Source organism: Streptomyces liliiviolaceus, assembly GCF_018070025.1.
In the GTDB taxonomy this organism is placed as follows: domain Bacteria; phylum Actinomycetota; class Actinomycetes; order Streptomycetales; family Streptomycetaceae; genus Streptomyces; species Streptomyces liliiviolaceus.
On the sequence record NZ_JAGPYQ010000001.1, the window covers coordinates 1085681 to 1199485 of the forward strand.

Consider the following 113805-nt stretch of genomic DNA (forward strand, 5'->3'; position numbering starts at 1 on the left):
GGCTACGCGGTCGGCGATGACGAAGAGGCCGCCCAGGACGATGGTCACGATCAGAAGTATTCGCAGTGCTCGCATGGTCTCCGTGTTCCCCCACCTCGGCGGTCTTCTGTGCGCGAGGGTAACCCCGTGGGGTGGCTTGCGGCCCGGGGACCGGTCTGTTGTCGATCACCTGTGACAGGGGGTGGGCGTGACCAGGGGTTTTTCGCCCCCGCCGCCCCTACCCGTTCCCGTCCACGCATGGGGCTGCGCCCCTCGCCCCCGTATCGCGCTTCGCGCTCGTCCTCAAACGCCGGACAGGCTGAAGATTCGCGGACGGTCCGCGGATCTTTCAGCCCCTCCGGCGTTTGAGGAGCGGGCGTTCGGGGGCTGGCCCCCGAGTCAGTGACGGGACGGGTAGGGGCGGCGGGGGCGAGGAAAAAAGGTCAGATCAAGGCCCGGCCCAGCAGATACACCGCCGGGGCCGCCGCGGCGAGCGGTAGGGCCACGCCTGCCGTGAAGTGCACGAACCTCGACGGATAGTCGTAGCTGGCGACCCGGTGCCCGACCAGCGCGCACACACCCGCCCCGGCCCCGAGCAACGCCCCACCCGCCCCCAGATCCGTCAGCCCGCCCAGGGCGATCCCCGCCCCGGCCGCCGCGAGCAACGCCACCACCACCGACGCCGCCGTCGGCAACGGCAGCGCCCGCGCCAGCACCGCCGCCGCGACCGCCACCCCGCCCACGACCACCGCGTCCGGCTCCGCACCCAGATACCCCGTGGCGATGATCGCCAGTGCCGCCGAGACGACCGTGGCCATCAGGCCGAGCATCCGCTCGTCGGCTCCGGCGTGGCTGCGCAGCTGGAGGACCAGGGTCAGCAGGACCCAGACGCCGAGCGTGCCGAGGATCGCGGCGGGCGCGTTCGAGCGCCCGGCCACGAGCAGGGCCGCGTCAGCGGCGAGCGCACCCGCGAAGGCGAGCGCGATGCCCTGCCGCGCGGGCCACATCCCGTTGAGGCGGAACCAGCCCGCCGCGGTCACCGCCTGGAGGATCACCAGCGGTACGACCAGCGCGTACTGGCCGACCGCCGCCGCGCCGGCGAGCAGCAGTCCGAGGACGGCCGTCAGCACGGCCGGCTGGCCGCCGGGCTCGATGATCGGCGAACGTCCCTCGGCGCGGGCGCGCTGGGCGTCGGTGATCCGGGCATTGCCGGTGACGGTCGCCGGACCGTAGCCGGTCCCGCCGTCGGCGGGCGCGGGCGCGGGCGTGGGCACCGGGTTCCCGCCGACCGGAGCCTGCTGACTCGGCATGGGCTGCCCGACAACCCCGTACTGGGCGCCGTTCTGAGCCCCGTACGGCTGCTGCTGCGCCCCGTACGACGCCTCCGCCGGACCCTGCTGGGGCAGATACGCCGTGTCCGCGGCCGGAGCGGCCGGAGCGGCGGGCGCGGCCGGCCTGAGCGGCGGCTGGACCTGGGTCTCCCAGGTCTGGCCCTCCCACTGCTGGGTGTACTGCTGCTGCACGGCGGCCTCGTCGTACTGCTGCTGACCGGGCCACCCTGCCTGCGGCGGCTGCTGGGCCTGATGCGCCTGCTGTTGGTACGGGTCGTATCCCTCATAAGGAACCTGACCCTGGTACGGGCCCTCGTAAGGCCCTTCGTACGGCTGATCGCTCATCGTCCCGTCACCCTCCTGCGAACGGCGGGAGCACCTCGACCGTGCCGCCCTCGGCCAGCCGTACCGTCTCATGTCCGCGGGTACCCACGGGATCGCCGTCGATGAGGAACGAGCATCGCAGCAGGACGCGGGCGAGTTCGCCGGAGTGTCGCTCGCGTGCCGCGTCCAGCGCCTGCGCGAGGGTCTCCGCCTCGTACGGCTCCTCGGCGACTCCTGCCGCGGCCTTGGCGGCGGCCCAGTAACGCACTGTGCCCTGTGCCATCTGGTTCCTCGATCTTCGGTCAGCGGTGAAAGAAAACGGGTGACGGACCCCGTCAGGCTAGCCCGCGTGCGCGGCGGCCCATTCCCCGATACGGGACAGGAGTTCGTCGTCCGCCGCGTTCTCGGCGTGGCCCATGCCCGGCTCCAGCCACAGGTCCGCGTGGTCGCCGGAGGCGGCGGCCAGCATCCGCGGATGGTCCAGGGGGAAGTAGCCGTCCCGGTCGCCGTGGACGATCAGGAGAGGGGTGGGGGCGATGAGAGGGACCGATTCCACCGGGGAGGACGGGACGGGGTCCCATTCGCGGTGATGGATGCGGGTTCGCAGGCCGTAGCGGCCGACCGCGCGGCCCGTCGGCCGCGTTACCAGCCAGTGCAGGCGCCGCATAGGGGCCGTACCCCGGTAGTACCAACGGGCGGGTGCGCTGACCGAAACCACCGCGTCCGAATGCGCTCCCGTGCGCCCCTCGTGCTCCTGATCGCTCTTCGGGTGCAGAGCCGCGTGCCGGAGCACCACCGAGCCGCCCATGGAGAAGCCGACGGTGACCACCCGGGTGTGACCGAGTTCTCTCGCCCACTCCACCGCCGCCGCCAGATCGAGCACCTCGCGGTCGCCGACCGTGGAACGTCCGCCGGAGGCGCCGTGTCCGCGAAAAGAGAAGGTGACGACGGCCGCGTACCGCGCGAGGGCCGTCGCCGCCCGCCGGACGTGCGGACGGTCAAGATCGCCCGTGAATCCGTGCGCCACCACGATGACCAGGGCTGTTCCGGGCCCGGACACGTCGGATCCGGCAGTTGCGCCAGATGTGCCGGACGTGTCCGATGTGTTCCTCGCGGGCTCGTAAGCGGCGTCGATCGTCACCCCGTCGGCGGTGCGCAGAAACTTTCTCAGCGCCCCTCGCGGAGATCCTTCCGAAGCACTTTCCGTACATCCACCCGCCGTCTCAGGTTCTGGACGAATGAAAGATCGCGTCACATGACCTGCCGGACCTTGGCTCATGTGGGCTATTCTCCTTGGCAGAGGACTCGGGCAGAGAAGCCCCCGGGTCCTTTTGCGCTTTCTGGAGCGTTGTATACGAACGCTGTATACGACGTTGAGCAGTGCCGAAAACGTCCTCGCAGGGACCGAGGAGGAACCAGACGTTATGGGCGAGCGAACCGTGCGTGACCGTAGGACGACCCAGGCAGGTGGGGTGCGATGAGTTCTCTGCTGCTCCTCACCAATGCCCTTCAGCCGTCGACGGAGGTGCTTCCCGCCCTCGGCCTCCTGCTGCACAACGTGCGCGTGGCCCCGGCGGAGGGGCCCGCACTCGTCGACACCCCAGGTGCCGACGTCATTCTCATCGACGGGCGCCGTGACCTCCCGCAGGTCCGCAGCCTCTGTCAGCTGCTGCGGTCCACCGGGCCCGGCTGTCCACTCGTCCTCGTCGTGACGGAGGGCGGCCTCGCGGCCGTCACCGCCGACTGGGGCATCGACGACGTGCTGCTCGACACCGCCGGTCCGGCGGAGGTCGAGGCGCGGCTGCGGCTGGCCATGGGCCGCCAGCAGATCGTCAACGACGACTCCCCCATGGAGATCCGCAACGGCGACCTCTCCGTGGACGAGGCCACCTACAGCGCCAAGCTCAAGGGCCGGGTCCTCGACCTGACCTTCAAGGAGTTCGAGCTCCTCAAGTACCTCGCCCAGCACCCGGGCCGCGTCTTCACCCGCGCCCAGCTGCTGCAGGAGGTCTGGGGCTACGACTACTTCGGCGGTACGCGGACGGTCGACGTGCACGTACGGCGGCTGCGCGCGAAGCTCGGCCCCGAGCACGAGTCGCTGATCGGTACCGTCCGGAACGTCGGTTATCGATTCGTTACTCCGGAGAAGGTGGACCGGGCCGCGGACGAGGCGAAGGCCAAGGCCGCACAGCCAAAGCCGGAGGATGCGGACGAGACGGCGCACCTCGACGCGGCCGGTGCCGCGAAGGCCCCGGCGCAGGCCCCCGCGAAGGCGCAGGAAGAAGCCGTACGACCTGCCCAGCGGTAGGTCCATCCGCGTAGACTCCGCGCGTGGCCAAGGTGACTCGGGATGACGTGGCGCGACTGGCGGGTACCTCCACCGCCGTCGTCAGCTATGTCATCAACAACGGACCCCGGCCGGTTGCCCCGGCCACGCGCGAGCGTGTACTCGCCGCGATCAAGGAGCTGGGGTACCGGCCGGACCGGGTCGCCCAGGCCATGGCGTCGCGGCGCACGGATCTCATAGGCCTGATCGTGCCGGACGCGCGCCAGCCCTTCTTCGGGGAGATGGCGCATGCGGTCGAACAGGCCGCGTCCGAGCGCGGGAAAATGGTGCTCGTCGGCAACTCCGACTACGTCGGCGAGCGCGAGGTCCACTATCTGCGGGCCTTTCTCGGTATGCGGGTCTCGGGGCTCATCCTCGTCAGCCACGCGCTGAACGATCTGGCCGCCGCCGAGATCGAGGCGTGGGATGCCCGGGTGGTGCTGCTGCACGAGCGGCCCGAGGCCATCGACGACGTCGCGGTCGTCACGGACGACGTGGGTGGCGCGCATCTGGCCACGCAGCACCTCCTTGAGCACGGGTACGCGTATGTGGCCTGTCTCGGCGGTGTCGCGGAGACCCCCACCGTCGGTGACCCGGTCTCCGACCACGTCGAGGGGTGGCGGCGGGCGATGCACGAGGCGGGGCGCTCGACCGAGGGTCGCCTCTTCGAGGCGCTCTACAACCGGTACGACGCGTATCAGGTGGGGCTGCGGCTGCTGGCCGGGCCCGATCGGCCGCCGGCGATCTTCTGCTCCACGGACGACCAGGCGATCGGGGTGCTACGGGCGGCTCGTGAGCTGCGGATCGATGTGCCGGGGGAGTTGGCCGTCGCGGGGTTCGACGACATCAAGGAAGCGGCGTTGACCGATCCGCCGCTGACCACTATCGCGAGTGATCGGTCCGCGATGGCTCGGGCGGCCGTTGATCTTGTGCTCGATGACGGGCTTCGGGTTGCCGGGGCTCGGCGGGAGCGGTTGAAGTTGTTCCCGTCCTCGTTGGTCGTGCGGCGCAGCTGTGGGTGTTAGCTCCGCCGGGTGGGTCGTTTTCGGCTGCGGGTGCGTCGTGGCTGGTCGCGCAGTTCCCCGCGCCCCTGAAGGCAAAAGCAGGGCGCCGGTCCTTACCCGAGTAGCAAGAACCGGCGCCTGCTCTCCTTGCTCTAGAACAGCAAGTTGTACTGGTTGAAGCCTGTGCCCAGGCTGGTGCGGGCTGCGAAGAGGTCCGTGGTCGCCTTGTTCGTGCCCTTGTAGAGCCAGAGCTTGCCCGCCGAGTCACGCGTGATGACGTCCGCGATGCCGTCGCCGCTCACGTCGCCGCTGGAGACGTACGACGTGAAGTTCCAGCCGGTACGGGCCTTGATGCGGGCCGCCCAGGGGGTCTTCTCCTTGCCCGTGCCGCGGTAGAGCCACAGCGTGCCGTCCGTGGAGCGGACGAGCAGGTCGGGCTTGCCGTCGCCGGAGAGGTCGCCGTGGCCGAGGACCTTGACGTTCTTCCAGGCGCCGCTGACGACCTTGACCTTGCCGTAGAACTGGCCGTTGCCGCGCCCCGGGTAGAGGTAGACCGAGCCGTCGGCGTCCACCGCGACCAGGTCCGGGCGGGCGTCGCCCGTCATGTCGCCGGGGATCGCGTACGACTTGTAGCCGCCCCACACCGAGCTGATCTGCATCCAGGCCCAGTCACCGACGGAGTGGTCCATGTAGCTGCGGTACAGCTTGCCGTCGGTCTTGTCGCGGATGATCAGGTCCTGGTAGTAGTCCCGGTCCAGGTCGGCCTGCAGGGCCCAGGTGGCGCTCTGCCAGCCGTTGCCCTGGTAGGCGCGCTGCGCGAGCGCGCTGCCCGTGCTGTTCTGCTGGAAGAGACCGCCGGAGGGCGTGCGCGCGAGCAGGTCGGCGCGGCCGTCGTACGACAGGTCCGCGTCGTCGATGCGCGGCTGGGCCGCCCAGATGTACGAGCTGACCTTGGTGAAGACCGGGTAGGCACCCTTGGCGGTGCAGCCCGCGACGCCCCAGGAAACGATGCCGGCGATCTTGCCGCCGACGACCAGCGGGCCGCCGGAGTCACCGTTGCAGGGGCTGTTCGTGCCCTCGTCGGCGCCGCTCGCGGGGGTGCCCGCGCAGGCCATCGAGCCGGCGATGAAGTAGTCCCCGTCGAGGACGGACGCCATCGCGCTCTTGCAGGTCGCGTCGGCGACGAGCGGCAGGTTCGCCTTCTTCAGCTTCGTCGAGAGAGTGGCGTCGTCGGCGCCGGAGGTCAGGCCCCAGCCGTAGACGGTGCCGGTGGTGCCGCTCTTGTAGAGCGCGCTGTCGTCGGACGCGGCCAGCCGCAGGGTCGGCCGGTCGAGCAGCGGGGTGTCCAGGGTGAGGACCGCGATGTCGTTCTGGGTGGTGTCGGCGTTGTAGCGGGGGTGCGTCCACTGGCGGAGCACGCCCGTGGCGGTGCCGTTCGTGTAGTCGTCGAGGTCGGTCGTGCCGGCCAGGACCGCGCCGTTGCCGACCCAGTCCAGGCCCGCGACGCAGTGGGCCGCGGTGAGTACCTTGTTCGGGGCGACGAGGGTGCCGCCGCAGAAGTAGCCGTCGCCGGTGACCGGGTCGTAGTAGCCGAGCTGGACCATCCACGGGGCACTGGCGATGGTGGTCTCGCCGCCGCCGATGATGAACGGGGACTTCGCGGGCGAGGCGTCGTCCGGCGTCTCGCCGGTCGCCTTCGCGGCGTCGACGATCCGGTCGCGCAGTTCCTTCGTGGAGGCGGCCGGCTTCGCGGGCCGCGCCAGGCTCGTGTCGGGCAGTTGCCCGGTGGGGCCGTCCGCCGCGGTGGCCGGCTGGGCCGCGAGGACGCCGGCGCAACCCAGCGCCAGCGCGAGGGCGGCCGCGGGGAACACCGCGGCCCGGCGTTTCCAACGGCTGCGCAGAGCAGGTATCACTCAGGGCTCCTGAGGTGGTGAGGTGTGGTCGCCCACGACGGTGATGTGTCGTGAACCCACCAAGCCTGCGCCCCGCAAACCTCCCTGCACACGTACTTCACAGCAGGCCGACAAGTGTTCGTCCGCCGCTTCCGCCACATCACTGTGCGGCAACCCGCCGTTTCCCCGCCAGCACTGGGCTCCGGCGCCTTTATATCGGGCATACGAGGTTCTGTCGGGCTTCTCAGGGAGCACTCAGGGAGCTCTCATGGTCGGGCGACAGAGTCATACCCATGACCGAGAGCTTCCGCCGCAGCGGCGAGTACCCCCAGGGCGACCAGCAGCAGTCCGCGTACTCAGGACAGCCGTACGAGCAGTCGCACGAGCAGCCGTACGCCTCCTCCCCCTCCTCCTCACACCCCGCCTCCTCCCCCGTGAACCCGGAGTGGCCGCCCCCGCCGGCGTACCAGCCGGCCGCGGCCGTGGCCGGAGGCACAGCCGGAGCCGGAGGCGCGCAGGGCGACGCGCCCACCGCGCTCCTCACAGAGCCGGTGTCCGCCGCGCCCGCCGCGCCCCGCAAGCGCGCCAAGGGCCCGCTGGCCCTGCTCGCCGCCGTGGCGATAGCCGCCGCGGCCGTGGGCGGCGGTACCGCGTACGCCTTCCAGGAGCTGACCGGCAACGACACCGCGGCCGGCAGCGCGAGCAGCACCAGCGTCGTGGCCACCAGCAAGAAGGGCACGGTCGCCGGGGTCGCCGAGGCGGTCAGCCCGAGCATCGTCGAGATCAGCGCGACCTCGAACGCGGGCTCGTCCACCGGTTCCGGTGTGGTCATCACGACCGGCGGCGAGATCATCACCAACAACCACGTGATCTCCGGCGCCTCCCAGATCAAGGTGCAGCTGAGCAACGGCAAGTCGTACACCGCGAGCGTCGTCGGCACCGACAGCAAGAAGGACCTCGCGCTGATCAAGCTGGAGGACGCCCCCTCGGGTCTCACCCCCGCGACGCTCGGCGACTCCGACGCCGTCAAGGTCGGTGACGAGGTCGTGGCGATCGGCTCCCCCGAGGGCCTGACCGGCACCGTCACCAGCGGCATCGTCTCCGCGCTCGACCGGGACGTCACCGTCTCCACGGACGAGAGCCAGGGCCAGCAGCAGCAACAGCAGGGCGGCGGCAGCGGTGGCAGCGGTCAGTGGCCGTTCGAGTTCGGCGGCCAGGAGTTCAACGGCGACACCGGCTCGTCCACGACGACGTACAAGGCGCTGCAGACCGACGCGTCCCTCAACCCGGGCAACTCCGGCGGCGCGCTGATCGACATGAACGGCAACATCATCGGCATCAACTCCGCGATGTACTCGGCCGCCACGGACTCCTCGTCCTCGTCGAGCGCCGGCAGCGTGGGCCTCGGCTTCGCCATCCCCGTCAACACCGTCAAGGCCGACCTGGCCTCGCTGCGGTCCGGCGGCTCCGACAGCTGAGCCGCACCCGGGCCACCGGCCCCGGCCCCGGCCGATCCAGGGGCGCGGGGAACCGCGCGACCAGCCACTTCGGCGCCGCACACGACCGCGCACCACTCCGACCGACCCGCCCCAGACCCCGGAGGTCGTCATGCAGAGCAAGCAGGCCAAGCAGATCAGCCACATCGGGCAGATCAAGACCGTGCCCCACACCCTCACCGGGGGCGACCCGTCCGGACTCGCCCTGGCCCTCGCGGTGGCCCACGAACTGCACGCGCCGGCGCCCCGCGCACCCGAGATGGCCACCGCGCGGGCCCCGCGCACCGCCGCCCGCCGCAGCGGGGCCGCGGCCCGCACCCGCCGTACCGTACGAGGCTGACCGGCCCCCGGCGGCTCTACGAGAACAGCCCGGAAACGTGCGAGGCTGAAAGCGCCCCGCCCACGTCCCCACCGCACCCGAGGAACTGACCGCGATGAGCCCCGCCGAAGGCGACCGTGAACCCCAGCGCATCCTGATCGTCGACGACGAGCCGGCCGTGCGCGAAGCACTCCAGCGCAGTCTCGCCTTCGAGGGGTACGACACGGAGGTGGCCGTCGACGGCGCGGACGCGCTGGAGAAGTCCATCGCGTACCAGCCCGATCTGGTCGTCCTCGACATCCAGATGCCGCGCATGGACGGGCTGACCGCCGCCCGCCGGATGCGCGGCGCGGGCACGACGACGCCGATCCTCATGCTCACGGCCCGCGACACGGTCGGCGACCGGGTCACCGGCCTCGACGCGGGCGCCGACGACTACCTGGTGAAGCCGTTCGAACTGGACGAGCTGTTCGCACGGGTACGGGCGCTGCTGCGGCGCAGTTCGTACGCGGCGGCCGCGGTCGGCGCCCCGGCGGACGACGCGCTCACCTTCGGCGACCTGCGCATGGACCTCGCGACCCGTGAGGTCACGCGGGCCGGGCGGCCCGTCGAGCTGACGCGCACGGAGTTCACGCTGCTGGAGATGTTCCTGGCCCATCCGCGCCAGGTCCTCACGCGGGAGCAGATCCTGAAGGCGGTCTGGGGCTTCGACTTCGAGCCGTCGTCCAACTCCCTGGACGTGTACGTGATGTACCTGCGCCGCAAGACGGAGGCGGGCGGCGAGCCGCGGCTCGTGCACACGGTGCGGGGTGTGGGGTACGTCCTGCGGTCGGGCGGGGCGGAGTGAACAGGCTCGTACGCCGGTTCACCTCGCTGCCGATCCGGGCCCGGCTGTCCCTCCTGGTGGCGGCGGCGGTGGCGTTCGCGGTGGCGGCGGTATCGGTGACCTGCTGGTTCATCGTGCAGGGGAAGCTGTACGACCAGGTCGACGACGACCTGAAGGCGGCTGCCACACCGCAGCCGAACTCACAGGTCGAGGCCGCCCTGGAGAACTGCGCCCAGACACCGCTGCCGAAGAACGACGACTTCGGCGCCCGGGACGTCTACTACCTGCAACTGATCAAGGCGGACGGAACGCCCTGTGTCTCGGCGAACTCCGAGGGCACGGTCAAGGTCACCGGCGACGACACCGAGGTGATCGAGAACGCGGACAGCGAGGACGGGATCTTCCGCAACGGAACCGACACCGACGGGAACGCCGTACGCATCCTGACGGTCCCGCTGACCGTCACCCAGGGCCCGAGCCGACCGCAGCTCTACCCCGACACCGCCCTCCTCATCGCCGTGCCCCTCAAGAGCACCCAGGGCACCCTGAACGACCTGGCCCTCATCCTGCTCCTGGTCTCCGGGATCGGCGTGCTCGGCGCCGGCGCCGCGGGACTCGCGGTCGCCCGTGCCGGTCTGCGGCCCGTCGACAAGCTCACCGAGGCCGTCGAGCACGTGGCCCGCACCGAGGACCTCTCCGTGCGCATCCCCGTCGAGGACGACAGCGAGGACGAGATCGCCCGGCTGTCGCGGTCCTTCAACTCGATGACCGCCTCGCTCGCCAACTCCCGTGAGCTGCAGCAGCAGCTCATCGCCGACGCCGGTCACGAACTGCGCACCCCCCTCACCTCCCTGCGGACGAACATCGAGCTGCTCACCCGCAGCGAGGAGACGGGCCGGCCCATCCCCCCGGCGGACCGCAAGGCGCTGCTCGCCTCGGTGAAGGCGCAGATGACCGAACTGGCCGCGCTCATCGGCGACCTGCAGACGCTGTCCCGGTCGGACGCGGGCACACCGGCCGACCGGGTGCAGGTGGTCGCGCTGCAGGACACCGTGGAGTCGGCCCTGCGCAGGGCCAGGCTGCGCGGTCCGGAGCTGACGATCACGGCGGACGTGCACCCGTGGTTCGTCCGGGCGGAGCCCACCGCGCTGGAGCGGGCCATCGTCAACATCCTCGACAACGCGGTGAAGTTCAGCCCCGAGGGCGGCACGATCGACGTCACGCTCAGGGGCGGCGAACTGACCGTACGGGACCACGGTCCGGGTGTGCCCGCCGATGAACTCCCGCACGTCTTCGACCGCTTCTGGCGTTCCCCGAGCGCCCGCGCGCTCCCCGGCTCGGGCCTCGGCCTGTCCATCGTGGCGCGTACGGTCCAGCAGGCGGGCGGGGACGTGGCGTTGAGCCCGGCCCCGGGCGGCGGCACGGTCGCCGCGATCCGCCTGCCCGGCGCCCCGACCCCGCCGCCCGCGCTGGACGGGGACTGACCGGGTCCGTCCCGGCCGGGGACCGGCCGGGCCTCAGCCCGCCTGGGCCGGGGCCGAAGGGGTCTGCTTCATACCGTCGACGACGGCGCGGTTCTTGATGGCCATGGTGAAGTTCACCGTGCCGGGCTTGATCAGGATGCCCTCTTCCTTGACCGGCTTCACCTGGACATTGCGCGCGCCGAGGTAGACATGGCTCTTCTTGTCGAAGATCCATTCCTCGCGCTGGCCGCTGGTCTCGTCCAGCCGGGCCACCGCCACGCCGTGCCGGCCGGCCGCGTCCACCGCGTCGTCGACGACGACCACGCCCGGGATCTTCGCGGCGGTCTCGAACAGCGCCGCGTAGAGCTCCGGCGGCGGGTAGCTCTCGGAGAGCAGGTCACCGATGGTGGAGAAGGCCTGCTGGTCGGGGGTGTTCCCCTGCCCCTCGGTCTCCTTGTAGATCTTGGCCAGCAGTGCGTCGGGGTCGGTGGTCAGCCTGGCCAGGTAGTCGTACGACGGGCTGCCCATGTGCGCCTTGGGGGTGTTGCCCTGCTCGTCGGGCAGGGTCAGGGTCTCGCCCTCGGAGCTGTCGTTGACGGCGGGGTCGATCAGCCAGCCCTCGACGCCGTCCGCGGACTCCCACATCTGCCGCTTGTGCAGTTCGTCGCTGACCAGGCTGCTCTTGTCGTCGACGGTCTTCACATGGGTGTCGGCCAGCACGGACTCGATGTAGATGTACTGGCCGGCCTTCACGGTCGGGTGGTCGCTCTCGGCCGCCGCCAGGGAGATCTGGTCCAGCAGCTGGGGCACGCCCTTCGTGGTCGCGGTACCGAGGTCGGTGGTCAGGGCGGGGCCGGTGGCGACTCCCGCGTCCTCGATGCCCTCACCGCCGCCGGACACCACCACACCGCCGATGACGACGGCGGACAGGGCGGCGGCCATCGCGGGCAGCGTGATCGCGGGCCGCGGCAGCCGGAACCGCCGCGTCCGGCCGGGGGTCTCTTCCTTCTGTGCCTGCTGCTGGACCTGCTCGTGGATCTGGGCCATCAGACGCTCCTTGTGGAACCGGTGACGGCCCGACGGCAGGTCGCGCGCCGTACGGGACAGGAGCTGTGCGTCCTGCTCCCACTCGGACCCGGGACCGGACTCGGCAGAGTCGCGGCGGGGTGTGTTCGCGTTCATCGGTTTCCCTCCTGTGCGGGCCGGATCGCTTTTGCGTGATCGCCTCTTGTCTGTCGGGCGGGACGCGGCCCTTCCCGATTCCCGCGAACTTTCTCGGCGACGTTCGCGGAAGCGGTACGCCGCAACTTCTTACGGGCCCTGGAGAGGCGGGAGGCGACCGTGCCGACGGGGATGCCGAGCGCCTCCGCCGCTGCCTCGTAGTCCAGGCCCTCCCCCAGGCAGAGCGTGATGACCTCGCGCTCGGGTCTGCGCAGGGCGGCGAGGGCGGTCAGGGCGGTGGCGAGCCGCCGCCGGTCGTCGATCCGGCCCGCGACCTCGTCGGCGTGATCGGGCACGGCCGTCTCGGCCGCCGCGGCGGCGCTCGCGGCCCGCCGGTAACGCCGGTTGCTGCGGAACTGGTTGCGCGCGGTGTTGGTGGCGATGCCCAGCAGCCAGGGCCGCAGGGAGCCGCCCTCGGGATCGACCCTGTCCCTCAGCCGCCAGGCCTCCATGAAGGTCGACGCCATCACGTCCTCGGCGGTCGACCAGTCCGCGGTCAGCCGGTAGGCGTGGTTGTACACGGCACGGGCGTACGCGTCGAAGAGCTCCCCGAAGGCACCCTGATCCCCGGCCCGCACCCGGGTTCGCATATGAGTGGTCACGCCTATGAGCTGTGCGGCACAGGGGGGCGACTTCCCGTGAGGTACGTCACACCGGGGCGCGGTCGGTCGCACACGGCCCGGGTCAGCCGTCGATGTCGCCGGCCACGGGCTCTCCCGTGGGGCCGCTCGCCTCGGGCAGGCCGCTGCCGGGACCGAGGGACCGGCCTTCCCACGTCCGCACCCGCCACCCGTCGGCCGGGGTGCCGTCGAGGATGACGATCCCGGTGTTCTCCAGCGCGTGGGCCGCCGCGAACTCCACATCGACGTTGTCGGCCCGGGCCGCGGTCCACATACGGATGGCGGCACCGTGGCTGACCATGGCCACCGTCGGTACGCCGCTGCCGGCGGCCTCCGCGATCACGGCGTCGAGACGCCCCAGGGCCTCCACGCCGTTCTCCCCTCCGGGCATGCGGAGTTCGACGTCCCCGGCGGACCAGGCGAAGACGGTGGTCATGTACGTCTCGACGGCCTGGGCGTCGCCGCGCATCTCCAGGTCACCGGCGGACAGCTCCCGGAGGCCGTCCCGCACGCGGACCTCAAGACCGGTCCGGGCCGCCAGCGGGGCGGCGGTGAGCTGGGTGCGGAGCAGGGTGGAGGCGTAGAGGGCGCCGATCTCCTCACCGGCCAGCGCGTCCGGCAACGCGTCCGCCTGTCGCAGGCCCAGCGGGGTCAGACCCGGCCCCGGTTCTGCGGTGTCCAGCAGGTGCTTGAGGTTGGAAGGGGTCTGACCGTGGCGAATCAGCAGCAGGCGCATAGGAACGGTTCTGTCTCCAGAGTGGCTGAACAGGAACTTCCACTCTGGCACCCCCGAACAGGTCTAGCCCGCCGCGCCCCTCGCGCCCCGCCCGACGCCCTCGACGAACAGAGCCCAGGGCTCCGCCCCGAAGACCAGTGCGGGACCGTTCGCGACCTTGCTGTCCCGAACGGGGACGAGGCCGGGACAGCCGTCGGCGACCTCGACGCAGTTGTTGGCTCCCCCGTCGCTGTAGCTCGACTTGCGCCACGCAGCGGTGCTGAGGTCGGGGGTGTGCTTCATGACCTGTGGTCCTCCAGAACGCCCCGGATGAACGCCAGTGAGTCCGGCGGGGGCAGCGCCAAATCTCTCAACCGATCGTAGGACAAGCGATGGCGCAGCACCTCCTCCGCGCCGTCGATCAACTCGCCGCCGCCATTGCCCTCTTTGTAGGCAACGGCGCTCCCGTCCCTCTGCCACAGGAGAGTCAGCGACCCGTCCATCAAGTGGTGCACGCCGGTGGCGAAGGGAAGCACCTGCAGAACGACGTTCGGCCACAGGGCCACGGCCTCGATGCGCAGCAGTTGGTCGTCCCAGGTCTTCGCGGTGGCGGCAGGACGACGAAACGCGTACTCGTCGATGATGAAGCGGACATTGGACGCCGAGTCACGGCGTAACAGAAGCTGCCGTCCCATGCGCGCAGCCACCTGTTCATCAACCTCTTCGGTGTTGCCAGCTGTTGCCTGGGCGCCAGACAACACCCCACGAGCGAACTCCTCGGTCTGCAACAGGCCAGGCACACCAGGTGTGAAGACGTGCATGACCCGAGCCGTCGCTTCCAAGCGCATGAACTCCTTGTACTTGTCCTTGAACGCGTCGTGCCGTGCCACCTTCCAGAGCTGAACCAGCAGGTCACCGGACCCGTAATAGCGGTCCAGGTCCTCCATGACCGCCATCTTGGACAGCCGCTTACCCGCCTCCAAGCGGCTCAGGTAGCTCTTGTCGTACGCCGTCTCCTGGGCCAGTTGCCCCAACGACTTGCCGGCCTTCTCCCGCAGGTGTCGAAGGGTCCGACCCAGCCCCGCGAGACCCGACTCCCGCTCAACGTCAACGCGTTCGTCCACGTCACCCCTCACCGTTGCCTGGGCGCCCAGACAACGGGCGCCCCCTTCCGCAGCGTACGACCACACAGTGACGATAGGGGCACGAACGGTAATCGCCGCTCGTCAAAGCCCCGTCCGTCACGAGGAGTTCCGTCATGAGCCGACTCGGCGCGAAAACCTGCGAGTTGCTGTTGCGCGTACTGCTGCCCGCGCGGGGCCGCCATCGAGCGGTACCCGCCGCGCCCCGCTGCCGGTGCCGACTCGGCGCGGCGCAGGCATGACCGCCCCGCTCCGGCTGCTGCCGTGGACGACCCCCGAGGGCAAGCCCTGCTATCTGAGTACGGACAGTGCGCAGAGCAGGCTGTCCCGGCTCGCCGACGACGTGGAAGCGGCCCAACTCGGCTCCGGCGAGCAGGTGCTGGCCGGCGCCAGAGCCGTACTCGCCGACCCGAAAGCGGGCGAACGCGCCCTGCGTTTCGCGCTCACCAGATCGGTCGAGTCCCTGACGGACGCACTCCGCGTCGCGGCCAGCCGGGGTGCGCGCATCGGCGTCGGCGACAACCCGCTTCTCACTGCCCCCGCCTCCGATCGCTCCTGAGCACCAGCCCCGCGAACGCAGCCACACTCGCGCCGAAGACACCCGCCGCGAAGGCCGGTGCGTCATGGTCCACCAGGTGTTTCGTGAGCCAGAAGACGCCGATGATGCCCGTGCCTCCCAGCACCGCGCCGAACATCCGGAAGCGGACCTCCACCCGGTCCAGCCAGCGCCGGTGCTCGTAGTCCGCCTCGACCTGCCGCAGCATCCGCGCCGCGCTGCCCGGGACAGCCGTCTCCCAAGAGTCGATCTGCTGCTCGACGGGGAGGTCACGCCAACTGCTGCGGGTCTCGGGGGACGCCTCCGGCCCGGGAGCGGGGGAAGGAAGAGCGGGCGAGGGAGTGGGCTCGCTCATCGGGCGCCTCCCGTGGGCGGTGGGCCGAGTCGGTTGTACGCGTCGTGCAACTGGTCGTCCCTCGTCGGCGGACCCGGCGGAGCAGCACCCGAGGAGCGGGGGCCACGGAAGGTGGCCGCGCCGACGATCCCCGTCAGAAGGGCCTCGCTCCTGCGTGGACCGGGCCGGTTCGGCCGCAGCGGCCGGTCCCTGGAGCCAGGACCCGGACCGGTGCCGCCCACCGGCGTCGGGGTCGCCGCCAAGCTCTGCTGGAGCCGCAGATGGCGGAACTCGTAATGCGCCCCCGACCGGCGGAGTACGCCACGGCGGTGGGCCTCCTCCAGGAACGCCATGAGCCGCCACGGTGCCCGGCCGGTCAGGGCCAGCCAGATTCTGGCCGGGGCGAGGCGGCCCCAGGCGCTCAGGGCGAGCGAGGACGTGCCGACCTGGACCCACACCTCGGTGTGCATGGTGCCCAGCGTGCCGCCGGGGGGCATCGCCGAGATCAGCAGCAGGCAGACCCCGCCGGCGAGGAGCGCGGCGATCGCGCTCCTGGCGAGCGTGGCGTCCCGGTCGGTGCGCAGGGTGCTGAGCGGGCCCGCCGCGCGCATGGTGTCGGACGGGGTGTTCAGGGCTCGGTAGACGCCGGAGGCACAGCCCCCGATGGCACCGATCAGGACGCCGAACGCGACGAACGGGCCCACCGCGTCGAGGACGACGGCCCCGGCCTGACGGTGTACGAGCCATACCTCGGCCTCGTGCGGTAGGGCGAGCACCAGGTTGTGGGCGTCCACGGTCCTGCCCTTCCAGTCGCCGGGGCCCTTCCAGACGGTCATCCAGTCGCCCCGCTCCTGGTGGATCCGCAGCGTCCCGGTGAACGTTCCGAGTTTCTCGTCCCGCGAGATCCGGGCGCCCGCCTTCACGGCGAACGGCCTGTCCAGCCCCGTACGCCCCACCAGCCAGAACTCCTCCCGCGCGACCGAGCGGACCGAGCGCCCGCCGTCGTCCGTCCGCTGGAGTTCCCAGCCCTCGATCACCTCACCGCTCGCGCGCGGCTCGGCCGACCGGATCTCGTACGCGGCGAAGGCACCGGCCACGCAGCCGACGAGGGCCCCCACGCAGACCCCGATGAGCGTGCAGGCCACGAACCCGCGGAGGAGTCCTCGGGCGAAGCCGCGCAGTACCGCCCCGGGGCCCGTGTACGGCGCCGCCGTCCGCTCCCCGCGCCGCAGTCCGGCCAGGAGGAGCAGCAGCCCCGCGCCGAGACAGGTGAGGGCGGGGACCACCGCCGTCTGCCGCGAGTAGCCGTAGACCGCCAGGCCGGCGAAAAGGATGACGGCGCCGAGCGCGCGCACGGTCCGCGGGCCGCTCGGGCTGCCCGCCCACGGCAGACCCATCGGGAGAGGGCGCCGGGGCAGACCCGCGACGCCGAACATCATCGACAGGATCAGTCCGAAACAGCAGCCGTTCAGGAACCAGGCCGGTCTCTGCGTGAGCACCGCGCCGAGCCGGGAACTCACCAGGGGCGGTACGAGCAGGCCCATGCCCACCGCCACCACCGTGGCCGCGGCGGCCATGCGCAGGGCCAGCCGCACCAACTGCCGTGGCCCCTGCGGGGTCTGCGCCGTGGCGGGCAGCAGCCGGGCCAGTCCGAAGCACAGGCCCAGCAGGATGCCCGCGTAGTTGAGGACGGTCGACGGCACGGTGTCCCAGTCGGCGACCACCCCGCGCCCCAACTTGGCCAACGGCACCAGCAGGGCCGCCGAGGCGACCAGCGCCAGTACGGCGGGGCCGAGCACGCGCAGCGCCCGGGGCATCGCCGTCGGCACCTCCCACCAGGCCAGCCGCCAAGTGCCGGTCGTACCGACGTCGCGGGCGAGCCGGCGCAGCCAGCGGTGCGCGGCGTCCGGACTCCAGGTGCCGCAGCCCTGGCCCGCCGCACCGGAGGCGGTCGCTCCGAAGGCCGCCGGGACGCAGGCCTCCAGCAGGTGTTCCTCGACATGTCCGGCGGTGGGGAAGCGGCCGGTGTCCCGCAGTTCGGCCGGGTCGCGCGAGGTGTCCCCGTACACCGTGCGGGCCAGCGTCACCATCAGCGGTGAGGTCATGACCTCCGCGAGGGGCGGGGGCGGGTCCGCCAGGACCGGGGTCCAGGGCGTGCGGCCGTGCGAGTCCGGCCGGGCGGTGCTCTCCAGATAGCCGCGCGCGGTGGCGAGGTCCAGTGGCCGGAGCCGTACGACCTCGGCGGCGGTCAGCACGGCGCCGGCGTGCACGGCCCGGCGCCAGTCCTGCGTACGGCAGGTGAGCAGGACGGGCAGCCGGTCGTCGAGTTCGTGGTTGAGATGGCGCAACACCTGCTCGTGCGCCGGGCCGGGAAGCTCGTCGAACCCGTCGAGCACGGGCAACAGCAGCCCGGCGTCCAGCAGTTCGCGGGCCATGGTCCGATCGCCCGTGACGGCGGCCAGCGGCCGGTACTCCGCGGCCAGCCGCTCGGCCAGCCAGTCGCGCAGGGCCATGGACCTGGGGTCCCAGCCCGCCAGGGGGAACAGCACCGGCACCGGGTCGCCGGGCTGCCGGTCCGCGAGCGCCCCGAGCACGAACCGCACGGCGAGTACGGTCTTGCCCGCCCCGGGGTCGCCCAGCACGACCAGGCGGCGGGACGGCAGCGCCATGAACGTCTCGACGATCCGGTCCGGCCGCTGGTCACCGTCGCGCGGCTCGGGCAGTTCCAGACCTCGCCGGACGGTGTGGGGCAGGTCGGCGAGCGGCGGGCCGACGCGCGACCAGTGGACGTCCAGCGGCTCGGGATCGTACAGCCCGCGCAGCCGCGCCTCCGCCCGCCACTGGAGGTCCACCGCCTCGGCGAGTTCGTCGGCCGCCCGCTGCCGTCGGTCGGCGGCGGTGCCGGTGTCCGCCTCCTCGCGCAGCAGCTCCGTCAGGAACGCGCCGACCGAGACGAGCGCCGAGACCGCCGAGATCCACATCGACGTCCGGTCGGGACCGCCGCCGCCCGCCAGCGCGACGAACAGCGCGAGCAGCGCCGCGGCGCCCATGCCCAGCCCGAACCGCCGCCGCAATCGTGCATCCCGCATGACCTGCCCCTCCCGTCCGCACCCGGTCGTCAAAGGGGTGAACGAGGTGGCGGGTGTCCGCGTACCGGCGCACCGGACGCCGGGGCGGGCGCGCGGAAGCATGACGGGGGCACATGCCCGCGCCCCGGTGTCCTCGCGACCGCGGCAACCTTTCCCCCGCACGCGGCGACCCCCCACCGACCGGCTCACCCGCCCCCACACGAACGGAAGCCGCCCGTGACCGCGAACCGCAGCAAGGCACGCCTCCGCAGGCGCAGGACCGCCCTGGCCGTCGGCATCCCGCTGGTCCTGGTCGCCTCCACCGCCAACACGGCGAGTGGCACGACCGCCGTGGACGCCGCGGCCACCACCCTCACCGTCGCCAAGGACGGCAGCGGGATGTACACGACCGTCCAGGCCGCCGTGAACGCCGTGCCCGCGAACAACGCCTCGCGCGTCGTGATCTCCGTCAAGCCGGGCACGTACCGCGAGTTGGTGAAGGTCCCCTCGAACAAGCCGCACGTGACCGTCCAGGGCAGCGGCGGCAGCCGTAAGGACACCGTCATCGTCTACAACAACGCGGCCGGGACCGCGAAGCCCGGCGGCGGTACGTACGGGACCAGCGGCAGCGCCACCGTCGCCGTGGAGGCCGACGACTTCCAGGCCCGTAACCTCACGCTCTCCAACGACTTCGACGAGGGTGCCAACCAAAGCCTCAGCGGACACCAGGCCGTGGCCCTGCGCACCGCCGCCGACCAGGTCTTCCTCGACGGGGTGATCGTCGAGGGCGACCAGGACACCCTGCTCCTCGACACCGCCGCCAAGGAGAAACTCGGCCGGGTCTACGTCCGCAACTCCTATGTCATCGGGAACGTCGACTTCATCTTCGGCCGCGCGACCGCCGTGATCGACCAGTCGGTGATCACCCTGAAGAAGCGCTGGGACGGCAGCTCGGCCGGTTACATCACCGCTCCCAGCACCGCCGCCGACCGCAAGGGCATCCTCGTCAACCGCTCGGCCGTGAACGGTGACGTGTCCGCCGGGACCTTCTACCTCGGCCGCAACTGGCACGCGGGCGGCGACGCGACCCTCGACCCGCAGACCACCGTCCGCGACTCCACGCTGAGCGCCGCGATCAGGTCGACCCCGTGGGTGGACATGGGCGGCTTCTCCTGGAAGGACGACCGTTTCGCGGAGTACAGGAACACCGGTCCCGGCTCGGGCGCCGCGAGCGGCGACCGCCCGCAGCTGACCGACGCCCAGGCCGGCGGCCAGGAGGTCGCGGACTGGCTGGGCGGCTGGACCCCGACCGCCTCCTGACCCGGGGAGCCCGCTCTACGGGCTCGGCTGGAGCAGCGGCATGGTCGTCTCCGTCGAGAACTCCGTCGGCAGCGGGCCCGCCAGCTGCGCGTACGTACCCCCGTACGCCAGCAGTTCCTCGTGCGTGCCCTGCTCCACCAGCCGTCCGCCGTCCACGACGAGAATCCGGTCGGCGTCCGGGGCGAGCGTCAGATCGTGGGTGATCATCACGGTCGTCCGGCCGGACACCAGGCGCCGCAGCGGCTGGACGACCCGGCGCGCGGCGAGCGCGTCGAGCCCGGCGGTCGGTTCGTCGAGTACGAGGACGGGGGCGGCCCGGAGCATCGCGCGGGCGATGGCGACGCGCTGGAGCTGCCCGCCGGACAGCACGGCCGTGCCCGGCGTGATCAGCGTCTCGTACCCGTCGGGCAGGGAGCGGACGAACTCGTGGGCGTCCGCGTCCCGCGCGGCCCGCTCGATCTCCGCGTCCGTCGCGCCCGGCCGCCCGCACGCGATGTTCTCGCGGATCGTGCCGTGCAGGACCAGGGTCTCCTGGGGCAGCAGGGCCACGTTCTCGCGCAGGAACTCCAGGGTGACGTCCGCGAGCGGGACGCCGTCCAGGCGGATCACCCCCGCCGAGGGGTCGTAGAACCGGGTCAGGAGTTTGGTGAGGGTCGACTTCCCGGCCCCGCTCGGGCCGGTGACCAGCACGAACTCGCCGGGCTGCGCGGTGAACGACACCTCGTGCAGGCTGTCGCGCTCCGCGCCCGGGTAGCGGAAGGAGGTGTGGTGGAAGGAGACCCGGCCCTGTACGGGCCACTGCCCGACCGGGGCGGCCGGGTCGGTGACGGCGGGCTCGGTGTCCAGGATCTCCTGGAGCCGCTGCGCCCCGGCGGTCGCGGCCGTCAGGGTCAGGCCCAGCTGGCCGAGGTCGCGGATCGGCGGATAGAGGTAGCCGAGGAACGCGGCGAAGGCGAGCAGCTGGCCCAGGGACATCCGGCCCTGCGCGATCTCCCAGGCGCCGAGCCCGATCACCGTGAGCACGCAGAGCGTCTCGACGACCTCGACGAACTGCTCGTACATCTCGCTCGCGCGGGCCCCGCGCACGCTGGCCCGCAGCCAGGCGCGCGCCTCGCGGTCGAGCCGCTGCTCCTCCGCCCCGCGCCGGTTGTACGCCTGCGTGAGCACGATGGTGCCGAGGGACTCCTCGACGACCGAGGTGATCGCGCCGTCGGCGGTCCGCTCGTCCCTGGCGGCCTTCTGGACACGGCCGGCGAAGCGGCGGGCCGCGAGGAGGAAGAGGGGCGCGAGGAGGAAAGTGACCAGGGCGAGGTCCCAACGGAGCCAGAGTGCGGCGGCGGAGTAGAAGATCGCGGAGAAGGCGGCCGAGACCGCTCCGACCGCGCCCGAGACCACCATCTGTTCGATGGCCTCGACGTCGCCCGTGAGCCGTTCCACCAGGTCGCCGCGGCGGTACCGCTGGAAGAAGTGCGGGGGCAGGTCCTGGACATGGCGGAAGACGCCGGCGCGCAGCCGCAGGACGAATCTCTCGGCCGTGCGGATCGCGAGGGAGTTGCCGAGATAGCCGACGACCGCGCCGAGCACGGCCACCGCGAGCCAGGCAACGGCCGGGCCCCAGAAGGCGCTGAGCGAACCGGCCTGCAGCGCGTGGTCGGTGAGTTCCGCGAAGAGCAGGATCGACGCCGTCTCCGCCAGCGCGGACACGATCACGCAGGCGATGATCAGCGACAGCCATCGGCGGTCGCCGCGCGTCAGCGGCCAGAAACGCGCGAATGCCTCCCGTACTTCCCGCATGGCGTTCAATTCCCTTTCCCTGCCCGTGTCCTGCCGTTTTATATTCCATTCCCCGGGTGCGGGAAACGGCCGAGGCGGGGTCCCCGGATCGAATCCGGGGACCCCGCCTCGTGGCGTCGCCTACTTGTTGCCGACCGGGCGGCGGCGCTGCTGCTGCTTGGCGGCACGCTTCGGCGCGGGCTTCGCGGCCTGCTTCTTGGCGGCCGGAGCGGACTTGCGGGACTTGCGGACCGGGGTGACCTTGTGGAAGCTCATGGATTTCTCTTTCCTGTGCGGGTGATCTCTTGTGTCGTGCGTTGTGCGGTGTTCCCTTTGCCGTAAGCCCTGTTCGGCTTCGACATGGAAAACACTACGGGAGCACGGAGACGGAAATCGCCAAATCCGCTGAGACCTCGATGAATTGCGACTGAGACGGTTTTCAGACGGAGTCGGGAACCACTTCCCTATTCACACAGACTTTATTACGCCGCTCACCCGGAATTTATTTACCGCCCGGGACTTCGTTCGTCCACCGAAGCGCCGACCGCGAGGTCCTGGCCCGTCACCCGCACGCTGATCCCGTCCTTGTGGACGCGTACGTCCCGCAGTCTCAGTTCGCCCTGGGGCGGCTTCGGGAGCCGGAAGCCGATGGAGAGGCGGTCGACCAGGGCCGGGCGCGTGAGGCGGGAGAGGCCGTCGAGGAGCGCCGGGTCGAAGCCGAGCCGCTCGATGATCTCGGGGTGGTCCACGGCGAGATCGACGAGGTTGACCTTCATGAGCCCGCGGACGAACTTCGGGGAGCCGGTGAACCGGGCGAAGTCGTTGTCGTCACGCAGCGCCGCCCGCACCGCGCTGTCCGGCACGCCGAACCGCCCGGCGATCGCCGGCACGGACAGCAGCTCCTTCGCCCTGCGCTTCTCCTTCGCGAGGCGGTCCGCGGACTTGCGCGTCAGATGCAGGCCCTCGGACTCACGGGTGCCGGGGCGGAAGGTGGCCAGGTCGCCGATGTCCAGCCGCATACCGCCGACCTCGGTGGAGATGCCGCGCTCGCCGTCCCGCCGGATCCGCGCGTCGGCCCGCAGCCGCAGATCGTGCCCGGCGACGGGCAGCGTGCCGCGCGCCCGTACCTCGTCGCCGCCATGACCGGTGAACGTGACCTGCGACGCGCCCAGTTCACGGTTCAGGTCGTCGAACGAGAGCAGCACCTCGCCGTCGAGCGAGGGGACGCGCGCGCCGCGCAGGGAGGTGGGGCCGCCGTCGAGCCGGACCCCGGTGGCCGTCGCCGAGACCTTCGCCAGGGAGATCCGGTCCGCCGCCACGTCCTGCACGGTAACCGACACGGAGTCGAGCCGCCGGTCGAGGACCTGGGTGACGAAGGGGAAGCCGTCGATCTCCACCTCGGGTGCCGCCCGCAGGTCCAGTTGGTCCCGGACCTTCTCGGCCGCCGTGCGCTCCGCGTACAGCAGCGCCCAGCGGTCACCGAGGGCGAGGAAGGCGGCGAGGACGAGGACCGCGATGACGGCCTTCGCGGCAAGGGGCAGGGCGGAGAGGGGAGTTCGGGCACGGACGCTGCCGCGACGCCTGCGGCGCCGGCCGCCGGCACCCTTGCGGTGGTCGGGGGGTGCCCACCGCGGCTCTTCCGGTTCTTCGGGGAACGCGGGTTCCTCGTCGCGAAGGAAGTCGTCCAGGGGGCCGTCGTCGATTGGCCCGTCGTCGCGAGGTCCGTCGTCGAGGGCGGCGAGATCCTCGTACGGATTGGGGGGCAGGTTGGGTGGGGGATGCGGAGGGGCATGCGCCGCTATGGGGTGGGGGGTACGCATCGCCCGATTCGACCATGCGTACCAACCCCACCCGCAACTCCTACCTGCGGTTCGCGATCTATCTCACGGCCGGCCGGCCGTTACCCGCAGGACACCCGGGCCTACTGGACGACGGTGATCCGGTTCGCCGCGGGCGGCGCGAGCGGGTTCGTCGCCGACGAGTTGGCGAGGAGGTACTTCTCCAGGGCCGCGAGGTCGTCGTCGCCCACCAGGTCGTCGGTGCCGAGGCCCAGCGTGGTGAAGCCGTCGCCGCCGCCCGCGAGGAAACTGTTCGTCGCGACGCGGTAGGTGGCGGCCGGGTCGATCGCGGCACCGTTCAACAGAATCGAGTCGCTGACCACCCGGTCGGCGCCGCTCTTGGTGAGGTCGAGCGTGTAGGTGAGGCCCGACGAAATCTGCAGCACCTTCGGCGAGGCCGCGTTCGTACCGCTGACCTGCTCCTTCAGCACCTGCACGAGCTGGGCGCCGGTGAAGCTCTGCAGATTCACCGTGTTGGCGAACGGCTGGACCGTGAAGCCCTCCGCGTACGTCACCACGCCGTCGCCCTCGCTGCCCTTGGCCGCGTAGGTCAGGGGCGCGCGGATACCGCCCGGGTTCATCAGCGCGAGGTCGGTCTCGGGGTCCAGCTCCTTGCCGTACGCGAGCTGCGCGTCGGCGATCAGGTCGCCGATCGGGGACTCGGTGCCGACGTTGGTGATGTCACCGGAGATGTACCCGATGGGCTTGTTGCCGATCGGCGCCGCCAGGGTGTTCCACCTGCTGATCAGCTCGGTCATGTCCGGGGCCTTCGCCACGTCACGCGTCACCACGTGGTTCGCGGAGGCGACGGCGGTCCGGGCGATGTCGCCGGTCCTGCGGTCGTACGTCAGCGTCGTGTCGGTGTAGAGCCGCCCGAAGGACGCCGCCGAGGTGACCGTGCGGGGCTTGCCCGACGGGTCGTCGATCGTGCACGCGTACGCGGCGTGCGTGTGGCCGGTGACCAGCGCGTCGACCTTCGGCGTGACGTTCTTCGCGATGTCCACGATGGGGCCGGAGATACCGTCGCCGCCACCGGGCGAGTCACAGTCGTAGTTGTACGACGCCGAGGCCGGCAGCCCGCCCTCGTGGATCAGCGCGACGACCGACTTGACGCCCTGCTTCTCCAGCTCCTTGGCGTACTTGTTGATCGTCTCGACCTCGTCCTTGAACTTGAGGCCCTTCACACCCTCGGCGGAGACGACTCCCGGGGTGTCCTCCAGCGTGACCCCGATGAAGCCGATCTTCACGCCGTTCTTCTTCCACACCCAGTAGGGCTTGAGGATCGGCTTCTTGGTCTTCTCGTCGAGGACGTTCGCCGCGAGGTACGGGAAGTCGGCGCCCTTGAACTTCCGGCCGTCCACGTAACAGCCGTCCGTGGGGTGGCAGCCGCCCTTCTGCAGACGGCCCAGTTCCTTGGCGCCCTCGTCGAACTCGTGGTTGCCGACGCTCGTCACATCGAGGTCGAGCTTGTTCAGCGCCTCGATGGTGGGCTCGTCGTGGAAGAGACCCGAGATCAGCGGCGAGGCGCCGACCATGTCACCGCCCGCCGCGGTGACGGAGTACTTGTTGCCCTGGCGGGCCTGGCGCAGATGCGTCGCCAGGTACTCGACACCGCCCGAGTCGATCGTCTTGGTGGTGCCGTCGGGCTGGATCTCGGTGACCCGGCCGGAGGAGCCGGACGGCGGCTCCAGGTTGCCGTGCAGGTCGTTGAAGGACAGCAGCTGGACGTCCTGGTAGCGGGACGGGCTCTGGTGTCCGTGCCCGTGCTTCTTCGCCGACTCGCCCGCGGACGCCGACGCGGAGGCGGACGCGGACGCGGGAAGTGCCGCGACCAGCGCGCCGATGGTGGCGACGCCCGCGACACCCGCGAGGAGGCGGGCGGTGCGGCGTCTTGGGCGGAACGGCTGAGGTATGGCTGACATGCGCCCCCCTGTGGGTCGGCTGATATGTGGGCCCCGTCCCGGCGCAGCCTAGAGTCAACGCGCGTAGCGCGACAGGGGGTTCGGGGTTACGGACTGGTTGCCACGAGGGGTTTTTCGCCACGAAACGGACAGGTCGCGTACCAGCCACGCGCCGGCCGCGTACCGGCCACGACCTGGCTGGGCACCGGTCGCCCATCTGCTGCGCACCGGCCGCGGACCGGCTGCGGACCGGCCGCGTGCTGGTTCCCGGCGGGCCTTGGCGGGCCACTTCGCCATGAACCGGACACGCCGTACCCTCGTACCCATGACCAGCGACGACACCGCACCGGCTGCCCGCAAGCTCTCGGCCTCGCTCGGCCAGGGCGGTACTCCCACGGCCCGCTCCATCGACGTCCTCACCGCGCTGAACCCCGAGCAGACCGAGGCCGTGCTGGCACTCCTCGCGGAAGCCGCCCGCACCGACGGACAGCAGGCGGTGTCCGAACAGGGCCGGCTCCAGTTGCGCGGAGAGGCGCGGGACGAAATCCGCCATCTGCTGCTCAGCACCGACGTGCTCGTCGGATATGCGCAGTTGGAGGACACCGATCCCGTCGAGGCGCCGGCCGCCGAACTGGTCGTCCACCCTGCGCACCGGGGGCACGGGCACGGGCGGGCGCTGGGCAACGCACTGCTCGCCGAGTCCGGCAAGCGGCTGCGGGTGTGGGCGCACGGCGGACATGCGGCCGCACGCCATCTCGCGCAGGTCCTCGGGCTCGCGCTGTTCCGCGAACTGCGTCAGATGCGGCGGCCCCTGACCGGGCTCGACCTGCCCGAGCCGACGTTCCCTGACGGCGTGCGGGTGCGGACGTTCGTGCCCGGCGAGGACGACGCGGCCTGGCTCGCCGCGAACGCCGCCGCCTTCGCCCACCATCCCGAGCAGGGGTCCCTCGGGCAGCGGGACCTCGACGCGCGCAAGGCCGAGCCGTGGTTCGATCCGGCCGGGTTCTTCCTCGCCTTCCGCGGCGACGAACTGGTCGGCTTCCACTGGACGAAGGTCCACGAGGCCGAGGGGCTGGGCGAGGTGTACGTCGTCGGGGTGCGGCCCGATGCGCAGGGGGGTGGGCTGGGGAAGGCCCTCACCGCGGTTGGCCTCCGGCACTTGGCGGGGGTGGGGGTGCCGGACGCCATGTTGTACGTCGATGCGGACAACTTGGCCGCGGTGGCTGTTTATGAGCGGTTGGGGTTCGTGGTGCACGAGACGGATCTCATGTATCGGACCGAGTCCTGAGGGGTCCTGGCCGGATGGGGGCGGGGCCCTCAGGTCCGGTGGGAAAGTGCCGGTCCGGTGGGGGCTTGTCGCGCAGTTCCCCGCGCCCCTAAAGGGCGCCCTTCCCGGGCGCCGTCCTGAAGGGGCGCAGCCTCAGTCCTGCTCGGAGCGGCTCCGCGCATGCCCTCGCCCCCACCACCGTCGCCACCGTCAGCAGCAGAGCCCAGTGGTCGTGGGTGGGCTGCCAGCGGGGATCCTGCGGGGTGACGAACAGGGTCCAGTCGTGGGGGAGCAGGAGGATCGCCGTGGTTCCCGTGGCCAGGAGCCAGGTCGATATCGCCGCTCCGGGCTCCGTGGTCCGGGTGCGGCGTATGGCCAGGGTCGCCGCGGCGAGGGCCAGGACCGCCGTGGCCGCCGCCTCCAGGGTGAGGGCGCCGGCCGGGGGCCGGGAGTCCTGCGGTACGAGGAACAGGGCCGTCGTCCAGCACAGCACGGCGCCCGGGGCGACCAGCGCCACGCGCAGGGCGACCCGCACCGGGCGGCGGGCCGGGACCGTCGAGGTGATGTGCCGGGCCGGGTCGTCCAGCAGGAACGCCAGGCCCAGGGCGAAGACGAGGGCCGCGGCCCGCAGCGCGTAGAGACCGAGATACGGGTCGGGCGGACCCTGCCGCATACGGGGAACGGCCGCCAGCAGCAGCCCCACGGCGGCGGCTGCCATGAGCGCCCGCCGGGGCAGCGCCCGCCACACGGGCGGCAGAAGGGCGCGCGTCATGACCGTCACTCCTCGCATGCGTCACCGTCCGTCGCCTTGCCCGCGGCCGGTACGTCCAGGATCTCCGCCACCCGCGCCAGGGATGTCTTCGGCGAGGTCAGCTCCGTCCACTTGGCCTTCACCTTGCCTGCGACGTCGTACTGCGGCTTCTTGAGCAGGTCCACGACGATCCGGGTCTGTTCGGCGCTCATCGAGAAGGGTTCGGTGGGCGACAGGACGAGGGCGGAGCCCGAGTCGCTGTCGTCGAGGCGGACGTCGCGCAGCGCGGACAGCGGGTCGGGATCGCCGCCCAGTGCCAGCCACATGACCGTCACCAGGCGCGCGTCGCACAGCTCGGTGCCCGCTTTCTCGTCGCCCGCCACCAGCACCGACGCGACGGCGGCGGCGAACTCGGGGACGCGGTTGCCGCCCCAGTCGGTGCCGACGCTCACGTGGCCGGGTGCGGTGGACGGGGAGATCACGGTGTCGGCCGTCAGTCCGTAGCGGGCGTCGAGGCGCTGGTCCACGGTCAGGCGCTCGGCGCCGGCCCTGCCGCCCGCGAGGTTCTGGACGCGGTCGACCACGGTGGCCCAGTCGGCGGTGCGGCCCGTCCACTCGGGGAAGGCGCAGTACGAGGACTTCCCGTGCTCGACGCACTCACGGACCTTCTCCGGGGAGACCGACGCCCGCTCGCGGGCCGGTGTCGATCCGGCCGGGGTGCCGCCGGACTGGCCGACCACGCCCACCAGTGTGAGGGCGAGCGCTCCCGCGACGGCCGCCTTGACGACCGTCGAACGGCCGCCGCTGACCAGTACCGCGAGCAGCGCGGCGAACAGGACGAGCCCGACGAGGTACAGGGCGTGCCAGGCGGCGGGGCGCTCCAGCAGGTCGGAGGGGAGCGGGTTGGGGCCGCTCTCGGTGACGACCACGCCCAGCCAGTTCGTCCAGTCGGTGCCGGACGGAGCCGCCAGGAAGACCTGCGTGAAGAGCAGGAGGACGAGGAACACCGGCGCGGCGAACACGGAACGGAACCGGCGGGCGAAGAGCGCGCCCAGCGCGGCGAACAGCAGGACCGTCAGCGGGCCGACGGCGAGTTCGGCGGGCGAACCGTGCCCGACCGCACCCGGCTTGAGCGCGGCCCAGGTGAACTGGACGGCCACGCACACGGCCGTGAACAGGGCCACCGGGACGGCGGACAGCACATGGGCGACCGTGCGCCGCCAGGGCTCGACGACCAGGACGTCCAGATGGCGGTCCGTGTCCCGTCGGAAGGAGCGCAGGGCCGCGCGGTTGACGTTGAGCATGACGACGAGCCCGATCAGCACCGGCATGGACTGCGTGTCGCGGTCGACGTTCTGGAGTATCGGGAAGTCGCCCTGGCGCTGCGTGGTCTGCCAGACGATCCAGGCCATGTACAGGACGGCCAGGGCGAGGACGGCGATGTTCAGGCGCAGTTCGCGCGCCTCGAAGCGGGCGACGGCGAACACGGCCGCCCAGGAACGGGGTGGATGCGTCGGCCCGGCGGTCCGCGCGGGTGTCTCCAGCACGGTGCTCATGCGGCCGTCACCTCCGAGGACTCCCCGTCGAGGGTGAGCAGATAGCCGTCCTCCAGGGTCGGTTCGAGAAGGTCGGCGCCCTCGGGGGGCTCGCCGACGTTACGGAAGGAGCCCGTGCCCGTGCGCCAGCCGGCCCAGGCGCCCGGGTCGCGTTCGGTGCTGCTCCACACCCGGCCGTTCGCCCGTGCCGTCAGTTCGGCGGGGGTGCCCTCGAAGCGGATCCGGCCGCGGACCATGACGATCACGCGGTGGCAGAGCATCGCGACGTCCTCGGTCTGGTGGGTGGACAGCAGGACGGTCCGCCCCTCCCCCGCCCGGGCGATCAACTCCCGGAACCGCATGCGCTGTTCGGGGTCGAGGCCGACGGTCGGCTCGTCGAGGACCAGGAAACCGGGGTCGCCGACGAGGGCGGCGGCCAGCGCGACCCGCTGGCGCATCCCGCCGGAGAGCTTCTTGATCCGCTTGCTCCGTACGTCGGACAGCGCGACGGCGTCCAGGACCCGCCGCACCTCGCGGTGCCGGGCGGTGCGGTCCGTCAGCTCCTTCAGGATCGCCACGTAGTCGACGAACTCGAAGGCCGAGAAGTCCGGGTGGAAACCGGGCGCCTGCGGCAGATAGCCGAGCGCGCGCCGCACCTCCTGCCGTCCGGCCGAGGTGGCCGGGTCGTTGCCGAGGACCGTGAACGCTCCCTTGTCCGGGGGCACGGCCGTGGCCAGGACCCGCAACAGGGTGGTCTTTCCGGCTCCGTTGGGCCCGAGCAGCCCGGTGACTCCCTCACCGAGCCGCACGGACACGTCGTCGAGGGCGGCCGTTCCTCCGTACCGGAGGGTCAGCCCGGCGGCGGACACCGTCGGCACCGAAGGAGGCACCGAAGGAGGCACCGAAGGGAGTGCCGAGGACAGGTCAGACATGCGTGACTCCAGTGGATCCCGTGGAAGAGAGCGAAGGCAGAAGGAGGAGGATGCGGCGGCGCAGGGCCGTCATCCGTCGTCCCCGCCGGAGGAGGAAGAGGAGGACGACGAGCCCCGCTTGCCGGAGGAGACGGACAGGAGGACCAGGACGGCGAAGTAGAGCAGCTCGAAGAGGACCGAGGCGATCATCAGCAGTGCGGCTCCGGCCAGCTTGAAGCGCCTGCGCCAGGCGACCGACATCACGCCGCACCCCCGTCCGTGTAGCCCGTGAAGCCCGCGAACGGTGTGTGCGCGGAGGTCGAGTCGAAGCGGTCGCGGCGCAGATAGAACAGCGCGGCGGCGAGCACGGCGACCGCGGCGGCGACGCTCTGCCCCGCCACCGTGTAGGGCGCGAGGGTCCCCTCGGAGCTCGTCCCCAGCGCGATCAGCAGCACGGCGATCCACGCACCGCCGACCAGCCCCGGCGCGAGGACCGGACCCAGCCGGGGCGTCAGCGCGAGCCCGGTCGAGGTGAGCGCGAGCGCCGGCAGCAGCCAGGCCAGGGCGCGCAGTCCGTACGAGGGAAGCGCGAGCGTCGCCAGGCCGTTCAGGGCGAGCGCGGTGGCCAGCACCGGCACCGTGCGGATCATCAGCAGCCGGAACCCGTGCATCGGCGACACCACGGCCATCTCGTACGTCGGGTCGAGCACCGGACCGTACGCCAGCGCGACCCCGGCGAGGGGCAGCAGCGGGGCGAGGGCGAGGAACAGCGCCGGGCTGTCGGGCGCCCCGGCGAAACTGGTCGCGACCACCGTGAAGAACAGCACGGCGACGAGGGCGGTCAGCCACGACCGGCGCAGCACCGGTGTCGCGGCCAGCAGTCGCGCGGTGTGGTCGGCCACCCCGGCCCGCACGAGCAGCGACTCCAGGAACCCCGGTCGCGGCACGTCCAGTTCGGCGTCGAGCCGCTCCCATCCCGCGTCCAGCGGGGCCGGGTCGCTCACCTCGGCGAGGACCGCCCGGCAGTGCGCGCAGGCCATGAGGTGCGTGTCGGCCGACCAGAGCATCGGGGCCGCCAGCTCGCCCCGTACATACGCCCGGAGGTCGTCCTGCGCGACGTGCCAGGTCGTTCCGCCCGGATCGCGGACCTCGTTCGTTTCGCCGTCGCTCATGCCAACTCCTCCCGCAGCTGCTTGCGGGCCCGAAGCGCCCGTGTCTTGACCGTCCCCGGCGGGATGCCGAGCAGCACGGCCGCCTCGCGGGTGGTCAGCCCGTCTATGACCGTGGCCTGCAGGACCGAGCGCAGTTCCGGCGACAGCCGGACCAGGGCGCCGGCGAGGTCCCCGTGCTCCACCCCCGCGAGCACGCGCTCCTCCGCCGACACCTCCTCTCGGTGCCGCAGCCGCGCGAGCGCCTGCCGCATCCGGCCCCGGGCGCCGTCGCCGCGCAGGGCGTCGATGAGCCGCCGCGAGCCGATGCGCCACAGCCAGCCGGCCACGTCGCCCTCCTCGCGGTAGCGGGCACTGCCGCGCCAGACCGCGAGAAACGTCTCCTGCACGACCTCGTCGACGGTCCCCGCGTCGGAACAGCGGCCGCGCAGCCTCGCTCCGAGCCATGGCGCGTACCGCCGGTACAGCTCTTCGAAGGCGCGCCGGTCACCGTCCGCCGCGATGGCCCGCAGCAGATCGCCGTCGCTTCTCGTTTCCCTCACACCCCCTCATCGCACGAGCCCCACGAATCGGTTCACGCATCCGCGAGAACTTTCCGGAACCCTTCGTTCACCTTAGGAACCGCCGCCGTCGCGTAGGCACTGGGCGGCGCCGTCGCGCATGACCTGGGCGTCACCGTCACGCATGACCTGGGCGTCACCGTCACGTACGACCTGGGCGTCGCCGTCGCCGCCGTGGCCGCTATCACCCGTCCGGGCGATCAGTACCGGCCGGTCCGTGGCCGGTCGCGCAGTTCCCCGCGCCCCTGACGGGGCGCTGCCCCCTGGCGCGGGGCCCCTCCGACGTGGCGCGGGGCATATTCATCCGCCATGTAGACGTCGGGGAGCCTCCCCCCGATATCCCGCACGTCATGTCGCCGTAACCAGTGATTCAGACAGGCTTGCGACCCTCGGGCAATGAACCCCGGTCCGCCCGAGTCCTCGCCTCCGCCGGAGCGCGAGCCCTCCCAGAAGAGGAAGAACGGAAGCCCGCACCTCCTCGCGGCGCTTCCGCCCGCTCTCTCCGACGCGCCTGTTTCCGGCCCGGCGCGGAAGAATGGGTTCATGAGCCAGCCCAATGCACAGGCGCAGGTCCAGCACCCGCAGCCGTCCGTCGGTTCCATAGCCGCGCACCGCCCGCACACCGTGGCGGCGAACGTCTCCGACCTGGAGCCCGACCTCGACGCCGACCTCGACGAGTACGAGGACCTGGTGCAGGACGGCGTCCAGCTTCCGCAGGGCCGCTTCCTCGACCGGGAGCGCAGTTGGCTCGCGTTCAACGAACGGGTCCTCGAACTCGCCGAGGACCCGAACACGCCCCTCCTCGAACGGGCGAAATTCCTGGCGATCTTCGCGAGCAACCTGGACGAGTTCTTCATGGTCCGGGTGGCCGGTCTGAAGCGGCGCATCGCCACCGGCGTGGCCACCCGCTCGGCCTCCGGCCTGCAGCCCCGCGAGGTACTGGAGATGATCTGGGCCCGCTCGCGCGAACTCATGGCCCGGCACGCCGCCTGCTACCAGGAGGACGTGGCACCGCAGCTCGCGGAGGAGGGCATCCACCTCGTCCGCTGGAGCGAGCTGTCCGAGAAGGAACAGGCGCGCCTCTTCACGCTCTTCCGCCACCAGATCTTCCCGGTCCTGACCCCCCTCGCGGTCGACCCGGCGCACCCCTTCCCGTACATCTCGGGTCTCTCCCTGAACCTCGCGGTCGTCGTGCGCAACCCGGTCTCCGGGCACCGCCACTTCGCCCGGGTGAAGGTGCCGCCGCTGCTCTCCCGCTTCCTGGAGGCCTCCCCGAACCGCTTCGTCCCCATCGAGGACGTCATCGCGGCGCATCTGGAGGAGCTGTTCCCGGGCATGGAGGTCCTGGAGCACCACACGTTCCGGCTCACCAGGAACGAGGACCTGGAGGTCGAGGAGGACGACGCCGAGAACCTCCTCCAAGCCCTGGAGAAGGAGCTCATGCGGCGCCGCTTCGGCCCGCCGGTGCGCCTGGAGGTCGAGGAGTCCATCGACCGGTACGTACTGGACCTGCTGGTCAGAGAGCTGAAGATCTCCGAGGCGGAGGTCTATCCGCTCCCCGGTCCCCTGGACCTCACCGGCCTCTTCGGCATCGGCGCCCTCGACCGGCCCGAGCTGAAGTTCCCGAAGTTCATCGCAGGCACCCACCGCGACCTCGCGGAGGTCGAGTCGGCGTCCGCGCCCGACATCTTCGCCGCCCTGCGCGAGCGCGACGTCCTGCTGCACCACCCGTACGACAGCTTCTCCACCTCCGTCCAGGCGTTCCTGGAGCAGGCGGCGGCGGACCCGGACGTGCTGGCCATCAAGCAGACCCTGTACCGGACCTCGGGCGACTCCCCCATCGTGGACGCCCTCATCGACGCCGCCGAGGCCGGCAAGCAGGTCCTCGTCCTCGTCGAGATCAAGGCACGCTTCGACGAGCAGGCCAACATCAAGTGGGCCCGCAAACTGGAGGAGTCGGGCTGCCACGTGGTCTACGGCCTCGTCGGCCTCAAGACCCACTGCAAGCTGTCGCTCGTGGTGCGCCAGGAGGGCGACACCCTGCGCCGCTACAGCCACGTCGGCACGGGCAACTACCACCCCAAGACCGCCCGCCTGTACGAGGACCTTGGGCTCCTGACCGCCGACCCACAGGTCGGCGCGGACCTCTCCGACCTCTTCAACCGGCTCTCCGGCTACTCCCGCCGCGAGACCTACCGCCGTCTGCTCGTCGCGCCCAAATCCCTGCGCGACGGCCTGATAGCGCGCATCAACAAGGAGGTCCAGCACCACCGTGCCGGACGTCCCGCCCATGTCCGTATCAAGGTCAACTCGATGGTGGACGAGGCGCTCATCGACTCGCTCTACCGCGCCTCCCAGGCCGGCGTACCGGTCGACGTCTGGGTCCGCGGGATCTGCGCGGTACGGCCCGGAGTCGCGGGCCTGTCCGAGAACATCCGCGTACGGTCCGTCCTCGGCCGCTTCCTCGAACACTCCCGGGTCTTCGGCTTCGGCAACGGCGGCGAGCCCGAGGTGTGGATAGGCAGCGCCGACATGATGCACCGCAACCTCGACCGGCGTATCGAAGCCCTGGTGAGGATCACCGACCCGGCCCACCGGTCGGCCCTCAACCGGCTGTTCGAGACCGGCATGTCCGACACCACCTCCTCCTGGCACCTAGGCCCCGACGGCGAATGGACCCGGCACGCGACCGACGCCGAGGGCCAGCCCCTGCGCAACGTCCAGGAGATGCTCATAGACGCCCGGAGGCGCCGGCGTGGCACAGCAACACCTTGACCCGACGGCCGGACCCGTGGCCGGGGACGCCCTCGCGGCATACCTCCGGGCCCAGGCCACGGAATTCCTCCGCGCGCTGCGCCAGCACCGGGAGACCGGTGGCGCGGCGGCGGTGAACGGCTCGAAGGAGGCCGTGGACGCGGCGCGCGCCCTGCGCCGCTCGGCCCGCCGCATCAGCGGCACCCTGCACACCTTCCGGCCCCTGCTCGACGAGGGCTGGTCGGAGGCCATGCGTCCCGAACTGGCCTGGCTCTCGGGGACCCTGGCCCGCGAACACGCGTACGGGGCCCGCCAGGAGCGGCTGCTCGCGGCACTGCACCGGCTGTCCGGATCGGCGGCGTTCCCCGCGCAGGCCACCTCGGAAGGACGGCAGGAGAAGGGCCAGCTGACCGTCGGCGCGGCCAAGGCGGGCGCCCTCCTGGAACGCCAGCTGACCCTCGCCCGCACCCGCGCCCACTCGGCGGCGCTCCAGGCCCTGGGCTCCAGCCGCTTCCACGCCGTCGCCGACAACGTCGCCGTCCTGGCCAGCGAGGTCCCGCTGACCGCCGCCGCGAAGACGACCGCGACGACCGCGACGGCCTCGACGGCCGGCACGGTCGGCACGGCGTCCGCCGGGCTCAAGCCGCTGGCCGCCGCCGCGGAGGACCGCCTCTGCGACGCCGTCACCGCACTGCCCCTGGTCACCGCGGGCCACCCCTACAACTCGGAGGCCCTCGTCCACGGCCTCTCCGCCGACACGGCCCCGCAGCCCCAGGACGCCCCCTGGCACCAAGTGCGCCTGCTGCTGCGCCTGCACCGCTATGCGCGCGAGGTCCTGTTCGGCGACGAAGTCCTCCTGGACGTCCGCCTGTTGAACGCGGGCAAGGCCCTGGACCGGCATCGCGACGCGGCGGAGGCGGCCGCGGCGGCGGCCTCGGCGGCCCGCACCCCGCGGATCGCACCGGCGACGGCGTACGCGCTCGGGGTGCTCCACGCCGACCAGCGGCACGAAGTGGAAGCGGCCAGGTTCACGTTCCAGCGGGCCTGGATGAGGGAGACGGTCGGCACTCCGTGACGGCGTGACCGACGGACACCGCTACGCGCGATCGGAGGCCCAGTGCACTCGGACGGAAACCCCGTACTCGTGGACAAAGACCCGGTGCTCGCGGCGGGCTGCGTCCTGTGGCGCCGCTCGCCGGCCGACGGCGAACTGCGGATCTGCCTGGTCCACCGGCCGAAGTACGACGACTGGTCGCACCCGAAGGGCAAGCTGAAGTCCGGCGAGGACACGCTGGCCGCCGCGCTGCGCGAGGTCGAGGAGGAGACCGGGCACCGGTGTGCGCCGGGGCCGCGCCTGACGACCCTCCACTACGTGGCGAACGACCGCCCCAAGCAGGTCAGTTACTGGGCCGCCGAGGAGACGGGGGGCGCCTTCGTGCCCAACCGCGAGGTGGATCGCGTGCTGTGGCTCTCGCCCGAGGAGGCGCGGGGGCGGCTTACGCAGGTGCGGGACCGGGAGCTGGTGGATGAGCTGCTGGCGGTCCTGCGGCGCGTGTAGCACTGCGCACTGCGTGCGGGTGGCAGCTGCGTGCAGGTGGCAGCTGCGTGCGGCTGGTAGGGGTGGGGGGTGCGGCTGTCGGCGCGTGTTCGGCTGCGGGTGCGTCGTGGCTGGTCGCGCAGTTCCCCGCGCCCCTTAAAAGCGACAAGATTGCGCCGTTCCCCGCGCCCTTTGAAAGCGACAAGATCGCACCGTTCCCCGCGCCCCTAAAAGCGACGAAGCGGGCGGTTTCAGTTGGGGGCGGACGTGTGGTTCTGGGCGTCCGTGCGGGCCAGGCTTCGGGCTCTTCTTGCCGGGCCCCGCCAGCCGCAGGTGCATCGAGCCAGGCAGAAAGGGCCTTGCTCGACCGTCGTCGTCCGGTGTTCCAGGGGAGTGATCTCTTCCTGCTGCGCCACGCGTCCCACCGTACCGATGCCGGGTAAACGCTTCCCCATGCGCGGCGCCCGCGTGACAACACCCCTCACCGGTCGTTAAGCGGAACGACACGAGGCCCGCCCAAGGACGTCCCGGCTGGGGGTAGCAGGCGATGGTGGAGCGGCAGCGAAAACGAGCGGACGGAGCGGTCGCCCTGGCCGCCGCGGCGACGGGGCTACTGCTCTGCGCCACCGGATGCGCGGGCGGCGGGCCCGCCTCCGACGACGCCCGGACCGCCGAGGACCCCGTCGAGGTGCTCCACGGAGCGGCCGGACACCTGGTCCACGCCGGTACGTCCAAGGCGCGTACGTCCATGGAGATGGCGACCGGCGGCACCCGCGTGACCATCCGCGGCGAGGGTGTCTACGACTTCGCGGACCAGGTGGGCCGGCTGAAGGTACTCCTCCCGCAGGACCCGGCCGGCGCCGAGGGCCACCGCCCCATCACCGAGCTGCTCGCACCGGGCGCGCTCTACATGAAGAACCGCGGCGCGGGCGTGCCCACCGACAAGTGGGTACGCGTCGACACGGCCACGCTCTCCGACGGGAACCTGGTCACGGGCGGTGCGACCGACCCGTTCGCCGCCGCGGAACTGCTGCGGGGCGCGCGCACGGCGACGTACATGGGCCGCACGTCGGTGGCGGGCGCGGCCGTACGGCACTACCGGGGCACCGCCGACCTCACGGTGGCCGCGCGCGATGCCTCGGCGGGCAACCGGGAGGCGCTGCGGGCGGCGGCGAAGGGCTTCGCCACGGCGACGGTCCCCTTCGACGTGTACCTCGACGACCAGGGGCGCATCCGCAAGGTCCGCCACCGGTTCAGCTTCGTGAACGGGCAGCAGAAGGACACGGTGGCGGTGTCCTCCACGACGCTGCTGTACGACTTCGGGGCCCCCGTCGACGTACGTCTGCCGAAGACGAAGGACATCTACGCCGGACGGATCGCCGAGTGAGGGAAGGGTGGTGTGCGGGGCCGGAAATGGTCCGTTGGTGCCATGCGCTGTCCGTGGACCGCTCCCTACTCTAGGAAGTCGGTAACGGCAGGAAGAGGTGATGCACGTGGCTCCGGCGCGCGGTACGGCAGTTCAGGACCACGTGGCCCTGGCCGAGATCGAGCTGTGCGGCGACCTGATCATCGCGGCTTCGGCCGCCCGGGAGGACCGTCTCAGCCCGGACCAGATCGACGAGGTCCTGAAGGTGGCCGAAGAACGCTTCCCCCACCAACGCTCAGAAGACCCCTCCAACTGACCCCGCTCAGAGCGCCCCTTCAGGGGCGCGGGGAACGGCGCGAGCAGCCACGACGCACTCGCGGATCCCCACGGCCGATCCACCCCAGGGGCGCGGGGAACGGCGCAGTCTTTTCGTCTTGAGGGCACGGCGAACGGCGCGGCCTTCAACATCAGGCCCGCGAAGCCCAACGCATCATTTCCGGCCCCCCGCCCGGCCAGGGATCACGTACGCAACAGCCGAGCGATCGCCTTCGTAGCCTCCTCCACCTTCGCGTCGATCTCCGCGCCCCCCTTGACCGCCGCGTCAGCGACACAGTGCCGCAGATGCTCCTCAAGAAGCTGCAGCGCGAACGACTGCAACGCCTTCGTGGAGGCGGAGACCTGCGTGAGTATGTCGATGCAGTAGACGTCCTCGTCGACCATCCGCTGGAGCCCCCGCACCTGCCCCTCGATCCGCCGCAGCCGCTTGAGGTGCTCGTCCTTCTGCTTGTGGTAGCCGTGGATCCCGCGATCGTGGTCGGTCACGATCTCCGCGGCACCGGCCTCCGCCGCACCGGTCTCCCCGGAGGGCGCCGTGGCGCCGGCCTCGGTGGTCGTCATCGCGTCCTCCTGCTGACTGATACCCCTACCGGGTATATCGTAACGAACTTTGCTGGGTATAGGGCCCTTGGCAGACGCCCTCGCGGGACCCCGTGCTGATCACTGTGCCCGATGGGCGACACTGGGGGGCGGCCGGTTAGCCGTGGCCGGATGATGCGCCTAGCATCAGCCTGACCGACACCGAAGCAATCCGAGGACCCCACGTGCGATTTCGTCTGACCCCCAGGGAGACGAGCTTCTACGACATGTTTGCCGCTTCCGCGGACAACATCGTCACGGGCTCCAAGCTCCTGATGGAACTGCTCGGGGCGGACTCGTCCGGCCGGGCCGAGATCGCAGAGCGTATGCGGGCCGCGGAACACGCCGGTGACGACGCGACGCACGCGATCTTCCACCAGCTGAACTCCTCCTTCATCACGCCGTTCGACCGCGAGGACATCTACAACCTCGCCTCGTCCCTCGACGACATCATGGACTTCATGGAGGAGGCCGTCGACCTGGTCGTCCTCTACAACGTGGAGGAACTGCCCAAGGGCGTCGAGCAGCAGATCGAGGTACTGGCCCGGGCGGCGGAGCTGACCGCCGAGGCCATGCCGAACCTGCGCACGATGGACAACCTCACCGAGTACTGGATCGAGGTCAACCGTCTGGAGAACCAGGCCGACCAGATCCACCGCAAGCTGCTGGCCATGCTCTTCAACGGCAAGTACGAGGCCATCGAGGTGCTGAAGCTCAAGCAGATCGTGGACGTCCTCGAAGAGGCCGCCGACGCGTTCGAGCACGTGGCCAACACGGTGGAGACCATCGCGGTCAAGGAGTCCTGACCCCTTCATGGACACCTTCGCCTTGATCGTGACCATCGGTGTCGCGCTCGGATTCACCTACACCAACGGCTTCCACGACTCCGCGAACGCCATCGCCACCTCCGTTTCCACGCGCGCGCTGACACCGCGTGCGGCACTCGCGATGGCCGCCGTGATGAACCTCGCCGGCGCCTTCATGGGCAGCGGGGTCGCCAAGACCGTCAGCGAGGGCCTGATCGAGACACCGCACGGCAACAGGGGCATGTGGATCCTGTTCGCCGCGCTGGTGGGCGCGATCGTGTGGAACCTCGTCACCTGGTACTTCGGCCTGCCGTCCTCCTCCTCGCACGCGCTGTTCGGCGGCATGGTGGGCGCGGCGCTCGCCGGCGGCATCGATGTCATCTGGTCCGGCGTCCTGGAGAAGGTCGTCATCCCGATGTTCGTCTCCCCGGTCGTCGGCCTGGTCGCCGGCTATCTGGTGATGTGCGCGATCATGTGGCTCTTCCGCCGCTCCAACCCGCACAAGGCGAAGCGCGGTTTCCGTATCGCGCAGACCGTGTCGGCGGCCGGTATGGCGCTGGGCCACGGCCTCCAGGACGCCCAGAAGACGATGGGCATCGTGGTGATGGCCCTGGTCATCTCGGACGTCGAGGAGGCGGGCGACCCGATTCCGGTCTGGGTCAAGATCGCGTGCGCGGTGATGCTGTCGCTGGGTACGTACGCCGGTGGGTGGCGCATCATGCGTACGCTCGGGCGGAAGATCATCGAGCTGGATCCCCCTCAGGGGTTCGCGGCGGAGACGACCGGCGCCTCGCTGATGTTCACCACGGCGTTCATCTTCCACGCGCCGATCTCGACGACTCATGTCATCACGTCGGCGATCATGGGTGTGGGGGCGACGAAGCGGGTGAACGCGGTGCGCTGGGGTGTCGCCAAGAACATCATCCTGGGCTGGTTCATCACGATGCCGGCGGCGGCGCTGGTCGCGGCCACGAGCTTCTGGCTCGTGAACGCGGCGTTCCTGTAACCCCGGTTTCCCGCCCCCGCCGCCCCTACCCGTCCCATCCCTGGGGGCTCCGCCCCCAGACCCCCGCATCGCGCTACGCGCTCGTCCTCAAACGCCGGACGGGCTGAAGGACTGCGGACGGGCTGAAGGGTTACGGCCGTGCCGAAAAGCCGGGGCGCAGCCCCGCTTTTCAGGGGCGCGGGGAACGGCGCGGCCAACCCCCACCGCACCCGCAGCCAAAAACCCTCCAGCCCGTCCGGCGCCTGAGGACAAGGGCCCGGGCCACAGCAGCCCGCCTCCCAGGGGCGCGAGGAACTGCGCGACCAACCCCCACCGAACCCGCGGACGAACCCCCCGTTCGTCGGCCGGAGCGGGGGTTCGGGGGCCGGCCCCCGAGGACCGGGCAAGCCAACGGGCCCGCCCCCCGGCGCAAGCGCCGGGAAGCGGGCCCTATCGGTCCCCGCGGTGGCACCGCCATGCAGCACCGCGAGGGGTCTACGCCACGGACGGGCTCAGCCGAAACGCCCCGAGATGTAGTCCTCGGTGGCCTGCACGGACGGGTTCGAGAAGATCCGCTCGGTGTCGTCGATCTCGATGAGCTTCCCGGGCTGCCCGACCGCGGCCAGGTTGAAGAACGCCGTCCGGTCGGAGACCCGCGCCGCCTGCTGCATGTTGTGCGTCACGATGACGATCGTGAAGCGCTCCTTCAGCTCACCGATCAGGTCCTCGATGGCCAGCGTCGAGATCGGGTCGAGCGCCGAGCACGGCTCGTCCATGAGCAGCACCTTCGGCTCGACGGCGATCGCCCGCGCGATGCACAGCCGCTGCTGCTGACCACCGGAAAGCCCGGACCCCGGCTTGTTGAGCCGGTCCTTGACCTCGTTCCAGAGGTTCGCGCCCTTGAGCGACTTCTCCACGATGTCGCCCAGCTCGGACTTCTTGTAGCTGCCGTTGAGCCGCAGCCCCGCCGCCACGTTGTCGAAGACCGACATGGTGGGGAAGGGGTTCGGACGCTGGAAGACCATGCCGACCTCGCGCCGCACCGACACCGGGTCGATCCCGGCGCCGTACAGGTTCTCGTCGTCGAGCATGACCTTGCCCTCGACGCGGCCGCCCGGCGTCACCTCGTGCATCCGGTTGAGGGTGCGCAGGAAGGTGGACTTGCCGCAGCCGGAGGGGCCGATGAAGGCCGTCACCGATCGGGGTTCGATGGCCATCGAGATGTCCTCGATGGCTCGGAACGAGCTGTAGTAGGCGCTGAGGCCGCTGACGTCGATTCGCTTGGCCATGGGGATCACTGCTTCTTTCGAGGGGGAAAACTGGTCGCTGTGTGGCCGCGTCAGCGACCGGTCTTGGGGGCCTTCCAGCGGGCGATGCCGCGAGCCGCCAGGTTGAGGATCATCACGAACGCGATCAGGGTGAGCGCCGCCGCCCAGGCCCGGTCGTACGCGGCACCGGAGCCGCCGCTGTTCGCGTACTGCTGGTAGATGTACATGGGGAGCGAGGCCTGCGGACCGTCGAAGGGGTCCGTGTTGATGAAGGTCGAACCCCACACCAGCAGCAGCACCGGCGCGGTCTCGCCCGTGATGCGGGCGACCGCGAGCATCACACCGGTCGTGATGCCGCCGATGGAGGTGGGCAGCACCACCTTGGTGATGGTGCGCCACTTCGGCACGCCCAGCGCCAGCGAGGCCTCGCGCAGCTCGTTCGGGACGAGCTTGAGCATCTCCTCGGTGGAGCGGACGATCACCGGCAGCATCAGGATGGTCAGGGCCATCGCGCCGGCGAACCCGGAGTAGCCCATGTCCAGGATGATGATCCAGAAGCTGAGGACGAACAGACCCGCGACGATCGACGGGATGCCCGTCATGACGTCGACGAAGAACGTGACGGCCTTGGCGAGCCTGCCGCGCCCGTACTCCACGAGGTAGATCGCGGTCAGGATGCCGATCGGCACGGAGATGACCGTGGCGATGCCGACCTGCTCAAGGGTGCCGAGGATCGCGTGGTAGATGCCGCCGCCGGGCTCGGTGTCGGTCACCAGACCCATCGAGTGGGTGAGGAAGTAGACGTCGAGGACCTTCACACCGCGCTTGACGGTCTCCCAGATGAGCGAGACCAGCGGGACCACGGCGAGCAGGAACGCGACCCACACGAGGCTGGTCGCCACCCGGTCCTTGGCCTGCCTGCGGCCCTCGACCTTCGCGGCGATGCCGTACGACCCGGCCACGAAGAAGATCGCGGCCATCAGGCCCCACTGGACGCTGCTGTCGAGTCCGGCCGCGGCGCTGATGCCGAGGCCCAGCGCGATCGAACCGCCGGCGATGGCGTACGGGCTCCACTTGGGCAGGGTCGCGCCCTGGAGGGAGCTGGGACGCCTGTCGTTCACTGTCTGGCTCATGCGTTGGCCCCCGAGTACTCCGCGCGGCGGGCGATGATCATGCGGGCTCCGCCGTTGACCAGCAGGGTGATGACGAACAGCACCAGGCCGGAGGCGATGAGCGCGTCACGGCCCATCTCGCTGGCCTCGCTGAACTTGCTGGCGATGTTCTGGGCGAAGGTGCCGCCGCCCGGGTCGAGCAGGCTTGCGTTGATCTCGAAGCTCGGGGACAGGACCGTGGCCACGGCCATCGTCTCGCCGAGCGCGCGCCCGAGGCCGAGCATCGAGGCGGAGATGACACCGGAGCGGCCGAAGGGCAGCACCGACATGCGGATGACCTCCCAGCGCGTGGCGCCGAGGGCCAGTGCGGCTTCCTGGTGCATCTGCGGAGCCTGCCGGAAGACCTCGCGGCTCACGCTGGTGATGATCGGCAGGATCATGATCGCGAGCAGGATGCCCACGGTGAACAGCGAGCGCGGTGCGCCGCCCTGCCAGTCGAGGATGCCGGTCCAGCCGAAGTAGTCGTCCAGCCAGCCGTAGAGGCCGCCCAGGTGCGGTGCGAGGACGAGGGCGCCCCACAGGCCGTACACGATGGACGGCACCGCGGCGAGCAGGTCGATCACGTAGGAGAGGGGGCCGCCGAGCCTGCGCGGCGCGTAGTGCGTGATGAACAGGGCGATGCCGACCGCGATCGGGACCGCGATGACCATCGCGATGATCGACGAGACGACCGTGCCGTAGACCAGGACCGCGATGCCGAAGCTCGGCGGTACGGCGGTCGGGTTCCACTCGAAGGTCGTGAGGAAGTTGCTCTCGTCCTTGCTGATCGCGATCACGGAGCGGTACGTGAGGAACGCCGCGATGGCGGCCATGATCACGAGCAGGAAGATGCCCGACCCGCGGGACAGGCCGAGGAAGACTCGGTCGCCGGGCCGGGTGACCCCGCGGGCCGCGCGCTTCTGCTCGGCCTCGGAGGGTGGGGAGACGGGGGGAGGCGCTGCGTCGTTCTTGGTGGATATATCCATGGGGTTCTCCGGTCTGCGGGGCCCCACACCGTGTGTGGCCCCAGGCGGCGGTGCACCGGACGGCGCGCGGTCCGGCCCCTGGTCGGGGCCGGGCCGCGCGCTCGGGTCAGCTCAGGCTCGCGACGGTCGTACGGACCTTGGCGATGATCTCTTCGGGGATCGGGGCGTAGTCGTTCTCGGCCAGGATCTTCTGGCCGTCCTCGCTGGCGATGTAGGTGAGGAACGCCTTCGTGGCGGCCAGGGTGTCGGCCTTGTTGCCCTTGTCGCAGACGATCTCGTACGTGACCAGGGTGATCGGGTAGGCGTTGTCGGCCTTGGTCGCGCGGTTCAGTTCGAGCGCGAGGTCCTTGCCGGTGCCGACGATCTTGGCGTCCGCGATGGCCGTGGTGGCGTTCTCGACGGTGGCCTCGACGGGTGCGCTGGCGCCCGTGTCCAGCTTGGCCGCGGCGATGCCGTCCTTGGCGTACGACAGCTCCATGTAGCTGATGGCGCCGGAGGTCTGCTTGACCTGCTGGGCGACACCGGAGGAGCCGGACGCGGACTGGCCGCCCTTGGCCTGCCAGGCCTTGCCGCCCTCGTACTTCCACTGGTCGGGCGCGGCCGCGATCAGGTACTTGGTGAAGTTGTCCGTGGTGCCGGACTCGTCCGAGCGGTGGAACGCCTGGATCTTGAGGTCGGGCAGCTTCGCGTCGGGGTTCAGCTTCTTGATCGCCGCGTCGTTCCAGTTGGTGATCTTGCTGTCGAAGATCTTCGCGAGGGTCTCCGCGTCGAGGACGAGGCCCTCGGCACCCGGGACGTTGTAGCCGACCGCGATCGGGCCGCCGACCATCGGCAGGTCGATGCCCTGGCCGTCCTTGCAGACCTCCTTGGAGGCGGTGACCTCTTCGGGCTTCAGCGCGGAGTCGGAGCCGGCGAAGGCGACCTGGCCCTGGGTGAACGCCGTGACACCGGCGCCCGAACCCTCGGACTTGTAGTTGATCTGGACGTCCTTGCAGGCGGTCACGAACTGCTTGACCCACGCGTCGATCGCGTTCTTCTGCGCGGAGGAGCCGTTGGCCAGCAGCTGGCCCTTGGCGTCGTCACACTTGATGGAGCTGTTGGCCGCCGCCGTGCTGCCGCCGTCACTGCTGCTGCCGGTGTCGTCCGAGCCGCACGCCGTCAGCGCAAGGGCGCCGGAGACGGCGACAGCACCGAGGGAAAGGGCGCGAAGCCGGTTCTTGCGCTGAAGCTTCACTTTCGTGAGTTCCTTCCAGAAGCCGCCGTTGCGGCGGCGTGCGATGTCATGGGGCCTGCTGGTTCATCGACCGGCACAGGTGCTCGCTTCTGTCCGCACCACGCGCCGGGTAAGGCCGAAATTAGGCAGAACAGGTGAAGCCGCCGATGGCCGTGAGTGAACGGAGGGTGAACCCCTGCCGTCAGTGCGGTGAGGTCACGGAACGCTTACGGGGAGAACACGCAAGGGTTCCGACTACCGGAAGCCCCGCCTTCGCTCACGCGCCCGCCCCACCGCGCCGCCCCCTCCTGGCCGGAACCCGCCGCCGCCCCTTTGCCCACCCACGTTTGCCCACCCACGTTTGCCCACCCACGTTTGCCCACCCACGTTTGCCCACCCACGTTTGCCCACCCACGTTTGCCCACCCACGTTTGCCCACCCACGTTTGCCCGCTCATGTTGCCCACTCATGGGATTGCCGGTCGCCGCCGGTGGAACCCGCCGGGCGGTTGACCCGTCTCGTTCAACGGGAGCAACGGGAGGCGCACATGCAGCGGCGTACGTTCATAGGCGGCACGGCGGCGGTCGCGGTGACAGCGGCGTCGGCGGCATGCAGCGGCAAGGGATCGGGGTCACGGGCGGCAGGCTCGGCGCGCACGTCCGGCACACCGGCCAAGGGCACCGGAGCGACCACGACGGCCCGGAGCAGCCCTGCGGTCAGCCCGGCCGCCGACCTGCGGGCACTGGCCGCGGACCTCGACGGCCCCCTGGTCCGCCCCGGCGACGCGGACTGGGCGGCGGCCCGCCAGCTCTACAACACCCGCTTCGACTCCCTGAAGCCGACGGCGGTCGCGTACGTGGCCGGCCCCGACGACATCCGTACGGCCCTCGCGTACGCCCGCGCCCACGACGTCCGCGTCTCGATCCGCAACGGCGGCCATTCGTACGCCGGTTGGTCCTCCGGGAACGGCCGGCTGATCGTCGACGTGTCGAAACTGTCCCGGATACGCGCGTCCGGCGACGAGGCGGTGATCGGCGCGGGCGCCAAACTCATCGACGTCTACCGCGGACTCGCCGCGAAGGGCGTGACGATCCCGGCCGGCTCGTGCCCGACGGTGGGCGTCTCCGGTCTGGCGCTGGGCGGCGGCCACGGGGTGGTGTCGAGGGCGTACGGCCTGACGTGCGACAGCCTCACGGGGGCGACCCTGATCACGGCGGACGGCAAGCGGCTCACCGCGAGCGCGACCGAGAACAAGGACCTGTTCTGGGCACTGCGCGGCGCGGGCAACGGGAACTTCGGCGTCGTCACGGAACTCCGCTTCAAGACCCACCCGGCCCCGCAGGGCGTGGCGGCGAACATGTCCTGGCCGTGGTCGAGGGCGGCGGCGGTCCTGGCGGCCTGGCAGGAGTGGGGCCCCGACCAGCCGGACGAGATCTGGTCGTCGCTCCACGTCGAGAACGCGGTCGGCGGCACCCCGACCATCTCCGTCTCGGCGTTCTCCCTCGGCACGTACGGCGACCTGCAGAACGCGGTGGACCGCCTCGCCGACCGCATCGGCGCCTCCGCGCGGAGCGTCTCGCTCAGGCGCCGTTCCTACGAGGAGGCGATGGAGGTGTACGCGGGCTGCTCGTCCTTCTCCTCCGACGCCCAGTGCCATCTCCCCGGCGGGACACCGGGCCGCTCCACCGAGGGCGCGCTGGGCCGCGAGACGTACGCGGCCCGCTCGGACTTCTTCGACCGCTCGATCTCGGCGGCAGGCATCCAGACCCTGCTCTCGCGAATATCCGGGGTCCGAGGCGGCACGGGCAGCATCGCGTTCACCGCGCTCGGCGGCGCGATCAACCGCGTCGACCCCACGGCCACGGCGTTCGTCCACCGCCGCTCGCGCCTGCTGGCCCAGTACATCGCGGCGTGGCGCCCCGGCACCTCCGGCAGCGCGTCGGAGTCCTGGCTGACGGCCACCCACACGGCGATGCGCCCGCACGCCTCGGGCGCGGCGTACCAGAACTACACGGACCCCACCCTGCCGAACTGGCGAAAGGCCTACTACGGCCAAGCGGCCCCCCACCTAAAATCCCTGAAATCCCAGTACGACCCCAAAAACTTCTTCACGTTCCCACAGTCGCTATAGCCCCTGAGGGGGCGCGGGGAACGGCGCAGTCTTTCGCTTTCGGGGGCGGGGGAACAGCGCAGTCTTTCGTCTTCAGGGGCGCGGGGAACTGCGCAGTCTTTTGCCTTTAGGGGCGCGGGCAACTGCGCAGTCTTTTGCCTTTAGGGGCGCGGGCAACTGCGCAGTCTTTTGCCTTTAGGGGCGCGGGGAACTGCGCGACCAGCCCCCACCGGACCCGCAGGAACCCACGACCGATCCACCCCAGGGGCGCGGGGAACGGCGCAATCTTTCGTCTTCAGGAGCGCGGGGAACGGCGCGACCAGCCACAACGCACCCGCACCAAACAGCGCACCCAACATCCCCCACAGGGACACTACCTACGCCGCAAGATCCTTCTCCGCAGGATCAACATCACTACGAGACCCAGGAATCACTTTCTCCCGCGCCCCGGCGGAGCGATCCGCCCGAACCAACCACCCCACCCGCCCGGACCGCTCAACCGCCTTGACCACAGGCGTCAACAAAGCGGTGGCAAGCGGCGAAAGCAGCAGAACGACAGCGGTCCCGAGCGCGAACCCCCCGACCACGTCGGTCGGATAGTGCACGCCCATATACACCCGGCAGAACCCACCGAGCAGCGCAAGCCCTATCCCGACAAGCCCGAACTTCCGATTCGCGACGAACAGCCCGACCCCCATGGCCATCATGAGAGTCGAGTGATCGCTCACGAACGAATAATCGCTCTTGCCGCCGATGAGGACTTCAAGCCCTTCGTGGTCCACGAAGGGCCGGGGCCGTTCGACGAATCCCCGTATCGGCACATTCACGAGTACGGCGACCCCGGCGGCCAGCGGCGCCCAGATCAGCGAGGCGACAGAGGCCGCGGCCTCGTCCCCACCCCGCCGCCGCACGTTCCACCAGCACCACAGCACCAGCAGAACCATGACGAGCAGGAGCCCCCACTCGCCCACGAACTCCATGACGCGGTCGAACCAGTGCGGCGCGTCTTTGGCGAGACCATTGATGTCGTAGAGCAAGTCGACGTCGGGGTTCGATCCGGAGTCGGCGAGTCCAGCCATGGTGCAACGGCTCCTTCGTCGTCATCTTTCCGACGCACCCACCGGATGCGTCGCGCCACAACCCCCGTCGTCGGCTACAAGAACAGGAACGCACACTCCCCTTCAATACGTTCCACCCTCCACCGAATGATCACGCAGACGTTATCGAAGAGAGATACATCGCCGCAGCTCAGGGGTGGGTTTCACACAGAGGTGGGCAATGCTTTCGCGCCATCTTCGGTCACCCGCGTCGCCCCGAAGTAGTCAGGCGTGTCGATGGCGTCGAAGCGGATCACGGCACCCGTCCGAGGGGCGTTGATCATGTACCCGCCGCCGACGTAGATACCCACGTGCCGGATGGCCCGGGAGTTGGTGAGGTCGTCCGAGAAGAAGACCAGGTCCCCGGGCAGCAGCTCGTCCCGCCCGGGGTGCGGACCGGCGTTGTACTGGTCGTTGGCGACCCGCGGCAGAGTGATCCCCACCGTCTCGTACGCGGCCTTGGTCAACCCCGAGCAGTCGAAGCGTCCTCCCTGCTCAGGGGTGCCGTTGCCGCCCCAGAGATAGAGCGTGCCGAGCTTCTTCTGCGCGAAGTAGATGGCGCCGGCGGCCTGCTGGGAGGGCTGTACACGACCGACGGGAGCGGCGAAGCTCTCCTGCAGCGTCGTGATCGTCTTCACGTAGTTCTGGGTTTCCTTGTACGGCGGAACGCCCCCGTATTTGATGACGGCGTACGCCCCCGCGTTGTACGCGGCGAGCATGTTCTCCGTCGGGTTCCCGGGCGCGTCCTTGACGTACTTCGCGAGCGTGCAGTCGTACTTCGCGGCCGATGGAATCGCGTCATTCGGATCCCATACGTCGCGGTCGCCGTCACCGTCGCCGTCGATTCCGTGCGTGGCCCACGTCCCGGGGATGAATTGCGCTATCCCCTGCGCGGCGGCCGGGCTCTTGGCGTCGGGATTGAACCCGCTCTCCTGATACAGCTGCGCGGCGAGAAGTGCCGGATTAATGGCGGTGCACAGATTGCCCCACTTCTGCACGAGCGTCCGGTACGCCGCCGGCACGGACCCCTTGGCGAGGCCGACGGCCCCCTGCCCGACGCCGTTGGCGAGGTTCCCGGCGACCATGTAGACGCCGACGACCAGCACCATGACGAAGCTGAGCCCCGCCCCCACGGCGGCGGTCGCCACGATCCAGCCCTTACGCACCGTCAACCGCCCCTCGCCGCACGGTAATCCGAACGTCAGTGTAGATGCGGAAAGCCCACCGCGGAATGATCACTCGCCACCTCGGGCACGGCGATACGGTTGCCGTCGCAGGCCTTCGCCGCCCTCGCCCCCGTACTCGAAGAGAGCCCAGCCCATGTCTGACATCCCCACGAACCTCACCTGGGAACGCGCCGCCCCGCCGGAGGCGACCGGGCCCGGCCCCTGGATCGAGCTGGCCTTCGGCGACGACGAACTCGTCTACATCCGCGAGACCAGCGACCCCGAGACGGTCGTCACGACCACCCGGAAGAAGTGGGACGCCTTCGTACTCGGCGTACAGGCAGGCGAGTTCGACCACTTCGTGGAGGGCGTGGAAGGGTTCGAGGGATCCGCGGGAGCCGAGGGATCCGCGGGAGCCGAGGCACCCGCAGGCGGTCAGCCCTAGGCGGTCAGACTTCGGCTCTAGGCGGCCGACCCCGCCGAACCACCCTTCGCCACATCCCTCGCCACACCCCGCGCCCACAGCACCAGCGGCACCTGGAGCGGCAGCCGGGCCAGCGCCGCGGCCTTCTGGGGCGCCGGCCGGTGACGCCAGTCCACGGCCATCTGGACGTTCGCGGGGAACACCCCGACGAAGAACGCGGTGGTGGCCAGCGCCGCCACCCGCCGCGTACGCGGCACCGCGACCCCGGCCGCCAGCGCCAGCTCCACGACCCCGCTCGCGTACGTCCAGGTCCGCGGCGAACCCGGCAGCACGCGCGGAATGGTCGCGTCGAACTGCCGGGGCGCCGCGAAGTGGGCGACGGCGGCGGAGGCCAACAGGCCTGCGAGCAACAGGGGCGAGCGTTCCGACCTTGGCACGGTTCCTCCTCCGAGAGCCCACGAAGGGCTGTGGCAGCGGCTGCCGTGCGAGGTTACTCGAAAGTAAGTTGCTGGGTGTCAGGAGGGCTCCGCCCCCGTGTACGCCGCGGTCGTCCGGTCCGCCCTCCCCCGGGCGACCTCCGCGGCCTCACCGCCGGCGACGGCGGCCTCGTACCATCCCTCGCTGCTCAGCCGGGCGAACCGCAGCCCCTCCTCGGTCCCGAACCAGGCCATGGCCTCCTGGGGATCGACGGCCGCGCCGGAGGCCAGATGGAGGGTGAGCCCGATGAGGGCCATGTCCCAGCCGACACCGACGGCCCCGGGCCCGAACTGCTGCCACTTCTCGTCGTCGTCGGGGGCGATGTGGTCCAGCTCGAAGCGCGTACCGCCGTCCGCCGCGGGGGTCAGCCGCAGCTCGATCCAGCTGACGTTCCCGCCGAACTCCCAGGTCGCGGTGAAGCCCTTCGGCGGATCGCAGCGCTCGACGGTGCCGCCGGCGTTGCCCTCCAGCTGGTACGTGCCGCCGGGGCGCAGCTCGCCGGTGACGGGCAGGAACCAGCGCGGGATGCGCTCGGGATCGGTACAGGCCTCCCAGAGGTCCTCGACGGTCGTGTCGTACGTCTGACTCACGGTCACCACGTGGGCCTCGCCGGCCTCGATGACCCGGCTGCCGACCTGGCGCCGCACGGCGTTGATCTGATGGCTGACGTCGATCATGCGCTGCTCCTTCACTTGGTCCGTCACTTGGTCCGTCACTGAGTCCGCCCCGGGGTCTGCCTCGGGGCTCGTCTCGGGGTCCGTCAGCGCGAAGGGACGCCGCCGCCGGGGCCGTCGTCGCCGGGCCGCTCGCGGAGCCGGCGTTCGCGCTTACCCCGGGCCACCTCGGTGGCCAGGGCGTCGAGGTGGGGCGTCCAGAAGCGCCGGAAGCGGTCCAGCCAGGCGTCGATGTCGCGCAGGGGGTCGGAGTTCACGGCGTACAGCCGCCGGGCCCCCTCCGGCCGGACCGTGGCGAAGCCGTTCTCCCGCAGGACCTTGAGGTGCTGCGAGACGCCGGGCTGGGATATCCCGAACTCCTCCCTCACGACCTCGCTCACCGCCCCGGAGCTCATCTCGCCGTCCGCGAGCAGCTCCAGGATCCGTCGGCGAACGGGGTCGCCGAGTACGTCGAATGCGTGCACGGCACCAACGTATCACTGCACACTTATATAAGCGCGTGATGATGAAAAACGGCGGTCGACGCTCCTACCCCGGCGCACCCCGCCACCCCGTCCGGGATAGCCTGCCCCACAACAAAACGGGCGGCGTCTACACACCAGGAGACGCACGACCCGAAGAACATCGGCACGACGGACCGGCGCACTCGGGACGGAGTCGGGCTCGATGGACGGGCGGAATCGGCCACTATCAGTTGGCATTCGCGTAAGAGTGGCTAACGACGGAACCACACCACAGGTTCCGCATCTACTTCATTGCCCGGCGTGACCTGCCGTGATACACAGAGTGACGATACGCCTCCCCGCATACCGTCCTGCGCCCCCCTGAGGGGTCCCGCGAGCTCCGGTGACAAGGGATTCGTACGAAACCCGCCAATCAATGACGCCAAGTCGACATGCGACAGCATCATTGTCAGCGACAATAGCCGTGACCTCTGCGCAGAGTGGCAGAGGAGGCAGAACAACCCACTAGGGGCGGTGACTTACATGCTTTTCGCAGCCGAAAAGGGCGACATCAACACGATCATCGGCGGAATCGCTCCGGACTGGGGCCCGTTCGGCACCCTGGGCAACGAAGCCCGCGTGATGATCGAGGTCGTGATGGCGGTCGCCATCCTCCTGTGCCTCGGCATCGCGATCTGGGGAGCGGCGAAACAACGTATCGGCGCGACCGCCCTCCGCGACACCTTCAGCGCGGAACAGGGCAAGGGTCTGATCATCGCGGGTCTCACCGGCGTCTTCATCATCGGTTCACTGGGCACGCTCTTCACGATCGTGTACGGCATGGCCGTCTAGGCGGCCGCCGGCCCGGTGCCCCCGCACCCCGGCCGGACCCATCGCACCCCTCCTCTACCCCACCCGTCCGTCGTGCCCACCGGCTGAGGTTGCGTTTCCTGATGTCCAGTCACCACACCGCGCCCACGCGGGAACCAGCGGGGCTACCGTCGTATGACGCGGTTCAGCATGAGGTCGAGGGGGCGTACGCGGCATGAGTCTCGGTGACGAGCACGGAGCGCGCGGCGAGGACGGTGGGTACGGAGGTACCGGCCAGACACGCACGCGGCTCCCCGACAGTGCCGGTGACGTCTACGGAGGGCCACGACGGGGCAACCGCTCGTCGTCGCGCAGCCTCGTCACGGTGGTGGGAGTCGTGGTCCTCCTGATCGCAGCCATCGCCTTCGCGAACCGCGGCGGCGGCGATTCCGGCTCGGAGGACGGCGGGGGCGGGGGGAAGGCGGGGGCGGCGCCCACGTCGGCCACGGGCGAGCGGCCGGTGAAGTCGAAGGCCGCCGGAATCCCGACCGGCTACGCCCAGGACGACCAGGGGGCGCAGAGCGCGGCGGCCAACTACACCGTGGCACTCGGCTCCGACGGCATGTTCAACACCGCCAAGCGGCACGAGATCGTGCAGACGATCGCCGACCCCAGCGCGCTGGACCAACTCCAGTCCGGATTCGACGCGGACTACTCGGCGGCCTTCCTCAAGAAAATCGGCCTCGACGATGACGGCGGCGCGCCCGCCGGCAGCACCTTCGTCAACCGCACGCTGCCGGTGGGCACCAAAGTCACATCCAGCAGCGCCGACGCGGCCACCGTCGAAGTCTGGTGCAACAGCCTCTTCGGGCTCACCGGGGACACGTCCACCAAACCCGTGACCAACGGGTGGTTCACCGTGACCTTGAAGTTGAACTGGGCCAGTGACGACTGGAAGGTCTTGGAGACCAGCCAGAAGACCGGCCCGACCCCCGTCAATGGCGACAACCCCGTCTCCGGGTCCGACGAGATCGGCAAGGCGGTCGATGAGTTCGGAGGGTTCACGTATGCCCGGTAGCCCGCAGCGCGCGCTCAAGCTCACCGGCGTCGTAGCAGCCGTACAGACCGCAGTGATGCTGCTGGCTTCGCAGGCCCATGCGGCTCCGACGCCTACGCCGACCGCCTCGGAGGATCCCTGCTCACTGATCGCGGGTCCCGCCAGGGACTACTGCGAACGCGGCAGCAACAACCGCACCGGCCCCTCCCTGGACGACCCCACCACCGCCCTAGACCCCCTCGCCTCCCTCGCCAAGGGCTGCGCGAAGGCCGCCTCCTGGACCATCGACAAGCTCAGCGAGGCCGTCCAGAACACGGCGACGGTCGACTTCACGAACGCCACGTTCCTCCAGCAGTACGCGGTCGTCTTCGCCGCGTCGACCATCCTCACCCTCCTCCTGTGGCTGCTCGCGGTCGCCAAGCGCGCCGTGCGGGGCGTCCCCCTCGGCACGGCCATCGGCGAAGCCATCGGCTTCCTCTGGCTGACGGTGCTGGCCTCGGCCTTCACCCCGCTCATCCTCTACACCGTCGTCTCGGCGACCGACGGCATCGCCGAGGTCCTCGCCAAGACGACCGGCAACCAGACCGACACGTTCTTCGGCAACTTCTCCGGCGCCCTGAACAAGGGCACCGACATCGGCGGCGGCCCGATCATGCTGATCGTGGTCTCCCTCGTGTCGATCCTCGCCGCCGGCGTCCTCTGGCTCGAACTGGTGATCCGCGCCGCCCTCCTCTACGTGGGCGCGCTCCTCGGCACGGTCGTCTACGCCGGCCTCGTCGACAAGAACCTCTGGGGCCACGTCCGCCGCTGGGCCGGCATCATGATCGCCGTCATCCTCGTCAAACCGGTCATCGTGATCGTGCTGGGCCTCGCGGGAGCCCTCTCCGCGGAGGACGGCCCGGACTCCTTCTCCGCCGTCGTCTCCGGCCTCGCGATCATCCTGCTCGCCATCTTCGCCAGCGCGATGATCTACCGCTTCGTCCCCGGCTTCGGCGACGAGATCGCGGGCGGCCGCAACAACCGCATCATGCAGGGCGCCGAGGGCAAGGCCGCGGCCGCCATCAGCTCGCCCGCCCACCTCGTCGCCCAGGGCATCAAGACCCACAGCACCCGGGCCGACAACAACGGCGGCGGCAACAGCGGCGCCCGCCCCTCGAACCCGGTCTCCGGCGGCGTCGCGGCCCACAGCTCACGCGGCTCGGGCGGTGGCGGCGGATCGGTCCCCTCCGCACCCCCGCCCCGCTCCAGCCCGATCAACACCCCCCACGCCGGGAACAACCGGAACAACAGCAACGGCAACAGCAGCAACAACCGCACGGGAGGTGAAGGGCGTTGACGACCGAGTCCCACGTGTCCCATCCGGTCACGCCCCGCCGTACATATCTGATCGGCCGCGCCCGGCCGAGCGCGATCGTCGGCCGCAACCGCGAGTCCGGCGAGATCGGGCTCATCATCGCGGGCGCGTTCCTCGGCATGATGTGCGGCCTGGTCGTCCCCGTGCTCTCCCTGCGCATCGTGCTGCTCATGGGCTTCCCGATGCTCGCGCTGGCCGCGGTCTACGTCCCGTACAAGCGGCGGACCTTCTACAAGTGGTTCGAGATCAACCGCAGTTACAAGCGCGGCCTGCGCCGCGGCACCGCCTACCGCAGCGACGTCATGGAGTCGGGCACCCGCACCGACGGCCGCGAGGTCGAGATCGGCCCGCCGCCGGGCATCGGACGCATCTCCTGGCTCGCGGCACCCTTCGGCCCGGACGAGATCGCCGTCCTCCTGCACGCCGACCGCAAGACCGTCACCGCCGCCATCGAGATCGAGGGCCCCGGCGTCGGCCTGCGCGACAGCGAGGACCAGGAAGCCCTCGTCGACCGCTTCGGCACCCTCCTCAAGCACGTCGCCAACGGAGACGGCTTCGTCACCCGCATCCAGATGCTCGCCCGCACCCTCCCCGCCGACCCGGACGCCCACGCCAAGGACGTCTCCGTACGCGGCGACGACCGCGCCCCCGGCTGGCTGCAGGAGTCGTACGAGCAGCTCTCGTCCATGGTGTCGACCAGCAGCGAACAGCACCGCGCCTACCTCGTCGCCTGCATGCACTACTCCCGCGAACTGGCCGCCGAGGGCCACGCGATGGCCCGCGCCGCCCGCCCCAAGGGCGGCAAGAAGCTCGACAAGGACGCCGGGCTCGCCGTCGTCATGGCCCGCGAGCTCACCGACATCTGCTCCCGCCTCCAGGAGGCCGACATCCGGGTGCGCCAGCCGCTCGGACAGGGACGGCTCTCCTCCCTCGTGCATTCGATGTACGACCCGGACCACCCCATCGACCACATCCAGGCCATGACCAAGCGCAACGCCTGGCCGGCCGAGCTGGACGCCATGGAGCCGACCTACCTCCAGGCCAAGACCCGCGAGTCCTCCACCCGCGCCCCCTGGTGCCACTCCACGGCCTGGGTGAAGGAGTGGCCGATGACCCCGGTGGGCGTCAACTTCCTCGCCCCGCTGCTCGTCCACACCCCGGACGTCATCCGCACGGTCGCCGTCACGATGGACCTCGAACCCACCGAGGTCGCCATCGAGCGGATGCTGACCGAGAAGACGAACGACGACGCCGAGGCCAGCCGCCAGGCCAAGATGAACCGCACCGTCGACCCGCGCGACGTCGCCTCGCACAACCGTGTCGACCAGCGCGGCCAGGACCTCGCGAGCGGCGCCGCCGGCGTCAACCTCGTCGGATACATCACCGTCTCGTCCCGCAACCCCGAGGCGCTCGCCCGCGACAAGCGGACGATAAGGGCCTCCGCCGGGAAGTCGTACCTGAAGCTCGAATGGTGCGACCGCGAGCACCACCGCGCCTTCGTCAACACACTCCCGTTCGCGACCGGCATCCGGAGGTAGGACTTCATGCGGGACCCGCTGTCCGTCCTCACGGAAAGCTTCACGTCCTTCCTCTTCGGCAAGGTCGAGACGACCCGCCCGCCGGTGCGCACCTCCACCGGCCAGGCCCAGGCCGTCTACCTGCCGACCGCGGCCCCCGGCCTCGGCGACTCCGGCGTCATCATCGGCCGCGAGGTGTACTCCGGGAAGGGCTACATCTACGACCCCTTCCAGCTGTACGGACAGCAGCTACCGGCGCCGCACTGGCTCGTCCTCGGCGAGTCCGGCAACGGCAAGTCGGCGCTGGAGAAGACGTACGTCATGCGGCAGCTGCGGTTCAAGGACCGCCAGGTCGTCGTCCTCGACGCACAGGGCGAGGACGGGGTGGGCGAGTGGAACCTCATCGCCCAGGAGCTGGGACTGACCCCGATCCGCCTGGACCCGACCGCCGCCCTGGACATGGGAATCCGGCTCAACCCGCTCGACCCGGCGATCACGACGACCGGCCAGCTCGCGCTGCTCCGGACGATCATCGAGGTCGCGATGGGCCACGGCCTGGACGAGCGCTCCGGCTTCGCGCTGAAGGTCGCGCACGCCTACGTCAACGAGACGATCATCGACCGCCAGCCCGTTCTGACGGACATCGTCGAGCAGCTCCGCCACCCCGAACCGGAGTCGGCGGAGGCGATGAACGTCGCCATAGACGACGTACGCGCCTGGGGCCTCGACGTCGCCCTGGTCATCGACCGCCTGGTCGACGGCGACCTGAGGGGCATGTTCGACGGCCCGACGACGGTCGGCATCGACCTGGACGCCCCGCTCATCGTCTTCGACCTGTCCCACATCGACCGCAACTCCATCGCCATGCCCATCCTCATGGCGATCGTCGGCGTGTGGCTGGAGCACACCTGGATCCGCCCCGACCGGAAGAAGCGCATCTTCCTCGTCGAGGAGGCCTGGCACATCATCAACAGCCCGTTCGTGGCCCAGCTCTTCCAGCGCCTGCTGAAGTTCGGCCGCCGCCTCGGTCTGTCCTTCGTCGCCGTCGTCCACCACCTGTCGGACGTCGTGGACGGAGCCGCCGCCAAGGAGGCCGCGGCGATCCTCAAGATGGCCTCGACACGGACGATCTACGCCCAGAAGGCCGACGAGGCCAGAATGACGGGCCGTGTCCTCGGCCTGCCCCGCTGGGCGGTCGAGATCATCCCCTCCCTCACCCCCGGCATCGCCGTGTGGGACGTCAACGGCAACGTCCAGGTCGTCAAACACCTGATCTCCGAGACCGAGCGCCCCCTCGTCTTCACCGACCGCGCCATGACGGAGTCGTCGGCCGACCACCTCGCGGACGATGCGCTGCGCGCCGCCGAGCTGGAGGCCGAGGAACGGGCCGCGGCGTTCATGGAGCACCACCTGAGCGACCTCGACGACTCGTCCGAGTCCACAGTGGCGTAAGCCCACAGCGACATGAGTGGCGTCAGTGGCATAGAGGAGCGACCCGAGATGAGACCGGACGACCGCGATCGCGATCGCCACAGCGGCGGCGGCCAGGGAGGCGTCCCCGACGGCCTGCTGCTCGGCATCCTGGCCTTCGTCCTCGGCATGACCGTCATGGTCTGGACGGCGACCGGCCTCGCCGGCCTCTTCTCCCACGGCTCCTGGCCGTCCGGGACCACCTTCCGCCGTACGCCCCTGGCCATACGCCAACTCGTCGAGGCCCCCCACGACCTGCCGGCCGCGTGGCCCGACACCCCACCCGACCAGCTCTCCGGGTACGGGCTCTTCTGGGGCCTGTTCATCGGCCAGCTGATGGTCCTCGTCGTCCTCACGGTGTTCGTCCTGGGCACGGTGGCGAGATGGCGGGCGGGCAGGGCGAGACGCAGAACACTCGCCGCGACGCCGGAACCGGAACCGGATCTCCTGACCAAGGGCGAGCCCGAGATCCCCCGGAGCCGGGCGGCGGAGCGGCCGGAGGTGACGCGCCCGCCGGTCGAGCACACCGCGGCGCCTGCGGCTCGGTCGGCGGAGCCGCCGCCGGTCTCGGTCCCGATGGAAACCGCCGAACGGGCGGGCGGGTGGGAAAACCCCGCCACAGCCCCGCAGGGAATCGTGCTGGGCCCGCGCGAAACCCGCCACCCCCTCGCCGTCCAGGCGATCCGGGACGCGGACGGCCCCGCCCTCGTCATCACCTCCGACCCCACCCTCTGGTCGAGCACGAAGGACGCCCGAGCCAAACTGGGCCCCGTCCTCCTCTACGACCCCTCCCACCTCTGCGACACCCCGGCCCGCCTCCACTGGTCCCCCTCGGCGGGCTGCGAGACCAAGGACACCGCGAAGGCCCGGGCGGCGGCACTCCTCGCCCCGGTCCGCCCCACGGCCAGGATCGACCAGGCGGTCGCCGACACCGCGGAGACCCTCCTCCGCAGCTACCTCCACGCCGCGGCGGTGGACGGCCGCACCATCCGCCACGTCCACCGCTGGGCCCAGGGCGCCCAGGTCCAGGAAGCCGTACGCATCCTCCGTACGAACCCGAAGTCGGCCGCGGGCTCCGCGGGCGAACTCGAAGCGGCCCTCACCTCGCACCCGGAACGCCGTGACATCGCCCAGGAGTTGACGGCCCGAGCGCTCTCCGCGCTCTTCACCGTCAACGTCCGGGAAGCGTGCACTCCAAACCGAACCGACACACTCACCTTGGATTCCTTCGTCAACGAAGGGGGCACGCTTTATGTGGTCGGTGAACCCATCGAGGACCCGAGGTCGAACCCCGGCGCCATGCCGCTCCTGACGGCCCTCGCCTCAAGCGTGGTCGAGCGCGGCCGGCGCATGGCCGAACGGTCATCCTCCGGTCGCCTCGACCCACCACTGACCCTCGTCCTGGACGACGTGGCCGCGGTCGCCCCGCTCCCCCAGCTCCCGGATCTCCTCGCCGCTGCCGACGGCACGGCCCCGGACCGGGGCCTGCCCACCCTGGCCCTCCTCCGCTCCCAGGAACAGGCCCGCTCCCGCTGGCCCCACCAGGACCTCCCGGTATGACCCGCGGCGCCTCTGACCGCTACGACCGCTCGAACAGGAACTCCAGCTCCCGCGCACCCGAGTCCCCGGGTACGGGAACGCTCTCCCCCGTGGGCACGAACCCGAACTTCCGGTAGAAGGCCTGAGCCCGCCCGTTCCCCTCGTGCACGAACAACCGTGCCCGCTCCAGGCCGGCGTCCTCCCAGGCCCACCGCAGCGCATACGAGAACAGCCGCTCGGTGAGCCCACTCCCCCGCGCCTCGGGCCGCACATACACCCCCACCAGATGCCCCTGCCGTACGGGGCTCACGGCCCCCAGCGCTCCGACGGCGCCAGCCTCCTCGACCAGCACGACCACGCACCCGACCCACCGCCCACCGGACCCTTCGGCGACGATCTGCTGCCGTTCACGCACCCCTTCCGCGGCTCCGGCGGCCCGCTCCTGCCAGAAACTGTCGGGCCGCCCCACCGCGACCTCGTACGTATCCAGAAAAGCCAGATGCGCCACCGGATCCTGAAGCGCGGACAGAGCGAGCGCCTTCACCGCCGCCCACTCGTCACTGCCTATAGAACGGATCACGTACTCAGGATTCATGAGGGTCACCGTAACGAAACCGCATGCGCTTGTATGTCCTGGAACGCAGAAAAGCCCCCGCACCGAAGTGCGGGGGCTTTTCTCCAATATTTGTTCGGCGGCGTCCTACTCTCCCACAGGGTCCCCCCTGCAGTACCATCGGCGCTGTAAGGCTTAGCTTCCGGGTTCGGAATGTAACCGGGCGTTTCCCTCACGCTATGACCACCGAAACACTATGAAACTATCAAACCGGAGCCGTGACCATGGCTACAACGGTTGTTCGTGGTTTCAGAACCAACACAGTGGACGCGAGCAACTGAGGACAAGCCCTCGGCCTATTAGTACCGGTCAGCTCCACCCCTTACAGGGCTTCCACATCCGGCCTATCAACCCAGTCGTCTACTGGGAGCCTTAACCAATCAAGTTGGTGGGAGTCCTCATCTCGAAGCAGGCTTCCCGCTTAGATGCTTTCAGCGGTTATCCCTCCCGAACGTAGCCAACCAGCCATGCCCTTGGCAGGACAACTGGCACACCAGAGGTTCGTCCGTCCCGGTCCTCTCGTACTAGGGACAGCCCTTCTCAAGACTCCTACGCGCACAGCGGATAGGGACCGAACTGTCTCACGACGTTCTAAACCCAGCTCGCGTACCGCTTTAATGGGCGAACAGCCCAACCCTTGGGACCGACTCCAGCCCCAGGATGCGACGAGCCGACATCGAGGTGCCAAACCATCCCGTCGATATGGACTCTTGGGGAAGATCAGCCTGTTATCCCCGGGGTACCTTTTATCCGTTGAGCGACGGCGCTTCCACAAGCCACCGCCGGATCACTAGTCCCGACTTTCGTCCCTGCTCGACCCGTCGGTCTCACAGTCAAGCTCCCTTGTGCACTTACACTCAACACCTGATTGCCAACCAGGCTGAGGGAACCTTTGGGCGCCTCCGTTACTCTTTAGGAGGCAACCGCCCCAGTTAAACTACCCATCAGACACTGTCCCTGATCCGGATCACGGACCCAGGTTAGACATCCAGCACGACCAGACTGGTATTTCAACGACGACTCCACCCGAGCTGGCGCTCAAGCTTCACAGTCTCCCAGCTATCCTACACAAGCCGAACCGAACACCAATATCAAACTATAGTAAAGGTCCCGGGGTCTTTCCGTCCTGCTGCGCGAAACGAGCATCTTTACTCGTAGTGCAATTTCACCGGGCCTATGGTTGAGACAGTCGAGAAGTCGTTACGCCATTCGTGCAGGTCGGAACTTACCCGACAAGGAATTTCGCTACCTTAGGATGGTTATAGTTACCACCGCCGTTTACTGGCGCTTAAGTTCTCAGCTTCGCCAGACCGAAATCTGACTAACCGGTCCCCTTAACGTTCCAGCACCGGGCAGGCGTCAGTCCGTATACATCGCCTTACGGCTTCGCACGGACCTGTGTTTTTAGTAAACAGTCGCTTCTCGCTGGTCTCTGCGGCCACCCCCAGCTCACCGAGTAAATCGGATCACCAGTGATGGCCCCCCTTCTCCCGAAGTTACGGGGGCATTTTGCCGAGTTCCTTAACCATAGTTCACCCGAACGCCTCGGTATTCTCTACCTGACCACCTGAGTCGGTTTAGGGTACGGGCCGCCATGAAACTCGCTAGAGGCTTTTCTCGACAGCATAGGATCATCCACTTCACCACAATCGGCTCGGCATCAGGTCTCACCCTTGATGTTGTGCGGATTTACCTACACAACGGGCTACACCCTTACCCCGGGACAACCACCGCCCGGGCTGGACTACCTTCCTGCGTCACCCCATCACTCACCTACTACAGGTCTGGTCCGTCGGCTCCACCACTTTCCATTCCCCGAAGGGTCCGGAACGGCTTCACGGACTTAGCATCGCCTGGTTCGATGTTTGACGCTTCACAGCGGGTACCGGAATATCAACCGGTTATCCATCGACTACGCCTGTCGGCCTCGCCTTAGGTCCCGACTTACCCTGGGCAGATCAGCTTGACCCAGGAACCCTTAGTCAATCGGCGCACACGTTTCTCACGTGTGTATCGCTACTCATGCCTGCATTCTCACTCGTGAACCGTCCACCACTGCCTTCCGGCGCGGCTTCACCCGGCACACGACGCTCCCCTACCCATCCATACAGGCGTTGGCCCTGTTGTATGAATGACACGACTTCGGCGGTACGCTTGAGCCCCGCTACATTGTCGGCGCGGAATCACTAGACCAGTGAGCTATTACGCACTCTTTCAAGGGTGGCTGCTTCTAAGCCAACCTCCTGGTTGTCTGTGCGACTCCACATCCTTTCCCACTTAGCGTACGCTTAGGGGCCTTAGTCGATGCTCTGGGCTGTTTCCCTCTCGACCATGGAGCTTATCCCCCACAGTCTCACTGCCGCGCTCTCACTTACCGGCATTCGGAGTTTGGCTAAGGTCAGTAACCCGGTAGGGCCCATCGCCTATCCAGTGCTCTACCTCCGGCAAGAAACACACGACGCTGCACCTAAATGCATTTCGGGGAGAACCAGCTATCACGGAGTTTGATTGGCCTTTCACCCCTAACCACAGGTCATCCCCCAGGTTTTCAACCCTGGTGGGTTCGGTCCTCCACGACCTCTTACAGCCGCTTCAACCTGCCCATGGCTAGATCACTCCGCTTCGGGTCTTGAGCGCGCTACTATGTCGCCCTATTCGGACTCGCTTTCGCTACGGCTTCCCCACACGGGTTAACCTCGCAACACACCGCAAACTCGCAGGCTCATTCTTCAAAAGGCACGCAGTCACGACCCACCAAGTAAACTTGATGAGCGACGCTCCCACGGCTTGTAGGCACACGGTTTCAGGTACTATTTCACTCCGCTCCCGCGGTACTTTTCACCATTCCCTCACGGTACTATCCGCTATCGGTCACCAGGGAATATTTAGGCTTAGCGGGTGGTCCCGCCAGATTCACACGGGATTTCTCGGGCCCCGTGCTACTTGGGTGTCTCTCAAACGAGCCGTTGATGTTTCGACTACGGGGGTCTTACCCTCTACGCCGGACCTTTCGCATGTCCTTCGCCTACACCAACGGTTTCTGACTCGTCTCACAGCCGGCAGACTGTGAAAGAGAGATCCCACAACCCCGCATGCGCAACCCCTGCCGGGTCTCACACACATACGGTTTGGCCTCATCCGGTTTCGCTCGCCACTACTCCCGGAATCACGGTTGTTTTCTCTTCCTGCGGGTACTGAGATGTTTCACTTCCCCGCGTTCCCTCCACACACCCTATGTGTTCAGATGTGGGTGACAGCCCATGACGACTGCCGGGTTTCCCCATTCGGAAACCCCCGGATCAAAGCCTGGTTGACGGCTCCCCGGGGACTATCGTGGCCTCCCACGTCCTTCATCGGTTCCTGGTACCAAGGCATCCACCGTGCGCCCTTAAAAACTTGGCCACAGATGCTCGCGTCCACTGTGCAGTTCTCAAACAACGACCAACCACCCATCACCCCGGACCAGAAGTCCGAGTGCACTGGGGCCGGCACTGAAGGCGACCATCACGGCCGAACCCTCAGACACCCAACAGCGTGCCCGACACCCTCACCCCTAAGGTCTGCTTTCCACGCCCCGAAGGACAGTACTTGCAGCCTGTAGAAGGCCGAGTGTGCCGAATAATCAACGTTCCACCCTTGAGCAACCAGCACCGGACATTCGCCGATGAACTGGCCTCTGGACCACCAGGCAGAAGCCTGACAGCCAAGAAGTGCTCCTTAGAAAGGAGGTGATCCAGCCGCACCTTCCGGTACGGCTACCTTGTTACGACTTCGTCCCAATCGCCAGTCCCACCTTCGACAGCTCCCTCCCACAAGGGGTTGGGCCACCGGCTTCGGGTGTTACCGACTTTCGTGACGTGACGGGCGGTGTGTACAAGGCCCGGGAACGTATTCACCGCAGCAATGCTGATCTGCGATTACTAGCAACTCCGACTTCATGGGGTCGAGTTGCAGACCCCAATCCGAACTGAGACAGGCTTTTTGAGATTCGCTCCACCTTGCGGTATCGCAGCTCATTGTACCTGCCATTGTAGCACGTGTGCAGCCCAAGACATAAGGGGCATGATGACTTGACGTCGTCCCCACCTTCCTCCGAGTTGACCCCGGCAGTCTCCTGTGAGTCCCCATCACCCCGAAGGGCATGCTGGCAACACAGAACAAGGGTTGCGCTCGTTGCGGGACTTAACCCAACATCTCACGACACGAGCTGACGACAGCCATGCACCACCTGTCACCCGACCACAAGGGGGGCACCATCTCTGATGCTTTCCGGGCGATGTCAAGCCTTGGTAAGGTTCTTCGCGTTGCGTCGAATTAAGCCACATGCTCCGCTGCTTGTGCGGGCCCCCGTCAATTCCTTTGAGTTTTAGCCTTGCGGCCGTACTCCCCAGGCGGGGAACTTAATGCGTTAGCTGCGGCACCGACGACGTGGAATGTCGCCAACACCTAGTTCCCACCGTTTACGGCGTGGACTACCAGGGTATCTAATCCTGTTCGCTCCCCACGCTTTCGCTCCTCAGCGTCAGTAATGGCCCAGAGATCCGCCTTCGCCACCGGTGTTCCTCCTGATATCTGCGCATTTCACCGCTACACCAGGAATTCCGATCTCCCCTACCACACTCTAGTCTGCCCGTATCGAATGCAGACCCGGGGTTAAGCCCCGGGCTTTCACATCCGACGCGACAGACCGCCTACGAGCTCTTTACGCCCAATAATTCCGGACAACGCTTGCGCCCTACGTATTACCGCGGCTGCTGGCACGTAGTTAGCCGGCGCTTCTTCTGCAGGTACCGTCACTTTCGCTTCTTCCCTGCTGAAAGAGGTTTACAACCCGAAGGCCGTCATCCCTCACGCGGCGTCGCTGCATCAGGCTTTCGCCCATTGTGCAATATTCCCCACTGCTGCCTCCCGTAGGAGTCTGGGCCGTGTCTCAGTCCCAGTGTGGCCGGTCGCCCTCTCAGGCCGGCTACCCGTCGTCGCCTTGGTGAGCCACTACCTCACCAACAAGCTGATAGGCCGCGGGCTCATCCTTCACCGCCGGAGCTTTCAACCCCCACCCATGCGAGTAGGAGTGTCATCCGGTATTAGACCCCGTTTCCAGGGCTTGTCCCAGAGTGAAGGGCAGATTGCCCACGTGTTACTCACCCGTTCGCCACTAATCCCCACCGAAGTGGTTCATCGTTCGACTTGCATGTGTTAAGCACGCCGCCAGCGTTCGTCCTGAGCCAGGATCAAACTCTCCGTGAATGTTTACCGGTAATCCGGCGAACATCATGAGAGCGGAACGACCAACCGGAATAGGGAAGGCCGTTCACAGCGTCCTCGCTGATGCGCCTACCAGGTATGACCCCGGCAGGACTTTTTCAAAGGAACCTCCACCCACCACCATGCGGTGATGGACGGGGTATCAACATATCTGGCGTTGATTTTTGGCACGCTGTTGAGTTCTCAAGGAACGGACGCTTCCTTTGTACTCACCCTCTCGGGCTTTCCTCCGGGCGCTTCCCTTCGGTCTTGCGTTTCCGACTCTATCAGACCGTTTCCGGTTCCGATTTCCTCGGTGCTTTCCAGGTTTTCGCTTTCGCGCTTCCCTTTCCGGCGATGTTGACTCTATCAGATCCTTTCGGGCCTGACTCCCAGTCAACCGGGTTTGTCCTTGCGGCTGTTGGGCCGTTCCGACGTCCAAAACTTTAGCGGATCCTGTCGGCAGTTCCTAATCGGAGTTGCCGGCCCCAAATCGAAAACAATTCGGGCACGCCGAATTGAATCCCGTTGGGAGATCGAGCTGGTGGTTTGGTGTGCCGCATCTGCGGCGGAGGTGCTGTCGCAGAACCGTTACGGCTCCGTGGCAACTCGAAGAACCTTACGTATCCACGAGGGGAGTGTCAAGTCTCCCCCAGGCGCCCGATCGGCAAACCCCGACTCAGACCTAACTCGGCCCCAACTAGGCCTGCGCGGGCCTCAGTCGAGGTCGGTGAGCCGGCCGCCGGCGTCCGGCTGAGCGTCCTCCACGCGTCGAAGCAGCCTGGTCAGCACGTCTTCCAGGGCTCCGCGCTCCGCCTGCGAGAGGTCCTGGAGCAGGTCCTCCTCGAAGACGGTGGCGAGACGCATGGCCTCAAGCCACTTGTCCCGGCCCTCGTTCGTGAGCTCCACGATCACGCGGACCCGGTTGGACTCGTCGCGCTCCCTGGTGACGAGGCCCTCCCCCACCATCCGGTCGATGCGGTGGGTCATGGCCGCCGGGGTGAGGCCGAGCCGCTTCGCCAGGTCACTCGGACCCAGGCAGTAGGGCGCCCCCGACAGGACGAGCGCCTTGAGGACCTCCCACTCGGCGTTGCTGATGCCGAGAGCGGCGGTCTGGCGGCCGTACGCGACGTTCATCCGCCGGTTGAGGCGGCCGAGCGCCGAGACGATCTTCTCGACCTGGGGGTCGAGGTCCTGGAACTCGCGCTGGTAGGCGGCGATCTGCTCGTCCAGCGTCGGCTCGTTCGCGGCGGGGGTGTCACCCATGGCCGCAGTATGGCACGCGCCCGCTTGGCGTTGAAGTCCTTCGAGATGTATTGTTTAGATCCTAACTTTAGCTTCGAAGTCTTCACTCCTAACTCCTGAGGCAGGCGTAAGACTTCTTGATCAAGGCAGGTGAAAGTGACCAGGGCGATGGGCGCGGAGATGCGCCGGATCCATGTGGGCAACGCACTCAGCGCGTTCGGCCTCGGCTTTACCGTCCCGTACTTGTACGTCTATGTGGCGCAGGTACGGGATCTCGGTGCCATGACGGCGGGTCTCGTGCTCGCCGTCTTCGCCGTGGCCGCGCTCGTGGTGCTGCCGTTCGCCGGGCGGGCCATCGTCCGGCGGGGGCCGATGCCCGTGCTGCTCCTCGCCCTGGTCACCGCCGCCGTCGGTTCGCTGAGTCTGGGACTGGCGAGCACATCCACGACCGTACTGATGTCGGCTGCCGCGCTCGGGGCCGGGCAGGCCGTGATGCAGCCCGCGCTGGCGACGATGATCGTCGACTGCTCGACCGCCGAGACCCGCTCACGTGCCTTCGCCACGCAGTTCTTCCTGCAGAACCTCGGCCTCGGCGTCGGCGGGCTCATCGGCGGTCACCTCGTCGACGCCTCGCGGGCGAGCTCGTTCACCCTGCTCTTCGCGATCGAGGCGGCGATGTTCCTGCTGCTCGTGGTGGTCATGGCGACCGTACGGATGCCGCGGGCGCCCATGGTCGAGGATGCACCGGGGCAGGCCAGGGGCAGCTGGAAGCAACTGCTCGGCAACCGGGCCATGGTGCAGCTGTGCGTGGTCGGTTTCGTGCTGTTCTTCGCCTGCTACGGGCAGTTCGAGTCGGGATTGAGCGCGTACGGCGTCGAGGCGGCCGGTATCTCCACCTCCGCGCTCGGGACGGCTCTCGCCGCGAACACGGCGATGATCGTCGTCGCGCAGTTCGCCGTGCTGAAGTTCGTCGAGCGGCGCAAGCGGTCCCGGGTGATCGCCGCGGTGGGTCTGATCTGGGCTCTCGCCTGGGTCATCGCCGGGTACGCGGGTCTCGGGCACGTCAGTCAGACCATGGCGACGGCCGCGTTCGTGTCGACGTACGCGCTGTTCGGGCTCGGGGAGGCGATGCTGTCGCCGACCGTGGCTCCGCTGGTCGCGGATCTCGCGCCGAGCGGGCTGGCCGGTCAGTACAACTCGGCCTTCGCCCTGGTGAAGCAGCTGGCCCTCGCGGTCGGTCCGGCGGTGGGCGGCCCGATGGGTGCCTCGCTGCACGCTCCGTACATCGTGACGTTCCTGCTGTTCTCGCTGGGGATCACGTTTCTGGCGGTGCGGCTGGGGCGGCAGCTCACTCCTGTGCAGAACCAGCCCTCGCTCGCGAAGAGCCGGGTCGTGGTGCGGGGCGGGGCTTCCGCGGAGTCGGTGCAGACCGCGGCCTGACGGGGCCGACGGGGTCTGCGCGGCTGCCGGGTCAGGTGGTGCGGGGGAGTGCGAACTCGCACCACACCGCCTTGCCCCCGCCCGGGGCACGGCGGGAGCCCCAGTTCGAGGCGATCGTGGCGATGATCGCGATGCCGCGGCCGGACTCGTCGGCCGGTTCGGCGCGGCGGCGGCGCGGCAGGTGGTCGTCGCCGTCGGTTACCTCCACGATCAGCCGGCGGTCGGTGCGGCGCAGTCTCAGCCGCATCGGCGGGGTGCCGTGCTGGAGGGAGTTCGCGACGAGTTCGCTGGCGGCCAGCACGCCCAGGTCGTGCAGATCGGGTGCGAAGCGCCAGCTGGTGAGGACGCCGGAGGCGAACGCACGCGCGCGTGGGGCCGCTTCCGTGCCGCCGAGCAGCTCCAGGGCCGCGTTGCGGAAGAGGTCGCCGTCGGGGCCCGTACGCGCCGGGTGCTGGAGGACCAGGACGGCGACGTCGTCGTCGTGCTCGGCCGTGACGCCCATCGAGCGGACCAGGCGGTCGCAGACCACCTGGGGTGTGCCCGTGGCGCCGGCGAGTGCGCCCTCCAGGGAGGCGATCCCCTCGTCGAGGTCGGCGTCCCGGCGCTCGACCAGGCCGTCCGTGTAGAGGACGGCGGTGGAGCCGGGGCCCAGGGGCACCGAGCCGGAGGCGTGCATCCAGCCGCCCGTGCCGAGCGGAGGGCCGGTGGGCTCGTCGGCGCGGTGGACGGTGCCGCTCTCGTCGCGTACGAGGATCGGGAGGTGGCCGGCGGACGCGTACACCAGCCGTCCCTCGTTCGGGTCGTGGACCGCGTACACGCAGGTGGCGATCTGGTTGGCGTCGATCTCCATGGCGAGGCCGTCGAGGAGCTGGAGGACCTCGTGCGGGGGCAGGTCCAGGCGGGCGTACGCGCGGACCGCCGTGCGGAGCTGGCCCATGACGGCCGCCGCACGGATGCCGCGGCCCATCACGTCGCCGATGACGAGGGCGGTGCGGCCTCCGCCGAGAGTGATCACGTCGTACCAGTCGCCGCCGACCGCGGCCTCCGTGCCGCCGGGGTGGTAGGTCGCGGCGACGCGCAGGTCGTCCGGCTCCTCCAGCTCCTGGGGGAGCAGGGAGCGCTGGAGGGTGACGGCGGTCTCGCGCTGCCGGCGCTCGCTGGCCCGCAGCCGCTCGGCGGCCTCGGCGTGGTCGGTGACGTCCGCCGCGAAGATGAGTACGCCGCCCCCTTCAGGGGTGGCCGAGACCTCGACGGGCGTGCACGTGAACGTGTACGAGCGGCCGCCGGGGACCTTGCGGGACTTGACCGTACGCGGCTTGGAGCTGCGCAGGACCTGGTCCAGGAGCGGCAGGAGGCCGATCTCGGCCAGCTCGGGCAGCGCCTCGCGCGCGGGCTCGCCGGGCGGGCGGACTCCGAAAGCCGTCACATAGGCGTCGTTCACGTACGCGAGGCGGTGCTCCGGTCCGTGGACGAGGGCGACGAGGGCCGGGATGCGGTCCAGGACCTCACGGACCGGCAGCTCGTCCACGGCGGGGGCGAGCGCGACCGAGGTCCCCTCGGCGTTCGGCCGCTCGGCCCGTGCCGCGGGCACGGAGCTCTCCGAGGGGAGTGCCGTGGGCAGTCCGTCGGCCCGCGCCGCCGCGCGGCGCTGCGTTCCGGGGAGTCGGGCGCTCCAGCGCGTGAAGTTCACTGTGGGACAGGCCTCGTGGGATCGAAGGGCGAGCGGTCGGCCCGCCCATGGTCATGAAGGACCAGTGTGTCCGACGGGACCGACATTCGTCAGACGCCGGTCCCGCGGGAGGAGTTCCTGACTCCGGTCAGGACTACCCCTTCGGGTGGTCCTGAGGAGGCTTTCCACCGGCCGCGAGTTCGAACTCCGCGCGGGGATGTTCGAGCGAACCGAGGGAGACGATCTCCCTCTTGAAGAGGCCCGACAGGGTCCATTCGGCGAGCACACGGGCTTTTCGGTTGAAGGTGGGCACCCGGCTCAGGTGGTAGACGCGGTGCATGAACCAGGCAGGGTATCCCTTCAGCTTGCGTCCGTAGACGTGCGCGACACCCTTGTGCAGCCCCAGGGAGGCGACCGAACCCACGTACTTGTGGGAGTACGTCTCCAGCTGCTCGCCGCGCAGGGAGCGGGCGATGTTGTCGCCGAGGACCTTGGCCTGGCGGACGGCGTGCTGGGCGTTGGGAGCCGTCTCCGTGCCGGGCCCGGACGCGGTCACGTCGGGTACGGCGGCGGCGTCGCCCGCGGCCCACGCGTGCGTGGCGCCGTCCACGGTCAGCTCGGCGGTGCACCTCAGCCTGCCGCGTTCGTTCAGCGGCAGGTCGGTGGCCGCGAGGATCGGGTGGGGCTTGACGCCCGCGGTCCACACGACCGTGCGGGTCGGGAAGCGGGCCCCGTCGCTGAGGACGGCGACTCGGTCGGTGCACGAGTCGAGCCGGGTCCGCAGGCGTACGTCGATGTTGCGGCGGCGCAGCTGGGTGACGGTGTACTTGCCCATCTCCTCGCCGACCTCGGGGAGGATGCGGTCCGAGGCCTCGACGAGGATCCACTTCATGTCGTCGGCCTTGACGTTGTGGTAGTAGCGGGAGGCGTAGCGGGCCATGTCCTCCAGCTCGCCGAGCGCCTCCACTCCTGCGTAACCGCCTCCTACGAAGACGAAGGTCAGGGCGGCGTCACGGATCGCGGGGTCGCGGGTGGAGGAGGCGATGTCCATCTGCTCGATGACGTGGTTGCGCAGACCGATGGCCTCCTCGACGGTCTTGAAGCCGATGGCGAACTCGGCGAGACCGGGGATCGGGAGGGTGCGCGACACGGAGCCGGGGGCCAGCACGAGTTCGTCGTACGAGAGCTGGTCGGGGCCCGTGCCCTCCTCCTCGGTGGCGAGGGTCGCGACGGTCGCGGTGCGCTTGGCGTGGTCGATCGACGTGGCCTCGCCGATGACGACGCGGCACCGGTCCAGGACGCGGCGCAGGGGTACGACGACGTGGCGCGGCGAGATGGAGCCCGCGGCCGCCTCCGGCAGGAAGGGTTGGTAGGTCATGTATGGGTCGGGAGTGACCACGGTGATCTCCACGTCCCCCCGTTTCAGCTCCTGTTTGAGCTTCTGCTGGAGACGCAGGGCGGTGTACATCCCGACGTAGCCGCCGCCGACAACGAGAATGCGCGCACGTTCCTTCACTCACCCATGACGCACCGGCTACGGGCGTTTGTCCACAGGCCCGTCAATTTGTGTGACCGGGCGCCGAAGACGAGCGGAGCGGGCCGTTTCGCCGGAGCGTGGGAAAGGTCCGCAGGTCAGCAGGTGTGAGCGGGGTGGCATTAGGGGGCGCAACCGGGACGTAACCGGCCCGTACTCCGATCGGGGGGCGCTCCGTGCGGAACCTCCCCCTTCTGAATTGACTCCGCCTCAACTATGTTCGTGTGTCATCGGGGTGTAGGGGGATGCGCTCGACGGGTCCGAACGGCGGGGCCTACGGCGAAGGATGTTCCGCTGACTCCGGTCTGTCGATGGCGGGGAGAGTCTCCGGGGGGAGACGTCATTACCGGGGGAACACACATGCATATTCAGGACACTCATTGGACATCCGCGTCCGCTCTTCCAACGGGCGGCGCGACCGGGGCGGCGGCGGGGAACGGACGCGCGGGGGACGTATCGCGCACCACGCCGCTGCGGGTGGACGCACAGCGCAATCTGGAGCACGTACTGCGCGCGGCACGTGAGGTCTTCGGGGAGCTGGGGTACGGCGCTCCCATGGAGGACGTGGCACGGCGCGCGCGGGTCGGTGTCGGCACGGTGTACCGGCGCTTTCCGAGCAAGGACGTCCTGGTCCGGCGTATCGCCGAGGAGGAGACCTCCCGGCTGACCGATCAGGCGCGTTCCGCGCTCGGGCAGGAGGACGAGCCGTGGTCGGCGCTCTCGCGCTTCCTGCGGACGTCGGTCGCCTCGGGCGCCGGGCGGCTGCTGCCGCCGCAGGTGCTGCGGGTGGGGGTCGGCGAGGACGGTTCGGTACTCGACGGTTCGGCGGTGCTCGACGGGGCCGCGGTGCGTGACGGGGCGCGGGTGCCGCAGCAGCGGTCCCAGCCCGGCGGGCCCGATCTGCGGCTCGTGGAGCAGCGGCCGGCTTCCCTCGGGGAGCAGCCGGACGAGGACGACGCCGGGGCGGCGCAGCTGCTTGAGGTCGTGGGGCGGCTGGTGGACCGGGCGCGTGGGGCGGGTGAGCTGCGGGCGGATGTGACGGTGTCCGATGTGCTGCTCGTGATAGCTACGGCTGCGCCCTCGTTGCCTGATGCTGCGCAGCAGGCTGCGGCGTCTGCGCGGCTGTTGGACATCCTGCTTGAAGGGTTGCGGTCTCGTCCCGCGTAGCCGTTTTGCCTCCGGCGGGGGTCGCGTTCGTCGGGTGCGGGTCGCCTCCGGCGGGGGTGACTCAGTCGGGTGCGGGTTCGTGGGGGCGGGGGCTGGGTGCGCAGTTCCCCGCGCCCCTGGGGGGTGCGGGGAACTCGTCGGGTGCGGGTTCGTGGGGGTTGCTCGCGCCGTTCCCCGCGCCCCTGAGTGGGTGCGGGGATCTCGTCGGGTGCGGGAGCGTCGGGGTTGCTCGCGCCCCTGGAGGGGTGGGGAACGGGTTTCTTGGTGTCGTCAAGGGGCGTTCGGGTGATCCATTCGGATGAGTGGTTGCTGCGTTCCTGTGGGTAACAGCGGTTCGTGCCTGTGGCACTCTTTCCCGGTGTTCGGGTCCGAGTGTGCAGGCGGGGGCTTTCCGCGATGAGCGTTGACGAGCAGGACGAGCCACTCGACAGCGCCGTACCGGAAGCCGTTGTTCCGCCGCAGCGCGAGCGGCGTGGGCAGGGTGACGGCGGAGTGTTGCCGCCTCCTGCCGAGCCCGTCGAACTGCCGCCCGCGGACGCCGAGTTGATCGGGTGGATGCGGTCGGGCGACGACACCGCCTACGAGGAGCTGTACCGGCGGCACGCGGACGCCGTCCGCCGGTACGCGCGCACCTGCTGCCGCGACGCCCACACCGCGGACGACCTCACCGCAGAGGTCTTCGCCCGCATGCTCCAGGCCGTCCGCGGCGGCAGCGGCCCCGAGCACTCAGTACGCGCCTATCTGCTGACGACCGTACGACGCGTCGCCGCCGGCTGGACCAAGTCGGCGCGGCGGGAGCATCTGGTCGACGACTTCGCCGTGTTCGCGGCGCAGGCCGCGCGCGGCTCCGAGCTGTCCGACGACACCGCCTCCGAGGAACTGGGCGCGGACGTACGGGCCATGCACGAGGCCGAGCAGTCCATGGCCATGCAGGCGTTCCGGTCGCTGCCGGAGCGCTGGCAGGCCGTGCTGTGGCACACCGAGGTCGAGGACGAGTCGCCCAGCGAGGTCGCCACGCTCTTCGGCCTGGACGCCAACGGCACGCGCGTACTGGCCAGTCGGGCCCGCGAAGGCCTCAAGCAGGCCTATCTGCAGGCCCATGTGAGCGCCACGCTCACTGCGGACGAGGAGTGCGCGCGCTACGCCGACCGGCTCGGCGCGTACGCACGCGGCGGGCTGCGCACGCGCGCCGAGCGCGGGCTGCGCAAGCACCTGGAGGAGTGCGCCAGGTGCCGGCTCGCCGCCGGTCAGATCAAGGACGTCGCGAACGGGATTCCGGCGGTGGTGCCGGTCGCGGTCATCGGCTGGTTCGGCGCCGCCGGGTACGCGAAGGCGGCCGCCCTCATCGCCGGTGGGACCGGCGTGGGCGCGGCCGGGGCCGCGGGCGCCGCGTCCGCGGCCGGTGGCGGCTCGGGGGGCGCGGGGGCCGGCGGGGCCGCGGCGGAAGGGCTGGGCGCGCCCGCGAAGGCCGGCATCGTCGCGGGGGTCGTCGCGGCGGCCGTCGCCTCGGTGGTGTTCGCGCTCGCGGGCGACGACGCGACGGTGAAGAAGGACGAGGCCGGCCCGCGCCCGCCCGACCCGGTCGTCGAGCCGAACGTGCCGTCACCGCCGCCGTCGCCCTCCCGGTCCCCGAAGCCGCCGAAGGCCGAACCCGCTCCCGTGGAGGCCGCGGCGGCGCCGAAGCCGAGACCTACACCGACACCGACTCGTACGCCGGCGCCCGAACCCACCCCCAAGCCGAAACCGAAGCCGAAGCCGACGCCCACTCCGACCCCTACACCGAAGCCCACACCGCCCCCCGCTCCCCCTCCGCCGCCACCGGCCCCCGAGGACTTCCGGTGGAACCAGCTGGAGTACGGCGTCACCGGGGACGGCACCGAGCCCGAGATGCGGCTCGGCGAGAGCAGCTGGGTCTGGCAGCGGTACGGCATGTCCGTCGCCGGCAAGCGGTACACGAACGGTGTCACCGTGCACGGCGCCTCCTCGGTCACCATCGATCTCAACCGCGCGTGCATCTCGTACGACGCGATGGCCGGCGTGGACGACCTGACGATGGGCCTCGGGCAGGTGCGGTTCTCCGTGTTCGCGGACGGTGTGCGCAGGTGGCAGTCGGGGCTGGTCCGGGGAGGCCAGGCCGCGGTGCCCGTGCACGTCGATCTGACGGGCAGGAAGACGATCCGCCTGGTCGTCGAACCGCGCTCCGGCTTCGGCACGGCGGCCCTGGCGGACTGGGCCGACTCACGCTTCCGGTGCCGGTGACGTCCCGGGTCAGTTCCTTGACGCCCCGGTCAGTTCCTTGACGTCCCGGGTTCGTTCTTTGACGCCCCGGTCAGTTCCTTCAGGACGCCGTCCCGGGTGAGGGCGGCACCGGCGGCGCGCTCGGTGTCGTAGGCCCGGCGGCCGAGTTCGGCCAGGGCCACGGCCTCGACGCGTTCGAGCTCCGCCCGCTGGGGCCGCGGGCGCGGATGGCCTTCCCGCCAGCGGGAGGCGGCCGTGAGGACGCGGACCACGCGCGCATGCTCGCCGATGCCCGACAGCACTTCCGCCGCCTGCTCGGCCAGGGTGGCGAGGACCACCTCCGAGCATCTGCCCTCCATGGCCCCCCGCAGGGCGTCGGCCAGCCGGAGCAGGCCCGGTCCGGGACCCGACTCGACCGCGGTGAGAAGGCCGTCGATGCCGTTCAGCGCGGCGAGGAACTGGGGCGGCGGGGTGCCCCGGGTCGTCTCCTGGCGGGCCGCCTCGCACAGTTCGCGCGCCCGGCCGAACTCCCGGTCGTCGACGGCCATCTGGGCCCGTACGAGGAGGACGAACGCGCGTGAGTCCGGCACCGCGTAACGGTCGGCCTCGGCCGTCGCCTCGTCCAGGGCGCCGAGCGCCGCCGCGCGGTCGCCCTCGCGGTAGGCGATCTCGCCGAGCCGGGCGATGAGGAACGGCTTCTCCGCGTACGCCCCCACCTCGTGGGCGAGCCGCAGCGCCTCCCGGAACTCGCCCTTCGCCTCTTCGAACCGGCTGCGCGCCATGGCCGCCTCGCCGCCCGCGCCGCACACCTGGGCCCGCATCCAGCGGTCACCGACGCGCAGGGAGACGGCCCGGAGCTCCTTGATGTACGTATCGACGTGTTCCATGCCGCCGGGCATGTCGACGGCCACGTGCACGGAGAACAGCAGGGCGATACCGATCTCCCATTCGCCGCCGTGCGCGCGGCAGTTGGCGAGCGAGGCCTGCATCGTCCCGCGCACGCCGTCGGTGTTGCCGATCAGGAATCCGATCAGCGGCCAGAGGATGCCGGGGAAACTCGCCGCGTCCGGGCCGCCGCGCGCCAGCGTGCTCCGCAGCCGTGCGACGTACTCCACGGTCCGCTCCTCCGTCAGCGGCACCTTTCCCAGTTCCGAGGCCAGGAAGATCTGCAGCACCCGCAGCTTGATACGGACCCTGTGCAGGGGGTGCCCGCCCTCCCCCTCGGGATCGGCGAGGAAGGCCCCGACGGGGTCGACCTCGATGCCGAGACCGGCTCTCACGGGGTCTGTCGTGTCGAGGCAGATCGCCAGGGGGTCGATCGCGTCCAGCTGCACCCCGGCGAGTCCGGCGGTGTGGAGGCGGGGAGGGTCCGTCCCGGTCGGATCCGTCGCCGCCGTCGCGTCGAGTGCCGCTCCCAGGAGCAGGACCCGGTTGGTCCAGGTCGCGCCCTCGCGGCGGAAGTTGCGCAGCCACCAGAACCAGCCCATGGACAGGACCAGCGCCGCCGCCTGGGGCTCGTCCGCGGCGAGGATGCTGCGGTGCAGGGCCGCGCGGATGTTGTCGAGGTCGCGCTCCAGGCGGTCGATCCAGCGGAGTTGGTCGGCGGATCGCAGGAGGGGGTCCGCCTGTTCGACCAGCGCGCGGGCCCACACGCGATGTCTGCGCTCGGCCGCGGCACGCAGTTCGGGGGTCTCGGCGACGCGCTCCACCGCGTACTCGTGGATCGTCTCCAGCATGCGGTAGCGCATGGCGCCGCCCCGGCGGCCGGGCGTCGCGACGATCAGGGACTTGTCGACGAGCGCTCCGACCAGCTCGGCCACGGGCCCGCTGCACACGGCCTCCGCGGCCTCCAGGTCCCAGCCGCCGGCGAAGACGGACAGCTCGCGCAGGACGGTCCGCTCGGGCTCGTCGAGCAGGTCCCAGGACCAGTCGACGACCGCGCGCAGGGTCTGCTGGCGGGGCAGGACCGTGCGGCTGCCCGAGGTGAGGAGCCGGAAGCGGTCGTCGAGGCGGTCGGCGATCTGGCGCGGGGCGAGCATCCGCAGCCGGGCGGCGGCCAGTTCGATGGCCAGCGGCAGACCGTCGAGGCGGCGGCAGATCTCGTCGACGGCGTCGTCGTCGGTGATGTCTCCCTCGGGGACGGCCGCCGCCGCGCGCTCCCTGAAGAGGCGGTGTGCCGGTTCGGGCAGGAGGGGCTCGACCGGGCGCACGGACTCGCCGGGCACGCCCAGGGGTTCACGGCTGGTGGCGAGGATCGTGAGTCCGGGGCAGTGGGTCAGGAGCGTCTCGGCCAGTTCGGCCGCCGCGTCGATGACGTGCTCGCAGTTGTCAAGGATCAGGAGTTGGCTGCGCGGGGCGCAGTACTCGACGAGCAGGGCGACCGGGTCGTGCTGCTGGCCCGCCATCTCGTGGGTCAGCAGTGCGGTCTCCCGCAGGCCGAGGGCGCTGACGACCGCACCCGGCACCGCTTCCGGCCGGTCGAGCGGGGCGAGCTCGGCCAGCCATGCCCGCGGATGCCCGGAGGCGGCCTCCTCGGCGAGGCGGGTCTTTCCGGAGCCGCCCGGTCCGGTGAGGGTGACGAGACGGGCCCTGTGCAATTCGGAACGAATCGCGTCGAGTTCGGGTTCCCGGCCCACGAAGGAGTCGAGGCGGGGGCGGATGTTGCCGGTGGGTTCGCGGTGTTCGGAAGTGAGGGCGGGGACGGGGGCGGGGACCGTGTGCGGGGTCAGCAGTTGGGCGTGCAGGGCGCGCAGTTCCGGGCTCGGGTCCGTGCCCAGGCCGTCGGCGAGGGCACGGCGGGCCCGTTCGTACGCCGCCAGCGCGTCCGCCGGGCGGCCCGTGTCCCGCAGGGCCCGTACGAGGAGGGCGTGCAGCGATTCGTCGTACGGGTGGGTCTCGGTGAGGGTCCGCAGCTCCGGTACGGCCTCGTGGGCGCGGCCGTTGCGCAGATCCGCCTCCACGCGCGCGCGTGTCGCCTCCTGGCGGAGGGATTCCGGGCGGGTCGCCGCCGTGGCGCGGTCGGGGAGGTCGGCCAGGGCCGGGCCTCGCCACAGGTCCAGGGCCTCGCGGAGGATCCGGGCGGCGGTCTCCGGGTCCGCGTCCAGGAGGGTCCTGCCCTCGGTGACCAGGCGCTCGAAGACGAACAGGTCCACGTCCTCGGGGGTGGCGGCGAGGCGGTAGCCGCCCGGTTCCGAGGTGACGGCGTCCTTGCCGAGGGCTCTGCGCAGGCGGCCCACGAGGGCCTGGAGGGCGGCGGGGGCGTCGTTCGGGGGGTTGTCCGGCCAGACCTCGTCGATGAGGGTTTCCTGCGGTGCCGGGCGGGGGGTTCTGAGGGCCAGGGCCGTGAGGAGGGCGCGGAGGCGGGGGCCGTTCAGGGGGAGGGGTTCGCCCTGGTCGTCCGTGGCCTGGGTGGCGCCCAGAATTTTGTACCGCACGGGGTCATTGTCGCGGGTCCGGTGGGGGTGGCCGGGCGTTTTTCGCCCCCGCCGCCCCTACCCGTTCCCGTCCACGCATGGGGGCTGCGCCCCCTCGCCCCCGTATCGCGCTCCGCGCTCGTCCTCAAACGCCGGACGGGCTGAAACGACTGCGGACGGGCTGAGGTACCCAGGGGCGCGGGGAACTGCGCAATCCGTTGGGCCCGCCCCCACCGGCCCCGCAGCCGAACCACTACCCCCTGCCCGCCCCCGCCCCCAACGCCCCCCGCTGCGGTCGGATCCCCTCCGGGACCGCTCGTTGGCGGGCCGGGGTGCCCGTCCAGCAGGTGCCCCGGCGGTCCAGCAGGCGGCGGAGCCACAGTTCCAGGGAGACCAGGTCCGCGAGGCCCTCCAGGGGCAGGGGCTCGCCGTCGGCCGCCGCCCGGAGGGCCTTGCGGACGACGCGGGCCTCGACCAGGCCCGCCTGGGCGAGGAGAGGCGTGTCGAAGAGGGCCACCAGTTCGTCCACGGCGACCCGCAGCCCGGTGCGCGCGGCGGCGTTCGACAACGCGTGGGAGGGGGCGCCCCAACCGTGCGGCAGGTCCGCCACCCCAGCGCCTTCAAGGACCGTACGGAGGATCGCGGCCCGTGCTCCCGGCTGGACGCGCAGGGCTTCGGGGAGGGCGCGGCAGGCGCGTACGACCTGGTTGTCGAGGAAGGGGGCGTGCAGGCGCTGGAAGCGGACCTCGGCGGCCTGCTCCAGGATGCGGAGGTCCGCGGCGTGCCGGGTGAGCGCGGAGCGGGCCCGGAAATCGCCCGGCCGCTGACCGGGGCCGATGCCCGCGCGGGTCGTCGCACCCGTCAGGCGAACCGATACTTCAGCGAGGGCCTCACCGGTCAGCCACCGCGCGGCGGGGCCCGGCCTGGCCCAGGTGAGCGCGGCGAGGGACGCCCCGACCGCACCCGCCGGCTCCTCGAACCGCCTGTGGAGGAGCCGGTCGGCGAGACTCTCTATGCCCACCAGGTAGGACGTACGGGACAGTTTGCGGGCCGCGCCGTACACGCGCGCGGGGACCATGACGGACCCGTCCGCCTTGGTGAGGGCCGCGACCGGACGCACCAGGTGGCGTCGTTTGCGGTCCATGAGCAGATCGGCGAGGCGGGCCGGGTGGGCGTCCAGGACCTGTCTGGCGCCGTACCCGGTGAAGTGGTCGGCGCTGCCGGAGGCCAGGCGGGCGCGATGGCGGGCGGCCGTCACCAGGGACGGGCCCGGCTCGTCGGTGAGCGGGCCCTCCAACTCGGCGTAGGGGAGGACTTCTTCGCCGCCGGCCACCACCACGTGGTGCAGGCGCGGGTTGGCGGCGAGCGTGCCGGCCCGTTCCAACTCGGCCTCCCGGCCCTTCACCACCATGTCGTTGAAAGTGACCGCAAGGAGGCGTTCGCCGGCGCCCGTGCCGTGCCCGAGGACGGTGCCGGGGGCGCCGGGCAGCCCGGCGGCGAGGAGGGCGAGCGTGCCGGAGGCGGGCCCTCCGGAGAGGTCGGCCCCGATACCCGGCACCGGCATTCCGCGCGCCGCGCGCCTCTCGGCGGGCCCCATGCCCGGTACCGGCCCGGGGTCTATGTCAGCTCCCGGTACGTGCCTGGGGGCGGCGAGCCGGGCGCGTACGGCCTCCACGAGCGCGTCCCGGACGCCGTCGACCGCGCTGTCGGCGTCGGTGGTGGGGGCCGCGACGGCGAGCGAGGCCACCGGCTCGTACCCGGCGATCTCGCGCGCCCCGGCGCGCAGGATCAGCGCATGCCCCGGCGGAATGCGCCGCACGCCCTCGTAAGGGGTCGAGTCCTGGAGGGCGGCCGGTACGTCGGGAGCCGCGAGCAGGGCCGCCAGATGCCCGAAGTCGAGGTTGGCCTCGATGAGGTCGGCGAGGGGCAGGGCGGCGGTCGCGTACGCCGTACCGCTGGCCCATGGCGTGTAGAACACCGGCCGGACGCCCGCCAGATCGCCGCAGACCATGACCCGGCGGCCCACCTGGACGACGGCCGTGTAACTGCCCGACCAGGCCGTCAGATGCCGAAGTGCCCCGCCGCGCGCGGCGATCAGGCCCAGGCGCAGCTCCTCGTCGGAGGCGCCGCACGTACCGAGCACCGCCATGCGGTTCTGGTCGTCGGCCCGGACGACCCGCACCTCGTCGGGACGCCAGTCGCCGACCGCCCAGAGCGGATCGGGGTCGCCCCACAGGAGCTGGGACCCGACCGGATGGACCGTCTCGCCGTCGCCGCCGGTCGCACCCGCCGAACCGAACTCAGGCGCACGAGCGGCGGTGCTGCTCCAACCCACCAACCATCGCATCGCCGCCTCCACAGGCTGTGGACAACCAGTGCACCGCACGAACCGGTCACCATGCTGCCACGAAGAAAGCGCGCCGGAGAGCCGACGGGGCCGCTCGCGCTCCCCGGAGTGCGCCCCTGGGAGATGCCCCCTCGACGGTGAACTCACGCGCGAGGAAAGGCGATCGCGAAGAATTGACGTACCCGCTACGACGTGAATGCGCCCCCGAAACACTCCCCAAAAACATCGAACGCGCCCTCAAGTGCCGTGGTAGACGCGTTTTTTGACCCCCGGAGGCAGGGGCGATATTCAGCCAAATCGGGGATGGACAGACAGGCTTGCACACTCTCCGTACAGGCTGTGCGCAACGCACAGTCCGGGAGGCGGACTCCGCCTCCCGGACCGGTCCGCCGCCCGCGGGGATGTAGGCGGCGGTGTCCCCCAGCCCACTGGATCCAGTACAGCGGGCCGACCCACGCGTCATCCATCGAAGCGCTCCCCCGTTGGCCGGAGAAGAGCGCACGGACGGGCGCACTGCCACACAGCGGGAGCACGACACGACGCTCCGTGCTGACCCGCGGACCACAATCCCGCCATCCGGAACAATGCCCCTTAACGCTTGGGATGCGGCGAACTACCCTGTGTTTGCCTGTGTTTTCGCGGGAGGCATATTCCTGAGGGCTCAGCCACGTGCTTTTGCGGGTGGGGTTCCAGGGGTCTGCGCCCGGGAAGACGCAGCACGAATGCCGCGTGGCTGAACCCGCGCGGCAGCCGTCTGTGTCGAGGGGTGGCGCATGTCCAGGGAGCAACGCGGGCCGAACGAAAAACTCGGCACCGTTCTCGCCCTCGCGGGAATCAGCAACGCAGGACTCGCGCGTCGCGTCAACGATCTTGGCGCTCAACGCGGGTTGACTCTTCGCTACGACAAGACGTCGGTGGCGCGCTGGGTGTCGAAAGGCATGGTGCCGCAAGGTGCCGCGCCGCACCTCATCGCCGCTGCCATCGGCCAGAAACTCGGCCGCCCCGTGCCGCTCCACGAGATCGGCCTGGCGGACGCGGATCCCGCACCGGAGGTGGGCCTCGCCTTCCCCCGCGACGTAGGACAGGCCGTGCGGTCGGCGACGGATCTCTACCGCCTCGACCTCGCCGGACGCCGGGCCGGCTCCGGCGGCATCTGGCAGTCGCTCGCCGGATCGTTCGCGGTGAGCGCGTACGCGACTCCCGCCTCCCGGTGGCTGATAACCCCGGCCGACACCTCGGTGGCACGTGACGCGGGCCCGCTGGAGGGCTCCGCGGCGCCACTGAAAGTCGGCCACAGCGACGTGCTGAAGCTGCGGGAGGCCGCCGAGGACGCCAGGCGCTGGGACTCCAAGTACGGGGGCGGCGACTGGCGTTCGTCCATGGTGCCGGAGTGCTTACGGGTCGAGGCGGCACCGCTGCTCCTGGGCTCGTACTCGGACGAGGTCGGCCGTTCCCTCTTCGGGGCGAGCGCCGAACTCACCCGTCTCGCGGGCTGGATGGCCTTCGACACGGGCCAGCAGGAGGCGGCACAGCGCTACTACATCCAGGCCCTGCGCCTGGCCCGCGCGGCGGCGGACGTCCCGCTCGGCGGTTACGTACTGGCCTCCATGTCCCTCCAGGCGACCTACCGCGGCTTCGGCGACGAGGGCGTGGACCTCGCGCAGGCCGCCCTCGAACGCAACCGGGGGCTGGCCACGGCCCGCACGATGAGCTTCTTCCGCCTGGTCGAGGCACGGGCGCACGCGCGCGCGGGTGACGCCCACGCGGCCGGCGGCGCCCTGAAGGCGGCCGAGGGCTGGCTGGAGCGCGCCCGGGACGGCGACCAGGATCCGTCCTGGCTCGGCTTCTACTCGTACGACCGTTTCGCGGCGGATGCGGCGGAGTGCTACCGCGATCTGAAGGCTCCGCGTCAGGTCCGCCGCTTCACGGAGCAGGCCCTGTCGAAGCCGACGGAGGAGTTCGTACGCTCGCACGGGCTGCGGCTCGTGGTGTCCGCGGTCGCCGAGCTCGAATCGGGCAATCTGGACGCGGCGTGCGAGCAGGGGGTGCGGGCGGTGGAGGTTGCCGGGCGCATCTCATCCGCCCGCACGACTGAATACGTGAAGGATCTCCTTCACCGGCTGGAGCCGTACGGGGACGAGCCGCGGGTCGTCGAGCTGCGGGAGCGGGCTAGGCCGCTGCTGATGGCACCGGCCTAGTGATCAAGGCTTGCCTGCGCGTCGGCGGGGCTGAGGTGGTTGTGGGGCTGCGGGTGCGCCGTGGCTGGTCGCGCAGTTCCCCGCGCCCCTGAAAAGCGCGTCCGCGGGGGTGAGGGCGTCTTGGGGCTGCGGGTCCGCCGTGGCCGGTCGCGCAGTTCCCCGCGCCCCTGAAGGGGCGCCCCGGTCGTGACCACCCCTCCCCCCTCCCCCAAGTCATTCCGGTGTTCGGCCGGATTGTTGGTTTGAGTGGGTTGTCAGTGGCGCAGTGCACTATCGGAGGTGGGAGTCTGAGGTGGCGGAGGTGGGCGGGCGGATGGTGCGGGAGATCGCTTACGACTGTGACGTGCTGGTGATCGGCGGTGGGATCGTCGGTCTGTCGACGGCGTATGCGATCACGCGTGCCGCACCCGGCACGCGCGTGACCGTGCTGGAGAAGGAGGCCGGCCCGGCCCGGCACCAGACGGGACGCAACAGCGGAGTCATCCACAGCGGGATCTACTACCGCCCGGGCTCCCTGAAGGCACGGTTCGCGGCGCGTGGCGCGGCCGAGATGGTCAAGTTCTGCGCCGAGTACGACATCGCCCACGCGGTGACCGGCAAGCTGATCGTCGCCACCGAGCGGGACGAGCTCCCCCGCCTGCACGCCCTCGTCCAGCGGGGCCGGGAGAACGGCATCCCGGTCCGGGAACTGGGCGCCCCCCAGATCGAGGAGTACGAACCAGAGGTACGGGGCCTCGCCGCGATCCACGTCTCCACCACCGGCGTGTGCGACTACGCAGCCGTGGCCCGGCACCTCGCGAACGCCTCCGGCGCCCTGATCAGGTACGGCACGAAGGCCGCGTACATCGACCGACGCCCCGACCTCGGCGTGGCCGTCCGCACGGACGACGGCACGGTCGTCCGCGCCCGCGTCCTGGTCAACTGCGCCGGCCTCCACTGCGACGGCATCGCCCGCCTCGCAGGCGACGAACCGAACATGCGGATCGTCCCCTTCCGCGGCGAGTACTACACCCTCGCCCGCCCCGACCTGGTACGCGGCCTCGTCTACCCCGTCCCCGACCCCGCGTTCCCCTTCCTCGGGGTCCACCTCACCCGTGGCATCGACGGCAGCGTCCACGTCGGCCCGAACGCGGTCCCGGCCCTGGCCCGCGAGGGCTACGACTGGCGGACGGTCCGCCCGCGCGAACTGGGCTCGACCCTCGCCTGGCCAGGTTCCTGGCAGATAGCCCGCCGCCACTGGCGCTACGGCACCGGAGAACTGCACCGCTCGCTCTCCAAGGCCGCCTTCACCCGTGCGGTCCGCCGCCTGCTCCCGGCGATCACCTCGGACGACCTGATCCCGACCCCCGCGGGCGTCCGCGCCCAGGCGGTCCTGCGCGACGGCACCCTGGTCGACGACTTCCTCATCCAGGAGGGCCCCCGCACGGTCCACGTACTCAACGCCCCGTCCCCCGCGGCCACGGCCTCCCTCCCCATCGGCCGGGAGGTGGCCCAGCGCGCCCTGAAGGCCCTGGCGGCAGCCGCCTGACCGTGGGAGCCGCGCGAGGGGCCGTGCCGGTACGCCGTAGTCCGCCGCGTAGCCCTTCCGAACAAGGCCTGCCCTGTCAGCAGAGTTCCGTATGCCCGGGGGCGGCGGACTGCGGCGTACCGGCACGGCCCCGACCCACGACGGACCGGCACCACGAGGGACCGGCACCGCGAGGGACCGGCACGACGACGGACCGGCACCGCGACCACCCACCACGGACCGGCACCCGACCCGTAAAATCGACCCACTGTGTCTGACTCATCCAGAACCCCCCGCCCCAGAAACGAACCCCGCTTCCCCGACGGCCCCCAGCCCGACCCGGCAGGCTCGCACTTCGAGCGACGGATCCGCAGCTTCCAGCCCCGCCGCAGCCGCGTCACCCAGGGCCAGGCGGACGCGCTTGAGCGGCTCTGGCCCAAGTGGGGCCTGGACATCGACGGGAAGTGCACCCTCGACCTCGCCGAACTCTTCGCGGCCGACCTCCCCGTCGTCCTGGAGATCGGCTTCGGCATGGGCGAGGCGACCGCCCGCATGGCCGCCGCGGCCCCGGACACCGGCATCCTCGCCGTGGACGTCCACACCCCCGGCCAGGGCAACCTGCTGAACCTCGCGGACCGGGCCGGCCTGTCCAACATCCGCGTGGCCAACGGCGACGCGATCATCCTGCTCCGCGAGATGCTGACCCCGGACTCCCTCGCCGGCCTGCGCGTCTACTTCCCGGACCCCTGGCCCAAGAAGCGCCACCACAAGCGGCGCCTGATCCAGCCGGAGTTCCTCACACTCGCCGCGTCCCGGCTGCGCCCCGGCGCGCTGCTGCACTGCGCGACGGACTGGGAGCCGTACGCCGAGGTCATGCTGGACGTTCTCTCCGCGCACCCGGACTTCGAGAACACCCGCCCCGACGACGGTTACGCGCCGCGTCCCGACTTCCGCCCGCTGACCCGTTTCGAGGCCCAGGGCCTGGACAAGGGCCACGTGGTGAACGATCTCCTGTTCCGCCGCGTACCGCATGACACGGACAGCAACGACAGCACGGACAGCGGTACGCACAGCAAGGGCGCCTGAAGCAGCTCCCCCACCCCGGGACGGGGCGCTCTCGCGGGCCGAGCCCCTCCCTCGTTAGGGTTTTTGTCATGGCCACCAGCCCCCCACCCCCGACACCCCCCGGCCTCCCCGCCGGAGGCGCCCGTCGGCACGCACACTGGTGGCAGCGCAAGTGGGTGCGCTACGCCGCGCTGACCACCCTGCTCGCCCTGTCGGGCCTGGTCATCCTGGCCCTCGTCCGCAAACAGACCGGCACGGAGGGCTTCCTGGTGGGCCTCGGCCTCGCCATCTTCCCCGTGCCGCTGCTCGTCGCCGCGTTCCGCTGGCTGGACCGGGTCGATCCGGGGCCCTGGAGAAACCTGCTCTTCTCCTTCGCGTGGGGGGCCTGCGCGGCCGCGCTGATAGCCATCGTCGCGAACAGTTTCGCCACGCAGTGGATAGCGACGACCACGGCGGACCCGTCCCACGCGGACACCCTCGGCGCGACGGTGATAGCGCCGATCGTCGAGGAGTCGGCGAAGGCGGCGGCCGTCCTGCTCGTCTTCCTGTTCCGCAGACGGGACTTCACCGGGATAGTCGACGGCGTGGTGATAGCGGGCGTCACGGCGACCGGCTTCGCGTTCACCGAGAACATCCTCTATCTGGGCACGGCCTTCGGAACGGACCGGCTCACCGGCGACACGGGCATCTTCTCCGTCACCGCCGCGACCTTCTTCGTACGCGTGATCATGTCGCCCTTCGCGCATCCGCTGTTCACCGTGCTGACGGGCATCGGCTTCGGCATCGCGGCGCTCTCGGCGGACCGCCACCAGGTGCGCCGCGTCGTCCTGCCCCTCACCGGGCTGCTGCTCGCGATGGGCATGCACGCGATGTGGAACGGCTCGTCGGCGTTCGGGGAGTACGGCTTCTTCGCGGTGTACGCGGCGTTCATGGTCCCGTCCTTCGGGCTGCTCACATGGCTGGCCGTCTGGACGCGCCAGCGCGAACTGGGCACGGTCCGCACGGAGCTGCCCTCGTACGCCGTGGCGGGGTGGCTGGCCGCGCCCGAGCCGTTCGTCCTCGGCTCGATGAAGGCGCGGCGGCTGGCGCGGGAGTACGCGACGCATCATGGCGGGCGGGACGCGGGGCGGGCGGTGGCGGAGTACGAGGCGTACGCCACCTCGCTGGCGTTCCTCCGCCACCGGGGGCGCCGTGGCCGGGCGGGGGCGGACTTCGCCGTGCGGGAGCGGGAGTTGCTGCACGAGCTGTGGGCTCGGCGGGAGCCGGCTCGGCCGGCGCTGGCGTATGCGGCGCGGGCGACTGCGCCGGGGCCTGTGCCTTGGGCTGTGCCGGGGTATGGGCATCCGCCGTCTTACCCCGCGTACAACCCTTACCGGTACTGACCGCCTGCTTGCCTGGTTGCGCAGTTCCCCGCGCCCCTTGGGGGCAGCGCCGCGGTGCTTGGCCTCGAATGCCCAGTGCGGGACGTCCGGGGCTCGTCGCGCAGTTCCCCGCGCCCCTAGGGAGTAGCGCCGCAGTGCTTGAGGCCGAATGCCCAGTGCGGGACGTCCGTGGCTGGGCGCGCAGTTCCCCGCGCCCCTCAAAGCACAAGCCTCGCTCCTCAAAGCACAAGCCTCGCCCCCTGCCTCCGCGACGCGACCCACGCCTCACTCGGACGCGCGGGTCAGCTTCGTGAGGTCCGTGTCCGTGAGCGTGAGGTCCGCCACCGACAGCAGGGCCGGGAGTTGCGACGGGGTGCGGGCGCTGGCCAGGGGGACGGCGACCGTGGGGCGGGAGGCCAGCCAGGCGAGGGCCACGGTGGCGAGTTCGGCGCCGCGCTCCTGGGCGACCTCGTCGAGCGCGGTGAGCACCCGCTGCCCCCGCTCCGACGCCAGATGCTTGCCCGCCGCACCGGCCCGCGGGCTGTCGACCTCCGCGCCCGCCCGGTACTTGCCGGTGAGGAAGCCCGAGGCGAGCCCGTAGTAGGGGACGGCGGCCAGTCCGCCCCGCGAGGCGACGTCCTGCAGCGGCCCCTCGTACGTGTCGCGCGACACCAGGCTGTACTGGGCCTGCAGCGCCACGTACCGCACGAGCCCCTCGCGGTCGGAGGCGTCCAGGGACTCCTGGAGCCGCTCGGGAGAGATGTTGGACGCGGCGATCGCCCGCACCTTGCCGGAGCGTACGAGCTCGTCCAGGGCGCCGAGGATCTCCTCGACGGGCACGGAGGGGTCGTCGTAGTGGGTGTAGTAGAGGTCGATGTGGTCCGTCTGCAGCCGGCGCAGCGACTCCTCGGCCGCGGCCTTCACGTTCGCCGGGGACAGGCCCTTGTACGAGGGATGCGCGCCGACCTTCGTGGCGATGAGGACGTCGGCGCGGTTGCCGCGCGCGGTCAGCCACTCGCCGATGACGGTCTCGGACACACCGCCCCCGTTGCCCGGCGCCCAGGCCGAGTACGCGTCGGCGGTGTCCACGAAGTTCCCGCCGGCGGCCGTGTACGCGTCGAGCACGGCGAAGGAGTCGGCGCGGTCGGCGGTCCAGCCGAAGACGTTGCCGCCCAGGGCGAGCGGAAACACCTCAAGGTCGGACGAACCCAGCCTGCGAAGAGAAGTCATGCCAAAACCAACGGCCGGACCGGACGGCCGTATTCCATACCTCGCGACACAACCTCACGACGCCACAACCTCACGACGCCACAACCTCACGACGCCGCGGGGACCTGCTTACGCGGGGACCGGCCCGCTTACGGGTTGAGGCCGTTGCCGCGCAGCCAGGCCATCGGGTCGATCCCGGTGCCGCCGGCCGTGTGGACCTCCAGGTGGAGGTGCGCCCCGGTGACGTTTCCGGTGGCACCCACGCGCCCGATGACCTCGCCCGTGCTGACCTTCTGCCCGACACTGACGCCGATCGACGACTGGTGGGCGTACCAGAGCTCCGTACCGTCGTCGAGCGTGAGGACCGTGCGGTAGCCGTACGAGCCGCTCCAGCCCGCCTCGGTGATCGTGCCGCTGTGAATGGCCTTGATCGGGGTACCCGTGGGAGCGGCGAAGTCTAGACCCGTGTGCTGACCGGAGGACCACAGCGAGCCGGACTGCCCGAAGGTGGAGGTGATCGTGTACGAGGAGGTGGGCAGTGTGAACTGCTTGGCCAGCTCGGCGAGGCGCGCGGCCTCGGCCTTCGCCTTGGCCTCCTCCTCCTTCTTCGCCTTCGCGGCGGCGGCCTTGGCCTTCGCCGCGTCCTGCTCCTTGGCCGCGAGCGCGGCGGCCTTCTTCGCGGCGGCGGCCTCGGCGGCCGCCTGGGCGTCGCGGTCGACCTGGTCCTGCTGGAGTTCGGCCTGGAGCATGATGCGCGAGCGCAGGGCCTCGCCGGCGTCGGCGTTGCCCTCCTCGGCGTCGGCCTCGGTGAGGCCGGCGGCGGTGAGCGCCGTGCTGGAACCCTCGGGGGCCTCGTCGTCGGAGATCAGCGAGCCGACGTTCGGCAGGTCGGGGATCGAGATCGACACCGGCGGCTTGCCGGTCTGCGCGGAGGCCATGCCGCCCGCGCCGACGGCGGCTATGACACCGACGCCCAGAACGGTGGAGCTGCGGGCGAGTCCCCCGCCACGCTGCTTGGCGACGCGGTGCTTGCCGCGAACCGGAACGACGGTCTCAGCGCTGGGATTCCAGGGCTCCCAGGGCTCGTCCGCCGTACGGGCGCCGAAGGCGAAGGTGTCGGGCTTCTTCTCGCCCGAGGTCTCTCCCGTCACCTCGTCAGGCATGAACGAGGGTGTGGGGGCAGGCCTGTTGAACGCCACGTGGGCGCGCTCCTTTCCTTCCTTCTCGCCTACCGGGTTAGCTGACGGGTTCGGAGCAGGAAGGTCTCCTACGCGCGTCAACCGCGGTGTTCACCACCACGAAAGACACGCGATTCACCCCATGTAGGTGGTTCCCCGGTTCCCTTGCGGGATTCGGCGCGTGCGCACGGAGCCGTCTCTTGTGACGGCTGGGACACCGCGCTGCGTTATCGAACGTTAATAGACTCAGGCACCGGATTCCAAGCTGTTCCTGATGATCGTTACGGCTGCTGGCCTGGACTTAAACGCTGCGAGCGGGGTAAATCGGGCGAGTTGATCGTCATTCACAGGTACCGTTTTTGTTGACGGTGTGTCAGTTGTTATGCGCAGGGGCGTCGTTCGACTACTGCAGGTGATATAGGTGCGGCGAGGGCCGGGAAGACGTCCCGGTGCCCTCACGGCCGCCGGACGGCGAGCAGCGCCATGTCGTCCGTACCGCCGCCCCCGGTGTACCGGACCACGTCGTCCACCAGTTCGCCGAGCAGGGCGTCGGGGCCGGCGAACCGGCGCCCGGACAGCCGAGCCGCCGGGTCGAAGAACACGCCCCGCCCGTCCCGGGCCTCGGACAGCCCGTCCGTGTGGAAGAGCAGCATGGCCCCGCCCGGGAACTCCTCCTCCTGCACGCGGTCGGGCCAGGCGCCCAGGTCGCCCATTCCGAGCGGCAGCGCGGGTTCCGCAGCGGCGAGCGTGCGTACGGTCCCGTCGCCGCGCAGCAGGAGCGGTCCGGGATGGCCGCGGTTGACGAGCCGTACGCGCTGGGCGCCGTGCGGGATCTCGGCGAGCACGGCGGTGATGAAGCCCTCGAAGACCTCGACGCTGTCGCGCCGCACCCCTTCGCGCATCAGCGACCGCTCCAGCCGCTGGGCGACGGCCTCCAGGGTGCTCTCCTGTTCGGCGGCCTCCCGGAAGGCCCCGATGACGACGGCCACGGCGGCGACCGCGCCCATGCCCTTCCCCCTGACATCGCCCACGACGAGCCGTACGCCGTGCGGGGTGTCCTGCACGGCGTAGAGGTCGCCGCCGATGAGCGCGTCGGTCTGCGCGGCCACGTACCGGACCGCGAGGTCGAGGCCGCCGGTGCGCGCGGCGGGTTCGGGCAGGACGGCCCGCTGGGCGGCCTCGGCGATCTCGTGGGCGGAGGCGAGGCGGGCGTTGCCGAGGCTCACGAGCCGGTTGATGACGACGGCGAGGCAGGCGACCGTCGCCACGGTGGCGATCTCGGTGATCCCGCTGGCGTCGACGGCGAACCGCACGGTCACCAGGATCATGGCCGCCGTCCCCGCGACGCCCGTCCACACGGTGGCGCCGAGCGACAGCAGGGGCGCGGCGACGAGCGATGCGGCCGAGAGGAAGGGCGCGGCGGTGAAGTACTGCGGGGTGAGGACGTCGTAGAAGACGCCCGCGACGATCAGCAGCGCCGGCAGCACGCGGACGACCGCGCGGGTACGGGGATACAGGCCGGTACGCCTGTCCGGCTGAGGCCCGGCGGAGCCCGGCGACCGCTGCTCGACCGCTCGACGCCCGATCACGTGTCTCCTGCCCTCGACCACCTCGCTCCGTCCAGGGTTCAGGGACCGGCGGGACGGGGCGAGCGGACGGGGACCGGGCGAGTGAGCGCGGGCGCGGGGACGGCACAGGGGAAGGTAAAACACCTGAGGCCGGAATCCATTGGATTCCGGCCTCAGGCCTTCAGTAGCGGGGACAGGATTTGAACCTGCGACCTCTGGGTTATGAGCCCAGCGAGCTACCGAGCTGCTCCACCCCGCGTCGTTGAAACCAGTGTACGCCATGCGCGGGACGCGAAGCACACCGTTAGATGTCGGTCTCAGTTCAGGTGGCGGTTGGGCGCCTTGGCCGCGCTCTCGTGCTCCGGGAGTACGACGACGTCGGCGCCCTCGGCCGCGAGCAGGCCGTTCCCGTCGGCGGCGGCCACGAAGGTGTCGGGCTCGCGCCACGCGGTGACCACCCGGCGCACCCCCGCGTCGAGGATCAGCCGGGCGCAGGGCGCGGGCCGCGAGGCCCGGCGGGCGCAGGGCTCCAGGCTGCTGTAGACCGTGGCGGCAGGGAGGCGGGGGTCGCCCGGCTCGATCTTGGCGAGCGCGGCCTCCTCGGCGTGCGCGAGGGGGTCGGACTCGCGGGAGTACCCGCGGGCCAGCTCCGTACCGTCGGCCGCGACGACGACCGCGCCGACGCTGAAGGCGGTCCGCGAGGGCGGGCACTCGGCGGCCAGTTCGCAGGCGAGCGCCAGCCACCGGTGGTCGGCGGCGGAGGGTACGGGTCCGGTGCCGGGCGCGGTGGGCACGTACCGCATGAGCACCACGTCTCCCACGGGCCGGGTCTCGATCAGCCGCAGCCGGTTGCGGGGGCCGCCGGGGTACTCGCCGTCCCCGAAGAGCTTCGGCGCGTGCGGCTGTCCCACGACGAGGGGCGCGAGGGCGAGCTGCAGTTCGTCGGCGAGGCCCTGCTGGAGGAGCTGGGTGTGGACCCGGCCACCGCCCTCGACCATGAGCCGCCGTACGCCGCGGACGTCGTGGAGGTGGGTGAGCACGGCCCGCCAGTCCAGTCCGGGCCCCACGGGGACGACGTCGACGCCGAGCCCGTGCAGGGCCTCGGCGGCCGTCACAGCGCCCTCGTCCGTCGTGTAGACGACCTTCTCGCCGCCGGTGGACCAGAAGTTGGCGGTGGGGTCCAGGTCGCCGGTGCCGCTGACGGTGACCTTCAGCGGGTACGCGGGGCGGCCGGCGGCGACGCGGGCGGCGCGGCGCTCGGCGGAGTTCACGAGCAGCCGCGGGTTGTCGGCGCGCAGGGTGCCCGCGCCGACCAGGATGGCGTCGGAGTCGGCCCGTACCTCGTCGACCCGGTCGAAGTCGGCGGGGCCGGAGAGCAGCAGCCGTTCGGGGCCGGTGTCGTCCAGGCGGCCGTCGAGGGAGACGGCGGCGGACAACAGGACGTAGGGGTGGGGCATGGACGCGCTCTCTTTCGCGGGGCGGGTGGGGCGGGGACCGCGCTGGGCCCTGGCTCGTCTTGGTTCAAGTTTGAAACAAACTTACACTGGGGCCATGACGACCCGCTGGCTCACCCCCGAGGAGCAGCGCGCCTGGCGCGCCTACATCGCCGCCTCCCACCTCCTGGAGGACGCGATCGACCGGCAGCTCCAGCAGGAGGCCGGTATGCCGCATGTCTACTACTCCATCCTGGCCAACCTCTCCGAGGCGCCGGACCGCCGCCTGCGCATGACCGATCTCGCCGAGCGCACGAAGATCACGCGCAGCCGGCTGACGTACGCGGTGACCCGCCTGGAGAAGGACGGGGCGGTACGCCGTGAGGGCTGCCCCAGCGACAGGCGCGGGAGCACCGCGGTCCTGACGGACGACGGGATGGCGCTGCTGGAGCGTACGGCCCCCGGCCATGTGGGGACGGTCCGCGCGGCCCTCTTCGACCGCCTCACCCCGGAGCAGGTGGGGCAGTTGGAGGAGATCTGCGCGAGTGTCGCGCGGGGCCTGGAGGGCGATGACGCGCAGGCGCCTCCGGACGACGTCCCGTGGCGCCGCCGCTCGCCGGGTCCGTGCGCGTAGGCCCTCCGTCTGAGGCCTCTTCCGCCCGGGGCCTCTTTCAGAAGACATCCGTTGCTTTAACTTTAAAGCATGGGTTAGGGTCTCGATTCGAGGATCTGCTTCAAATCTGAAGCAGATGAGAACGTGGACCGGAGTACCCGCATGCCCGACTACCCCGCCGCCACCCAGCGCTCGCGCGTCCAGGTGCCCCTGCGCTTCCACGACGGCTACAGCGTCGACGCCGAACTGGTCACCTTCCACGGCCTGACCGACGGCCAGGAACACGTGGCGATGGTCCTCGGCGACCCCGCCGGCGCCACGCCCCTGGTCCGCCTGCACTCCGAGTGCCTGACGGGCGACGCCTTCGGCTCCTCCCGCTGCGACTGCGGGCCGCAGCTGCGCGAGGCCGTCGAGCAGATCGCCGAGCGCGGCGGCGTCCTCCTCTACCTCCGCCAGGAGGGCCGTGGCATAGGCCTCTACAACAAGCTCGACGCGTACGCCCTACAGGACGAGGGGCTCGACACGTACGCCGCCAACACGGCCCTCGGCCTGCCCGAGGACGCCCGTGACTACACGGCGGCGGCCCAGATGCTCACGGCGCTCGGCATCACGGAGCTGGACCTGCTGTCGAACAACCCCGACAAGGCGGAGCAGCTCCGGGCGCTCGGCATCGACGTACAGCACCGGGTCCCGACGGGCGTGTTCACGACGGCCCACAACGTCCTGTACCTGCGGGCGAAGGTCCTCCAGACCCAGCACACGCTGCCGCTGGCGAAGCTCACGGCGGGCTGACACGGCGGCCGTTCCGCATCGCCCGGAAGCGGTGGCTCCGCGCGACGGCGGGGCAGAACGGTGCCATGGGGGATGACGGGGACACTCAGGCCCAGGCCCAGGCCCAGGCGCAGCGCATCGCGGAGGACGGCAGACTCTGGCAGCACACGCTGCACGAGAACACCATGCTGTTCCAGCGGGGCAACCTCTTCCTGGTGGGCCAGTCGCTGTTCGCCGTGGCGTACACGACGCTCCTCACCTCGGAGCACCACCTCGTGGCAGCACGCGTCCTGGCCGCCTTCGGCCTCGTACTGGCCCTGACCTGGCTGTACGTCGGCCACCGGCACCGCCTGTACTACCAGCACGTGCAACGCCGAGCGGTGGAACGCCTGCCGGAGTACGCGGCGACGTGGTCGAGCTGGTCCACCCGCGGCCAGGGCCGGGGCCGAGGCCGCTCGATCGTCCTGATCGCCTACTTGCTGCCCGCGCTGGCGGTGGTGATGTGGGGGGCGTTGCTGGTGATCACGTGAGCCCGAATCGTGAGCCCCTCACGTGGCCCCCGGTAGCCGCACGGTCATACGTCGTAGACGGTGGACCGGTGTCCGACGTGGACCACCCACACCACCAGTTCCCCGTTGTCGAGCGTGTAGATGACCCGGTAGTCCCCGACGCGGAGGCGGCGCCTATCCGGCTGCGAGACCAGCGCGGTGGTGTGGAAGCCGAGCGGGTCCGTCTCCAGCTCCGCCAGCTTGGCGAGGATGCGCAGCGCGGCACCCCGGGGGATCTTGCGCAGTTCCGACCGCGCCTCCGGCCGGAAGACGGTGCGATACGCAGGCGCGCCGGGCTCATTCACCACGTGCCAACGTTTCCCTCATGACGTCCTCGATCGGGACGCCGTCCGCCGTGTTCGCCATGCGCTCGTCGATGATCCGGTTGATCTCGCGCTCTTCCCACTCCTGGTACCTGCGCAGGACCTCGATCGACACGACGGCTGCCACTTCCTTGCCCCGACGGGTGATGACCGTGGGGGTGTCGTCCCGGTCGGCCCGCTCGACCACCTCGGCCAGGTGGGCGCGCACGTCGCGGATGGACTCTATGGGCATATGGGTCATGCGCTCAAGAGTACCGAGTGCACCAGGTGTACACAAAGCGCCTACCGGGCCGGGTCTCCTTCGGAGTGGCTACTCGGCGCCGGTCAGACGCATCCCCCGGGACTCGGCGACGCGCAGCGCGTCGGTCAGGCACTCGGCGAGCCGACGTCCGGCGAACCGCAGCTCCGCGGGCGGTGACGCCGGATCGTCGAGCAACGGGCGGGCGAGCTCCAGCACATCGGCGCCCGTGGCGAGCAGGACGGTCTCCAGGTCGTCGGCGAGCCGGGACAGATACCCGCCGCCACTGTCCGCGACCAGGTAACAGGGCTTCCCGTCGAGGGACTGCCAGGGCAGCAGACGCGGCGCGGGGCCGGCGGGACGCTCCATCAGGCGGCCACCTCCCGCGCACCGATCAGATGCGAGTCGAGATCGATCCCAAGATCGGCGGCGAGCACGAGGGCGAGCCGACGGCGCTGCTGGAGTGCGGCTTCCGGGTCGCCTTCCACAAGGCTGGGGTGCACGGGGTGCACGGGGTGCCGTACGGCGGTGATGTGAAGACAGAGATAGGTCCGATGACGTGTGCGCCGCCGCGTGCCGGTACCCGGGCAGAAGAGAAGCCGCATCCATTGGAGGGCGCGGCGGATAGGGTCGAGCATGTTGACGCTCCTATTTCAGCGTTGACCACGCCCCGGGAGGTCTTGCCACCTCGCCGGGGTCCTGCATATTTCGACCATACCGGGAACTGCGTCCCCCTGCACCCCCCTGCTCAATACCGCGTCCCGACGCTGCGGGACGCGTTCTGCCCCTGCGGTACGCGTAGGGCTGCGGCACCGTGGAGAGATGAGTGAGCTTCCACGCTACGAGTACGTGAAACTCGCCGACGCGATCGCCGCGGACATCGCGTCCGGCACATTGCCGCAAGGGGCCGCGCTGCCCGGCGAGCGAGCCATGACGGATCTGTACGGCGTGAGCATCGGCACCGTGCGCCGCACCATCGTCGAACTCCGAAGGCGAGGACTCGTCGCCACCCTGCCCGCGAAGGGGACGTACGTCATCGACATGCCGAAGGCGCCCGGCGACGAGGGCGAACCCCGTCAGGCATGACGAACAAAACGAGCCCCCAGCTCAAGTGCCTCTGAGCTGGGGGCTTTCGTGTAGACCCTGTGGGACTCGAACCCACAACCAATGGATTAAAAGTCCACTGCTCTGCCAATTGAGCTAAGGGTCCGTGCGTCGGCCGACGCCGGCGCACGCACCGACCATGGTCGACGCAGGAACGAGCATAGCCGGACGCGGCCGGGACTCCGATCGGGTATCGGTGTCCCGGCCGCGTCGGGGAGTTCAGGGCGTCACGGATCCAGTGGTTCCGGGGCGCCCGCTCGGGCCGCCTCGCGGGCGCGGGTGCGTTCGTGGTCCGGGTTGAGGAACCAATGGCGGGCCGAGGCGAACCACCACGCCGCCGCGAAGCCGAGGACTGCCAGGACCGCGACGGGCGCGTAGTTGAAGGTCTCCCAGGTGACCGGGGAGACCTGGGGGAGCATGAAGAGGATCGTGATCACGCCCACCCAGACGACCGCCACGATGCCGATCGGGCGGGACCAGCGGCCCAGGTGCCACGGCCCCCGTTCGAACGCCTCGCCCTTGCGCAGCCGCAGCAGCGTCGGGATCACGTACGCGATGTAGAGGCCGATCACCGCGATCGACGTCACCGCCGCGTACGCGGTCACGTTGATCAGGTACGGCAGGCCGAGCACCAGCGCGCCGAGCGCCGCGAGCCACACCGCCGCGACGGGCGTACGCGTGCGCGGGTTCACCGTGTGCCAGAGGTTGGAGTACGGCAGCGCCCCGTCGCGCGAGAAGGCGTAGATCATGCGGGAGTTGGCGGTCACGGACGCCATGCCGCAGAACAGCTGCGCGCCGATGACGACGAGGAGCAGGAGCTTGCCCGCCGTCGCGCCGAGCGCGTCCAGGAGGATCTGGGCCGGCGGTACGCCCGTCGGTGACGTGAGGGCGCCGTCGTACGACTGGATCGCGAAGGTGAAGCCGAGGAGGAGGACGAAGCCCGCGATCCACGACGTCCAGATGGACTGGACGATGCCCTTGGGCCCGGCCGTGGACGCGTCGTGCGTCTCCTCCGTCATGTGCGCCGAGGCGTCGTACCCGGTGAAGGTGTACTGCGCCATCAGCAGGCCCAGCAGCACCACGTAGAAGCTGCTGCCCCAGCCCGTGTTGTTCACGAACTCCGTGAAGACGAAGGACGCGGACTGGTGCTGGTCCGGTACGAAGGTCAGCGCGCCGACGATGACCGCGACGCCGATGACGTGCCACCACACGCTGACGCTGTTGAGGAGGCCGACGATCCGTACGCCGAAGGTGTTCAGCAGCCCGTGCAGGATCAGGATGGCGGCGAAGAGCAGGATCGTGCGGCCGGGGGTGACCTCGAAGTCGAACTGGAGGTTCAGGTACGCGCCCAGGAACGAGGCCGCGCCGAAGTCGATGCCGGCGGTCACGGCGACCTGGCCGAGGACGTTGAACCAGCCCGTGAACCACGCCCAGGCCGCCGCCGTACGCGGCGGGGCGAGGCGGTGGGCCCAGAAGTACAGGCCCGCGGAGGTCGGGTACGCCGAACAGATCTCGGCCATCGCGAGCCCGACGAACAGGGTCATCAGACCCACCGCCACCCAGCCCCAGGTGATCACCGCCGGGCCGCCGGTGTTCATGCCGAACAGGTAGAGCGTCAGACAGCCCGACAGGACCGAGATGATCGTGAAGGAGACCGCGTAGTTGGAGAACGCCGACATGCGGCGGGCGAGAACCTGCGTGTAACCGAGCTGGGCCAGCCGCTCTTCGTCCGACAGCCCACTCACTCTGGCGTCTTCTGTCATGCCCCCAGCAATTCCCTCGCCGGGGGTATGACATGCGCCACAGTGCGGTTGATCTGGCCGAAACACGGCCGGTGGGGTCACGGCTCGGCCGACCCGGTCTCTAGACGTCGGTCAAGCCGAGTTGCAGGGAGGTGACCTGATGCTGGCTGAGTACCCCCGCGTGGACATGCACCTCGTCCACAAGCCCCTGCAGGTACTCGCCCCAGCCTCCGGCCGACCGCGCCCGGCCAACCTCGATGCCGGTCTTCGCCGTCCAGCCCGGCCGGTACGACGCCCGTGCCGAGACCGTCCCGTCGGCGTACAGCAGGATCTCGTCGGCCGCGTCGTCGTACACGAGCGAAAGATGGTGGTCGTAGTCCGGGGACGCCCACATGTCGTCCGCGGTGAGCGTGGTCTTCTCCCCGTTCGAGTCCGTCAGAGTCACCTGCCACTGCTGCGATGCCCCCGAGTAGCGCACCGCGGCGAGAGAACCGTCCGCACCCGGCAGCGACACCACCGTCATCGGCCGGTCCTGTGCCTCGCCGTCGATCCGCACGTGCGCGGAGAGCGAGAAGCTGTCCCCGGTGTCGACGACCGGACCGTCCGCCGCGGCGAAGTCGCCGTCGCCGTCCAGCACGAGATGTCCCTCACCGACGATGGGGTACGGGGCCGAAGCGCAGTCCGGGTCGGCCCCGGGGTCGCAGGAATCGTCGGCACGGTAGACCCTCGCGTCGCCGCCGAGCGTCAGCGGCAGTCCGCCGTCCCGCTCGGGGCTGCTGCCGCCGGACGCCTCGTCCAGTGCCCAGTACCCCTTGCTCGCGGTGCCCCGCTTCGCGAGCGCGGCGGCCTCGGGCGCGACGACCACCCGGTCCCACACCCGGACGTCGGCCAGCGCGCCGTGCCAGTTGCCGCCCGCACCGCCCCGGCTCCGCCCGATCTGGAGGTTCCCGGACGCCGAGGGCGCCGTGACGTTCTCGGCGGTGCCGACCGGCCTGCCGTTCACGTACAGGCGGGCCGTCCCGGCCACCGGGTCGTGGACGCCCGTCAGCTGCGCCCACTCCCCGCTCTCCGGCACCCCGCCCCGTACGACCGAGCCGCCCACCGTGAAGGACCAGGCGCCGTCGTCCGTCCCCAGCCCGAACGCCGCCGCGTCCGCGCCGCCGTCCTGGCTCACCGCCGCCAGGTCCTCGGCGAGGGAGTCCGGCCGTACCCAGGCGCTGACGGTGAAGGCCCCGGCCGGGTCGGCCGCCGGGGCGCCGCTGGTCAGGTACGCCCCGTCCGTGCCGTCGAACCCGGCCGCTCCCGTCACCGCGGTCCGCGCGGGGCCCTCGGCGCCGAACGCGACCCCGTCACCCGCCGTCGCGGGTCTGCCGCCCGCACCCGCCGCCGCCTCGGTGGCCCCGGCCGCGTCGGCGAGCTTCCACGCGGCTACGGGCGTACGGCCCTCGCTCACGCGGAACATGTAGTCCATGGGCGCGCTCGCGTTGCCCGCCCGGTCGACGGCCTTGACCGTCAGCGTGGGGAGCCCCACGGACTGCGGCAGGTAGGTGAGCACGACCGGGCCACCGGACTCCGCCGGCTTCACGGTCCGTGTGCCCTCGCCCTGGAAGGAGTAGAGGTACGACACCGTGTCGTCCGACGCGGAGTCGACCGTGAACGTGCCGTACCTGCCCACCCCGTCGTGCCACACGTCGTCGTCCGGGTACTCGGGCGACGACACCGAGGGCTTCGCGGGCGCCACGTCGTCGTAGACGAAGGCGCAGGACGTACCGCCGCCGTCCGAACTCCACGGCCCCCACACCGTGCCGTCGTGCGCCCGCACCCGCCAGCTCACCGCGGTGAACGCCGGTACGTCGGACGGCACGGTCCAACTGAACGACGAGCCGCCGACCTTGGCGGTCGTCTCGACGGTACGCACCTGAGGGGCGCCCGCGTCGTCCGTCCAGGACACCTCGAACTGGGCACTCACCCGGTTTCCGTCCGGGTCGCGCAGCACCGCGGACAGCGTCGGCTCCCAGCGCACGTACGTCGGGTCCGCGGCACCCGCACAAGCCGCGCCCCCGGTCATCAGATCGGCCGCCGCGGGCTGCGACGGCGGTCGGTTCTCCGCCGCCGCGGCCGTCCACGGGGTGAGCGCGAGGGCCGACGACGCGAGCGTCACGGCGATCGCGCGGCGTACGAGGGCATGACGAACTGGTGGCTTCAACGGGTCCCCTCCCCTGGGCCCGGCGATCCGCCGCCGGGCCGTCCGATTCCGCGCCGGAGCGTAACAGCCGGTCACGACAGGGGAGTTGTCATTTTTCGGCGGCCGGGAACGCCGAAGGGCCCGGACGACCGAGGTCGTTCGGGCCCTTCGTGTACTGCCGGGTACTGCGTTGCCGCTACGGCGTCAGCCTGCGTCAGCCGTTGCGCTTCCAGCGCGGCTTGTCGTCGCGGCGGCCGTAGGAGGAGCCGGTGGAACCGGAACCCGAGCCGGAGCCGCGGTGGTCGTCACGGCGGCCGGACGGGCGGTCGTGGCCGCCGGAGCGGAAGCCGCCGGTGGGACGGTCGCTCCGGTCACGGTTGAACGGACGGTCGCTGCCCCGGTGACCACCGGAGGGGCGGTCGTCACGGCGGAAGCCGCCGGTGGGACGGTCGCCGTCGCGGCGGTCGCGGTTGAAGCCGCCACCCGAGCCGCCCGAGGGACGGTCGTCGCGGCGGAAGCCGCCACGGTCGCCACCGCGGTCGTCACGACGGTCGTCCCGGCGGAAACCGCCCGAGGGACGGTCGTCACGGCGGTCGAAGGAACGGCCGCCACGCTCGTCGTCCCGGCGGAAGCCACCGGAGGGACGCTCGTCACGGCGGTCGCGGCCGAAGCCACCCGACGGACGGTCGTCGCGACGGTCACGGTTGAAACCGCCCGAGGGACGGTCGCCGTCACGGCGGTCACGGTTGAAGCCACCCGAGGGGCGGTCGTCGCGGCGGAAGCCGCCACGGTCGCCACCGCGGTCGTCACGGCGGAAACCACCGGACGGACGGTCGTCACGACGGTTGTCGCGGCGCTCGTAGTTGCCACGGTCGTCACGGCGCTGACGCTGCTCGTCGCGCGGCTCGGCGGCCTGCGCCACCGGCTCCTGCGCCACGGCCGCCGCGGCGGCCTCGACGACCGCCGCCGCCTCGGCGAGCGCGGCCTCCGGGTCCTCGCCGCGCTCACGCGCGGAGCGGGCGACCAGGCGGTCGGCCTCCTCGCGCAGCTCGACGGCACGCCGCTGCGCGCGCTCCAGCTCCTTGGTGAGCTGCGACACCTCACGCTCGGCCTGCTGCGCCGCGTTGCCCGCGGACTCGGCCTGGACCTCGGTCATCGACCGGGCGCCCGTGATCTCCGCGACCTCCGGGTCGAAGGCGGCGCCGCCCTGGATGATGTGGCGCGTGGCGTCGACGCCCGCGTCCTCCATCTGACGGAAGATCTGCCGACGCTGGTGCGGCAGGGAGAGCGACACGACCGTGCCGCTGCGCCCCGCACGGGCCGTACGGCCGGAGCGGTGCAGGTAGTCCTTGTGGTCACCGGCCGGGTCCACGTTCAGGACCAGGTCGATGCCGTCGACGTGGATGCCGCGGGCCGCGACGTCGGTCGCGACGAGCGCGTTGACGTAGCCCTTCTTGAAGTCTTCGAGGACGCGCGTACGGGCGCCCTGCGTCATACCGCCGTGCAGCGCGTCGGCCTTCACGCCGGAGTCGCACAGCTGCTCGGCGATACGGTCGGCGCCCAGCTGGGTGCGGACGAAGATGATCGTGCGGCCCTTGCGGGAGGCGATCGCGGCGGTGACCGGCGCCTTGTCCTTGGGCTTCACGATGAGGATGTGGTGCGACATGGTCGTGACGTTGCCCTGGGCGCTGTCGACCTCGTGCGTCACCGGGTTGGTGAGGTAGCGCTTGACCAGCGTGGAGATCTCGTTCTCCATCGTGGCCGAGAACAGCATGCGCTGGCCGCCGCCGGGGATCTGGTCGAGCAGCTCGGTGACCTCGGGCAGGAAGCCCAGGTCGGACATCTGGTCGGCCTCGTCGAGCACGGCGACCTGGACGTTCTCCAGCGAGCAGGCGCCGCGGTTGATGATGTCGCGCAGTCGGCCCGGGGTGGCGACGAGGACGTCGACGCCGCGCTCCAGGGCGTAGATCTGGTTGCCCATCGACGTACCGCCGCAGACGACCTTCATCTTCAGGCCGAGCACGTCGCCGTACGGCTGGAGGGCGTCCGCGACCTGCATCGCGAGCTCACGCGTCGGCGTGAGGATGATGCCGCGGGGCTTCTTCTTCTCGGTGTGGCCGCCGGAGAGCTGCGCGAGCAGCGGCAGGCCGAACGAGAGGGTCTTGCCGGAGCCGGTACGGCCGCGGCCGAGGATGTCCTTGCCGGCCAGGGCGTCCGGGATGGTCGCGGCCTGGATCGGGAAGGGGCTGGTCACGCCGTTCTGGGCGAGCTTGCGCACGACGCCCTCGGGGAGACCCAGGTCGCCGAACGTGACCTCGGGGGTCTCGGGAGCCGCGGAAACCTCGGGGGCCGCGTGCTCTTCGGTCACCTCGGGTGCCTCGTTCTCGGGCACGACGATGTGATCAGTACTGGAAATGGACATGCGAATGCGAAACCTTCCGGAGTCTCTTCGGCACGCGCCCGTCAACTCCGTGATTTCGCAAACGACCGCCTCAATGCGGTCAGCCACGGCAAGGGAGAGTACGCGCCACGCGGCGCTCTGTGATGGCGCCGGGCGATGGGATCAAACGATCTACTACCATACGCACCCTGTGCCACTCAAGGCAAACCGGGGTCGAATGTCCAGGTCAGAGGCCCGCACGACACCCTGACGCCGAGGCGGTCGACAGCCGCTCAGGCCTCGATCCCGGCACCGCCATTGGTGCCTCGGCCCCCGCTGCCGCTCATGCCTCGGTCCCCGCCGCCGCTCATGCTTCGATTCCCGCCGCCGGCGCCGGCTCCCGGCGCTCGACGAGCTGCGGTTCCGGCTCCGGGTGCGCCGAGGACGACGGCTCGGCGGTGGTCGGGTCCGGGGACGGCGGCGGGGTCTCCTTGGGAGGCGTCGGCTCCGGGTCCTGACGCGTCGGCGTGGGCTGCTCCTTCGTCGGCGAAGGCACCCCTGGCCTGGGCTTCTTCCCGCCGGTGTCGCCCTTGGCCGGCTTCTTCGGCGCGGCCGAACCGCTCTCCCCCGCCGACGGCGACGCCGTCCCGGACGCGGACCTGCCCGGCTTCGCCCCGGCGTGTTTTCCGTCACTCACCCCGTGCCGGCCCGGGGCGCCGCCGCTCACCGCGGACCCCCCGTCGGGTTCCTCGCCGCCCCGCTGCCCCGCCGAGTGGGAGGGCCTGACCCGGCTGCTCCCCTCGTCGTCGCCGACGCTCATGCAGCCCGCGGAGGCGGCGACTGCCAGGGCCGCGGCGGCCAGACGGACGGGTACGTACATGGCGCGCACGGGCAGCTACCTCCGGATGGGGTCCCCTCCTGTCCGGACGGAGCCGGGAGCGCGGGGATAGGTATGAGGAGTCCCCCTGCCCAACTCCCGCCGCCCGCAAGAGGACACGCCGCCGTATGCGTACCCGTGCGCACAGGACCGGATGTCAGCCGCGCCCGGCCGGACGACAGGCGCGTCCGATCGCCCGACGCCGGCCTGAGCACGTGTTCACCGGCTTCGCTCCTTCGGGCGGGGCCGGGCCCTTGCCTTCAGGGGCGCGGGGAACTGCGCGACACCAGCCACGACGCACCCGCATTCGCACCCGCACCCGTTACCCGACAGACGCACCGTGGCCGGGGCCGGACCTCAGCCGTAGCCGAGGGCGTGCAGGCGCGCGTCGTCGATGCCGAAGTGGTGGGCGATCTCGTGCACCACCGTCACCTCGGTCTCGGCCACCACCTCCTCGCGCGTCCCGCACATCCGCAGCGTGGGCCCCCGGTAGATCGTGATCCGGTCCGGCAGCACCCCGGCGTACCACTCACCGCGATCGGTCAGCGGCGTCCCCTCGTAGAGCCCGAGCAGCTCGGGATCGTCGGCGGGCGGTTCGTCCTCGACGAACACCGCCACGTTGTCCATCAACCGCGTCAGCTCCGGCGGGATCCGGTCCAGGGCCTCGGCGACCAGTTCCTCGAAGTCCTCGCGCGTCATCTCCAGCACAAGACCATTGTCCGGCACGGACGCCCGGACGCCAGGGCTGCCGCGTGCCGGAGCCGCGGAGGTCACCGGGACGGAAGCCGCATACCCGCCCCGCCCCTTGGGCATACGGGCCCAATGGCCCGCGTCCCCGCTGCCGCCGCTCTGCTCCGCGTACGGAAGGCTCCCCGCATCCTCGTACGGCACTACCGCTCACGCCGCTCCCAGCCCGCCATCGAACTCGTCCAGCAGCCGCACCCCTATACCCGTGCGCTCGGACTCGTCGCCGTCGTCCTGCTCGGCGCGTGGCTCGGTCTGCTGGTCGTCGGGAACGTCCGGGCGCAGGTCGGCCCCATGGACACCACGATGACCCTGCGCCCCTCTCTCACCGGCGGGACGAAGATCAACGTCTCCCCGCTCGGCGCCCTCGAACTGCGCAGCCACACCGCTCCCCTGCGGCTCGACGTGGACGTCGACCAGCTCGACCCGGTCCGCTCGCAGGCCCTCGTCGACCATCCGGAACGGCTCTCCGGCCTCCAGGACGAGGTCGCCGAGGACGTCGGCGCCGGCACGCTCGACCTGGCCGTACGGTCCTGTGTCGCCGTGGTCGCCGGCGCGACGGGGCTGGGTCTCGCGGTCTACCGCCGCCCGCGCCGGGCCCTCGCGGCGGGCGGCCTGGCGCTGACCCTGCTGGCGACCTGCGGGGCGACGGCCTTCGCCACCTGGAACCCCAAGTCGGTCCTTGAACCGAAGTTCTCGGGCCTGCTCTCCTCGGCACCCTCGGTCGTCGGCAACGCGCGCAGCATCGTCAGCGAGTTCGACGTCTACCAGAAGGAACTGGCCCGCCTGGTGACGAACGTGACGAAGCTGTACGACGTCACGTCCACGCTGCCCGCGTACGCGCCGGACCCCTCCACCATCCGGGTCCTGCACGTCTCCGACATCCACCTCAACCCGGCGAGCTGGAAGATCGTCGCGTCGCTCGTGGAGCAGTACAAGATCGATGTCATCGTCGACTCCGGCGACACGATGGACCACGGGACGGCCGCGGAGAACGGCTTCCTGGACCCGGCGGCCGACCTCGGCGCTCCGTACGTGTGGGTGCGCGGCAACCACGACGGCCAGGCCACCCAGGACTACCTGGAGCGCATGAAGAACGTGCACGTCCTCGACGACGGCCGGGCGGTCTCCGTGGCCGGCCTGCGCTTCGCGGGGATCGGCGACCCGCAGTTCACCCCGGACCGCTCGGCCGGGGTGGGCGGCGCCGGCCAGTCGGAGGTGCTGGCGGGTGCCCGGCTCGCCTCCTCCCTCCGCGACCAGGAAGCGGCCGGAACCCCGGTCGACATCGCGATCGCGCACAACCCGACGGCAGCGCGCGAGACGGACGGGGACGTGCCGCTGGTCCTGGCGGGCCATGTCCACCACCAGGAGATGGAGGTCATGAAGTACGGCACGCGGCTGCGCATCGAGGGCTCGACGGGCGGGGGCGGGCTGCGTGCGCTGGAGGGCGACGACCCCGCGCCGATCGAGACGTCGATCCTCTATCTGGACCGCGACACCCGCCGCCTCCAGGCCTGGGACGAGATCAAACTGGGCGGCCTCGGACTGACGACGGCCGAGGTCAGCCGCCATCTCCCGAAGGAGAACCAGCCCGGCGCGCCCGCCTCCCGCACCCCTTCCACCCCCACCCCGTAAACCGTTTTGGCGATCCCTCCCGACATCCCATATGCTTCTCACGTCCCCGACGCGCTGCGAAGCGCCCAGGTGGGCCGATAGCCCTCATCGTCTAGCGGCCTAGGACGCCGCCCTTTCAAGGCGGTAGCACGGGTTCGAATCCCGTTGGGGGCACGCAATACCGTGTGCGAGACTGAGTTCGCTCGCTTGCGCACAAAGCTGGGTCCTGTGGAGCAGTTTGGAGTGCTCGCCACCCTGTCAAGGTGGAGGCCGCGGGTTCAAATCCCGTCAGGACCGCTGCGGTTCTTTGTTGAACCGCGTGGCTGGGTAGCTCAGTTGGTACGAGCGATCGCCTGAAAAGCGATAGGTCGCCGGTTCGATCCCGGCCCCAGCCACAAGTCGAAGGCCCCGTCCGGGTAGACGGGGCCTTCGCCGTGGCCGGGGCTGAATCCTTCGGCTGCGGCTCCGTAGGGGCCGGTCGCGCAGTTCCCCGCGCCCCTCAACAGCGCCGGCGCGCCACTCGGACCGCCGCCCCGCCGCGTGGGCGGGGCCCGATTCGCGACTCCCCGGAACCTTTGTCGTGCGGCCGGCCGGCGAGTCCTTCGGCTGCGGGTCCGTGGGGGTTGGTCGCGCAGTTCCCCGCGCCCCTCAACAGCGCCGGCGCGCCACGCGGACCACCGCCCCGCCGCGTGGGCGGGGCCCCGTTCGGGGCGGCGGCCTGAGCCTTGCATCCGGCGTCCTGCAGGGGCACGCGCCTTTCAGGGGCGCGGGGAACTGCGCGGCCCGCCCCCACCGGCCCGCAGCCGAAGGACCCGTCGGCGCCGGCCACATGGCGCAGGCCCCGGGGCCATGAGGCGTCAGGGGCTCGGGGCGGTAGGTTCCCGTGACGCCGTCAGGCCGCCGCGCCCGCCCCCGAGGATTCCGGGGGTGGGGTGCCCGCCGCGTGGGCCGGGTGGGGTTCGCGGCCTCCCGGGTGGCGGTGGCGCCAGGTCCAGAAGACCGCGCAGCTGACCAGGGCCCAGCCGGTCAGGACCAGGAACGGGAAGACGTGCTGGTGGCCGGCGAAGTACACCGCCGTGTGCTGGGCGTTGACCGAGCCGCCGGGCGGGAGCCAGCGGCCGATGACACCGAGCGGGGACGGCAGCAGGGGCCAGGAGACCGCGCCGCCCGACGACGGGTTGCCGAGCATGACCATCAGCCCCCACGTGGGCAGCATCGCCCAGCGCCCGAACAGGGTGTTGAACATCGTGAAGACCATGCCGGACGTGAACATGGTCAGCGCGAGGATCAGCCAGGACTCGACGAACGGCAGCTTCAGGGCCCCGAGGATCCAGTCGACCGCCACCACGATCACGAAACCGCCGAGAAGTGCGTACGCGGCGGTGAACCCGATGCGCTCCATCGGGTTCAGCCCCCGCGCGTGCACGCTGAGCTGGATCGCCCCGATGAAGCCGATGATCACGGCCGCCAGGGAGATGTAGAAGATGGCGAGGCCCCGTGGATCGCCCTCCTGGAGCGGCTTGATGTCCCGGACCGTGACCGCCACCCCCGTGGCCTTGCCGACGGCCGGCGCCGCCTGCTCCAGCAGCTCCGCGACCGAGGCCCCGGACGCCCCGGAGACGTCGAGGACCACCGCCCTGCCGTTGTCCCGCGTGTCGAGGATCGCGAAGACCTTCTGGTCGTCCACCGCCCGCACGGCCGCCGCCCGGCTGTCGTACGCGTGGATCTTCAGGGAGGCGTCGAGCGCCTTCTCCATCCCGGCGAGGAACGCCTTGCCCCGCCCCTCCTCGTACGAGCCCACCACCGCGGTCGGCACATGGCGCGGGGTCGGGTTCGCCATGGAGTACGTGTACGAGCCCGCGAAGAGGCCCGCCGCCGCGGCGAGGATCAGCACCAGCACCGACGCGGGAAGGAAGGGGGACTCCTTGAAGGAGGCCCAGCGTTCGCGCCGCGTGGGCGGTCTGCCATGGGCACCGTGCGGCATCTCGGACATACGCCCACGCTAAAGGCGCATAAAGGATATTTCTCTGTGACGGTCGCCCCGGCCGGCCTCGGAGCCCTGCCTGCCGGACAGGCCCCCGCGCAAAAGCGTTCGCCCCACGTTTCCCCGAGGTGAGATCCTGGACCGCGTATGTCTACGCATCCTGCCCCCGCCCTCGGCGATCTCGCCTCCCGTCTGGCCGAGCTGTCACTGCGCGACGCGCACCGGCTCGGGCGCAGGCTCGAAGGCGCGCGCCGGATCCGCAAGCCCGAGGCCCGCGCCGCCGTCACCGCCGAGATCGAGACGGAGGTGGCGAAGGCCGAGACCCGCATGGCCGAGCGGCGCGGCCGCGTGCCCACCGTCTCGTACCCCGAGCAGCTGCCCGTCAGCCAGAAGAAGGACGTGATCGCGGACGCCATCCGTGATCACCAGGTCGTCATCGTCGCGGGCGAGACCGGCTCCGGCAAGACGACCCAGATCCCCAAGATCTGTCTGGAGCTGGGCCGTGGCGTCCGCGGCATGATCGGGCACACCCAGCCCCGCCGGATCGCCGCCCGTACCGTCGCGGAGCGGGTCGCCGACGAGCTGGACACCCCGCTGGGCGAGGCCGTCGGCTGGAAGGTCCGCTTCACCGACCAGGTCAGCCCGCAGTCCACCTTCGTCAAGCTGATGACGGACGGCATCCTGCTCGCCGAGATCCAGACGGACCGCGAGCTGCGCGCGTACGACACGATCATCATCGACGAGGCCCACGAGCGGTCCCTGAACATCGACTTCCTGCTCGGCTATCTGGCCCAGCTGCTCCCGAAGCGGCCGGACCTGAAGGTCGTCATCACCTCCGCGACCATCGACCCCGAGCGGTTCTCCCGACACTTCGGGGACGCGCCGATCGTCGAGGTCAGCGGACGCACGTACCCCGTCGAGGTGCGCTACCGCCCGCTCCTCGAAGAGGACGGCGACGACGCCGACCGCGACCAGATCACCGCGATCTGCGACGCCGTCGAGGAGCTGCAGGGCGAGGGCAAGGGCGACATCCTCGTCTTCCTCTCCGGGGAGCGGGAGATCCGGGACACCGCGGACGCACTGGAGAAGAAGAAGTACCGCTTCACCGAGGTCCTCCCCCTCTACGCACGCCTCTCGCACGCCGAACAGCACCGTGTGTTCCAACAGCACACCGGCCGCAGGATCGTTCTGGCGACCAACGTCGCCGAGACCTCCCTCACCGTCCCGGGCATCAAGTACGTGATCGACCCGGGCAGTGCCCGTATCTCCAGATACAGCCACCGCACCAAGGTCCAGCGGCTGCCCATCGAGGCGATCTCGCAGGCCAGCGCCAACCAGCGCAAGGGCCGCTGCGGCCGTACGAGCGACGGCATCTGCATCAGGCTGTACTCCGAGGACGACTTCCTCGCCCGCCCGGAGTTCACCGACGCCGAGATCCTCCGTACGAACCTGGCGTCCGTCATCCTCCAGATGACCGCGGCCGGGCTCGGCGAGATCGAGAAGTTCCCCTTCATCGACCCGCCGGACCACCGCAACATCCGCGACGGCATCCAGCTCCTCCAGGAGCTCAACGCCCTGGACCCGGCGGAGAAGGACCCGCGCAAGCGGCTCACCGACACCGGCCGCAAGCTCGCGCAGCTGCCCGTCGACCCGCGGCTGGCCCGGATGGTCCTGGAGGCCGACAAGAACGGCTGTGTGCGCGAGGTCATGGTGATCGCCGCCGCGCTCTCCATCCAGGACCCGCGCGAGCGGCCGGCCGAGAAGCAGACCCAGGCCGACCAGCAGCACGCCCGCTTCAAGGACGAGACGTCCGACTTCCTCGCGTACCTCAATCTCTGGCGGTACGTGCGCGAGCAGCAGAAGGAGCGCGGCTCGTCCTCGTTCCGTCGCATGTGCAAGCAGGAGTACCTGAACTTCCTGCGGATCCGCGAGTGGCAGGACATCTACACGCAGCTGCGAACCGTCGCGAAGCAGATGGGCATCCAGCTGAACGAGGACGACGCGCCCGAGCAGCACGTCCACCTCTCCCTGCTGGCCGGTCTGCTCTCCCACATCGGCATGAAGGACGTGAAGGAGACCGGGAAGGAGGGCGGCAAGGACGGCGGGAAGGACGGCCGCAGCAGCGCGAAGAACGACTACGTGGGCGCCCGCAACGCCAAGTTCGCGATCTTCCCCGGCTCGGCCCTCTTCAAGAAGCCCCCGCGTTTCGTGATGTCCGCCGAACTCGTCGAGACGTCCCGGCTGTGGGCCCGCGTCAACGCGAGGATCGAGCCCGAGTGGATCGAACCGCTCGCCGAGCACCTGCTGAAGCGCACGTACAGCGAACCGCACTGGGAGAAGGACCAGGCGGCGGTGATGGCGTACGAGAAGGTCACGCTGTACGGGGTGCCGATCGTCGCCCAGCGGAAGGTCAACTACGGGCGCATCGACCCCGAGATCAGCCGCGAGCTCTTCATCCGCAACGCACTCGTCGAGGGCGACTGGCGTACGCACCACAAGTTCTTCTCCGACAACCGGCGGCTGCTCACCGAGGTCGAGGAGCTGGAGCACCGGGCGCGGCGCCGGGACATCCTGGTCGACGACGACACGCTCTTCGACTTCTACGAGGAGCGGGTGCCCGCCCATGTCGTGTCCGGCGCCCACTTCGACTCCTGGTGGAAGCACAAGCGGCACGAGGAGCCCGAACTCCTCGACTTCGAGCGCTCGATGCTCATCCGGGAGACGGCCGGGGCGGTCACCAAGGACGACTATCCGGACTCCTGGCGGCAGGGGCGGCTGAAGTTCCCCGTCACGTACCAGTTCGAGCCGGGTGCCGACGCGGACGGGGTGACCGTCCACGTGCCGCTCCAGGTGCTGAACCAGGTCACGGACGAGGGCTTCGAGTGGCAGATCCCGGGGCTGCGCGAGCAGGTCGTCACCGAGCTGATCCGGTCCCTCCCGAAGCCGATCCGGCGCAACTACGTGCCCGCGCCCAACTTCGCGCAGCGGTTCCTGGAGCGGGCGGTGCCCCTGCAGGAGCCGCTGACCGTGACGATGGCGCGCGAGCTCAAGCGCATGGTCGGAGTGCCGCTCACCGCCGACGACTTCGACTGGTCCCGGCTCGACGACCATCTGAAGATCACCTTCCGGATCGTCGACGAGCGGCGCCGCAAGCTGGCCGAGGACAAGGACCTGGAGGCCCTGAAGATCCGGCTGCGGCCGAAGGCGCGCCAGGCGATCTCCAAGGCCGCGGCGGCCACCGCCGAGCGGCAGGGCGGGGAGTCCCTGGAGCGCACGGGGCTGACCGACTGGACCATCGGCTCCCTCACCCGTCTCTTCGAGACGCGCCGGGCGGGCCAGCCGGTGAAGGCGTACCCGGCGCTCGTCGACGACGGGCCGGCCGCGAACACCGTCTCCGTACGCCTCTTCGACACCGAGGCCGAGCAGCAGCAGGCGATGTGGAAGGGCACGCGGCGGCTCATCCTGCGCAACATCCCGGTGAATCCGGCGAAGTTCGCGTCGGACAAGCTCACCAACGCCCAGAAGCTCGCCCTGTCCTCGAATCCGCACGGGTCGATCCAGGCCCTGTTCGACGACTGCGCGATGGCCGCCGCCGACAAGCTGATCGGCGACTTCGGAGGGCCGGCCTGGGACGAGGAGTCGTACCGGAAGCTGTACGACAAGGTGCGCGCGGAGATCGTCGACACGACGGTCCGCACGGTCGGCCAGGTCGAACAGGTGCTGGCCGCCTGGCAGGCCTGTGAGCGCCGCCTGAAGGGCGTACGCAGCCCTGTGCTGCTCGCCAACCTGACGGACGTACGGACGCAGCTGGACGCCCTCGTACGGCCCGGCTTCGTCACGGCCACGGGCCTGCGGCGGCTGCCGGACCTGATGCGCTATCTGGTCGCCGCGGACCGCCGGCTGCAGCAGATGCCGACGAACGCGCAGCGGGACACCAGCCGGATGGAGAAGGTCCACGAGATGCAGGACGAGTACGCCTGGCTGCTGGAGCAGTTGCCGCAGGGCCGTCCCGTCCCCTCCTCCGTCCGGGACATCCGCTGGATGATCGAGGAGCTGCGGGTCAGCTACTTCGCGCACGCGCTGGGCACGGCGTATCCGGTCTCCGACAAGCGCATCGTGAAGGCGATCGACGCGGCCGCGCCGTGACGGCGCGTGCACGGTGGGTGAGTTCGCTCTGCGGGCCACCCCTCCTGTAGAGTCTCGTTTCGCAGCGCAACGCAAGATCGCACTGCGAATCAAGGTCCTGTGGAGCAGTTTGGAGTGCTCGCCACCCTGTCAAGGTGGAGGCCGCGGGTTCAAATCCCGTCAGGACCGCAGAAGAAGAAAAAGAAGGCCCCGCATCCGGCAACGGAAGCGGGGCCTTCTTCGTGCGCCCGCACCTCCGAGAGCCCCTCCGGTGCCTCCGGGGGCCTTTCAGGGGCGCGGGGAACTGCGCGGCCAACCCCCACCGGCCCGCACCCGACACCCCACGGCACCCCACCCCTCAGGGGCGCGGGGAACTGCGCGACAAGCCCCCACCGGCCCGCAGCCGACGAACAGGCCCCACCACCCCGATCATCACCCCGATCATCACCCCGATCACCACCCCAATAACCGTCACAGATCCCAACACGCCCCCCACAGACCCCTCCAGGCCCGCCCGCCGACCACACGCCCTTGACGCCGTCACATTCCCCAAGTACCTAGAAACCAAAGCCCCAGACCCCACCGGAGGTGACCATGGCGGCGACCGCTCGGCATGAGACGCGAGCCCTGCTCCGCGCCCACCTGTCGGCCGCCTCCGGACACCGCCACCGGACGAGGCACTGCCCGATCTGCCACCGCCTCCTGCGACTGGCCTCGGAGGCCGGCCCCGAGGACCTGGACGGCGCCCCGGAGGACGACGGCCCCTCCCCGGCGTGAGCGAGCGCGCGATCGACCGCCCGAGCGACGGCCGCGCGTCAACTACCCCTCGCGCGGCCCCAGATGAACGAGTCCTCCATTAGCGCAGGTATGCCACGCGCAACAAGGACCACGGCATGTGACGGGTGTCACCGCATATGTTTTCAAACCTGCGGAACTTAGCCCCCACCTACAACTGGTCAATTTAATATGTGCAATTGCACCGCGCCCCAGAGGGACTCACAGGCGATCCGACAGCCTCGCCCAGACTGCGACAAGGCCACTCACAGACGGACCCGCCAAGCGCGCACACCCCATGACCAGCGCACAAAAAAGATCGCGCTGGACCCGGCGGAGTCCAGCGCGATCTACGACGCACCCACAGTGCTTGTGGTTCTTGCTCGGGCGGGGACCCCGTTGGGGCGGGATCCGCGTCGCTTGGTACTTGGGTGATGCTTGGGTGGTACTGGATGACGCGTGAAGCGGTACTTGCGTCAGGGCCCTGCCGACAAGTTGGGGGACCTGCCGAAATACCCTGTTATGTGGCTATGCAGTTGTTGTTCAGGCTTCGCTGCGCTGCTGCGGGATGCCCGCGAGCAGAGCACGTACCTCTGCTTCGCGGTAACGGCGATGCCCACCCAGCGTGCGGATCGACGTGAGCTTGCCGGCCTTCGCCCACCGCGTGACCGTCTTAGGGTCCACGCGGAACATCGTGGCGACCTCAGCCGGGGTCAGCAGCGGCTCGGCATCAGGGGTGCGAGCGGTCATGAGCGGCCTCCTCGGGAGAACCGATCGTTCTCGGTTCTTTCCTCTAAATTCTGCACCTTGACCCGCGTTGCCCGAAATGGCGGATGCGGGTCGAGTCGGTTATAGGACGAACGGCTTGTCCTCGGCACTACAACTACACCATCCGTCCAGCCACGTCGGCCAAACCGATGGAATTGCCCTCCCAGGTGTTCATCAGCGACGGAAGCCGATGGACCATGCCATAGCGGACAGTCACGCCACTGTGACGATCAGTCACAGGACGATCAGGAGTCACGGGACCCCCCTGCAGCGCAATGCCGAGATTCCACCCAAACGTGGGCAGAGAGAGTCCTCCCCGGACTCCTTGTCCTATTTTGGCATGAGGAGGGCCGTTGGGCGCAAGGTCCGTGTTAGTGCCGTCCATCACGCTTACCCCGTACGACCCGGATCGGGACTTACGTCCTGTCAGGCTCCGTGACGCACAGGAACCGGCGCACCAAGGGCCTCCGCGCGCCCCTCAGTTCGCCGAGCGCCGGTCCCGGACCGAACGCCACCGTTCCACGAGCCGACCGTATGCCTCCCCCGCGCCGGGCCCGTCGCCCGTGCGCAACGCCTCGATGCCCTCGGCGACGTCGGCGGCGGAATGGTCGCCGTCCAGCTCCCCCGCCGGCAGCACGTGCACGAGGCCGCCGTAGTCCAGCTCCACCAGCGAGCGCGGATGGAATTCCTCCAGCCAACGCCCCACGTCCACCAGGCCGTCGATGAGCGGCCCCTCGTCGAGGGTGTCCCGCAGCGTCCGCAGGGCCCGCGCCACCCGCCGCCGCGCCTGCACCATCGGCGTGCGGTAGCGGAGCACCGGCGCGTCCTTCTCGGCCCGTGAACCGCCCCCGGACCCGGCGCCCTTGTCGTACTCGCGCTCCTCGTCCGAGACGAGCACGAACCAGTGCAGCGGGACCTGCCAGGTCGAGGTGCGGATCCAGGGCCGGGCGTCGGGGTTGCGGGTCAGCCAGCGCTCGTAGTCCTGGGTCGCCTGACGCCGTACGAGCTCCGGCAGCGCCGCGTCCAGGACGAGGGCGGGCAGTTCCTCCGCCAGGTCGCCCAGGGCCTCCCAGCCGCGCAGCCGGGTCCGCCAGGGGCACACGCACAGCACGCCGTCCACCTCCGCGACGAACGCGTCGCCGCTCTCCTGCACCGGCACCGCCATCGGCGGCACGGGCAGCAAGTCGGCCAGCGACCGGCGCAGTTCGTCCTGGTACGAGGGACGCTCGGGCCGGCGCGCGTAGCGGTACCAGTGGCCGCGCTCCGGTTCCGGGAAGGCCGCGAGCGGTTCGTAGACCCGGAGATAGGACGCGTACGGGACGATCAACGAGGACACCTTGGGCACGCTTGCTCCCTCCCCAGCCGACCCGGTGGAAAACCGCGCACCGGGTACGCGGGCACGCGGGAAACCCCTGCAAATCGTCCCACGCCCGTCCGCGACCGTACTCCGGGCGGGGGTGATCCTGACCACTGGGCCGATGGCGGTCCCGTACAGGCTCTAATCTCGTGCCACACGGACCCCCGCCACCCGTACGAGGGCCGCCCCGACCCGCCGCTACTTACCTGGGAGTCACCACAGTGACCGACGTAACCGGCAGCCCTGACGACGTACTGCACACCCTGTTCCGGTCGGATCAGGGCGGGCATGAGCAGGTCGTGCTCTGTCAGGACCGCGCCACCGGCCTCAAGGCCGTCATCGCCATCCACTCCACCGCCCTGGGCCCGTCCCTCGGCGGCACCCGCTTCTACCCGTACGAGAGCGAGGCCGCGGCCGTCGCCGACGCGCTGAACCTCGCCCGCGGGATGTCCTACAAGAACGCCATGGC

Annotated in this window: 94 protein-coding genes, 6 tRNA genes, 3 rRNA genes, 1 pseudogene and 1 riboswitch (2 of these 105 only partly in view); of the genes and pseudogenes, 44 read left to right on the top strand and 60 right to left on the bottom strand. The window is 70.4% G+C overall.

All coding sequences use genetic code 11. From position 1 onward, the window contains the following. The 4 genes from J8N05_RS04725 to J8N05_RS04740 all read right to left on the bottom strand — a co-directional run. Positions 1–75, bottom strand: the 5' end (the start) of a protein-coding gene (locus J8N05_RS04725; RefSeq protein WP_210881215.1) for an LmeA family phospholipid-binding protein. The gene continues 684 nt to the left of window position 1, outside the view; 75 of the gene's 759 nt are visible here — the first part of the coding sequence; its start codon is at positions 73–75; its stop codon lies beyond the left edge, outside the window. Positions 76–422: 347 nt separating this feature from the next. Beyond that, the gene (locus tag J8N05_RS04730; protein WP_210881216.1) at positions 423–1655 is read right to left on the bottom strand and encodes a hypothetical protein; all 1233 of its coding nucleotides are present in this window, start codon (positions 1653–1655) and stop codon (positions 423–425) included. A 7-nt stretch (positions 1656–1662) separates the two neighbouring features. Further along, entirely contained in the window at positions 1663–1917 is a 255-nt protein-coding gene (locus J8N05_RS04735; protein WP_210881217.1) for a MoaD/ThiS family protein, read from the bottom strand. Between the two features lie 57 nt (positions 1918–1974). Next, a complete protein-coding gene (locus J8N05_RS04740) occupies positions 1975–2913 on the bottom strand; it encodes an alpha/beta hydrolase (protein WP_210881218.1) in 939 nt (312 codons plus the stop codon). A gap of 198 nt (positions 2914–3111) precedes the next feature. Here J8N05_RS04740 and J8N05_RS04745 point away from each other — a divergent pair, with 198 nt between their 5' ends. Then, on the top strand, positions 3112–3942 hold the full coding sequence (locus tag J8N05_RS04745; RefSeq protein WP_210881219.1) for a winged helix-turn-helix transcriptional regulator: 831 nt from the start codon (positions 3112–3114) through the stop codon (positions 3940–3942). A 23-nt stretch (positions 3943–3965) separates the two neighbouring features. Next, positions 3966–4985 carry a LacI family DNA-binding transcriptional regulator gene (locus tag J8N05_RS04750; RefSeq protein WP_210881220.1) on the top strand — a complete coding sequence of 340 codons (1020 nt, stop codon included), beginning with the start codon at positions 3966–3968 and terminating at the stop codon, positions 4983–4985. A 131-nt stretch (positions 4986–5116) separates the two neighbouring features. Here the strand turns inward: J8N05_RS04750 and J8N05_RS04755 are convergent, their stop codons facing one another. Further along, positions 5117–6877 (bottom strand): trypsin-like serine protease, encoded by a 1761-nt coding sequence (locus J8N05_RS04755; protein ID WP_210881221.1) that lies wholly within the window; start codon positions 6875–6877, stop codon positions 5117–5119. Positions 6878–7149: 272 nt separating this feature from the next. Here J8N05_RS04755 and J8N05_RS04760 point away from each other — a divergent pair, with 272 nt between their 5' ends. The 4 genes from J8N05_RS04760 (at position 7150) to J8N05_RS04775 (ending at position 10981) form a co-directional block, all read left to right on the top strand. Next, a complete protein-coding gene (locus J8N05_RS04760; RefSeq protein ID WP_210881222.1) occupies positions 7150–8334 on the top strand; it encodes a S1C family serine protease in 1185 nt (394 codons plus the stop codon). Between the two features lie 130 nt (positions 8335–8464). Continuing rightward, a complete protein-coding gene (locus J8N05_RS04765; protein ID WP_210881223.1) occupies positions 8465–8692 on the top strand; it encodes a hypothetical protein in 228 nt (75 codons plus the stop codon). A gap of 94 nt (positions 8693–8786) precedes the next feature. Then, positions 8787–9518 (top strand): response regulator transcription factor, encoded by a 732-nt coding sequence (locus tag J8N05_RS04770; RefSeq protein ID WP_107015248.1) that lies wholly within the window; start codon positions 8787–8789, stop codon positions 9516–9518. Continuing rightward, the gene (locus tag J8N05_RS04775; protein WP_210881224.1) at positions 9515–10981 is read left to right on the top strand and encodes a sensor histidine kinase; all 1467 of its coding nucleotides are present in this window, start codon (positions 9515–9517) and stop codon (positions 10979–10981) included. Before J8N05_RS04770 ends, J8N05_RS04775 begins: the two co-directional genes overlap by 4 nt. A 33-nt stretch (positions 10982–11014) precedes the next feature. Here the strand turns inward: J8N05_RS04775 and J8N05_RS04780 are convergent, their stop codons facing one another. The 5 genes from J8N05_RS04780 to J8N05_RS04800 form a co-directional block, all read right to left on the bottom strand. Further along, on the bottom strand, positions 11015–12142 hold the full coding sequence (locus tag J8N05_RS04780) for a CU044_5270 family protein (RefSeq protein WP_210881225.1): 1128 nt from the start codon (positions 12140–12142) through the stop codon (positions 11015–11017). Further along, positions 12139–12771 (bottom strand): RNA polymerase sigma factor, encoded by a 633-nt coding sequence (locus J8N05_RS04785; protein WP_210890020.1) that lies wholly within the window; start codon positions 12769–12771, stop codon positions 12139–12141. Before J8N05_RS04785 ends, J8N05_RS04780 begins: the two co-directional genes overlap by 4 nt. A 94-nt stretch (positions 12772–12865) precedes the next feature. Continuing rightward, complete coding sequence (locus J8N05_RS04790) at positions 12866–13537, bottom strand: histidine phosphatase family protein (protein WP_210881226.1); 672 nt, start codon at positions 13535–13537, stop codon at positions 12866–12868. A 63-nt stretch (positions 13538–13600) separates the two neighbouring features. Beyond that, entirely contained in the window at positions 13601–13819 is a 219-nt protein-coding gene (locus J8N05_RS04795) for a DUF397 domain-containing protein (protein ID WP_210881227.1), read from the bottom strand. Next, positions 13816–14640: a helix-turn-helix domain-containing protein gene (locus J8N05_RS04800; RefSeq protein ID WP_210881228.1), complete on the bottom strand. Its 825-nt coding sequence runs from the start codon at positions 14638–14640 to the stop codon at positions 13816–13818. The genes J8N05_RS04795 and J8N05_RS04800 overlap by 4 nt, the downstream gene beginning before the upstream one ends. Positions 14641–14774: 134 nt before the next feature. On the opposite strand from J8N05_RS04800, the gene J8N05_RS47880 reads away from it, so the two are divergent. Both J8N05_RS47880 and J8N05_RS04805 read left to right on the top strand, forming a co-directional pair. Beyond that, on the top strand, positions 14775–14900 hold the full coding sequence (locus tag J8N05_RS47880; protein WP_282108142.1) for a hypothetical protein: 126 nt from the start codon (positions 14775–14777) through the stop codon (positions 14898–14900). Continuing rightward, the gene (locus J8N05_RS04805; RefSeq protein WP_210881229.1) at positions 14897–15217 is read left to right on the top strand and encodes a hypothetical protein; all 321 of its coding nucleotides are present in this window, start codon (positions 14897–14899) and stop codon (positions 15215–15217) included. Before J8N05_RS47880 ends, J8N05_RS04805 begins: the two co-directional genes overlap by 4 nt. Here the strand turns inward: J8N05_RS04805 and J8N05_RS04810 are convergent. Then, the gene (locus tag J8N05_RS04810; protein WP_210881230.1) at positions 15189–15569 is read right to left on the bottom strand and encodes a hypothetical protein; all 381 of its coding nucleotides are present in this window, start codon (positions 15567–15569) and stop codon (positions 15189–15191) included. The two genes, J8N05_RS04805 and J8N05_RS04810, sit on opposite strands and share 29 nt — an antisense overlap. Further along, positions 15566–18637: an NACHT domain-containing protein gene (locus tag J8N05_RS04815; protein ID WP_247706151.1), complete on the bottom strand. Its 3072-nt coding sequence runs from the start codon at positions 18635–18637 to the stop codon at positions 15566–15568. The genes J8N05_RS04810 and J8N05_RS04815 overlap by 4 nt, the downstream gene beginning before the upstream one ends. A 315-nt stretch (positions 18638–18952) precedes the next feature. Here J8N05_RS04815 and J8N05_RS04820 point away from each other — a divergent pair. Continuing rightward, positions 18953–19936 (top strand): annotated as a pseudogene (locus tag J8N05_RS04820) (pectinesterase family protein); the annotation flags it as partial. A 15-nt stretch (positions 19937–19951) separates the two neighbouring features. Here the strand turns inward: J8N05_RS04820 and J8N05_RS04825 are convergent. From J8N05_RS04825 to J8N05_RS04835, 4 genes are all read right to left on the bottom strand, one after another. Beyond that, positions 19952–21730, bottom strand: coding sequence for an ABC transporter ATP-binding protein (locus tag J8N05_RS04825; protein ID WP_210881232.1), 1779 nt, complete (start codon positions 21728–21730; stop codon positions 19952–19954). A gap of 120 nt (positions 21731–21850) precedes the next feature. Further along, positions 21851–21985, bottom strand: a complete 135-nt coding sequence (locus J8N05_RS47885) for a hypothetical protein (RefSeq protein ID WP_282108143.1) — start codon at positions 21983–21985, stop codon at positions 21851–21853. Positions 21986–22215: 230 nt separating this feature from the next. Then, entirely contained in the window at positions 22216–23529 is a 1314-nt protein-coding gene (locus tag J8N05_RS04830; RefSeq protein WP_210881233.1) for an LmeA family phospholipid-binding protein, read from the bottom strand. 101 nt (positions 23530–23630) lie between these two features. Further along, positions 23631–25469 (bottom strand): bifunctional metallophosphatase/5'-nucleotidase, encoded by a 1839-nt coding sequence (locus J8N05_RS04835; protein ID WP_210881234.1) that lies wholly within the window; start codon positions 25467–25469, stop codon positions 23631–23633. Positions 25470–25773: 304 nt separating this feature from the next. Here J8N05_RS04835 and mshD point away from each other — a divergent pair, with 304 nt between their 5' ends. Then, complete coding sequence (gene mshD / locus J8N05_RS04840) at positions 25774–26736, top strand: mycothiol synthase (protein ID WP_210881235.1); 963 nt, start codon at positions 25774–25776, stop codon at positions 26734–26736. An 88-nt stretch (positions 26737–26824) separates the two neighbouring features. Here mshD and J8N05_RS04845 read toward each other — a convergent pair whose 3' ends face one another. From J8N05_RS04845 to J8N05_RS04870, 6 genes are all read right to left on the bottom strand, one after another. Then, complete coding sequence (locus J8N05_RS04845) at positions 26825–27487, bottom strand: ABC transporter (protein WP_247706152.1); 663 nt, start codon at positions 27485–27487, stop codon at positions 26825–26827. A gap of 5 nt (positions 27488–27492) precedes the next feature. Then, positions 27493–29022 carry an ABC transporter permease gene (locus J8N05_RS04850; protein WP_210881237.1) on the bottom strand — a complete coding sequence of 510 codons (1530 nt, stop codon included), beginning with the start codon at positions 29020–29022 and terminating at the stop codon, positions 27493–27495. Beyond that, entirely contained in the window at positions 29019–29933 is a 915-nt protein-coding gene (locus J8N05_RS04855) for an ABC transporter ATP-binding protein (RefSeq protein ID WP_210881238.1), read from the bottom strand. The genes J8N05_RS04850 and J8N05_RS04855 overlap by 4 nt, the downstream gene beginning before the upstream one ends. Before the next feature lie 69 nt (positions 29934–30002). Beyond that, positions 30003–30173: a hypothetical protein gene (locus tag J8N05_RS04860; RefSeq protein ID WP_210881239.1), complete on the bottom strand. Its 171-nt coding sequence runs from the start codon at positions 30171–30173 to the stop codon at positions 30003–30005. Beyond that, the gene (locus tag J8N05_RS04865; protein WP_210881240.1) at positions 30173–31084 is read right to left on the bottom strand and encodes a cupin domain-containing protein; all 912 of its coding nucleotides are present in this window, start codon (positions 31082–31084) and stop codon (positions 30173–30175) included. Before J8N05_RS04865 ends, J8N05_RS04860 begins: the two co-directional genes overlap by 1 nt. Then, positions 31081–31623 carry an RNA polymerase sigma factor gene (locus J8N05_RS04870; RefSeq protein ID WP_189771615.1) on the bottom strand — a complete coding sequence of 181 codons (543 nt, stop codon included), beginning with the start codon at positions 31621–31623 and terminating at the stop codon, positions 31081–31083. Before J8N05_RS04870 ends, J8N05_RS04865 begins: the two co-directional genes overlap by 4 nt. 561 nt (positions 31624–32184) lie before the next feature. On the opposite strand from J8N05_RS04870, the gene J8N05_RS04875 reads away from it, so the two are divergent. The 3 genes from J8N05_RS04875 to J8N05_RS04885 all read left to right on the top strand — a co-directional run bounded on the left by J8N05_RS04875 (position 32185) and on the right by J8N05_RS04885 (position 35953). After that, entirely contained in the window at positions 32185–34416 is a 2232-nt protein-coding gene (locus J8N05_RS04875; RefSeq protein ID WP_210881241.1) for an RNA degradosome polyphosphate kinase, read from the top strand. Next, on the top strand, positions 34397–35470 hold the full coding sequence (locus J8N05_RS04880; protein WP_210881242.1) for a CHAD domain-containing protein: 1074 nt from the start codon (positions 34397–34399) through the stop codon (positions 35468–35470). Before J8N05_RS04875 ends, J8N05_RS04880 begins: the two co-directional genes overlap by 20 nt. 69 nt (positions 35471–35539) lie before the next feature. Further along, positions 35540–35953 (top strand): NUDIX hydrolase, encoded by a 414-nt coding sequence (locus J8N05_RS04885; RefSeq protein WP_247706153.1) that lies wholly within the window; start codon positions 35540–35542, stop codon positions 35951–35953. A 230-nt stretch (positions 35954–36183) separates the two neighbouring features. Here the strand turns inward: J8N05_RS04885 and J8N05_RS47220 are convergent, their stop codons facing one another. Beyond that, positions 36184–36387, bottom strand: a complete 204-nt coding sequence (locus J8N05_RS47220; protein WP_247706154.1) for a hypothetical protein — start codon at positions 36385–36387, stop codon at positions 36184–36186. Between the two features lie 92 nt (positions 36388–36479). Here J8N05_RS47220 and J8N05_RS04890 point away from each other — a divergent pair, with 92 nt between their 5' ends. Continuing rightward, entirely contained in the window at positions 36480–37319 is an 840-nt protein-coding gene (locus tag J8N05_RS04890) for a hypothetical protein (protein WP_210881244.1), read from the top strand. Between the two features lie 100 nt (positions 37320–37419). Next, on the top strand, positions 37420–37614 hold the full coding sequence (locus tag J8N05_RS04895) for a hypothetical protein (protein WP_210881245.1): 195 nt from the start codon (positions 37420–37422) through the stop codon (positions 37612–37614). Positions 37615–37817: 203 nt separating this feature from the next. Here the strand turns inward: J8N05_RS04895 and J8N05_RS04900 are convergent, their stop codons facing one another. Next, on the bottom strand, positions 37818–38195 hold the full coding sequence (locus J8N05_RS04900; protein ID WP_210881246.1) for a metal-sensitive transcriptional regulator: 378 nt from the start codon (positions 38193–38195) through the stop codon (positions 37818–37820). Between the two features lie 203 nt (positions 38196–38398). On the opposite strand from J8N05_RS04900, the gene J8N05_RS04905 reads away from it, so the two are divergent. Together J8N05_RS04905 and J8N05_RS04910 are read left to right on the top strand one after the other, a co-directional pair. Further along, on the top strand, positions 38399–39019 hold the full coding sequence (locus J8N05_RS04905; RefSeq protein WP_107015224.1) for a DUF47 domain-containing protein: 621 nt from the start codon (positions 38399–38401) through the stop codon (positions 39017–39019). A 7-nt stretch (positions 39020–39026) separates the two neighbouring features. Further along, entirely contained in the window at positions 39027–40025 is a 999-nt protein-coding gene (locus J8N05_RS04910) for an inorganic phosphate transporter (protein ID WP_210881247.1), read from the top strand. 491 nt (positions 40026–40516) lie between these two features. On the opposite strand, the gene pstB is transcribed toward J8N05_RS04910, so the two are convergent. From pstB to pstS, 4 genes are all read right to left on the bottom strand, one after another. Beyond that, positions 40517–41293 (bottom strand): phosphate ABC transporter ATP-binding protein PstB, encoded by a 777-nt coding sequence (gene pstB, locus J8N05_RS04915; protein WP_210881248.1) that lies wholly within the window; start codon positions 41291–41293, stop codon positions 40517–40519. Positions 41294–41343: 50 nt separating this feature from the next. Beyond that, positions 41344–42405 (bottom strand): phosphate ABC transporter permease PstA, encoded by a 1062-nt coding sequence (gene pstA / locus J8N05_RS04920; protein ID WP_210881249.1) that lies wholly within the window; start codon positions 42403–42405, stop codon positions 41344–41346. Continuing rightward, on the bottom strand, positions 42402–43409 hold the full coding sequence (gene pstC, locus J8N05_RS04925) for a phosphate ABC transporter permease subunit PstC (protein WP_210881250.1): 1008 nt from the start codon (positions 43407–43409) through the stop codon (positions 42402–42404). The genes pstA and pstC overlap by 4 nt, the downstream gene beginning before the upstream one ends. A 106-nt stretch (positions 43410–43515) precedes the next feature. Next, positions 43516–44643 (bottom strand): phosphate ABC transporter substrate-binding protein PstS, encoded by a 1128-nt coding sequence (gene pstS, locus J8N05_RS04930; RefSeq protein WP_210881251.1) that lies wholly within the window; start codon positions 44641–44643, stop codon positions 43516–43518. A gap of 526 nt (positions 44644–45169) precedes the next feature. Between pstS and J8N05_RS04935 the strand changes: the two genes are divergently transcribed. After that, the gene (locus tag J8N05_RS04935) at positions 45170–46753 is read left to right on the top strand and encodes an FAD-binding oxidoreductase (RefSeq protein ID WP_210881252.1); all 1584 of its coding nucleotides are present in this window, start codon (positions 45170–45172) and stop codon (positions 46751–46753) included. Between the two features lie 356 nt (positions 46754–47109). On the opposite strand, the gene J8N05_RS04940 is transcribed toward J8N05_RS04935, so the two are convergent. Both J8N05_RS04940 and J8N05_RS04945 read right to left on the bottom strand, forming a co-directional pair. Continuing rightward, positions 47110–47811 carry a phosphatase PAP2 family protein gene (locus J8N05_RS04940; protein WP_210881253.1) on the bottom strand — a complete coding sequence of 234 codons (702 nt, stop codon included), beginning with the start codon at positions 47809–47811 and terminating at the stop codon, positions 47110–47112. A gap of 182 nt (positions 47812–47993) precedes the next feature. Then, positions 47994–48995, bottom strand: coding sequence for a C40 family peptidase (locus J8N05_RS04945; protein WP_210890022.1), 1002 nt, complete (start codon positions 48993–48995; stop codon positions 47994–47996). A 154-nt stretch (positions 48996–49149) separates the two neighbouring features. Between J8N05_RS04945 and J8N05_RS04950 the strand changes: the two genes are divergently transcribed. Continuing rightward, positions 49150–49440 carry a DUF397 domain-containing protein gene (locus J8N05_RS04950; RefSeq protein ID WP_210881254.1) on the top strand — a complete coding sequence of 97 codons (291 nt, stop codon included), beginning with the start codon at positions 49150–49152 and terminating at the stop codon, positions 49438–49440. 17 nt (positions 49441–49457) lie between these two features. Here J8N05_RS04950 and J8N05_RS04955 read toward each other — a convergent pair whose 3' ends face one another. The 3 genes from J8N05_RS04955 to J8N05_RS04965 all read right to left on the bottom strand — a co-directional run bounded on the left by J8N05_RS04955 (position 49458) and on the right by J8N05_RS04965 (position 51034). After that, positions 49458–49856, bottom strand: a complete 399-nt coding sequence (locus J8N05_RS04955; protein ID WP_210881255.1) for a DoxX family protein — start codon at positions 49854–49856, stop codon at positions 49458–49460. A gap of 78 nt (positions 49857–49934) precedes the next feature. Continuing rightward, positions 49935–50573 carry an SRPBCC family protein gene (locus J8N05_RS04960; RefSeq protein ID WP_210881256.1) on the bottom strand — a complete coding sequence of 213 codons (639 nt, stop codon included), beginning with the start codon at positions 50571–50573 and terminating at the stop codon, positions 49935–49937. 83 nt (positions 50574–50656) lie between these two features. After that, the gene (locus J8N05_RS04965) at positions 50657–51034 is read right to left on the bottom strand and encodes an ArsR/SmtB family transcription factor (protein ID WP_210881257.1); all 378 of its coding nucleotides are present in this window, start codon (positions 51032–51034) and stop codon (positions 50657–50659) included. A 522-nt stretch (positions 51035–51556) separates the two neighbouring features. Here J8N05_RS04965 and J8N05_RS04970 point away from each other — a divergent pair. The 6 genes from J8N05_RS04970 to J8N05_RS04995 all read left to right on the top strand — a co-directional run bounded on the left by J8N05_RS04970 (position 51557) and on the right by J8N05_RS04995 (position 58781). Next, positions 51557–51865 carry a hypothetical protein gene (locus J8N05_RS04970; protein ID WP_107015212.1) on the top strand — a complete coding sequence of 103 codons (309 nt, stop codon included), beginning with the start codon at positions 51557–51559 and terminating at the stop codon, positions 51863–51865. 193 nt (positions 51866–52058) lie between these two features. Continuing rightward, positions 52059–52901 carry a hypothetical protein gene (locus J8N05_RS04975; protein WP_210881258.1) on the top strand — a complete coding sequence of 281 codons (843 nt, stop codon included), beginning with the start codon at positions 52059–52061 and terminating at the stop codon, positions 52899–52901. Then, positions 52891–54216, top strand: coding sequence for a hypothetical protein (locus tag J8N05_RS04980; RefSeq protein WP_210881259.1), 1326 nt, complete (start codon positions 52891–52893; stop codon positions 54214–54216). The genes J8N05_RS04975 and J8N05_RS04980 overlap by 11 nt, the downstream gene beginning before the upstream one ends. Beyond that, the gene (locus J8N05_RS04985; RefSeq protein ID WP_210881260.1) at positions 54213–55772 is read left to right on the top strand and encodes an SCO6880 family protein; all 1560 of its coding nucleotides are present in this window, start codon (positions 54213–54215) and stop codon (positions 55770–55772) included. Before J8N05_RS04980 ends, J8N05_RS04985 begins: the two co-directional genes overlap by 4 nt. A gap of 6 nt (positions 55773–55778) precedes the next feature. After that, entirely contained in the window at positions 55779–57203 is a 1425-nt protein-coding gene (locus J8N05_RS04990) for an ATP-binding protein (RefSeq protein WP_210881261.1), read from the top strand. Positions 57204–57251: 48 nt separating this feature from the next. Beyond that, complete coding sequence (locus tag J8N05_RS04995) at positions 57252–58781, top strand: P-loop NTPase family protein (RefSeq protein WP_210881262.1); 1530 nt, start codon at positions 57252–57254, stop codon at positions 58779–58781. A 19-nt stretch (positions 58782–58800) separates the two neighbouring features. On the opposite strand, the gene J8N05_RS05000 is transcribed toward J8N05_RS04995, so the two are convergent. The 5 genes from J8N05_RS05000 to J8N05_RS05020 all read right to left on the bottom strand — a co-directional run bounded on the left by J8N05_RS05000 (position 58801) and on the right by J8N05_RS05020 (position 65883). Next, entirely contained in the window at positions 58801–59355 is a 555-nt protein-coding gene (locus J8N05_RS05000; protein WP_210881263.1) for a GNAT family N-acetyltransferase, read from the bottom strand. Between the two features lie 92 nt (positions 59356–59447). Beyond that, positions 59448–59564: ribosomal RNA gene (rrf, locus tag J8N05_RS05005) — 5S ribosomal RNA — on the bottom strand. Between the two features lie 88 nt (positions 59565–59652). After that, positions 59653–62775, bottom strand: a 23S ribosomal RNA gene (locus J8N05_RS05010). A 319-nt stretch (positions 62776–63094) separates the two neighbouring features. Then, a 16S ribosomal RNA gene (locus J8N05_RS05015) occupies positions 63095–64620 on the bottom strand. The 16S, 23S and 5S rRNA genes sit together here, the layout of an rRNA operon. 714 nt (positions 64621–65334) lie before the next feature. Then, a complete protein-coding gene (locus J8N05_RS05020) occupies positions 65335–65883 on the bottom strand; it encodes a MarR family winged helix-turn-helix transcriptional regulator (protein WP_210881264.1) in 549 nt (182 codons plus the stop codon). Positions 65884–66030: 147 nt separating this feature from the next. On the opposite strand from J8N05_RS05020, the gene J8N05_RS05025 reads away from it, so the two are divergent. Further along, the gene (locus tag J8N05_RS05025; RefSeq protein ID WP_210890023.1) at positions 66031–67302 is read left to right on the top strand and encodes an MFS transporter; all 1272 of its coding nucleotides are present in this window, start codon (positions 66031–66033) and stop codon (positions 67300–67302) included. A gap of 31 nt (positions 67303–67333) precedes the next feature. On the opposite strand, the gene J8N05_RS05030 is transcribed toward J8N05_RS05025, so the two are convergent. Next, positions 67334–68992: an ATP-binding SpoIIE family protein phosphatase gene (locus J8N05_RS05030; protein ID WP_210881265.1), complete on the bottom strand. Its 1659-nt coding sequence runs from the start codon at positions 68990–68992 to the stop codon at positions 67334–67336. Between the two features lie 133 nt (positions 68993–69125). Continuing rightward, entirely contained in the window at positions 69126–70487 is a 1362-nt protein-coding gene (locus tag J8N05_RS05035; RefSeq protein ID WP_210881266.1) for an NAD(P)/FAD-dependent oxidoreductase, read from the bottom strand. 378 nt (positions 70488–70865) lie between these two features. Here J8N05_RS05035 and J8N05_RS05040 point away from each other — a divergent pair, with 378 nt between their 5' ends. After that, positions 70866–71672, top strand: coding sequence for a TetR/AcrR family transcriptional regulator (locus J8N05_RS05040; protein ID WP_210881267.1), 807 nt, complete (start codon positions 70866–70868; stop codon positions 71670–71672). 396 nt (positions 71673–72068) lie between these two features. Further along, positions 72069–73931, top strand: coding sequence for a sigma-70 family RNA polymerase sigma factor (locus J8N05_RS05045; RefSeq protein ID WP_210881268.1), 1863 nt, complete (start codon positions 72069–72071; stop codon positions 73929–73931). A gap of 29 nt (positions 73932–73960) precedes the next feature. On the opposite strand, the gene J8N05_RS05050 is transcribed toward J8N05_RS05045, so the two are convergent. Both J8N05_RS05050 and J8N05_RS05055 read right to left on the bottom strand, forming a co-directional pair. After that, positions 73961–77344 (bottom strand): BTAD domain-containing putative transcriptional regulator, encoded by a 3384-nt coding sequence (locus J8N05_RS05050; RefSeq protein WP_210881269.1) that lies wholly within the window; start codon positions 77342–77344, stop codon positions 73961–73963. A gap of 232 nt (positions 77345–77576) precedes the next feature. Next, positions 77577–79670, bottom strand: a complete 2094-nt coding sequence (locus J8N05_RS05055; RefSeq protein ID WP_210881270.1) for an asparagine synthase-related protein — start codon at positions 79668–79670, stop codon at positions 77577–77579. A 773-nt stretch (positions 79671–80443) separates the two neighbouring features. On the opposite strand from J8N05_RS05055, the gene J8N05_RS05060 reads away from it, so the two are divergent. From J8N05_RS05060 to J8N05_RS05075, 4 genes are all read left to right on the top strand, one after another. Then, complete coding sequence (locus J8N05_RS05060; protein WP_107020588.1) at positions 80444–81868, top strand: MFS transporter; 1425 nt, start codon at positions 80444–80446, stop codon at positions 81866–81868. A 313-nt stretch (positions 81869–82181) separates the two neighbouring features. Beyond that, entirely contained in the window at positions 82182–83396 is a 1215-nt protein-coding gene (gene lhgO, locus J8N05_RS05065; protein ID WP_210890024.1) for an L-2-hydroxyglutarate oxidase, read from the top strand. A 249-nt stretch (positions 83397–83645) separates the two neighbouring features. Then, positions 83646–84461, top strand: coding sequence for a tRNA (guanosine(46)-N7)-methyltransferase TrmB (gene trmB / locus J8N05_RS05070; RefSeq protein WP_210881271.1), 816 nt, complete (start codon positions 83646–83648; stop codon positions 84459–84461). Between the two features lie 68 nt (positions 84462–84529). Further along, positions 84530–85822: a PrsW family intramembrane metalloprotease gene (locus J8N05_RS05075; protein WP_210881272.1), complete on the top strand. Its 1293-nt coding sequence runs from the start codon at positions 84530–84532 to the stop codon at positions 85820–85822. A gap of 264 nt (positions 85823–86086) precedes the next feature. Here the strand turns inward: J8N05_RS05075 and J8N05_RS05080 are convergent, their stop codons facing one another. The 5 genes from J8N05_RS05080 to J8N05_RS05100 all read right to left on the bottom strand — a co-directional run bounded on the left by J8N05_RS05080 (position 86087) and on the right by J8N05_RS05100 (position 91213). After that, the gene (locus J8N05_RS05080; protein WP_210881273.1) at positions 86087–87031 is read right to left on the bottom strand and encodes an aldo/keto reductase; all 945 of its coding nucleotides are present in this window, start codon (positions 87029–87031) and stop codon (positions 86087–86089) included. 128 nt (positions 87032–87159) lie between these two features. Then, positions 87160–88209: a M23 family metallopeptidase gene (locus J8N05_RS05085; RefSeq protein ID WP_384271782.1), complete on the bottom strand. Its 1050-nt coding sequence runs from the start codon at positions 88207–88209 to the stop codon at positions 87160–87162. 11 nt (positions 88210–88220) lie between these two features. Further along, positions 88221–88378, bottom strand: a riboswitch (cyclic di-AMP (ydaO/yuaA leader). 265 nt (positions 88379–88643) lie between these two features. After that, positions 88644–89777 (bottom strand): PP2C family protein-serine/threonine phosphatase, encoded by a 1134-nt coding sequence (locus J8N05_RS05090; RefSeq protein ID WP_210881275.1) that lies wholly within the window; start codon positions 89775–89777, stop codon positions 88644–88646. A 164-nt stretch (positions 89778–89941) separates the two neighbouring features. Next, a tRNA-Met gene (locus J8N05_RS05095) sits at positions 89942–90015 on the bottom strand. Positions 90016–90073: 58 nt separating this feature from the next. After that, the gene (locus J8N05_RS05100; RefSeq protein WP_210881276.1) at positions 90074–91213 is read right to left on the bottom strand and encodes a dihydrofolate reductase family protein; all 1140 of its coding nucleotides are present in this window, start codon (positions 91211–91213) and stop codon (positions 90074–90076) included. Between the two features lie 94 nt (positions 91214–91307). Here J8N05_RS05100 and J8N05_RS05105 point away from each other — a divergent pair, with 94 nt between their 5' ends. The 3 genes from J8N05_RS05105 (at position 91308) to J8N05_RS05115 (ending at position 93103) form a co-directional block, all read left to right on the top strand. Continuing rightward, positions 91308–91823, top strand: coding sequence for a MarR family winged helix-turn-helix transcriptional regulator (locus J8N05_RS05105; RefSeq protein ID WP_210881277.1), 516 nt, complete (start codon positions 91308–91310; stop codon positions 91821–91823). A 141-nt stretch (positions 91824–91964) separates the two neighbouring features. Next, positions 91965–92594, top strand: coding sequence for a GTP cyclohydrolase II (locus J8N05_RS05110; RefSeq protein WP_210881278.1), 630 nt, complete (start codon positions 91965–91967; stop codon positions 92592–92594). A gap of 65 nt (positions 92595–92659) precedes the next feature. Then, positions 92660–93103, top strand: a complete 444-nt coding sequence (locus J8N05_RS05115) for a RipA family octameric membrane protein (RefSeq protein ID WP_210881279.1) — start codon at positions 92660–92662, stop codon at positions 93101–93103. Positions 93104–93147: 44 nt separating this feature from the next. Here the strand turns inward: J8N05_RS05115 and J8N05_RS05120 are convergent, their stop codons facing one another. From J8N05_RS05120 to J8N05_RS05135, 4 genes are all read right to left on the bottom strand, one after another. Further along, complete coding sequence (locus tag J8N05_RS05120; RefSeq protein ID WP_210890025.1) at positions 93148–93426, bottom strand: type II toxin-antitoxin system RelE family toxin; 279 nt, start codon at positions 93424–93426, stop codon at positions 93148–93150. Then, entirely contained in the window at positions 93419–93685 is a 267-nt protein-coding gene (locus tag J8N05_RS05125) for a type II toxin-antitoxin system Phd/YefM family antitoxin (RefSeq protein ID WP_210881280.1), read from the bottom strand. The genes J8N05_RS05120 and J8N05_RS05125 overlap by 8 nt, the downstream gene beginning before the upstream one ends. Before the next feature lie 69 nt (positions 93686–93754). After that, entirely contained in the window at positions 93755–94051 is a 297-nt protein-coding gene (locus tag J8N05_RS05130; RefSeq protein ID WP_210881281.1) for a hypothetical protein, read from the bottom strand. Next, the gene (locus J8N05_RS05135) at positions 94051–94320 is read right to left on the bottom strand and encodes a hypothetical protein (RefSeq protein ID WP_210881282.1); all 270 of its coding nucleotides are present in this window, start codon (positions 94318–94320) and stop codon (positions 94051–94053) included. Before J8N05_RS05135 ends, J8N05_RS05130 begins: the two co-directional genes overlap by 1 nt. A 184-nt stretch (positions 94321–94504) precedes the next feature. Between J8N05_RS05135 and J8N05_RS05140 the strand changes: the two genes are divergently transcribed. Further along, positions 94505–94768, top strand: a complete 264-nt coding sequence (locus J8N05_RS05140; RefSeq protein ID WP_210881283.1) for a GntR family transcriptional regulator — start codon at positions 94505–94507, stop codon at positions 94766–94768. A 51-nt stretch (positions 94769–94819) separates the two neighbouring features. Here J8N05_RS05140 and J8N05_RS05145 read toward each other — a convergent pair. From J8N05_RS05145 to J8N05_RS05170, 6 genes are all read right to left on the bottom strand, one after another. Then, a tRNA-Lys gene (locus J8N05_RS05145) sits at positions 94820–94892 on the bottom strand. A gap of 121 nt (positions 94893–95013) precedes the next feature. Further along, entirely contained in the window at positions 95014–96549 is a 1536-nt protein-coding gene (locus tag J8N05_RS05150) for an amino acid permease (RefSeq protein ID WP_210881284.1), read from the bottom strand. A 100-nt stretch (positions 96550–96649) separates the two neighbouring features. Next, positions 96650–98734 (bottom strand): LamG domain-containing protein, encoded by a 2085-nt coding sequence (locus tag J8N05_RS05155; RefSeq protein ID WP_210881285.1) that lies wholly within the window; start codon positions 98732–98734, stop codon positions 96650–96652. A 193-nt stretch (positions 98735–98927) separates the two neighbouring features. After that, a complete protein-coding gene (locus tag J8N05_RS05160; protein ID WP_210881286.1) occupies positions 98928–101135 on the bottom strand; it encodes a DEAD/DEAH box helicase in 2208 nt (735 codons plus the stop codon). Between the two features lie 325 nt (positions 101136–101460). Continuing rightward, entirely contained in the window at positions 101461–101973 is a 513-nt protein-coding gene (locus J8N05_RS05165; RefSeq protein WP_308286964.1) for a hypothetical protein, read from the bottom strand. Between the two features lie 354 nt (positions 101974–102327). After that, the gene (locus J8N05_RS05170; protein WP_210881288.1) at positions 102328–102678 is read right to left on the bottom strand and encodes a metallopeptidase family protein; all 351 of its coding nucleotides are present in this window, start codon (positions 102676–102678) and stop codon (positions 102328–102330) included. A 114-nt stretch (positions 102679–102792) separates the two neighbouring features. On the opposite strand from J8N05_RS05170, the gene J8N05_RS05175 reads away from it, so the two are divergent. The 4 genes from J8N05_RS05175 (at position 102793) to J8N05_RS05190 (ending at position 104723) form a co-directional block, all read left to right on the top strand. Next, positions 102793–104349 (top strand): metallophosphoesterase, encoded by a 1557-nt coding sequence (locus J8N05_RS05175; RefSeq protein WP_210881289.1) that lies wholly within the window; start codon positions 102793–102795, stop codon positions 104347–104349. Between the two features lie 80 nt (positions 104350–104429). Further along, positions 104430–104502 (top strand) — tRNA-Glu (locus J8N05_RS05180). Between the two features lie 48 nt (positions 104503–104550). Then, positions 104551–104625, top strand: a tRNA-Asp gene (locus tag J8N05_RS05185). 24 nt (positions 104626–104649) lie between these two features. Then, positions 104650–104723: transfer RNA gene (locus J8N05_RS05190), tRNA-Phe, on the top strand. A gap of 497 nt (positions 104724–105220) precedes the next feature. On the opposite strand, the gene J8N05_RS05195 is transcribed toward J8N05_RS05190, so the two are convergent. Next, positions 105221–106312, bottom strand: coding sequence for an ABC-2 transporter permease (locus J8N05_RS05195; protein WP_210890026.1), 1092 nt, complete (start codon positions 106310–106312; stop codon positions 105221–105223). A 147-nt stretch (positions 106313–106459) separates the two neighbouring features. Here J8N05_RS05195 and hrpA point away from each other — a divergent pair, with 147 nt between their 5' ends. The 3 genes from hrpA to J8N05_RS05210 all read left to right on the top strand — a co-directional run bounded on the left by hrpA (position 106460) and on the right by J8N05_RS05210 (position 111214). After that, positions 106460–110458, top strand: coding sequence for an ATP-dependent RNA helicase HrpA (gene hrpA / locus J8N05_RS05200; protein WP_210881290.1), 3999 nt, complete (start codon positions 106460–106462; stop codon positions 110456–110458). Positions 110459–110551: 93 nt separating this feature from the next. Continuing rightward, positions 110552–110626, top strand: a tRNA-Asp gene (locus J8N05_RS05205). A gap of 405 nt (positions 110627–111031) precedes the next feature. Then, the gene (locus J8N05_RS05210; protein ID WP_210881291.1) at positions 111032–111214 is read left to right on the top strand and encodes a DUF6274 family protein; all 183 of its coding nucleotides are present in this window, start codon (positions 111032–111034) and stop codon (positions 111212–111214) included. 540 nt (positions 111215–111754) lie between these two features. Here the strand turns inward: J8N05_RS05210 and bldC are convergent. Both bldC and J8N05_RS05220 read right to left on the bottom strand, forming a co-directional pair. Then, complete coding sequence (gene bldC / locus J8N05_RS05215) at positions 111755–111961, bottom strand: developmental transcriptional regulator BldC (RefSeq protein WP_003949541.1); 207 nt, start codon at positions 111959–111961, stop codon at positions 111755–111757. Positions 111962–112457: 496 nt separating this feature from the next. Beyond that, positions 112458–113324, bottom strand: a complete 867-nt coding sequence (locus tag J8N05_RS05220) for a hypothetical protein (protein ID WP_210881292.1) — start codon at positions 113322–113324, stop codon at positions 112458–112460. Between the two features lie 233 nt (positions 113325–113557). Here J8N05_RS05220 and J8N05_RS05225 point away from each other — a divergent pair, with 233 nt between their 5' ends. After that, positions 113558–113805: the start of a Leu/Phe/Val dehydrogenase gene (locus J8N05_RS05225; RefSeq protein ID WP_210881293.1), read on the top strand. The gene runs 844 nt beyond the window's last position; 248 of the gene's 1092 nt are visible here — the first part of the coding sequence; the start codon lies at positions 113558–113560; its stop codon lies beyond the right edge, outside the window.

What these genes read in the sequence shown, in the direction of transcription:
- J8N05_RS04730 (WP_210881216.1), bottom strand. Translation starts at nt 1,655, where the DNA reads ATGAGCGATCAGCCGTACGAAGGGCCTTACGAGGGCCCGTACCAGGGT.
- J8N05_RS04735 (WP_210881217.1), bottom strand. Translation starts at nt 1,917, where the DNA reads ATGGCACAGGGCACAGTGCGTTACTGGGCCGCCGCCAAGGCCGCGGCA.
- J8N05_RS04740 (WP_210881218.1), bottom strand. Translation starts at nt 2,913, where the DNA reads ATGAGCCAAGGTCCGGCAGGTCATGTGACGCGATCTTTCATTCGTCCA.
- J8N05_RS04745 (WP_210881219.1), top strand. Translation starts at nt 3,112, where the DNA reads ATGAGTTCTCTGCTGCTCCTCACCAATGCCCTTCAGCCGTCGACGGAG.
- J8N05_RS04760 (WP_210881222.1), top strand. Translation starts at nt 7,150, where the DNA reads ATGACCGAGAGCTTCCGCCGCAGCGGCGAGTACCCCCAGGGCGACCAG.
- J8N05_RS04765 (WP_210881223.1), top strand. Translation starts at nt 8,465, where the DNA reads ATGCAGAGCAAGCAGGCCAAGCAGATCAGCCACATCGGGCAGATCAAG.
- J8N05_RS04770 (WP_107015248.1), top strand. Translation starts at nt 8,787, where the DNA reads ATGAGCCCCGCCGAAGGCGACCGTGAACCCCAGCGCATCCTGATCGTC.
- J8N05_RS04780 (WP_210881225.1), bottom strand. Translation starts at nt 12,142, where the DNA reads ATGAACGCGAACACACCCCGCCGCGACTCTGCCGAGTCCGGTCCCGGG.
- J8N05_RS04785 (WP_210890020.1), bottom strand. Translation starts at nt 12,771, where the DNA reads ATGCGAACCCGGGTGCGGGCCGGGGATCAGGGTGCCTTCGGGGAGCTC.
- J8N05_RS04790 (WP_210881226.1), bottom strand. Translation starts at nt 13,537, where the DNA reads ATGCGCCTGCTGCTGATTCGCCACGGTCAGACCCCTTCCAACCTCAAG.
- J8N05_RS04795 (WP_210881227.1), bottom strand. Translation starts at nt 13,819, where the DNA reads ATGAAGCACACCCCCGACCTCAGCACCGCTGCGTGGCGCAAGTCGAGC.
- J8N05_RS47880 (WP_282108142.1), top strand. Translation starts at nt 14,775, where the DNA reads ATGAGCCGACTCGGCGCGAAAACCTGCGAGTTGCTGTTGCGCGTACTG.
- J8N05_RS04805 (WP_210881229.1), top strand. Translation starts at nt 14,897, where the DNA reads ATGACCGCCCCGCTCCGGCTGCTGCCGTGGACGACCCCCGAGGGCAAG.
- J8N05_RS04810 (WP_210881230.1), bottom strand. Translation starts at nt 15,569, where the DNA reads ATGAGCGAGCCCACTCCCTCGCCCGCTCTTCCTTCCCCCGCTCCCGGG.
- J8N05_RS04815 (WP_247706151.1), bottom strand. Translation starts at nt 18,637, where the DNA reads ATGCGGGATGCACGATTGCGGCGGCGGTTCGGGCTGGGCATGGGCGCC.
- J8N05_RS04825 (WP_210881232.1), bottom strand. Translation starts at nt 21,730, where the DNA reads ATGCGGGAAGTACGGGAGGCATTCGCGCGTTTCTGGCCGCTGACGCGC.
- J8N05_RS47885 (WP_282108143.1), bottom strand. Translation starts at nt 21,985, where the DNA reads ATGAGCTTCCACAAGGTCACCCCGGTCCGCAAGTCCCGCAAGTCCGCT.
- J8N05_RS04830 (WP_210881233.1), bottom strand. Translation starts at nt 23,529, where the DNA reads ATGCGTACCCCCCACCCCATAGCGGCGCATGCCCCTCCGCATCCCCCA.
- J8N05_RS04835 (WP_210881234.1), bottom strand. Translation starts at nt 25,469, where the DNA reads ATGTCAGCCATACCTCAGCCGTTCCGCCCAAGACGCCGCACCGCCCGC.
- mshD (WP_210881235.1), top strand. Translation starts at nt 25,774, where the DNA reads ATGACCAGCGACGACACCGCACCGGCTGCCCGCAAGCTCTCGGCCTCG.
- J8N05_RS04845 (WP_247706152.1), bottom strand. Translation starts at nt 27,487, where the DNA reads ATGACGCGCGCCCTTCTGCCGCCCGTGTGGCGGGCGCTGCCCCGGCGG.
- J8N05_RS04850 (WP_210881237.1), bottom strand. Translation starts at nt 29,022, where the DNA reads ATGAGCACCGTGCTGGAGACACCCGCGCGGACCGCCGGGCCGACGCAT.
- J8N05_RS04855 (WP_210881238.1), bottom strand. Translation starts at nt 29,933, where the DNA reads ATGTCTGACCTGTCCTCGGCACTCCCTTCGGTGCCTCCTTCGGTGCCT.
- J8N05_RS04860 (WP_210881239.1), bottom strand. Translation starts at nt 30,173, where the DNA reads ATGTCGGTCGCCTGGCGCAGGCGCTTCAAGCTGGCCGGAGCCGCACTG.
- J8N05_RS04865 (WP_210881240.1), bottom strand. Translation starts at nt 31,084, where the DNA reads ATGAGCGACGGCGAAACGAACGAGGTCCGCGATCCGGGCGGAACGACC.
- J8N05_RS04875 (WP_210881241.1), top strand. Translation starts at nt 32,185, where the DNA reads ATGAGCCAGCCCAATGCACAGGCGCAGGTCCAGCACCCGCAGCCGTCC.
- J8N05_RS47220 (WP_247706154.1), bottom strand. Translation starts at nt 36,387, where the DNA reads ATGGGGAAGCGTTTACCCGGCATCGGTACGGTGGGACGCGTGGCGCAG.
- J8N05_RS04890 (WP_210881244.1), top strand. Translation starts at nt 36,480, where the DNA reads ATGGTGGAGCGGCAGCGAAAACGAGCGGACGGAGCGGTCGCCCTGGCC.
- J8N05_RS04895 (WP_210881245.1), top strand. Translation starts at nt 37,420, where the DNA reads ATGCACGTGGCTCCGGCGCGCGGTACGGCAGTTCAGGACCACGTGGCC.
- J8N05_RS04900 (WP_210881246.1), bottom strand. Translation starts at nt 38,195, where the DNA reads ATGACGACCACCGAGGCCGGCGCCACGGCGCCCTCCGGGGAGACCGGT.
- J8N05_RS04910 (WP_210881247.1), top strand. Translation starts at nt 39,027, where the DNA reads ATGGACACCTTCGCCTTGATCGTGACCATCGGTGTCGCGCTCGGATTC.
- pstB (WP_210881248.1), bottom strand. Translation starts at nt 41,293, where the DNA reads ATGGCCAAGCGAATCGACGTCAGCGGCCTCAGCGCCTACTACAGCTCG.
- pstA (WP_210881249.1), bottom strand. Translation starts at nt 42,405, where the DNA reads ATGAGCCAGACAGTGAACGACAGGCGTCCCAGCTCCCTCCAGGGCGCG.
- pstC (WP_210881250.1), bottom strand. Translation starts at nt 43,409, where the DNA reads ATGGATATATCCACCAAGAACGACGCAGCGCCTCCCCCCGTCTCCCCA.
- J8N05_RS04935 (WP_210881252.1), top strand. Translation starts at nt 45,170, where the DNA reads ATGCAGCGGCGTACGTTCATAGGCGGCACGGCGGCGGTCGCGGTGACA.
- J8N05_RS04940 (WP_210881253.1), bottom strand. Translation starts at nt 47,811, where the DNA reads ATGGCTGGACTCGCCGACTCCGGATCGAACCCCGACGTCGACTTGCTC.
- J8N05_RS04950 (WP_210881254.1), top strand. Translation starts at nt 49,150, where the DNA reads ATGTCTGACATCCCCACGAACCTCACCTGGGAACGCGCCGCCCCGCCG.
- J8N05_RS04960 (WP_210881256.1), bottom strand. Translation starts at nt 50,573, where the DNA reads ATGATCGACGTCAGCCATCAGATCAACGCCGTGCGGCGCCAGGTCGGC.
- J8N05_RS04970 (WP_107015212.1), top strand. Translation starts at nt 51,557, where the DNA reads ATGCTTTTCGCAGCCGAAAAGGGCGACATCAACACGATCATCGGCGGA.
- J8N05_RS04975 (WP_210881258.1), top strand. Translation starts at nt 52,059, where the DNA reads ATGAGTCTCGGTGACGAGCACGGAGCGCGCGGCGAGGACGGTGGGTAC.
- J8N05_RS04980 (WP_210881259.1), top strand. Translation starts at nt 52,891, where the DNA reads ATGCCCGGTAGCCCGCAGCGCGCGCTCAAGCTCACCGGCGTCGTAGCA.
- J8N05_RS04990 (WP_210881261.1), top strand. Translation starts at nt 55,779, where the DNA reads ATGCGGGACCCGCTGTCCGTCCTCACGGAAAGCTTCACGTCCTTCCTC.
- J8N05_RS04995 (WP_210881262.1), top strand. Translation starts at nt 57,252, where the DNA reads ATGAGACCGGACGACCGCGATCGCGATCGCCACAGCGGCGGCGGCCAG.
- J8N05_RS05000 (WP_210881263.1), bottom strand. Translation starts at nt 59,355, where the DNA reads ATGAATCCTGAGTACGTGATCCGTTCTATAGGCAGTGACGAGTGGGCG.
- J8N05_RS05020 (WP_210881264.1), bottom strand. Translation starts at nt 65,883, where the DNA reads ATGGGTGACACCCCCGCCGCGAACGAGCCGACGCTGGACGAGCAGATC.
- J8N05_RS05025 (WP_210890023.1), top strand. Translation starts at nt 66,031, where the DNA reads ATGGGCGCGGAGATGCGCCGGATCCATGTGGGCAACGCACTCAGCGCG.
- J8N05_RS05040 (WP_210881267.1), top strand. Translation starts at nt 70,866, where the DNA reads ATGCATATTCAGGACACTCATTGGACATCCGCGTCCGCTCTTCCAACG.
- J8N05_RS05045 (WP_210881268.1), top strand. Translation starts at nt 72,069, where the DNA reads ATGAGCGTTGACGAGCAGGACGAGCCACTCGACAGCGCCGTACCGGAA.
- J8N05_RS05055 (WP_210881270.1), bottom strand. Translation starts at nt 79,670, where the DNA reads ATGCGATGGTTGGTGGGTTGGAGCAGCACCGCCGCTCGTGCGCCTGAG.
- J8N05_RS05060 (WP_107020588.1), top strand. Translation starts at nt 80,444, where the DNA reads ATGTCCAGGGAGCAACGCGGGCCGAACGAAAAACTCGGCACCGTTCTC.
- lhgO (WP_210890024.1), top strand. Translation starts at nt 82,182, where the DNA reads ATGGTGCGGGAGATCGCTTACGACTGTGACGTGCTGGTGATCGGCGGT.
- J8N05_RS05075 (WP_210881272.1), top strand. Translation starts at nt 84,530, where the DNA reads ATGGCCACCAGCCCCCCACCCCCGACACCCCCCGGCCTCCCCGCCGGA.
- J8N05_RS05080 (WP_210881273.1), bottom strand. Translation starts at nt 87,031, where the DNA reads ATGACTTCTCTTCGCAGGCTGGGTTCGTCCGACCTTGAGGTGTTTCCG.
- J8N05_RS05100 (WP_210881276.1), bottom strand. Translation starts at nt 91,213, where the DNA reads ATGCCCCACCCCTACGTCCTGTTGTCCGCCGCCGTCTCCCTCGACGGC.
- J8N05_RS05105 (WP_210881277.1), top strand. Translation starts at nt 91,308, where the DNA reads ATGACGACCCGCTGGCTCACCCCCGAGGAGCAGCGCGCCTGGCGCGCC.
- J8N05_RS05110 (WP_210881278.1), top strand. Translation starts at nt 91,965, where the DNA reads ATGCCCGACTACCCCGCCGCCACCCAGCGCTCGCGCGTCCAGGTGCCC.
- J8N05_RS05115 (WP_210881279.1), top strand. Translation starts at nt 92,660, where the DNA reads ATGGGGGATGACGGGGACACTCAGGCCCAGGCCCAGGCCCAGGCGCAG.
- J8N05_RS05125 (WP_210881280.1), bottom strand. Translation starts at nt 93,685, where the DNA reads ATGACCCATATGCCCATAGAGTCCATCCGCGACGTGCGCGCCCACCTG.
- J8N05_RS05130 (WP_210881281.1), bottom strand. Translation starts at nt 94,051, where the DNA reads ATGGAGCGTCCCGCCGGCCCCGCGCCGCGTCTGCTGCCCTGGCAGTCC.
- J8N05_RS05135 (WP_210881282.1), bottom strand. Translation starts at nt 94,320, where the DNA reads ATGCTCGACCCTATCCGCCGCGCCCTCCAATGGATGCGGCTTCTCTTC.
- J8N05_RS05140 (WP_210881283.1), top strand. Translation starts at nt 94,505, where the DNA reads ATGAGTGAGCTTCCACGCTACGAGTACGTGAAACTCGCCGACGCGATC.
- J8N05_RS05150 (WP_210881284.1), bottom strand. Translation starts at nt 96,549, where the DNA reads ATGACAGAAGACGCCAGAGTGAGTGGGCTGTCGGACGAAGAGCGGCTG.
- J8N05_RS05160 (WP_210881286.1), bottom strand. Translation starts at nt 101,135, where the DNA reads ATGTCCATTTCCAGTACTGATCACATCGTCGTGCCCGAGAACGAGGCA.
- J8N05_RS05165 (WP_308286964.1), bottom strand. Translation starts at nt 101,973, where the DNA reads ATGTACGTACCCGTCCGTCTGGCCGCCGCGGCCCTGGCAGTCGCCGCC.
- J8N05_RS05175 (WP_210881289.1), top strand. Translation starts at nt 102,793, where the DNA reads ATGGCCCGCGTCCCCGCTGCCGCCGCTCTGCTCCGCGTACGGAAGGCT.
- J8N05_RS05195 (WP_210890026.1), bottom strand. Translation starts at nt 106,312, where the DNA reads ATGCCGCACGGTGCCCATGGCAGACCGCCCACGCGGCGCGAACGCTGG.
- hrpA (WP_210881290.1), top strand. Translation starts at nt 106,460, where the DNA reads ATGTCTACGCATCCTGCCCCCGCCCTCGGCGATCTCGCCTCCCGTCTG.
- J8N05_RS05210 (WP_210881291.1), top strand. Translation starts at nt 111,032, where the DNA reads ATGGCGGCGACCGCTCGGCATGAGACGCGAGCCCTGCTCCGCGCCCAC.
- bldC (WP_003949541.1), bottom strand. Translation starts at nt 111,961, where the DNA reads ATGACCGCTCGCACCCCTGATGCCGAGCCGCTGCTGACCCCGGCTGAG.